Annotated in this window: 80 protein-coding genes, 1 tRNA gene, 1 other RNA gene, 2 pseudogenes and 1 riboswitch; of the genes and pseudogenes, 48 read left to right on the top strand and 36 right to left on the bottom strand. The window is 60.7% G+C overall.

Annotated elements, in window-relative coordinates:
- Positions 1–160: 160 nt before the first annotated feature.
- Both IB244_RS26820 and IB244_RS26815 read right to left on the bottom strand, forming a co-directional pair.
- Positions 161–400, bottom strand: a complete 240-nt coding sequence (locus tag IB244_RS26820) for a hypothetical protein (protein ID WP_018858877.1) — start codon at positions 398–400, stop codon at positions 161–163.
- Positions 401–404: 4 nt separating this feature from the next.
- A complete protein-coding gene (locus IB244_RS26815; RefSeq protein ID WP_018858876.1) occupies positions 405–1,979 on the bottom strand; it encodes a winged helix-turn-helix domain-containing tetratricopeptide repeat protein in 1,575 nt (524 codons plus the stop codon).
- Between the two features lie 118 nt (positions 1,980–2,097).
- Here IB244_RS26815 and IB244_RS26810 point away from each other — a divergent pair, with 118 nt between their 5' ends.
- Both IB244_RS26810 and IB244_RS26805 read left to right on the top strand, forming a co-directional pair.
- Positions 2,098–2,532, top strand: coding sequence for a cupin domain-containing protein (locus IB244_RS26810; protein ID WP_025660882.1), 435 nt, complete (start codon positions 2,098–2,100; stop codon positions 2,530–2,532).
- Positions 2,533–2,551: 19 nt separating this feature from the next.
- Complete coding sequence (locus IB244_RS26805) at positions 2,552–3,034, top strand: RidA family protein (RefSeq protein ID WP_018858874.1); 483 nt, start codon at positions 2,552–2,554, stop codon at positions 3,032–3,034.
- A 346-nt stretch (positions 3,035–3,380) separates the two neighbouring features.
- On the opposite strand, the gene IB244_RS26800 is transcribed toward IB244_RS26805, so the two are convergent.
- From IB244_RS26800 to IB244_RS26790, 3 genes are all read right to left on the bottom strand, one after another.
- On the bottom strand, positions 3,381–3,896 hold the full coding sequence (locus tag IB244_RS26800) for a DUF1465 family protein (protein ID WP_018858873.1): 516 nt from the start codon (positions 3,894–3,896) through the stop codon (positions 3,381–3,383).
- Positions 3,897–4,273: 377 nt separating this feature from the next.
- Positions 4,274–4,465 carry a DUF1192 domain-containing protein gene (locus IB244_RS26795; RefSeq protein ID WP_018858872.1) on the bottom strand — a complete coding sequence of 64 codons (192 nt, stop codon included), beginning with the start codon at positions 4,463–4,465 and terminating at the stop codon, positions 4,274–4,276.
- 22 nt (positions 4,466–4,487) lie between these two features.
- Positions 4,488–5,768 (bottom strand): MFS transporter, encoded by a 1,281-nt coding sequence (locus IB244_RS26790; protein WP_018858871.1) that lies wholly within the window; start codon positions 5,766–5,768, stop codon positions 4,488–4,490.
- A 170-nt stretch (positions 5,769–5,938) separates the two neighbouring features.
- On the opposite strand from IB244_RS26790, the gene IB244_RS26785 reads away from it, so the two are divergent.
- Positions 5,939–6,103, top strand: a complete 165-nt coding sequence (locus IB244_RS26785; RefSeq protein WP_018858870.1) for a hypothetical protein — start codon at positions 5,939–5,941, stop codon at positions 6,101–6,103.
- Here IB244_RS26785 and IB244_RS26780 read toward each other — a convergent pair.
- The 8 genes from IB244_RS26780 to tkt form a co-directional block, all read right to left on the bottom strand.
- Entirely contained in the window at positions 6,100–7,017 is a 918-nt protein-coding gene (locus IB244_RS26780; protein ID WP_018858869.1) for a PhzF family phenazine biosynthesis protein, read from the bottom strand. The genes IB244_RS26785 and IB244_RS26780 overlap by 4 nt on opposite strands.
- A gap of 140 nt (positions 7,018–7,157) precedes the next feature.
- Complete coding sequence (locus IB244_RS26775) at positions 7,158–8,183, bottom strand: class I fructose-bisphosphate aldolase (RefSeq protein WP_113471236.1); 1,026 nt, start codon at positions 8,181–8,183, stop codon at positions 7,158–7,160.
- Positions 8,184–8,405: 222 nt separating this feature from the next.
- Entirely contained in the window at positions 8,406–9,608 is a 1,203-nt protein-coding gene (locus tag IB244_RS26770; protein WP_192306231.1) for a phosphoglycerate kinase, read from the bottom strand.
- A 70-nt stretch (positions 9,609–9,678) separates the two neighbouring features.
- Entirely contained in the window at positions 9,679–11,529 is a 1,851-nt protein-coding gene (locus IB244_RS26765; protein ID WP_018858866.1) for a potassium/proton antiporter, read from the bottom strand.
- Between the two features lie 335 nt (positions 11,530–11,864).
- Complete coding sequence (locus IB244_RS26760) at positions 11,865–12,185, bottom strand: hypothetical protein (protein ID WP_018858865.1); 321 nt, start codon at positions 12,183–12,185, stop codon at positions 11,865–11,867.
- Between the two features lie 92 nt (positions 12,186–12,277).
- The gene (locus IB244_RS32815) at positions 12,278–12,406 is read right to left on the bottom strand and encodes a hypothetical protein (protein ID WP_018858864.1); all 129 of its coding nucleotides are present in this window, start codon (positions 12,404–12,406) and stop codon (positions 12,278–12,280) included.
- Positions 12,407–12,539: 133 nt separating this feature from the next.
- Entirely contained in the window at positions 12,540–13,550 is a 1,011-nt protein-coding gene (gene gap / locus IB244_RS26755) for a type I glyceraldehyde-3-phosphate dehydrogenase (RefSeq protein ID WP_018858863.1), read from the bottom strand.
- Positions 13,551–13,611: 61 nt separating this feature from the next.
- Positions 13,612–15,585, bottom strand: coding sequence for a transketolase (gene tkt, locus IB244_RS26750; protein WP_018858862.1), 1,974 nt, complete (start codon positions 15,583–15,585; stop codon positions 13,612–13,614).
- 335 nt (positions 15,586–15,920) lie between these two features.
- Between tkt and IB244_RS26745 the strand changes: the two genes are divergently transcribed.
- From IB244_RS26745 to ssrS, 3 genes are all read left to right on the top strand, one after another.
- Entirely contained in the window at positions 15,921–16,193 is a 273-nt protein-coding gene (locus IB244_RS26745; protein WP_025660886.1) for a DUF4164 domain-containing protein, read from the top strand.
- Between the two features lie 13 nt (positions 16,194–16,206).
- Complete coding sequence (locus tag IB244_RS26740) at positions 16,207–16,584, top strand: cell division protein ZapA (RefSeq protein ID WP_018858861.1); 378 nt, start codon at positions 16,207–16,209, stop codon at positions 16,582–16,584.
- Positions 16,585–16,643: 59 nt separating this feature from the next.
- Positions 16,644–16,802: non-coding RNA, 6S RNA (gene ssrS, locus IB244_RS26735), on the top strand.
- A gap of 478 nt (positions 16,803–17,280) precedes the next feature.
- On the opposite strand, the gene IB244_RS26730 is transcribed toward ssrS, so the two are convergent.
- Positions 17,281–17,517, bottom strand: coding sequence for a hypothetical protein (locus IB244_RS26730; RefSeq protein ID WP_192306230.1), 237 nt, complete (start codon positions 17,515–17,517; stop codon positions 17,281–17,283).
- A gap of 534 nt (positions 17,518–18,051) precedes the next feature.
- On the opposite strand from IB244_RS26730, the gene gnd reads away from it, so the two are divergent.
- The 4 genes from gnd (at position 18,052) to IB244_RS26710 (ending at position 25,567) form a co-directional block, all read left to right on the top strand.
- On the top strand, positions 18,052–19,071 hold the full coding sequence (gnd, locus tag IB244_RS26725; protein WP_018858858.1) for a phosphogluconate dehydrogenase (NAD(+)-dependent, decarboxylating): 1,020 nt from the start codon (positions 18,052–18,054) through the stop codon (positions 19,069–19,071).
- A gap of 153 nt (positions 19,072–19,224) precedes the next feature.
- Positions 19,225–21,333 carry a mechanosensitive ion channel family protein gene (locus IB244_RS26720; protein WP_113472029.1) on the top strand — a complete coding sequence of 703 codons (2,109 nt, stop codon included), beginning with the start codon at positions 19,225–19,227 and terminating at the stop codon, positions 21,331–21,333.
- A gap of 251 nt (positions 21,334–21,584) precedes the next feature.
- A complete protein-coding gene (gene mprF / locus IB244_RS26715) occupies positions 21,585–24,188 on the top strand; it encodes a bifunctional lysylphosphatidylglycerol flippase/synthetase MprF (RefSeq protein ID WP_018858856.1) in 2,604 nt (867 codons plus the stop codon).
- A complete protein-coding gene (locus IB244_RS26710; protein ID WP_169682597.1) occupies positions 24,185–25,567 on the top strand; it encodes a virulence factor family protein in 1,383 nt (460 codons plus the stop codon). Before mprF ends, IB244_RS26710 begins: the two co-directional genes overlap by 4 nt.
- Before the next feature lie 21 nt (positions 25,568–25,588).
- On the opposite strand, the gene IB244_RS26705 is transcribed toward IB244_RS26710, so the two are convergent.
- The 4 genes from IB244_RS26705 to ruvC form a co-directional block, all read right to left on the bottom strand.
- The gene (locus tag IB244_RS26705) at positions 25,589–26,152 is read right to left on the bottom strand and encodes a DinB family protein (protein WP_018858854.1); all 564 of its coding nucleotides are present in this window, start codon (positions 26,150–26,152) and stop codon (positions 25,589–25,591) included.
- Positions 26,153–26,188: 36 nt separating this feature from the next.
- Positions 26,189–27,229 (bottom strand): Holliday junction branch migration DNA helicase RuvB, encoded by a 1,041-nt coding sequence (gene ruvB / locus IB244_RS26700; RefSeq protein WP_007527359.1) that lies wholly within the window; start codon positions 27,227–27,229, stop codon positions 26,189–26,191.
- Positions 27,230–27,308: 79 nt separating this feature from the next.
- Entirely contained in the window at positions 27,309–27,926 is a 618-nt protein-coding gene (gene ruvA / locus IB244_RS26695; protein WP_018858853.1) for a Holliday junction branch migration protein RuvA, read from the bottom strand.
- Between the two features lie 34 nt (positions 27,927–27,960).
- Positions 27,961–28,473: a crossover junction endodeoxyribonuclease RuvC gene (ruvC, locus tag IB244_RS26690; protein WP_018858852.1), complete on the bottom strand. Its 513-nt coding sequence runs from the start codon at positions 28,471–28,473 to the stop codon at positions 27,961–27,963.
- A 241-nt stretch (positions 28,474–28,714) separates the two neighbouring features.
- Between ruvC and IB244_RS26685 the strand changes: the two genes are divergently transcribed.
- The 8 genes from IB244_RS26685 (at position 28,715) to IB244_RS26650 (ending at position 37,306) form a co-directional block, all read left to right on the top strand.
- Entirely contained in the window at positions 28,715–31,030 is a 2,316-nt protein-coding gene (locus IB244_RS26685) for a methyl-accepting chemotaxis protein (RefSeq protein WP_192241694.1), read from the top strand.
- A 120-nt stretch (positions 31,031–31,150) separates the two neighbouring features.
- Positions 31,151–32,152, top strand: a complete 1,002-nt coding sequence (locus IB244_RS26680; protein WP_169682656.1) for an LLM class flavin-dependent oxidoreductase — start codon at positions 31,151–31,153, stop codon at positions 32,150–32,152.
- A 192-nt stretch (positions 32,153–32,344) separates the two neighbouring features.
- Positions 32,345–32,731, top strand: a complete 387-nt coding sequence (locus IB244_RS26675; protein WP_026372005.1) for a c-type cytochrome — start codon at positions 32,345–32,347, stop codon at positions 32,729–32,731.
- Positions 32,732–32,876: 145 nt separating this feature from the next.
- Positions 32,877–33,686, top strand: coding sequence for a cytochrome c oxidase subunit II (locus IB244_RS26670; RefSeq protein WP_169682603.1), 810 nt, complete (start codon positions 32,877–32,879; stop codon positions 33,684–33,686).
- A gap of 55 nt (positions 33,687–33,741) precedes the next feature.
- On the top strand, positions 33,742–35,517 hold the full coding sequence (gene ctaD / locus IB244_RS26665; RefSeq protein WP_018858847.1) for a cytochrome c oxidase subunit I: 1,776 nt from the start codon (positions 33,742–33,744) through the stop codon (positions 35,515–35,517).
- A complete protein-coding gene (locus IB244_RS26660) occupies positions 35,514–36,224 on the top strand; it encodes a cytochrome c oxidase subunit 3 (RefSeq protein WP_018858846.1) in 711 nt (236 codons plus the stop codon). The genes ctaD and IB244_RS26660 overlap by 4 nt, the downstream gene beginning before the upstream one ends.
- 10 nt (positions 36,225–36,234) lie before the next feature.
- Positions 36,235–36,960 (top strand): heme-copper oxidase subunit III family protein, encoded by a 726-nt coding sequence (locus IB244_RS26655; RefSeq protein ID WP_018858845.1) that lies wholly within the window; start codon positions 36,235–36,237, stop codon positions 36,958–36,960.
- Between the two features lie 10 nt (positions 36,961–36,970).
- Positions 36,971–37,306, top strand: a complete 336-nt coding sequence (locus tag IB244_RS26650) for a cytochrome C oxidase subunit IV family protein (RefSeq protein WP_018858844.1) — start codon at positions 36,971–36,973, stop codon at positions 37,304–37,306.
- A 16-nt stretch (positions 37,307–37,322) separates the two neighbouring features.
- Here IB244_RS26650 and IB244_RS26645 read toward each other — a convergent pair whose 3' ends face one another.
- The 4 genes from IB244_RS26645 to IB244_RS26630 form a co-directional block, all read right to left on the bottom strand.
- Complete coding sequence (locus IB244_RS26645) at positions 37,323–37,685, bottom strand: SH3 domain-containing protein (protein ID WP_018858843.1); 363 nt, start codon at positions 37,683–37,685, stop codon at positions 37,323–37,325.
- A gap of 3 nt (positions 37,686–37,688) precedes the next feature.
- Positions 37,689–38,177, bottom strand: coding sequence for an invasion associated locus B family protein (locus IB244_RS26640; RefSeq protein ID WP_018858842.1), 489 nt, complete (start codon positions 38,175–38,177; stop codon positions 37,689–37,691).
- Positions 38,178–38,413: 236 nt separating this feature from the next.
- Positions 38,414–38,890 (bottom strand): tetratricopeptide repeat protein, encoded by a 477-nt coding sequence (locus tag IB244_RS26635; protein WP_018858840.1) that lies wholly within the window; start codon positions 38,888–38,890, stop codon positions 38,414–38,416.
- A 21-nt stretch (positions 38,891–38,911) separates the two neighbouring features.
- The gene (locus IB244_RS26630; protein ID WP_018858839.1) at positions 38,912–39,886 is read right to left on the bottom strand and encodes an MBL fold metallo-hydrolase; all 975 of its coding nucleotides are present in this window, start codon (positions 39,884–39,886) and stop codon (positions 38,912–38,914) included.
- A 292-nt stretch (positions 39,887–40,178) separates the two neighbouring features.
- Here IB244_RS26630 and IB244_RS26625 point away from each other — a divergent pair, with 292 nt between their 5' ends.
- Entirely contained in the window at positions 40,179–40,934 is a 756-nt protein-coding gene (locus IB244_RS26625; RefSeq protein WP_113472030.1) for a sigma-70 family RNA polymerase sigma factor, read from the top strand.
- Positions 40,931–41,752, top strand: a complete 822-nt coding sequence (locus IB244_RS26620) for an anti-sigma factor family protein (RefSeq protein ID WP_018858837.1) — start codon at positions 40,931–40,933, stop codon at positions 41,750–41,752. The genes IB244_RS26625 and IB244_RS26620 overlap by 4 nt, the downstream gene beginning before the upstream one ends.
- Positions 41,753–41,813: 61 nt before the next feature.
- Here the strand turns inward: IB244_RS26620 and IB244_RS26615 are convergent, their stop codons facing one another.
- Positions 41,814–42,560: a YebC/PmpR family DNA-binding transcriptional regulator gene (locus IB244_RS26615; protein ID WP_018858836.1), complete on the bottom strand. Its 747-nt coding sequence runs from the start codon at positions 42,558–42,560 to the stop codon at positions 41,814–41,816.
- Between the two features lie 174 nt (positions 42,561–42,734).
- On the opposite strand from IB244_RS26615, the gene IB244_RS26610 reads away from it, so the two are divergent.
- Positions 42,735–43,238 carry a pyridoxamine 5'-phosphate oxidase family protein gene (locus IB244_RS26610; protein WP_018858835.1) on the top strand — a complete coding sequence of 168 codons (504 nt, stop codon included), beginning with the start codon at positions 42,735–42,737 and terminating at the stop codon, positions 43,236–43,238.
- 30 nt (positions 43,239–43,268) lie between these two features.
- On the opposite strand, the gene IB244_RS26605 is transcribed toward IB244_RS26610, so the two are convergent.
- The 7 genes from IB244_RS26605 to IB244_RS26575 form a co-directional block, all read right to left on the bottom strand.
- Complete coding sequence (locus IB244_RS26605; protein WP_169682606.1) at positions 43,269–44,105, bottom strand: MBL fold metallo-hydrolase; 837 nt, start codon at positions 44,103–44,105, stop codon at positions 43,269–43,271.
- Between the two features lie 114 nt (positions 44,106–44,219).
- On the bottom strand, positions 44,220–45,044 hold the full coding sequence (locus IB244_RS26600; protein WP_016557201.1) for a TIGR00282 family metallophosphoesterase: 825 nt from the start codon (positions 45,042–45,044) through the stop codon (positions 44,220–44,222).
- Between the two features lie 2 nt (positions 45,045–45,046).
- Complete coding sequence (locus IB244_RS26595) at positions 45,047–45,634, bottom strand: 5-formyltetrahydrofolate cyclo-ligase (RefSeq protein ID WP_026372051.1); 588 nt, start codon at positions 45,632–45,634, stop codon at positions 45,047–45,049.
- A 96-nt stretch (positions 45,635–45,730) separates the two neighbouring features.
- A complete protein-coding gene (locus IB244_RS26590) occupies positions 45,731–46,462 on the bottom strand; it encodes a hypothetical protein (RefSeq protein WP_018859203.1) in 732 nt (243 codons plus the stop codon).
- Between the two features lie 65 nt (positions 46,463–46,527).
- The gene (locus IB244_RS26585; protein ID WP_018859204.1) at positions 46,528–47,412 is read right to left on the bottom strand and encodes an NAD-dependent epimerase/dehydratase family protein; all 885 of its coding nucleotides are present in this window, start codon (positions 47,410–47,412) and stop codon (positions 46,528–46,530) included.
- Positions 47,409–48,230: a glycosyltransferase gene (locus IB244_RS26580; RefSeq protein ID WP_169682612.1), complete on the bottom strand. Its 822-nt coding sequence runs from the start codon at positions 48,228–48,230 to the stop codon at positions 47,409–47,411. Before IB244_RS26580 ends, IB244_RS26585 begins: the two co-directional genes overlap by 4 nt.
- Positions 48,227–49,447 carry an NAD-dependent epimerase/dehydratase family protein gene (locus IB244_RS26575; RefSeq protein WP_192306228.1) on the bottom strand — a complete coding sequence of 407 codons (1,221 nt, stop codon included), beginning with the start codon at positions 49,445–49,447 and terminating at the stop codon, positions 48,227–48,229. The genes IB244_RS26580 and IB244_RS26575 overlap by 4 nt, the downstream gene beginning before the upstream one ends.
- 119 nt (positions 49,448–49,566) lie before the next feature.
- Between IB244_RS26575 and ybgC the strand changes: the two genes are divergently transcribed.
- The 16 genes from ybgC (at position 49,567) to IB244_RS26495 (ending at position 68,033) form a co-directional block, all read left to right on the top strand.
- Positions 49,567–50,031 carry a tol-pal system-associated acyl-CoA thioesterase gene (ybgC, locus tag IB244_RS26570; RefSeq protein ID WP_112646151.1) on the top strand — a complete coding sequence of 155 codons (465 nt, stop codon included), beginning with the start codon at positions 49,567–49,569 and terminating at the stop codon, positions 50,029–50,031.
- Between the two features lie 441 nt (positions 50,032–50,472).
- Positions 50,473–51,192: a protein TolQ gene (gene tolQ / locus IB244_RS26565; protein WP_016557208.1), complete on the top strand. Its 720-nt coding sequence runs from the start codon at positions 50,473–50,475 to the stop codon at positions 51,190–51,192.
- Between the two features lie 29 nt (positions 51,193–51,221).
- Positions 51,222–51,677 (top strand): protein TolR, encoded by a 456-nt coding sequence (gene tolR, locus IB244_RS26560; RefSeq protein ID WP_025660914.1) that lies wholly within the window; start codon positions 51,222–51,224, stop codon positions 51,675–51,677.
- 8 nt (positions 51,678–51,685) lie between these two features.
- Positions 51,686–52,816, top strand: coding sequence for a cell envelope integrity protein TolA (locus IB244_RS26555; RefSeq protein ID WP_018859209.1), 1,131 nt, complete (start codon positions 51,686–51,688; stop codon positions 52,814–52,816).
- Positions 52,817–52,838: 22 nt separating this feature from the next.
- A complete protein-coding gene (gene tolB / locus IB244_RS26550; protein WP_018859210.1) occupies positions 52,839–54,149 on the top strand; it encodes a Tol-Pal system beta propeller repeat protein TolB in 1,311 nt (436 codons plus the stop codon).
- Between the two features lie 156 nt (positions 54,150–54,305).
- A complete protein-coding gene (pal, locus tag IB244_RS26545; RefSeq protein ID WP_007802639.1) occupies positions 54,306–54,836 on the top strand; it encodes a peptidoglycan-associated lipoprotein Pal in 531 nt (176 codons plus the stop codon).
- A gap of 160 nt (positions 54,837–54,996) precedes the next feature.
- Positions 54,997–55,998 carry a tol-pal system protein YbgF gene (gene ybgF / locus IB244_RS26540; RefSeq protein WP_026372052.1) on the top strand — a complete coding sequence of 334 codons (1,002 nt, stop codon included), beginning with the start codon at positions 54,997–54,999 and terminating at the stop codon, positions 55,996–55,998.
- 12 nt (positions 55,999–56,010) lie between these two features.
- Positions 56,011–57,336 carry a tRNA lysidine(34) synthetase TilS gene (gene tilS, locus IB244_RS26535; protein WP_018859213.1) on the top strand — a complete coding sequence of 442 codons (1,326 nt, stop codon included), beginning with the start codon at positions 56,011–56,013 and terminating at the stop codon, positions 57,334–57,336.
- Positions 57,337–57,434: 98 nt separating this feature from the next.
- On the top strand, positions 57,435–59,366 hold the full coding sequence (ftsH, locus tag IB244_RS26530) for an ATP-dependent zinc metalloprotease FtsH (RefSeq protein WP_025660918.1): 1,932 nt from the start codon (positions 57,435–57,437) through the stop codon (positions 59,364–59,366).
- Between the two features lie 237 nt (positions 59,367–59,603).
- Positions 59,604–60,956 (top strand): phosphoglucosamine mutase, encoded by a 1,353-nt coding sequence (gene glmM, locus IB244_RS26525; protein ID WP_112661269.1) that lies wholly within the window; start codon positions 59,604–59,606, stop codon positions 60,954–60,956.
- Between the two features lie 181 nt (positions 60,957–61,137).
- Positions 61,138–61,905 (top strand): outer membrane protein, encoded by a 768-nt coding sequence (locus IB244_RS26520; RefSeq protein ID WP_018859216.1) that lies wholly within the window; start codon positions 61,138–61,140, stop codon positions 61,903–61,905.
- 179 nt (positions 61,906–62,084) lie between these two features.
- A complete protein-coding gene (locus tag IB244_RS26515) occupies positions 62,085–62,897 on the top strand; it encodes an outer membrane protein (protein ID WP_112646141.1) in 813 nt (270 codons plus the stop codon).
- Positions 62,898–63,038: 141 nt separating this feature from the next.
- A complete protein-coding gene (locus IB244_RS26510) occupies positions 63,039–64,217 on the top strand; it encodes a phosphoserine transaminase (RefSeq protein ID WP_018859218.1) in 1,179 nt (392 codons plus the stop codon).
- Positions 64,218–64,303: 86 nt separating this feature from the next.
- Entirely contained in the window at positions 64,304–65,899 is a 1,596-nt protein-coding gene (serA, locus tag IB244_RS26505) for a phosphoglycerate dehydrogenase (RefSeq protein WP_113471094.1), read from the top strand.
- 147 nt (positions 65,900–66,046) lie between these two features.
- On the top strand, positions 66,047–66,205 hold the full coding sequence (locus IB244_RS26500) for a hypothetical protein (RefSeq protein ID WP_018859220.1): 159 nt from the start codon (positions 66,047–66,049) through the stop codon (positions 66,203–66,205).
- 640 nt (positions 66,206–66,845) lie between these two features.
- A complete protein-coding gene (locus tag IB244_RS26495) occupies positions 66,846–68,033 on the top strand; it encodes a transporter substrate-binding domain-containing protein (RefSeq protein ID WP_245268003.1) in 1,188 nt (395 codons plus the stop codon).
- 27 nt (positions 68,034–68,060) lie between these two features.
- Here the strand turns inward: IB244_RS26495 and IB244_RS26490 are convergent, their stop codons facing one another.
- The gene (locus IB244_RS26490; protein WP_018859224.1) at positions 68,061–70,301 is read right to left on the bottom strand and encodes a heavy metal translocating P-type ATPase; all 2,241 of its coding nucleotides are present in this window, start codon (positions 70,299–70,301) and stop codon (positions 68,061–68,063) included.
- Between the two features lie 71 nt (positions 70,302–70,372).
- On the opposite strand from IB244_RS26490, the gene IB244_RS26485 reads away from it, so the two are divergent.
- Positions 70,373–70,795: a MerR family transcriptional regulator gene (locus IB244_RS26485; RefSeq protein ID WP_018859225.1), complete on the top strand. Its 423-nt coding sequence runs from the start codon at positions 70,373–70,375 to the stop codon at positions 70,793–70,795.
- A gap of 140 nt (positions 70,796–70,935) precedes the next feature.
- Positions 70,936–73,026: a putative bifunctional diguanylate cyclase/phosphodiesterase gene (locus IB244_RS26480; RefSeq protein ID WP_018859226.1), complete on the top strand. Its 2,091-nt coding sequence runs from the start codon at positions 70,936–70,938 to the stop codon at positions 73,024–73,026.
- 61 nt (positions 73,027–73,087) lie between these two features.
- Here IB244_RS26480 and IB244_RS26475 read toward each other — a convergent pair whose 3' ends face one another.
- Entirely contained in the window at positions 73,088–74,296 is a 1,209-nt protein-coding gene (locus IB244_RS26475; RefSeq protein WP_018859227.1) for an MFS transporter, read from the bottom strand.
- 301 nt (positions 74,297–74,597) lie between these two features.
- Here IB244_RS26475 and IB244_RS26470 point away from each other — a divergent pair, with 301 nt between their 5' ends.
- The 5 genes from IB244_RS26470 (at position 74,598) to IB244_RS26450 (ending at position 78,797) form a co-directional block, all read left to right on the top strand.
- Positions 74,598–75,413, top strand: coding sequence for a chromate resistance protein ChrB domain-containing protein (locus IB244_RS26470; RefSeq protein WP_113471095.1), 816 nt, complete (start codon positions 74,598–74,600; stop codon positions 75,411–75,413).
- Positions 75,414–76,823, top strand: coding sequence for a chromate efflux transporter (chrA, locus tag IB244_RS26465; protein WP_018859229.1), 1,410 nt, complete (start codon positions 75,414–75,416; stop codon positions 76,821–76,823).
- 177 nt (positions 76,824–77,000) lie between these two features.
- A complete protein-coding gene (mnmA, locus tag IB244_RS26460) occupies positions 77,001–78,200 on the top strand; it encodes a tRNA 2-thiouridine(34) synthase MnmA (protein WP_192306226.1) in 1,200 nt (399 codons plus the stop codon).
- A gap of 110 nt (positions 78,201–78,310) precedes the next feature.
- Positions 78,311–78,387: transfer RNA gene (locus tag IB244_RS26455), tRNA-Met, on the top strand.
- A 149-nt stretch (positions 78,388–78,536) separates the two neighbouring features.
- Complete coding sequence (locus tag IB244_RS26450; protein WP_018117109.1) at positions 78,537–78,797, top strand: hypothetical protein; 261 nt, start codon at positions 78,537–78,539, stop codon at positions 78,795–78,797.
- A 60-nt stretch (positions 78,798–78,857) separates the two neighbouring features.
- Here IB244_RS26450 and IB244_RS26445 read toward each other — a convergent pair.
- A pseudogene (locus IB244_RS26445) lies at positions 78,858–79,443 on the bottom strand (transglutaminase-like cysteine peptidase).
- Between the two features lie 12 nt (positions 79,444–79,455).
- On the opposite strand from IB244_RS26445, the gene IB244_RS26440 reads away from it, so the two are divergent.
- Entirely contained in the window at positions 79,456–79,611 is a 156-nt protein-coding gene (locus IB244_RS26440) for a hypothetical protein (protein ID WP_192306232.1), read from the top strand.
- A gap of 88 nt (positions 79,612–79,699) precedes the next feature.
- Here the strand turns inward: IB244_RS26440 and IB244_RS26435 are convergent.
- The 3 genes and pseudogenes from IB244_RS26435 to IB244_RS26425 form a co-directional block, all read right to left on the bottom strand.
- Positions 79,700–79,864 (bottom strand): annotated as a pseudogene (locus tag IB244_RS26435) (outer membrane protein); the annotation flags it as partial.
- Positions 79,865–80,165: 301 nt separating this feature from the next.
- A complete protein-coding gene (locus IB244_RS26430; protein ID WP_192306224.1) occupies positions 80,166–81,731 on the bottom strand; it encodes a putative bifunctional diguanylate cyclase/phosphodiesterase in 1,566 nt (521 codons plus the stop codon).
- 383 nt (positions 81,732–82,114) lie between these two features.
- Complete coding sequence (locus IB244_RS26425; RefSeq protein ID WP_113471098.1) at positions 82,115–82,678, bottom strand: histidine phosphatase family protein; 564 nt, start codon at positions 82,676–82,678, stop codon at positions 82,115–82,117.
- Between the two features lie 57 nt (positions 82,679–82,735).
- Positions 82,736–82,873: riboswitch (cobalamin riboswitch) on the top strand.
- A 28-nt stretch (positions 82,874–82,901) separates the two neighbouring features.
- On the opposite strand from IB244_RS26425, the gene IB244_RS26420 reads away from it, so the two are divergent.
- The 3 genes from IB244_RS26420 to IB244_RS26410 are packed head-to-tail and all read left to right on the top strand — an operon-like array spanning position 82,902 to position 84,521.
- Positions 82,902–83,111, top strand: a complete 210-nt coding sequence (locus tag IB244_RS26420) for a CbtB domain-containing protein (RefSeq protein WP_018859236.1) — start codon at positions 82,902–82,904, stop codon at positions 83,109–83,111.
- Between the two features lie 13 nt (positions 83,112–83,124).
- The gene (locus IB244_RS26415) at positions 83,125–83,868 is read left to right on the top strand and encodes a CbtA family protein (RefSeq protein WP_018859237.1); all 744 of its coding nucleotides are present in this window, start codon (positions 83,125–83,127) and stop codon (positions 83,866–83,868) included.
- A gap of 41 nt (positions 83,869–83,909) precedes the next feature.
- Positions 83,910–84,521 (top strand): hypothetical protein, encoded by a 612-nt coding sequence (locus IB244_RS26410; protein ID WP_192306222.1) that lies wholly within the window; start codon positions 83,910–83,912, stop codon positions 84,519–84,521.
- Positions 84,522–84,694: the final 173 nt, after the last annotated feature.

Below are 84,694 nucleotides of genomic sequence, written 5' to 3'. Positions count from 1 at the left end.
CCCAGACCAGCCATGGCATGAGGGCCAGAGGCCGCCAACTTCGCCCCGCCTCAGAACCCAACTAAAACAACCAACGTCCAAAAAACAAACCCGCCGAAAATATCGACGGGTTCGTCAGCAGTCTGAGCCCCGCTTCGGCGGGGCTTTTTTGTGGAATTGCTCAGGAAATAGCACCAAGCCGATTTCCAGCATCCACCACGGCAGCTTTGCGCCGTGAGTGGACTTCGACACGCTCGTGACGGGCGACCGACTTGTGGCCGGAGAACGAACCCGCTGCGCGTTTCTGGCATGGGAAAAGCGATAGCAGACATTCAACGATCCGGATTGAGGTCTCGAGCTGACCTGCTTCGTTATTGCCGCCGCTCGGCAGGAACGTCGCGAGAGGGTGGAAAGCGGTCATTTGCCTAGTCTTCAGGAAAGATGGCGTTACGACCGGAACCGGTCGTTTGATGTTCTGCCTCTTGCAGCAGGCCCTCGAGACGGGTCGCCCATTCCTTGTTGCTATCTCTGAACGGACCAAGCGCATCGCCGGCAGGCTCCGGGAGATCGCCTACAGCGGCGGAGAAACGGCGAGCCTCCTGACTATGTCCCAACGCCGTGTGGCAGCACGCCTGAATGCGGAGCAGCGCCGGCCAGTCAGGCCGCGCCTTTAGCGCCATTCGTCCCGTGTCAAGTGCGCCCTCGACGTCGCCCGAAAAGAACAGCGCAAGCATCAAGAAACTGAACCAGGCCGCATTCTGCGGATCATGGGGGTTGAGTTCGAGGCCCCGAGCCAGTGGCTTTCGCGCGCCGGCCGCATCGCCCACGAAAAGGCGGGCCATGCCGAGGACGAGATACCCCAAGGCGAAGCTAGGACCGAGTTCGATGGACCGCTCGGCTGCGAGGATCGCCTGGTCAGCCCTGCCTGTGTAGGCCGACACAATCGCCAGCGCATAGTGCGCATACGGATTTCGGGCGTCGAGATATATCGCCCGCAAGGCCGCATCGAGACCTTCCTTCCCGTCCGCGGCGGGATTTTCTGTCCAGCCATAGGCGATGAGGCCTGCGTTGACCCGTGCCCGCCAGATCTGCGCCTCTGGAAGCATGGGATCGAGCTCCGCGGCCTCCCGGAAGAATCTCCTTGCGAGAAGATGGGTTGGCTGCGTTACCTTGTGAAAATTGAATGTACCTTGCCGTACAAGGTCCCATGCGGTCACGTTGCCGGTGTGCGGAGCAACCTGAAGTCCATGCCGCAACAGCAGTTCCGGCTCGACCGCCGCTGCAATCCGCTCGGCGATGGCGTCCTGCACTGCAAATACCTCGGCCACCTGAAGATCGTAATGTTCGGACCAGACAGTGACATCCTTCATTGCGTCGGCAAGGTAAACCGATATCCGCATCCGATCGCAGGTATGCCGGATGGCTCCATCCACCAGAAAATCAACGCCAAGTTCGTGCGCGATAGACTTCGGATCCCTCGGGCCATTCCTCATTGCGAAACTCGCCCCACGCGACGCGACGCGGAACCATCGGAACCGGGCGAGCGCCACGATCAGGTCGTCGGCGATACCGTCGGCCAGATATTGTCTCTCGGCATCTCCGCCAAGATCCTCGAAAGGCAGTACTGCGATCGCGGGGCTGGATCTCGCCTCCGCATGCCCTTCGCTACCGGGTCCGTCGGTCCGGCTCTCCACCGGACCGGAAAATCTGTATCCCACCCGTGGGACCGTAACGATCCAGTCGCCGCCGTCTGATGCCGGGCCGAGCAGCTTGCGAAGGGCAGCAATCTGAACGGAAAGATTACTCTCCTCGACGGCGAGGCCCGGCCAAACAGCATCCATCAGCGCCGACTTGGCGACGATGCGCCCATCTGCCGCGAGCAGAACGGCAAGCAGCGAAGCGCCGCGGGCGCCGATGGCGACAGGCCTGTTATCACGGAGAAGGCATCCGTTCTCGGTAATGAACTCGAAGGGGCCGAATACAAGGTGCTGGGTGTTCATGACTTGGGAATGATACGCCCGATTTCGCAGTTTTCGGAATTTTTCGGCCTTCGTTCAGGACTTGCGCCGGCTCCGCGCGCAGATTCAGCTCCATGCAGCAGTTGAAGTGGTGGGAACGATGGAGAACGAAACAATGCAAGCGAAGAATGCTCATGCATCAACCGCGAAAATCGTACGCGGCAGTGACAGCTATGTCGCCGAGCAGGGATCTGTCTATCGCTCGGGAGTCTCGGCGGAGAGCGTCGGATCCAGCATGCTGTGGCTCGGGATGATCTCGCTACCCGCAGGACGACGAACCAGCGCCCATCGCCATCAGGGACACGAGACGGCCTTGCTTATGACCGCGGGCAAAGAGATCGAGATTTGGTCGGGGGCCGAGCTTGAACGATGCGAAAAGGTCCTCCCCGGCGACTACCTGTTCATTCCGGCCGGCGTTCCGCATCTTGCCGTGAACCGCAGCACGGAAAACGCCGAGTTCCTCGCTGCCCGCAACGACCCCGCAGCGAACGAGAGTGTCGTGCTGATGCCGGAACTTGACGACATCGTACCCTAATCAGGCTCAGAGGTGCGCTATGGCGATCATCGAACAACGTCTGGCCGCTATGGGTCTGGAACTGCCCGAGCCTCTGAAAGTTCGCGAGGGGCTGCGTATGCCTTTCGCCTGGGTCCGGGTGCGCGGCAACCGCGCCGACATATCGGGTCACGTCGCGTGCAGCCGGGATGGGACATTGGCGAAACCCCTCGGCAAGGTCGGGACCGAGGTTTCGCCTGAGCAGGGTTACGCGTCAGCGCGGCTCGTTGCCCTGGCTCATCTCGCGAGCCTCAAGCGGGCAGTCGGAAACCTCGATCGGGTTACGGCGTGGCTGCGCGTCTTCGCGATGGTGAATGTTGCTCCGGGTTTCAATGAGACCCCGCTGGTCACAAACGGTTATTCCGATTTGATACTGGAGCTGTACGGCCCTGACGTTGGCGCCCACGCCCGCTCGTCCATCGGCATGGCCATCCCTTTGAATGCGCCTGTAAACTGCGAAGCGGAAGTGGAAATTGACGGGTGACCCCTTAGGGTCGGTTCACGACCTTTGCGGGGTGCGGCGCGAATGACGTTCATGGCGCAACCGCGACCTCCAGCTGTCGTCGCCGCCAACGTCTGCTTTTCGGACGGGGCAAAGCTGTTCTCCACGACCGATATGGTTTAGTGTTTCGGGTGCCGTCAGGCATACGAAAGCCTCCCATGCAGGAACCCGCGGGTCCGCAAGGGCCGGAAGGAGGCAGGAGGTGTCCCTCCTTGCGTCAACGCATTTGCTGCCTCGCCACTACGTTGAGTCGCGTGGTTGTTGTGCGCACAAAGAAAAACCGGCTGCGCGGGACGCCGCCGGTTTCGTGAATTCAGGTTGCGGCGGTTCAGTTGTTGCCGAAGGCCGTCTGCAGCAGGCTCAGCTGAGCCTGTACGCTGTTCTGGTTGTCGGGAACGATCGGGGCTTCCGCCGGACGGTAGATTTCGCGATCGAGCAGGGCGACACGGTTCTGCAGGCGCAACGAGCGTTCGATCAGGTCGCGGAAGGATTCCGGCAGATCGCCCCAGCCCGGCGCATTGCGGTCGACGTTGAAGCCGTCGAGGCGAACCTTGTTCTTCTCGGCCAGAACCTGATCGCGCGACATCTCGCCATTGTTGACGGCGCGCTGCAGCAGTAGCCAGGAGGCCATCTGCATCAGGCGGGTGGTCAGGCGCATCGATTCAGCGGCATAGAGGACGGATGCCATGCGCGGCAGAACCTTGGAGGCAGCGCGGCCCTGGCCATCGAGATAGGCGGCGGTTTCTTCAACCAGCGACATGCCTTCCGAATATAGTGTCTTGAACTGCGAGGATGCGGCAGCGCGACCTGCAAAACTGATCGTGTTCAATCCAAGCTCTGACATTTAAACAGTCCCTGTTGCACGCATCTACTTATGGTCAGGTAACGCCAGTCGAAGGGAAAAAGTTTCCTCGGCCAGTCTTTATGCGTTTAAGATGGTAGCTTTAGCCGAATTGCGCAAGGCGTTTCTTAAGAAAGGGTTAACTTCCACAGTTTCATGGAAATGGTCCCCAGCGCAATAAAAAAAGAAGAGCCGCAAAAGCGGCTCTCAAGGTAAAACAGGGAGAAAAATCAGACCAATTCACCGCATGGAAAACTGTCTGAGATCCAGAGAAGAACTGGATGAGTACAGTAATACCTTATAAAGCTTAATGGCCGCTTAAACCTGTCTCGGATTAACACTCTTCGGTCGTTAGCTTTCTGCAATAGTCAGCCGACGAATTACGAGCGGAAGAGGCTCTCCGCCGCTGATCTTGTCGATGTCTTGCTGGCAGCTTCCGCCTCGAGTCTTACGATTTCCGCCTTGAGCAGCTCCACGCGCGCTCTCAACTCGTCGACCGATAGGGTGGAGAGGTCGGCCCCGATCTCGTGGGCAACCTTCTTCTGCGGCCGGTCATCGTCGATGAAGCTCATATGCTATCCTCCCTTTTATGCCTCAGCTATATTTTAGGGCAGGATCGCCGGTTTCGGGAGTCTTGCCGGTTCCGCGGTCGGCAAGCGACATGCTTTCGGGCGTCAGCGTCTGCGATGTAGCCGTCGGAATGGTGGTAAAGGCGTCGCGATCGCCGGCGGGAACGGCGGCGCGCATGCGGCTGCGGATGATGGCATAGGCGGTGATCAACACATGGGCGATTGCCGTCACTAGGAAGAGGGCGTGCGGATTGATCATCGACATCACGGGGCCGCCGATGGTCGGGCCGATGATGGTGCCGATGCCGTAGAGGAGCAACAAGCCGCCCGAAACCTTTACGAAATCCTCTGCCGAGGCAAAGTCGTTGGCGTGCGCAACCGCGATCGGATAGAGGGTGTTGGCAACGGCGCCGTAAAGGACGACGAGGCCGATGATGAAGGCCGGTGACGATGGTTGCAGGATGGCGATCAACAGGCCGGCGAAGGCCGCGATGGCCGACATGGCTGCCAGCACATAGCGCCGGTCGATGCGGTCGGAAAGCCGCCCTGCCGGCAGCTGCATCACGGCGCCCGCGAAGATGGTGGAGCTCATCATGATGGCGATGCTGGTGTCGGACAGGCCGGAGCCTGCGCCGAAGACAGCGCCCAGCGTTCCGTATGCGCCGTTGGCGATGCCGACGAGGAGAATGCCAAGGCAGGAGACCGGGGAGTTGCGGTAAAGGGCCGGAAGATCCAGCTTCACGGCCTTCAGCGGCTGCGGCGAGGCTGCGGTCGAGAGCGTCGTCGGCAGCATCGCGATGCAGTAGAAGATGCCGCAGACCATGAACAGGACAGGCGTGCGAACATCCTCGAGCGGGATCATCATCTGACCCGCCACGACGCCGAAGAGCGTGATGGCGATATACAGCGAGAAGATTGCGCCGCGGCTCTCGTTTGTGGCGCGCTCGTTCAGCCAGCTCTCGATGATCATCGAGGTGCCGGCGGTCGCAAAACCGGTGACGGCGCGCAGCAGCACCCACCAGACGGGGTGGATGATAATGCCGCTGACCAGGGCGATGATCGCGATAATCGCAATGAAGCCGGAGAAGGCACGGACATGGCCAACGCGGCGCACCAATTTCGGCGCGACGAGGCAACCGATGACGAAGCCGGCAGCCCAGGACGTGCCGAGCAGGCCGAGCGTGGTTGTCGCGTAGCCTTCCAGGTTGCCGCGAACCGGAAGCAGGATGCCCTGCAACCCATTGCCCATGAAGAGAAACAGCGTCCCGAAGAGAAGCGAGGCGACGGACAGCAGATTTCTTTTCATATAGCCAGACTCTATGCGTTGATTGCAAAGACAGATGGCAACACGGAGTGTCGCCCAGCCTCGAGATGATTGATTGTGCCCCCAAATGCCTTTACGGCATGAATAAATGCAGTCGTGACGTGAAAAAATGTCCGTCCTGTGACATTCAGAAGAGATGGAAAAATAAAGACATGACGAAGCTGATCGCTCTGCTGCTCATCTTGGCGATGGCGATTCAGCTGATCAAGCCGCTGGGCGTTCCGGGGCTGCGGCGGCGTATGGATTTCTGGAAGATCGCCCTGATCGCGTTTGGGGTCTGGGCGGTGGCGCTGCTTGGCCGCGATCTGTTCGTTTAGTACGTGATTTCGCCGCGCATGACCGGCGCGCAGCTGCCCGAGATCGTCACATCGGAAACGATGCCGTCCTTCTTGACGGCTTCGATGCCGATGATGCTGCGGCGTCCCATCTCGACGCCTTGCTCGATGGTGAGCGAAACGTTCATGTCCGCATCCGGCTCCAGCGAAACGAGGTAGGCGCCGAGGGCTGCCGAGGCGCTGCCGGTCGCCGGATCCTCCGGAACGTTGTCGAGCGGCGCGAACATCCGGGCGCGGATCGTCCACGGCTCTTCCTGGGAGCGCACATAGACGAACAGCGAGAAATCGTGATTGCCTTCGGCAGTCGGGCCGGCGGCATCCTGGAAATAGGTGAGGTTCGGGCGGGCGCGACCGAGGGCGGCAAGGTCTGCCAGTTCCGCGACGGCGAAACTCAGTCCAACGGAGGCGACAACCGGTCGGTGCTTCGCCACCCGGATTTCCTGCGGCTCGATCACTATACAGCGCGCAACGGTTTCCTCGGATATCGTGTTGCCGATGGTGAGCGGCTTCGGCGCACGAATCGATGCCGACAGCACCTCACCGTCGTCACGCTTCAGGTTGACCTCGACGAGACCCGCCTTCTCTTCGAAGCGCAGGCTGTCGCCGACCGGCCGTCCGAAGACCTCGCGCTGTTGGCCGAGCACATAAGCCGTCCCGACGTTCGGATGCCCCGCAAAGGGAACCTCCATGGTGGGTGTGAAGATGCGGACACGGGCGGTATTTACCGGATCTTCTGGCGGCAGCACGAAGGTGACTTCCGAATAGCCGAACTCGGCGGCAATATTCTGCATGTCTGCGTCCGTCAGGCCACGCGCGTCCGTCATCACGGCGAGCGGGTTGCCTTCGAAGCGAGTAGAGGTGAAGACATCGACTGTCGTGAAGGCAACGGTTCTCATGGCGGCTCCGAGAGGGCTGATACCACGATCTCTACCGGCGATCCGCCGGCTGCAGAAGCCGGAAAGTTGTCGCCCTTACAATGCAGAAACCGGCCGTCTGCGACGACCGGTTTTGCTTTTCTTGTCGATCAGAAGATGGCTTAGGCCGCCTTCTCCAGATCCTTCTTCCAGCTGCCCTTGGCGGCGAGGCTGTTCATTTCGGCGCGGTGGGCAAAGGCACGCTGGCCGGCGGCAATGTTTTCCTGCTTGCCGCCCCAAGCCTTCAGTGCCGTATCCTGCAGTGCGCGGCCGTAGGAGAAGGTCACAGTCCACGGCAGGTCATAACCGGAGTTGATCGCGGAAAGATGCGCCGACGCTTCTTCGGTGGACTGGCCACCCGAGAGGAAGGCAATGCCGGGAACGGCCGACGGAACGGTGCGCTTCAGCACCTCGACCGTGCGCTCGGCGACCTCGGCGACGGAAGCCTTGCGGGCGTTCTTGCCGTCGATGACCATGTTCGGCTTGAGGATCATGCCTTCGAGGCTGACGCGGGCGTCTGCCAATTCCTCGAAGACGGTGCGCAGCGTCCATTCGGTGACCTCGGCGCAGCGATCGATGTTGTGGTCGCCTGGCTTGCCGTCCATCAGGCATTCCGGTTCGACGATCGGCACGATGTTGGCCTGCTGGCACAGCGCGGCATAGCGGGCGAGGGCGTGGGCGTTGGCTTTCATGGAGCCCCAGGTGGGCAGCGTGGAGGAGATTGCGATAACGCCGCGCCACTTGGCGAAGCGGGCGCCGGCTTCATAATACTTCGCAAGACGGTCTGCGAGGCCGTCGAGGCCTTCGGTGATGGTTTCGCCGGGATAGGCTGCCATCGGCTTTGCGCCGATATCGACCTTGATGCCCGGGATGCTGTCGGCCGCACGGATGACGTCGACAAGGGGCGTGCCGTCTGCTGCCTTCTGGTGGAGGGTCTCTTCGTAGAGGATCACGCCGGAGATATACTGACGCATCGCGTCTTCGGTGCGGAACAGCATTTCGCGGTAGTCGCGACGGCTCGTTTCCGTCGATTCAAGTCCGATCGTGTCGAACCGCTTCCCGATTGTGGCTGTCGATTCATCTGCTGCAAGCAGCCCGCGGCCACCAGCCACCATACGCACGGCAATGTCTTCCAAACGTTCGCTCATATCGTTTCTCTCCACAGCAAAAAAATCGTCAACCAGTAGATATAGGTCGCGGATAACAGAAGTTTATGGGTGGGAAAACGGCAGCAAAATTGTCTGAAACGTTTGAATTTTTTTTAATCGTTTGAAAGTTTGGGCTTTTGTACTCCAAATGAGCAAAAGACCGCGGAGCTTTCGCGCCGCGGTCTATCTACATGTAAAATTTGTTAAATTCGTTCGCTTGAATTATTTGTGCTTGTTGAGCACAGCGACACCGGGGAGCACTTTGCCTTCCATCCACTCAAGGAAGGCGCCGCCGGCCGTCGACACATAGCTGAAATCGTCGGCCACGCCGGCGTGGTTCAACGCCGAGACCGTATCGCCACCGCCGGCCACCGAGGTGAGCTTGCCGGCCTTCGTGCGCTCGGCCGCAAATTTCGCTGCCGTGACGGTTGCCTTGTCGAAAGGCTCGATCTCGAACGCGCCGAGCGGGCCATTCCAGACCAGCGTATTGGCGCGCTCGATCCATGCCTTGATCGCCTCGACCGACTTCGGGCCGACGTCCAGCACCATAGCGTCATTGGGGATCGCGTCGATTGCGACCGTTTCGTTGGCGGCGTTTGCCTTGAATTCGCGGGCAACGACGCCGTCTTCCGGCAGAATGATGGCGCAGCCGGCCGTGGCCGCTTCGATCATGATCTGCTTGGCGGTGTCTGCAAGATCGTGCTCGCAGAGAGACTTGCCGACATTCGTGCCGCGGGCGGCAATGAAGGTGTTTGCCATGCCGCCGCCGATCACCAGCGCATCGACTTTCTTCACAAGGTTCATCAAGAGGTCGATCTTGGTCGAAACCTTGGCGCCGCCGACGATGGCGACGACAGGACGGGCCGGGTTGCCGAGACCACTCTCAAGGGCCTCAAGCTCGGCCTGCATGGTGCGGCCCGCATGGGCGGGAAGATGATGGGCGAGGCCTTCCGTCGAGGCATGTGCGCGGTGGGCAGCAGAGAAGGCGTCGTTGACGTAGATGTCGCCGTTCGCCGCAAGCGCCTTGACGAAATCGGGGTCGTTCTTCTCTTCGCCCTTGTGGAAGCGGGTGTTTTCCATGAGCAGGATGTCACCGTTCTTCATCGCACCAACTGCCTCCGCTGCTGCTGCGCCGATGCAGTCGCCGGCGGTTGCCACGGAGTGGTCCAGCACCTCCTCGACGGACGGAGCGACCAGCGACAGCGAAAGGTCCTGCGACGGGCCATCCTTAGGGCGGCCGAAGTGCGCCAGCAGGATGACCTTGGCACCTTTGTTGGAGAGCTCCAGGATCGTCGGGGCAACACGCTCGATGCGTGTGGTGTCGGTTACTTTGCCGTCTTTGACCGGAACATTGAGGTCAACGCGAACGAGGACGCGCTTGCCGGCAACATCGTTGAGGTCGTCGAGGGTCTTGAAGGAAGGCATGGAAAAATCCGTTCGTTATTGCCCAAAAGATGCGGCGACCATAGCAAGGATGATCGCAGACGCAAGGCGCTCATTGCGGGTTTTGATCGCCCTTGGCTGATGCCGCCGCAGCCGCTGCTTCCCGGCTTCTGCGACCTTTGATGCGGTCGCGGATGCGATCGATGATGTCGTGCAAATTGAGGAAGATCGGCAGGGTGGTGGCGGGCTCTACAGCCTCCAGCGACATGCCGACCGAGGTGATGTGGTCCTGATCATCGAGATCGCGGACGATGAGAATGATCGAGCCGAGACGGACCCGGTCCGCATAATCCGCCTTGCCGCCCAGACGATGCTTCATCAGTTCGGCGATCGTCAGCCCTTTCTCGGATTCGTTCAGCAGGCCGGGGCCATAGGCGGCGTCGAGATCGGCCGCTGGCCGGGCGGGCGACAGCGCGAATGCGCCGAAGAAATCGGCGTCATCCTCTTCCACCGGCGCGCGGCTGGCAAAGAGCTTGTCGAGCAGCCGCGAGTAGGACGGCACGACGAACAGATAGACGAGGTCGTTCTCGCGTAGCCGGCCCGCATATTGATAACGCATCGACTTGCCGTCGCGGATGACGAGCGACGGCGTCGCCCAGCGCGGGATGCGTTCGCCGCGAAGCACCGGGCTGTCCTTGATAACACGGTAGGAGAGGAGCTCGTGGTTTGCCGCACCCGGCAGATCGACTTCGACCTTGTCGACGGCACCCATGCGCGGCGGGATGATGAGCCCCAGCTTCTTGGCGACCGGCTTGATCGTCCAGCCCTGTACGAGAAGCGAGACGAGCACGATTATGAAGGCGGTGTTGAAATAGATCTGGCTGTTCTCCAAGCCGCCGAGAATGGGCATGATGGCGAGCAGGATCGAAACGGCGCCGCGCAAGCCGACCCACGCGACAAAGCCGATCTCCCGCTGCGTATAGTCGAAGGGGAGCAACGAGAGCCAGATGGCGAGCGGGCGCGCGATGAAGATCAGGAACAGGGCGAGCAGCACAGCGGGAACGGCAATCGCCGGAAACTGCGACGGCATCGCAAGCAGTCCCAAGACCAGGAACATAATGATCTGGGCAAGCCAGGTCATGCCGCTCTGGAAGCGCTTGATAGAGGCATGGCCTTGCAGCTTGCGATTGCCCGCGTAGATGCCGGCGACATAGACGGCAAGGAAGCCGCTGCCGCCGACCGCGCCCGTCGCCGAAAAGACCAGCAGCGCCAGGGCCAGCACGAATATCGGGGTCAGGCCGCGATCGGTTTCCAGCTGGCTGACGATCAGCGAGATCATCATGCCGCCGAGCAGACCGAGGATGACGCCGAGGCCCATCTCCTGCACGAACATGGCGAGCATACCGATGTTGATGCCGTGATAGCGCTCGCCGCTGGCAAGGATCTCTACGAGGGCGATGGTCAGGAAGATCGCCATCGGGTCGTTGGTTCCCGATTCAACCTCCAGTGTTGAGCGCACCTTGTCACGAATATTGATGCCGCCGATGCGCAGCAGGAAGAAGACGGCGGCAGCGTCGGTGGAGGAGACGATCGAGCCGAGCAGCAGGCCTTCCAGCCACGTGAAGTTCAGCAGCCACATGGCGGCAACACCAATGAGTGCCGCTGTTATCAGAACGCCGACCGAGGCGAGCGTCAGAGAGGGTATCGCCGCAAGCTTGAAGGCTTGGACCGGCGTTCCGAAACCGGAGTCGAACAGGATGACGGCAAGCGCGATGGAGCCGAGGAAGTAGGCCAGATAATTGTTGCTGAACTGGATCCCGAGGCCATCAGATCCAGCAAGCAGGCCGATCGCGAGGAAGAGCAGGAGGAGCGGGGCGCCGAAGCGGAAGGCGAGCAGGCTGGAGAATGCGGCGAGAAGCACGAGCGTCGTCGATACCAGTACGACGATATAAAACGCTTCCATGCCTGTCCCCTTACCCGCAATTCAATGCAGACCGCCCCCGGTCCCGCAGTCCATCCAATCGCCCTTTCGTGGTCACTCAAGCCCGCTATGAGTAAACGGCAAAACAAACAGGATGGGTAGGCCTTGCGGTCGACCCCGTGCTGTTTTGCGGCTTCATGCTGCTGTTTTGGCGTGCCTGACGGCAAAACCGGGTGAGTGCTCACGAAGGAGCATGAATCGAGTGTATGAGCAAATCGGGCGATAGGAGGGCAGAAGTTGCGCTCTCGCGCGTTTCCTCTCAATCAATGAGCGGTCATGGAGAAGCGCACCGTCGGCTTCATGCCCGATCGCGCTGCTCAGGCGTCTTCGTCCTCATCGTCCTCGTCATCGACGATGTCGGAAATCGGGATCAGAAAGACGACAAATTCATCGTCAATCGTTCGCTCCGGATCATCGTCGAACTCATAGGCGTGCTCGACTTCGCTTGCCTCTTCGGCGGTCGCCTTGCGCAGCTTGAGTTCCGTGACGCCGTCCCAGACCGGCTTGCCCTGCGATTGCAGAACCGTCAGATCCTCGCGGAAATCCTCGGCCTCGAAGAAATTCTCGGCATCATCGGCATTCTCGGAGCGAAAGCTTGCGATCGCCTGTCCGCCGATCTCGATCGTAAAGTAGTCCATCAAAATTCTCTTTCGCTTCTGTGCCGTCCAGCTTCGATGGACAGTACGGTGATCGGCTGCGGCGCGCCAGTCTAATCGTTCGGGCAAACGGACTATCGAGGTCCCATGACGCGTGTGGACGCCATTAACGGCTGCCCTTCGGCGATCTGCTTCGAGTTGCGCCCGCCAACAAGGCTGAGACTCAGCACGCTCGCAATCATGAGCAGAACGATGATTGTCATGAGAATTCTCATGGATGAGTCCGCCAGCCAACATCCGGCATTATCTTGTCTCTATGACGCTAGTCAGTTTGGCTTCAAAAGAAAAGCGGCCCGGTCGCCCGAGCCGCTTTCGACGATTCATGTCGGGACGCTCTTAGATGAGCTTTGCGAAAGCGACAGCCGTATCAGACATGCGGCTGGAGAAGCCCCACTCGTTGTCGTACCAGGACAGGACGCGCACGAAGTTGCCTTCCATGACCTTCGTCTGATCCGTTGCGAAGATCGAGGAGTGGCTGTCGTGGTTGAAGTCACGGGAAACGAGCGGCTCGTCAGTGTAGCCGAGGATGCCCTTCAGCTTGCCGTTTGCGGCAGCCTTGATCGCTTCGTTGATTTCGCCGACGGTCGTGGCCTTCTTGGCAACGAATTTGAAGTCGACGACCGAGACGTTCGGGGTCGGAACGCGGATCGACGTACCGTCAAGCTTGCCCTTCAGATGCGGAAGGACGAGGCCAACGGCCTTGGCGGCGCCCGTCGACGTCGGGATCATGGACAGGGCTGCGGCGCGGGCACGGTACAGGTCCTTGTGCATGGTGTCGAGGGTCGGCTGGTCGCCGGTGTAGGAGTGGATGGTGGTCATGAAGCCGTGGTCGATGCCGACCGCGTCATCGAGAACCTTCACAACAGGCACGAGGCAGTTCGTCGTGCAGGATGCGTTGGAGATGACTAGATGCTCCTTGGTGAGCTGGTCATGGTTGACGCCGAAAACGACGGTCAGGTCGGCGCCGTCGGCAGGAGCCGAAACGATGACGCGCTTTGCGCCGGCCGTCAGGTGCGCGGCAGCCTTGTCGCGGGCGGTGAAGATGCCGGTGCATTCCATCGCGATGTCGACGCCGAGTTCCTTGTGCGGCAGCGTTGCCGGGTCCTTGATCGCGGTCACCTTGATCGGCTTGCCGCCGCCAACAGTGATCGTGTCGCCCTCGACCTTCACCTCGGCCGGGAACTTGCCGTGGATGGAGTCGTAGCGCAGCAGATGGGCGTTGGTCTCGACCGGGCCGAGGTCGTTGATGGCAACGACTTCAATGTCGGTGCGGCCGGATTCGACGATAGCGCGGAGAACGTTACGGCCGATGCGGCCGAAGCCGTTGATGGCAACCTTTACAGTCATGTGCATTCACTCCCTAGAGATGGGGCTTGCGGATTGAGTTGGAGAGCGCCGAAGCGCTCTCTTAGAGGTTTGCTTCTGCGGCAGCGACCACGGCGTCCGCGGTGATGCCGAAATGCTCGAATACCTTCTTTGCCGGACCGGACGCGCCGAAGCCCTTCATGCCGACGAACGTGCCTTCCGGACCGATGAAGGCATCCCAGCCTTCGCGGACGGCGGCTTCCACGGCGATCTTGACTGGCGAGTTGCCGATGACTTCCTTGCGGTATGCTTCCGGCTGCTCAAAGAACAGTTCGGTGCAGGGAACGGAAACGACACGGACGCTGACGCCCTTGGCTTCGAGCGTTGCACGGGCGGCAACGGCGAGCTCGACTTCAGAGCCGGAAGCGAAGATCGTCACCTTGGCGTCGGCTTTGCCGGCGAGCGTGTAGGCGCCGAGTTCGCAAAGGTTCTTTTCGCTGTACTCGGTACGCACTGGCGTCAGGTTCTGGCGGGTCAGCGCGAGCGCGGACGGGTGTGTCTTCGACTTGACGGCGATCTGCCAGCATTCGGCAGTTTCAGTCGGGTCTGCCGGGCGGAAGACCCGTAGATTCGGAACGGCGCGCAGGCCGGCGATCTGCTCGACCGGCTGGTGCGTCGGGCCGTCTTCACCGACGCCGATCGAGTCGTGCGTTAGGACGTGGACAACGCGGATGCCCATGAGGGCGGCCAGGCGGATCGGCGGTCGGCAATAGTCCGAGAAGATCAGGAAGCCGCCGCCGTAGGGGATAAGGCCGCCGTGCAGCGCGACACCATTCATGGCCGAAGCCATGCCGTGCTCGCGGATTCCCCAGTGCATGTAGCGCCCGGCGAAATCGGTCGGCGTGATCGAATGCATCTGGCTGGTCTTGGTATTGTTCGACGGCGTCAGGTCGGCGGAGCCGCCCAGCGTTTCCGGCAGGAAGCCGTTGATGACCTCAAGCGCGTCTTCCGATGCCTTGCGGGTGGCAATCGTCGGCTTTGTTTCGATCAGCTTCTTCTTGTAGGCGCTGATCGCGGCGTCGAAGCCTTCCGGCAGGTCGCCGGCGAAGCGGCGGGTGAACTCAGCCTTGTGCGCGGACTTGGCGAGGCCGTCTTCCCAGGTCTTGACTGTTTCGACCGAGCGGCTGCCGGCTGCGCGCCATGCGTCGAGAACGTCGGAAGGAACGACGAAGGGTTCGTATTCCCAGTTCAGCGCCTTGCGGGTCGCCGCGATTTCATCGGCGCCGAGCGGGTTGCCGTGAACCTTATGAGTGCCCTGTTTGTTCGGAGCGCCGAAGCCGATGATCGTCTTGCAGGCGATGAAGGTCGGACGGTCGGACTTGTGAGCGGCTTCGATGGCGGCGGCAATGGCAGCCTGGTCGTGGCCGTCGATTTCGATCGTGTTCCAATGAACAGCCTTGAAGCGAGCAACCTGATCGGTGGAATCCGACAGGGAGACGGCGCCGTCGATGGTGATCGAGTTGTTATCCCAGAAGAGAACGAGCTTGTTCAGCTTCAGATGACCGGCAAGTGCGATCGCCTCGTGGCTGATGCCTTCCATCAGGCAGCCGTCGCCGCAGATGGCATAGGTGTAGTGGTCCTGAAGCTCAGAGCCGAACTCGTCGCGCAGCTTGCGTTCGGCGATCGCCATGCCGACGGCATTGGCAATGCCCTGGCCGAGCGGGCCGGTCGTCGTTTCGATGCCGGTCGCATGACCGTATTCGGGATGGCCGGCGGTCTTCGAACCGAGCTGGCGGAACTGCTTCAGGTCCTCGATCGTCATGTCGGGGTAGCCGGTCAAATAGAGCAGTGAGTAAAGCAGCATCGAGCCGTGGCCGGCCGACAGCACGAAGCGGTCGCGGTTCGGCCAATGCGGCTTCTTCGGGTCGAACCGCAGATACTTCGTAAAGAGAATCGTCGCTACGTCAGCCATGCCCATCGGCATGCCGGGATGCCCCGAATTTGCCTTTTCGACTGCATCCATGGCGAGGAAACGGATCGCATTTGCCATCCGGTCGTTTTGTTCAGGAGAGGTCATGGCTATTCCACGGGTTCCGGGTGTCGGGGGATGGCCTCGAGCCTGTGGAGACCATCAATGAGAGCGGGTGACACATAGCAGTTGGAACGGCCAAGTCAACAAATGGAAGGCCCTCCGGAGGCCTCTCCAATCGATTTTAGACATTTGATCATCGATTTTTACAAAAGTTGAATAGGCGCTGAGGCGGCAGTTGATTTTCGTCATCCACAGAATAGGTCTGCAGCCGCAGGGCCAGCTTTATTGACGTGCCGTTGGCGAGGTGCGTATCCTTTTGGAAATACTGGATCGGTCTCGGGCGCCGATTCGCGGGTCTTGTGCGGGGAACCGGTAGAGACATGACGCCTACAGGCAAAATGGAAGCAGCACTCAACGAGCTCAGGCAAGCCATCTCCGGGCTTGAAAACGCAGTCGAGATGCGCATCGAGCACCAGCGGGAGCAGGGCGAAATCGAAGGCGAGGTACGTCGTATTCATGCCGATCGCTCGAAGCTTGCCCAGGAACTGGACCAGGCCGAATTCCGTGCGAACCGGCTCGAGGAAGTCAATCGCGAGGTCTCGCGGCGGCTGGTGACGGCCATGGAGACGATCCGCGCGGTTCTGGACCGATAGAAAGGCGCGATACATGGCGCAGGTAACGGTAACGATCGACGGCAAGGCCTATCGCATGGCCTGCGAGGAGGGTCAGGAAGACCACCTGACGGACCTCGCGACGCGCTTCGACAATTATGTCGGGCACCTCAAGGGGCAGTTCGGCGAAATCGGTGACCTCCGCATCACCGTCATGGCTGGCATCATGGTCATGGACGAAATTTCGGAGCTCACCCGCCGCGTCGCCGGGCTTGAATCCGAACTCGATTCGTTGCGGAACAGCAGTGATAGCGTTCTCGCGGCAAACGCCCGCACCGAGGAGGGCCTTGCGGCGGCCTTGGGTGAGGTGACGAGCCGTATCCGCAGCATCACCGACAAGCTGAACGGCCGTGCGCCCGCCGAACTCAATTAAATAGGGGCGGCGTCGCCGGCCCTCTGGCGCAGCGCCCAAATCGGCCTTATATAGCGGAGTGCGGTCTGCGCCTCTCGACAGGAACCACAATCCCTGGGGCCATACTCGATCCAAAGGGAGCTGTCCCTGACCAGGCTCGTGGGCCTGGACACACGGTGCCCACCTACGTTTGTAGGCGCCCAGGATCGTAAACATCCATCGGTTGTCGTGGATCGCACTTCCCAAAAATCCGTACACGCTTACTGCTGTTGGGGCACGATGGATATCTTTCCGTCTGCTTTCTCAATCTTGTACATCCCGATCCCGGCCCCAGGTCCCAGGCGAAGTCTGGCGTATAAGTAATCAGGTGGGGTCATGGCCGCCGTCTGTCGCTTGATCATGAAGTTATTGATCTGCTGATCCACTAGCGGCGTTTTCGATATGATCAGAAAAATCCAGCTATTCCTTCCGTAAGGCGATTTGGTGAAGTAGATTTGCGGTCGAACAAAACGTTGTCGAATTGCAGATCGGGGTCTGGATTATCCTCGATGCTGCCAATCGCGGTTTAGCTTTGGAGCGCATCTTCTTTCTTCATATTGTTTATAGCTGTTTCCTGCGCGGTAATGTTGCTTCGCAGGCCCTCAAAGGCTTCGCGGCTCTGTTCGTTGTAGCGATAACTCGCATAGATCCACCAAGCAGTGCTGAGAACGGTGCAGATTACTCCGCACGCCACTGCGACATGAAAATAGATCCGAAATCGGTGTAGAGCCCCTTCTTGATCTCGCTGTTGCTCGTCGAGGAGAACAGGTATCGATACAAGAAGACGAGACCGGTCAGAATAACACACATGAAGACGAGTGCGAAGAAAAACGGGCCGTATTTCTCGGCAGTGATCGTCGCGTATTCCGGTTGATCTATAAGTTCCTTTAGTTTGATCAGATCGATGTCCCTCACCTCACTGAAGTATTCCCTGGACCGGGCCCATAGACGTTGCAGGTGCAGTAGGCGGAGGGCGGACCGAAGCCCGGGCATATTCCAAACTGCGTGACGCACGCGCGCGGACCCTGCGGTGGGACGCCCTGCATTTGCATCTGGTAGACGACCAGCGGCGGACATGACTGCGCCATGAGGCTGTCCGGATAGAGGCATAATCCGATCAGCAAGGCAGCAGACTTCATCGCTCAGACCCCACAATTCCCCAGGAGCACTTTGAAAGTAAAGATTGCCACAGTTAGCGCAGAATCACAACTAGTGAACGAACATTACAATATTGCCCGTTATGATGGTATGCGGTTGTGGTAGACGCTGTCTATCCTGAAATGCTTTCCGGTGATCCGCTATTGAAGATTCTCGATGGAATAGGCGGACCGCGGTCCGCCGACGACAATGCCTGTCGGTTGCTCCGAATGTGACAGAGACTTCTCTTGCTTGCTGTATTGCGAGTGCTAGTTTCCGCATCTTATCGATTTAATTTCCAGGAGACTTGAGATGCAGCTTGGCATGGTGGGTTTGGGCCGCATGGGCAACTACATGGTCCAGCGATTGATGCGCGATGGCCATGAATGCGTCGTCTACGACGCGAGGCCTGAAAGCGTTGCTGATCTCGTCGGCAAGGGCGCTGTCGGCAGCGCCTCTCTCGAGGAGTTTGTTTCGAAGCTGTCGCGCCCGCGCGCGGTTTGGCTGATGCTGCCGGCGGCGATCACGGACAAGGTCATCGCCCAGCTTCTGCCGTTGCTGCACGACGACGACATCATCATCGACGGCGGCAATTCCTACTATCACGACGATATCCGGCGAGGTGCCGAGCTCATCACCAAGGGCATTCACTACGTTGACGTCGGTACCAGCGGCGGCGTTTTCGGCCTGGAACGCGGTTATTGCCTGATGATCGGGGGCGAGAAAGGAATCGTCCAGTCGCTGTCGCCCATCTTCGCGTCTCTGGCGCCGGGACAGGGAGTCATTGCTCCTTCAGAGGGGCGCACTGCTCATCCGGAAAGCACGGCCGAGCAAGGGTATCTTCATTGCGGTCCGCATGGCGCCGGTCATTTCGTCAAGATGGTGCACAACGGCATCGAGTATGGCCTGATGGCCGCCTATGCCGAAGGCCTGAATATTCTGAAACATGCCAATGTCGGTGCGGCCACGCATGCGGTCGATGCCGAAACTGCGCCTTTGGCGCATCCCGAACACTATCGTTACGATTTCAACTTGCCTGATATTGCCGAAGTGTGGCGTCGCGGGAGCGTCATCACCTCCTGGCTGCTCGACCTGACGGCCGACGCGCTGCATGTCGATCCGGTCCTCACCAAGTATGCCGGCCGTGTTTCCGATTCCGGCGAGGGCCGCTGGACGATCATGGCGGCGATCGATGAAAGCGTCCCGACGCCGGTGCTGAGTGCGGCGCTTCATGGTCGCTTCTCCTCGCGCGACAACGACGAGTTCGCCAACAAGGTGCTGTCGGCCATGCGTGCGGGCTTCGGCGGTCACGTCGAGAAGCCAAAGGGCTAGGCTGAAACTTTTCGTTTTCCAAGCCCGCGCAGCGCCGCCTGTGCGGGCTTTCCTTTTATACAGCGGGATATATTGTCTATACAACGGGATACATTGTCGAGAGATTGCATTTAGGGCAAGGGATCACGGGTCTGGCAATGGGGCGCGCGTGGCATGATGCAACTACTGATATCGATGGCATTCGCCCTCGCCGTAGCCACGAGCGCCGCGGCTCAGACCGCCAACCCGCCGTCGCCGCCTTCCACGCCCACGACTAGTGCGGCTCAACCGCCGGCGGAAGTTCGGCAGATACTCGAGCTGATGCAAACGCCACAGGTGAAGGAGTGGATGGCGACGCAAATGAAGGCGGCGCCGACAGCCACCCTGACGGAGGCCGGCGAAATGTCGGCGCTCTCCGAACTCGTCGGTCATGCGCGCCGCCATGTCGAAATGGTCTCCGGGGCGGCGATGGAGTTTCCCGGCGAAGTCGAGACCGCGTCTGAAGTCGTCGAACGCGAGGTCGCGCCGACGGGCTGGCTGCTGATTACGACGGAGGTCATTGCCCTTTTTCTCACCGGAGCGATTGTCGAGCTGCTGTTCCGTCTTATCGTGCCGAAACCGCGAATCCGACGGACCGACGACGAGGTCGTCACCGTTGCCCACCACGCTGCGGCAAATCTGCTTTATCGCGTCGTTCCCGCAATCGTTTTTGCGATGGCGACACTGGTGCCTTTGCTCGCTTTCAACTGGCCTCCGATCACGCGGTCCATGGCCATCGCGATTGCAGTCGCACTCATCGTCGCCCGCTTTACCGTCGCGCTCGGGCGGCTCCTGGTCGCCCTCGTTACCTTGCCGCGTGCGGATGGCGAGCGCCAGATTTCGCGCGCCAGGGGGCTTTTCTGGTTCCGGCGTTGCGCGACCTTCGCGATCTACTTCGCATTCGGCTGGGCGGTGATCCAACTGATGGTGCCGCTCGGCTTTTCCGAAGGCGCGCGCTACTTTGTCGGCTACATTCTCGGCATCGGGCTCTTCGCCATCGCAGTGGAGGCGATCTGGCACCGTCCGGTGGAGGAGGGAGAGCATCGCAGCTTCACCGTTTCCTGGGGGCTGACGCTCTATTTCGCTTTCCTTTGGCTTCTCTGGGTTTCAGGTTTCAACCTGCTGCTCTGGCTCGGGATCTATGCCGTGCTCCTGCCGCGTGCTCTCTCGGTTGCAACGCTGGCCGTTCGTTCCCTGCACCAGGCCGAGGCGGGCTTTCTCGCCGGGCGCCGGATTGCGACTGTGCTTCTCGACCGTGGCGTTCGAGCCCTTATCATCACGGCCGCGGCTTTCTGGCTTGGCCGCATGATCGGGCTTGCGGCCGATCGCATGGCCGCCGGCGAGACCATGCTCGATCGGCTTGCCCGTGGCGCGATCGGCGGCATCGTCATCCTGCTCGCTGCCGATCTGTTGTGGCACCTGGCGCGCGCATACATCAACGGCAAGCTCGATGACTCCAGGATCGAAGGCGCGATAACGGATGAGGAAAAAGCCAGCCGCGCCCGCCTGCAGACATTGTTGCCGATCTTCCGCAATATCCTCGCCGTGGTCATTGCTGTCATTGCTGTACTGATGGTGCTGTCGGGCCTCGGGGTCGAAATTGGCCCGCTGATCGCCGGTGCCGGCGTGGTCGGCGTCGCCGTGGGCTTCGGCGCACAGACCATCGTGAAGGATGTCATCAGCGGCATGTTCTATCTTTGGGACGATGCCTTCCGTGTCGGCGAGTATATCGAGAGCGGTAGCCACAAGGGCGTTGTTGAAGCCTTCAGCCTGCGCTCGGTGCGGCTGAGGCATCACCGCGGGCCGCTGACGACGGTGCCGTTCGGCGAACTCGGCGCGGTCAGGAACCTCAACCGAGACTGGACGATCGACAAGATTACCCTGAACGTCACCTACGACACCGACCTCGTGAAGGCGAAGAAGGTGATCAAGCAGATCGGACAGCAACTGCTGGATAATCCCGACTACAGTCCACACATCATCGAGACGCTGAAGATGAAGGGCGTGGAACAGTTCGGCGAGTTCGCGATTGTCATCCGGCTGGCAATGATGACCAAGCCCGGCGAGCAATTCGTCATCCGACGCAATGCCCTGGCCATGATCCGCAACGCCTTCAAGGAAAACGGCATCGAGTTTGCTGTGCCGACGGTGCAGGTTTCGAGCGAAGGGCACGAGTCCGAGGCGCATGCAGCCGCCGCCCGCCATCTTTCGCAACGCTCGAATTCAGATGAGCCCGCGGCGTAGCATCCGGGACTCGCTTATCGGAACGGGCTAGCCTCGTTCAGTGCTTTTTTGCCGCTCCAACCCTGTCAACGTTACGAAATTGCAATGTGCGCCGGCGCGCCCTGCGCCAAATTTGCCCCAATTGGAGATGAAGCAGGCGAGATCGGCGGTTCAGGGTCGGGCAGGCTGCGCACTCATAGAGCTTGCGTGCCGCGCATGTTACGTGTTTCGGACATGATTCCCACCAAACTGGAATATTGCGGCGGTACGAGATGTCGGGACACGGCAAGTTAGAAGAAATCGAAGACGCCGACGAATCTTCGGTACGTGGATTCTTCAGGCGCTACCGTGCGCACCTGACAGCACTGGCGACGCTCGCGCTGTTCTGTCTCGTCGGCTTCGCAATCGTGCAACTGACGAACGAAGTGCGATATGACGACGTCGTTCAGGCGCTGGCCGACACCAAGGTCAGCTCGATTTTTCTGGCTCTCCTGTTCACCGGCATGAGCTTTCTTGCCCTCGTTTTCTATGACGTCAATGCCATTGAATATGTTGGCCGCAAGCTGCCATTTCCGCAGGTGGCGCTGACCGCCTTCAGCGCCTATGCGGTCGGCAATACGGCGGGCTTCGGGGCGCTGAGCGGCGGTGCAATCCGCTATCGCGCCTATTCGCGCCTCGGCCTGACGCCTGAGGAGATTGGCCGGGTCATCGCATTCGTGACGCTGTCGTTCGGCCTCGGGCTTGCGGGCGTTGCCGCTATCTCGCTCCTGATCATCGCCGATGAAATCGCGCCTCTGATCAATGTCGGCAGCCTGACCCTGCGGCTGATGGCCGGTATGGTCATTGCCGGCCTCGGCGTCATCATGTTCCTGGGACGCGAGGGGCGCGCAGTCCACCTCGGTCCCGTCTCGGTCCGATTGCCGGACTCGCGCACATGGTCGCGGCAGTTCCTGGTGACCGCCTTCGACATCGCCGCCTCGGCGACCGTCCTTTATGTCTTGCTGCCACAGGCCGCGATCAGCTGGCCGGTATTCCTGGCTGTCTATGCCATTGCGGTTGGGCTTGGAGTGTTGAGCCATGTACCGGCCGGCCTCGGTGTGTTCGAGACCGTTATCATCGCTTCGCTTGGCAGCGCAGTGAACATCGACGCAGTGCTTGGTTCGTTGGTTCTCTACCGCCTGATCTATCACGTTCTGCCGTTGCTGATCGCTGTGCTGGCCGTCTCGGCAACCGAGCTTCGCCGGTTTGCCGATCACCCGGTTGCGTCAGGCATCCGACGGATCGGCATCCGGCTGATGCCGCAGTTGCTCTCGACCCTATCGCTCCTCCTCGGCGTCATGTTGATCTTTTCGAGCGTGACGCCGACGCCGGACCAGAATCTCGAGTTTCTTGCGAACTACCTGCCGTTGCCGCTCGTCGAGGGGGCGCATTTCCTCTCCAGCCTGCTCGGGCTGACACTGGTCGTTGCGGCACGCGGTCTCGGCCAGAAGCTCGACGGTGCCTGGTGGGTGTCGATCCTGTCGGCCGCGGCGGCGTTGACCTTGTCGCTGCTGAAGGCGATTGCACTGGTCGAGGCCTGTTTCCTCGGTTTCCTGATCTTCGGCCTGTTCGTCAGCCGCCGGCTGTTTCGCAGACATGCGTCCCTTCTCAACCAGACGCTGACGGCCTCATGGCTGACGGCGATCGCCGTGATCTGCGTCGGTGCGATCGTGATCCTGCTCTTCGTCTATCGTGACGTCGAATACAGCAACGAGCTCTGGTGGCAGTTCGAATTTGCCGGCGAGGCCCCGCGCGGTCTGCGCGCCGTGCTCGGCCTTACGATCATTTCCTCGGCGATTGCGATCTTCAGTCTGCTCCGTCCGGCGACGGTCAAGCCGGAACCTGCTTCCACCGACGCGTTGCAGCGGGCGGTCGGTATCGTCGAGAAGCAGCGCTTTGCCGACGCCAATCTGGTGCGCATGGGCGACAAGAGCATCATGTTCTCGGAGAAAGGCGACGCTTTCATCATGTATGGAAGGCAGGGGCGCTCCTGGATCGCTCTTTTCGATCCGATCGGGGAGCGCAGCGCCATTCCAGAGCTGGTCTGGCGTTTCGTGGAGTCCGCACGCGCCGCCGGCTGCCGCGCAGTCTTTTACCAGATCTCTCCGGCGCTTCTTTCGCATTGTGCCGATGCAGGGCTGCGTGCCTTCAAGCTCGGCGAGCTTGCCGTTGCCGATTTGAAAACCTTCGAGATGAAGGGCGGCAAGTGGGCAAACCTGCGGCAAACCGCGAGCCGCGCGCAACGCGACGGCCTTGAATTCGAGGTTATCGCGCCGGAAGACGTTCCCGCCGCAATGGATGAGCTTGGCTCGGTTTCGAATGCGTGGCTCGAGGATCACAATGCCAAGGAGAAGGGTTTCTCGCTCGGTGCGTTCGATCCAGACTATATCGTTGCCCAACCCGTCGGCATCCTGAAGCGCGAAGGCAGGATCGTGGCCTTCGCCAACATCCTGATCACCGCCGCGAAGGACGAGGGGACCATCGACCTGATGCGGTTCTCCCCGGATGCGCCGAAAGGGTCGATGGACTTCCTCTTTGTCCAGATCATGGAATATCTGCGCGACCAGGGGTTTGCGCATTTCAATCTCGGCATGGCGCCGCTTTCGGGCATGTCGAAGCGCGAGATGGCGCCGGTCTGGGACCGCGTCGGCAGCACCGTCTTCGAACACGGCGAGCGGTTTTATAACTTCAAGGGCCTCAGGGCCTTCAAATCAAAGTTCCATCCGCACTGGCATCCGCGGTATCTTGCGGTTTCGGGTGGAGGCAATCCGATGATCGCTCTGATGGACGCAACATTCCTGATCGGCGGCGGATTGAGAGGGGTAGTGAGGAAATGATGAAAAGACACCTTCTTGCAGCCGTCTGCGCCCTGTCGCTGTCCGTTCCGGCGGCAATGGCGGCGACCGAGACGACACAGAGCTTCGAGACCGGGCTCATTCCTTCGCCGCATATTTTCCTGCCCGAAGGCGACGTGAAAGGCGCCGTTGTGCTGATCTCGGATGGCGCCGGCTGGGGCGATAATGAGAAGGCAGAGGCAAACCGTCTCGTCGAGCAGGGAGCCGTCGTCATTGGCATCGATTTCGTGGCCTATATGGAGGCGCTCAGAAACTACGACGTCAGCCAGAATGACGGCTGCATCTACATGGTGTCCGATCTTGAATCGCTGAGCCAGCAGGTACAGCGCGCGGCGGGCAACAGTGCATACCATCTGCCGATCGTTGCCGGCGTCGGCGAGGGCGGTGCGCTGGCGCTGGCGATCGCGGCGCAGACCCCGGATGCGACGATCGGCCAGACGCTGGCGATCGATCCAGTTGCCGGGATTCCGCTTACCAAGGAACTGTGCACGCCGGCGAAGAAGCAGACGGTCGGCGACCGCATGATCTATGGGCTCAGCGAAACATCGCTGCCGGACCCGATCATCGCCTCGTTTACGGCGGCAGCAGAAAAGGAGGGCCGTGCGCATGTCGAAGAACTCAAGAAGCAGCACTCGGACATCGATATCCGCGATTCCGGGGACGATGCCCAGACGACGCTTGCCGACACGCTCTCGGACCTGATCGACGCCTCCGGCAGTGCCGACAATCCGCTCGGCCTCCCGCTCACCATTCTCGATGCCAAGCCGGCTTTCGACACGATGGCGGTCATCTACTCCGGTGATGGCGGGTGGCGCGATATCGACAAGGAGGTTGGTGCGGCGCTGCAGAAGCAGGGTGTGCCGGTCGTCGGCATCGACTCGCTGCATTACTTCTGGTCGGAGCGCCAGCCGCAGCAGACGGCGGATGATCTCGGCAAGATTATCGAGCTTTATCGCAAGCAGTGGAAGGTGAAGCACGTTCTGCTGATCGGCTATTCCTTCGGCGCCGATGTCGTGCCTGCCGCGTTTACGCGCCTGAAGCCGGCCGCCAAGGCAACCGTCGCGCAGATGTCGCTCCTGTCCCTGTCGCATGAGGTCGATTACCAGATCTCCGTCATGGGCTGGCTCGGCCAGAAGACGGAAGGTGCGGGCGGCGATCCGGTTGATGACCTGAAGAAGGTCGACCCCAAGATCGTCCAGTGCATCTACGGAAAGGAAGATGACGACGAGGTGGCCTGCCCTGATCTCAAGGACAGCGGTGCCGATGTGATTGCCCTTGCCGGCGATCACCACTTCGATGAGAACTATGAGCTCTTGAGCAAGACGATCATCGACGGGCTGAAGGCGCGGCTTCAGGACTAGGCTGCGTCGCGCCGCCCCAGGCTAGCGCATCAACTGCTCTTCACTCCAGCCGAGAGCGGCGATATCGCCGCTCCGGAAGCGACCATCATCGGCAACGATGAATTCATCGAGCTGCGGTGGATGTACGCTCGTTCCTGCCAACATCGCATGAACCTGGCCGCGATGATGCGTCTGGTGTTGGAACAGGTGGTTCAAAACGTCTTCCATCCGCTCGCGCTGAATGCGCCCCGCACGATGGATCTCGGTCGTCGACGCCAGCTTTTCCGGCGTTGCCGGCTCGCAAAGCGCGACCAGCCGACGATCGACTTTGGCCTGCTCTGCGGCAAGCGCCGCGATGTCGTCGAATGGCTCCTCGACATCCCAGGCGGTAGGCCCAAGCGTGCCGCCTTCGAGCGCATCAACGTAAAACCAGTCGACCGTCAGAATATGGTTGAGCGTCGCCTTGATCGACGGAAAGAAGCTTACGCGTGCCGCCTCGAACTCTCCCGGCTTCAACCTGCTGCAGGCTTCATGCAGGCGATGGTTCGCAAGCGCATTGTTATAGGCAAGCTTCCGTGTGGTCCTGCATGGGTCGAAAGTCGGCATCGGTAACTCCGTTTCTTGACGGGCAACCCGCAAGCGTCAGTCGTCCTCCTGGAACAAGCGAAACTGTGCCGCTTCCAGATCCTTTGGGGGCTGCATGCCGAGGTGCTTCCAGGCCGTCGCGGTCAGGACGCGGCCGCGTGGGGTGCGCTGAATGAAACCCTGCTGAATCATGTAGGGCTCGATGATGTCCTCGATCGCGTCGCGTGGTTCGGAAAGCCCTGCGGCGATGGTTTCGATGCCGACGGGGCCGCCGCCGAAATTGACCGCGATCATGTTGAGGTAGCGCTTGTCGAGCTGGTCGAGGCCCATGTTGTCGACGAGCAGCCGGGTCAGCGCCTCATCGGCAATCTCGCGGGTGACGGCTTCAGCCTTCGCCACTTCCGCGAAATCGCGCACGCGCCGCAGCAGGCGACCGGCAATACGCGGCGTTCCACGAGCGCGCCGGGCGATTTCCCGTGCACCCTCGTCGGTCATGGGCAGGTTCATCAGGCGTGCGCCGCGTCGAACGATCAGCTCCAATTCCTCGACGGTATAGAAGCTCAGGCGCACGGGAATGCCGAAACGGTCGCGAAGCGGCGTGGTCAAAAGGCCAAGGCGGGTCGTTGCTGCAACGAGGGTGAATTTCGACAGGTCGATCTTGACAGAGCGCGCGGCTGGTCCCTCGCCGATGATGAGGTCGAGCTGGAAATCCTCCATCGCGGGGTAGAGGATTTCCTCGACGGCCGGGTTGAGCCGGTGAATTTCGTCGATGAAGAGCACGTCGCGCTCTTCGAGATTGGTCAGTAGAGCGGCGAGATCGCCCGCCTTGGCAATAACCGGACCGGACGTCGAGCGGAAATTGACGCCGAGTTCCTTCGCCATGATCTGCGCGAGCGTCGTCTTGCCGAGGCCGGGCGGGCCAACGAAAAGGACGTGATCCAGCGCCTCACCACGGTTCTTCGCCGCCTCGATGAACACCTTCAGGTTTGCGCGCGCTTCCGCCTGTCCGGTGAACTCGTCCAGCGACTGCGGCCGCAGCGTCACATCCAGGTCTTCGCCTCGTTTCTCGGCCGATATCAGGCGCGCGGCTTCACTCATGCTGGCATTTCCCAATCTTCAAACGCTCGTGACCAATACACCAAGCCGAACGCTTTTGGCACCCGCTCGGGCAATTGGATCAGCGAGCCAGTTCCTTCAACCCAAGGCGGATGAGCTTGGCGCTGTCGGCGCCTTCACCGGCGGTCTTCATTGCGGCGGCAACGGCATTGGCAGCCTGGTCGCGGGAATAGCCGAGGTTCGTCAGCGCGGATACCGCGTCGGCGACAGGGGCAGCGGCAACACCTTCACCGAGCTCCTGCTTGAGGCCGATGGTGGCCGACGCTTCTCCGGCGAAGGCCGGCGCCTTGTTCTTCAGTTCGGTGACGATGCGCACGGCAACCTTGGGACCAACGCCCTGAGCGCGGGCGACTGCCGTGCGATCCTGCAGCGCGATGGCGTTCGCCAGTTCGCTTGGAGGCAGGGTCGAAAGGACGGCGAGCGCCACCTTTGCACCAACGCCCTGTACGCTCTGCAGGAGAATGAACCACTCTCTCTCGAGCGCGGTCATGAAGCCGAAGAGCTTCAGCTGGTCTTCGCGAACATAGGTCTCGATGAAAAGCACACAGGCCTCGCCCACCGAGCCGAGGCGGGAGAGCGTGCGCGCCGAGCAGAAGGCGACGTAGCAGACGCCGTGGACATCGACGAGGACGTAGTCATCGCCGATTTCATCGATGGTGCCTTTGAGCTTGCCGATCATGCAAATGGTCCGTTCGGTGGGTTTTCAGTGAAGATTAGCCGGCAAGCGCCGCCTGCCGCATGCGGCTGCTGCCGCGGTTATGAGCGTGGCAGATGGCGATGGCCAGCGCATCAGCCGCGTCGTTGCCCTTGAATTCGACCTTGGGCATCAGGATTTTCAGCATCATGTGGATCTGCTGCTTCTCGCCGTGGCCGACACCGATGACCGCCTTCTTGACAGCGTTTGGCGCATATTCGGCGACGGGCAAACCGGCGCGGGCAGGGACCAGCATGGCAATGCCGCGTGCCTGCCCGAGTTTCAGCGTTGCAACGGCGTCCTTGTTGACGAAGGTTTGTTCGACGGCAGCCTCATCAGGCTGATAGCTGTGCACGACTTCCGCCAGGCCATCGTGCAGCTGGCAAAGGCGCGAGGCCAGGTCCAGGTCGCCGTCCGAGGTGACCGTACCGGACGCGACGAAGCGCAAGGAATTGCCGAGCGTGTCGATAATTCCCCAGCCCGTGCGGCGCAGGCCCGGATCAACGCCGATGATGCGAATCGTATTTTGCATGCTTCACCCTATTGCACTCGCCAAATAACTGCCATCGATATGTGAACAAAACAAAAACATTCCTTGTTTTTGCCACACGCTGTTTACGGCAATTTAAGCTCCATAGCCGACTTTTGATCCACAAAATGTCAGAGGAACTCCCTTCTCAGGAAGGCAAGGTTCCCGTTTTCTGTTTTCAGGTCAGCCGGCAGGATGTTCCACGCTCTGCCGGTATGAGCCGTTCCGGAAGGGTTCATCGTTCATGGTTCAGAGATTTAAATCCCTGTCCTTCAAGGTCATCGCGACATTTATACTGCTGACCGCACTGTCGATTGCGGTCATCAACGTGCTTGCTTACTTCGCCAGCAGCCGCATTTCCGGTGAGCAGGCACTCAAGGCGAAGGAGAGCGTCCTGATCTTCCGCGGCGACATGCTGCAGGATCAGCTTGAGCAGTTGGAAAACCAGGCGAACTCGATTGCGCGCATCGAAGCGTTGCAGATGTCGATTACAAGCCTGAAGAGCGGTTGGAAGACAATCGAGAAGACGTCGGGTGATGCGCGCGCCGAATTGAAGAAGGTGTTCATCACCAACAATCCGAACCCGGCCGACCAGCGCGAAAAACTGGTGAAGCCGCAGGCACCAAGCGGCTTCTACTACTCCAACCATGAAACGACGCAGGGTGAAGTGGCCCGCGACCTGGAGAATACCGCCTTCAGCGACCTGCTGATCGCCGATCTCGATGGCAACGTCCTCTACTCCTACAAGAAGAACGACGATTTCGCGGAGAACCTGAAGACCGATGCATGGAAGGCGACCGGCGCCGGCCTTGCCTTCGCCAAGGCGATCGCCAACACCGCAAAGGCGACTGACGATTCCGCCCCCACCGGCTTTTCCGGTCTTCGCGTCGACGCGGCGAACGGCAAGTCGGCAATCTTCTATGCCGTGCCGATCGTCAAGCTCGGCGCGGCGAAGGGCGTGATGCTCTTCAAGGTCCGCGACAACATCATCACCAGCATTCTCGCCAAGGGCATCGTGTCCGGTAGCACGGCGCAAGCCGCTATCATCTCGGATGACGGATCGGCGATCGGCGTAAACTCGTCCGGCCAGCTGGCAACGCTCGATACCACGCCTTTCACCTTCGCGAAGGACGCGCTGTCGGCCAAGGGCATGACGGTCGACGACTTCGATCGCGCCGATGGCTCGGCACGAGCCTATGTTCGCGGCATCGATTATCAGGGCTCCCGCTTCCTCGTCGTGGAAAGCGTCCGCATCAGCGAACTCAATGCTGGCTCGCTGGAGATCGCCACGCTCCTGACGATGATTGCGTTTGGTGTTCTGATCATCATGGCCGTGGCAACCTGGGCCATCACCAAGCTGCTGTTCTCGCCGCTTGCCCGGCTCGCGGACGTCACGCGTGACGTCGCCGACGGCAACCTCGAAGTCGAGATCGGCAGCCAGAACCGCGGCGACGAAATCGGCACGATGGCCAAGGCATTGGCGCGGTTCAAGCAGTCGCTTGTCGAGAGCCGCGACCTGGAAGCTGCCAGCAACGAAACGCGGGCTCGCGCGGAGCGGGATCGCCAGCAGCACATGGCTGAGCGCGAGGCGGAAGCACGGACCCTGCAGGAAGTCGTCCAGGCGATCGACGAGGGCCTGCATCACCTTGCCAACGGCGATCTTGCCCATCAGATCGAGACCCGCTTCCCGAACGAACTCGAAGGCCTCCGGGTCAACTTCAACGAGGCGCTGGCTACCCTCAGCGAAACGATGACGGCGATCGGCGGCAACTCCATGGCCGTGCGTTCGGGTTCCGAGGAAATGCGCACCGGTGCCGATGAGCTTGCCGGTCGGACCGAGCGGCAGGCCGCCTCTATCACCGAGACCGCGAATGCGATCGATGCGATCACCCAGTCGGTCCGCGTTCAGATCGAGCGTGCGGAGCAGGCCGAACGCATCGCCCGCGACGCCAAGCGGGAGACGACCGGCTCCAGCCAGATCATGCGCGAGACAATTGCCGCGATGGAGGCGATCCAGGCGTCGTCGCGCCAGATCAATTCGATCATCGCCGTTATCGATGCGATCGCCTTCCAGACCAACCTGCTGGCGCTCAATGCCGGCGTCGAGGCTGCACGGGCAGGCGAGTCCGGTAAGGGCTTCGCCGTGGTCGCCATGGAAGTGCGCGAACTGGCACAGCGTTCATCGAGTGCCGCAAAGGAAATATCGAGCCTCTTGCAGAAGTCCACGCATGAAGTGGAGATGGGCGTGTCGCTCGTTGAGCGTGCCGGCGACGCGCTGACGGGGATCGGCAGCCATGTGGAGGCAATCAACGGCCAGATCAGCGAGATCATGGAAACGACGCGCGAGGAAGCCGACACCCTGCGTCAAATCAACTCCGCGGTCTCAGAGCTTGATGCGATGACGCAGCAGAATGCCGCCATGGTCGAGGAAACGACGGCTGCGATCCATCGGCTCGCGACCGAAGCGGTCGAAATGGACCGGCAGCTGGCGAATTTCACGCTGGCGCAGGCGGAACATCACCAGGGCGCCGAGGTACACCTGCTGCGACGTCGGGCTTGAACCGTGATCGGCAGATGAACGAGGGCCGGGAGACCGGCCCTTTTTCTTTCCCGCTCGTTTGGAATGGGCCGAGCGGCCACCTACATAGACCTGTCCTTCCAATTACCGACAGGCTTCGTCATGGTTCCCTTCTCCATTCTCGATCTCTCTCCTGTTCCAGAAGGCGGGACGATCCGCCAGTCGCTCGAGAGTTCGGCGCGCATGGCGCAGAAGGCCGAAGGGTTCGGGTACAACCGCTTCTGGCTTGCGGAACATCACGGCATGCCGGGTATTGCCAGCGCGGCGACGGCGGTCGTGATCGGCCACGTCGGCGCGGCAACCAAGCGGATCCGCATCGGCTCGGGCGGCATCATGCTGCCGAACCACTCGCCGCTTGTCATTGCAGAGCAATTCGGAACGCTGGAAGCGCTGTTTCCGGGCCGCGTCGATCTCGGCCTGGGGCGTGCGCCCGGCACCGACATGCGGACCGCCCGGGCCCTGCGGCGCAATCTCGATGCGGGCGCCCAGAGCTTTCCGAACGACGTGGTCGAATTGCAGCAGTTGCTGGGCACGCCGATCGAGAACCAGGCGATCCTTGCGGTTCCCGGCATGAATTCCAACGTTCCGATCTGGCTTCTGGGTTCCAGCCTCTACAGCGCGCAGCTCGCCGCGATGTTGGGGCTGCCTTATGCCTTCGCCTCGCATTTTGCGCCGGACTCGCTGCTTGATGCCATTGACATCTATCGCAGCCGCTTCACACCTTCCGCCATGCTCGACAAGCCCTATGTCATGGTTGGTGTCATGGGGTCCGTTGCCGCAACGGATGAGGAGGCGCAATACCATTTCACCTCGGCCCAGCAGCAGTTCGTCAATCTGCGCCGCAATGTGCGTGGCCAGTTTCCGCGGCCGGTCGCCGATATGGGGAGCTTCTGGTCCCCGATGGAGAAGCTGACGGTCGAGCACACGCTGCGCTATGCCGTCGTCGGGTCGCCGAAGACCGCGGAGGCAAAGCTCACCGAATTCCTTGCCGAGACGCAGGCGGATGAAGTGATCATCTCCATGCCGATCCACGATATCGAGGCGAGATTGAAATCGGTCGAGCTTTTCGCCGGGCTTGGAAACTTCCTTCGCGCTGCGGCCTAATGCCGCGCATCGCGGGCGCTTCGTGGCCTACAGCCATTTGTGCGAATTGACTTAACGCAGCCGGACCATAGCTTTGCTTGATCACACATGTCGTTTGCACAGCGTTGTGGCGACGCAAGTGTGATGGACGGCGCACGCCGCAAATCGCGCGCGCGGCCGGTTTCGAGCAACCTTTGGAGGATGAGGATTGCTATGCGTTACCACGGTCTTGCTGCTTTGATTTCACTGATCTGTCTTTCCGCCTCGTCTGCAATCGCCCAAGAGGGCGACGTGGCGGCCGGGGAAACGGTCTTTAAGAAGTGCGCGGTCTGTCATATTGCCGACACCGACAAGAACAAGGTCGGGCCGTCGCTGAACCACCTGTTCGGCCGAACAGCCGGGACGCATCCGGATTTTGCCTATTCAGCGGCGATGAAGGCGGCGGGCACAGCCGGGTTGGTCTGGGACGAAGCGACTCTGCGCGATTATCTTCACGACCCAAAGTTGAAGGTTAAGGGTACGAAGATGGTGTTCGTCGGGCTGAAGGACGACGGCGATATCACCAATCTGCTAGCTTATCTCAAGCAATTCTCGAAATGAAATCAGCTTATTGATGTAGAGGCAGACGGCTCGTTGGCGTCATTTCGCGCCATTGCCGTGATGTTTTGTTTATGAGATAGTCCTAACGCAAGTGCCAGCGGATTGCGGGTAATTTCCACAGCCGGCCGGGCATTGGGAGGAACGCATGGTTGTCGTGCTGGTTCTCGGTCTGATCGTCATCGGGTCGGTGGTTTTCCACCTGCTCAGCCCGTGGTGGTGGACTCCGATCGCTTCGAACTGGAACTACATCGACAATACCATCATCATTACATTCTGGATCACCGGCATCGTCTTCGTCGCGGTGATCTCCTTCATGGCCTACTGCATCTTTCGTTTCCGCCATCGGCCGGGCAATCGGGCCGCCTACGAGCCCGAGAACAAGCGTCTGGAATGGTGGCTTGCCGGCAGCACGGCCCTTGGTGTGGCAGCGATGCTGGCGCCTGGTCTCGTCGTCTGGAACCAGTTCGTGACGGTGCCGCCGGATGCTGGCGAAATCGAAGTCGTAGGGCAACAGTGGCTGTGGAATTTCCGGTTGCCGGGCGCCGATGGCAAGCTCGGCAGGGCAGACAATCGAGCGGTGACCGCCGACAATCCGCTCGGCGTGATCACGAACGATCCGGCTGGCCTCGACGACATCATCATCTCAGGCGCCGAACTGCACTTGCCGATCGGCAAGTCGGTCCGCGTACACCTGCGCTCGATCGATGTGCTGCATGATTTCTACGTTCCCGAGTTCCGGGCGAAGATGGACATGATCCCCGGTTCGGTCACCTATTTTTGGTTCACGCCGACGCGGACGGGCACCTTCGAAGTGCTGTGCGCGGAGCTTTGTGGCGTCGGACATCCGCAGATGCGAGGGACTGTCGTCGTCGACGAGCCGGACGCCTACCAGGCGTGGCTCGCGCAGCAGCAGACGTTTTCGCAGCTGATGGCAGCGGTTGAACCGGCCAAGTAGGCCGGCGTTGCGGCCGGGGGAGCGGCCGTAACGGGAGGAGGAAGGAAGGCATGCGATGGTTGATATTCCAACCAGTGCCGGCGATGTTATCCCACCCGCCGAGGTGGCGGATGTTGAGCTCTATCATCCGAGGAGCTGGTGGACGAAATACGTCTTCAGTCAGGATGCCAAGGTCATTGCCATTCAGTATTCGGTGACGGCCTTTTCGATCGGTCTGGTGGCGCTGGTGCTGTCGTGGCTGATCCGCCTACAGCTCGGTTTTCCCGGCTATTTTTCCTTCATCGATGCGGATCATTATTACCAGTTCATCACCATGCACGGGATGATCATGGTGATCTATCTCCTGACCGCGCTTTTCCTCGGCGGCTTCGGCAATTACCTGATTCCGTTGATGGTCGGCGCCCGCGATATGGTGTTCCCCTATGCGAACATGCTGAGCTACTGGCTTTATCTGCTGGCCGTGATCGTGCTTGTTGCGGGCTTCTTCGCCCCTGGCGGACCGACGGGGGCCGGCTGGACGCTTTACCCGCCGCAGGCACTGACGTCAGGTACGCCAGGCGGGCGCGACTGGGGTATCATCCTGATGCTCTCGTCCCTCATCATCTTCATCATCGGCTTCACGATGGGTGGCTTGAACTATGTCGTCACCGTGCTGCAAGGGCGGGCGCGCGGCATGACGCTGATGCGGATGCCATTGACAGTATGGGGCATTTTCACAGCAACCGTCATGGCGTTGCTGGCTTTCCCGGCGCTCTTCGTCGCCGCCGTCATGATGCTGTTTGACCGGCTGCTCGGCACCAGCTTCTTCATGCCTGCGATTGTCGAAATGGGAGAGCAGCTGAAATCCGATGGCGGTAGCCCGATCCTGTTCCAGCACCTCTTCTGGTTCTTTGGGCATCCGGAAGTCTACATCGTCGCGCTTCCGGCATTCGGCATCGTCTCCGATCTTATCAGCACGCATGCGCGCAAGAACATCTTCGGCTACCGCATGATGGTCTGGGCGATCGTGATTATCGGGGCGCTGAGCTTCATCGTATGGGCGCATCACATGTATGTCAGCGGCATGAACCCGAATTTCGGGTTCTTCTTCGCCACGACAACGTTGATCATCGCCGTGCCGACCGCGATCAAGGTCTACAATTGGGTGCTGACGCTGTGGCGGGGTGATATCCACCTGACGCTGCCGATGCTGTTTGCCATCGGTTTCATCGTGACCTTCGTCAATGGCGGGCTGACCGGACTGTTCCTCGGCAACGTCGTGGTGGACGTGCCACTGTCCGATACGATGTTCGTGGTAGCGCATTTCCACATGGTGATGGGCGTCGCGCCCATCATGGTGGTCTTCGGCGCAATCTATCACTGGTATCCGAAGATTACCGGGCGGATGCTCGACGAGGTTCTCGGTCGGATCCATTTCTGGGTTACCTTCATCGGCGCCTATGCGATCTTCTTCCCCATGCATTATGTAGGCCTGGTGGGCGTGCCGAGGCGCTATTTCGAGCTTGGCGACACGGTTTTCATTCCGCCTTCGGTGCATGACCTGAACATGTTCATTTCGGTCGCGGCGCTTGTCGTCGGGGCGGCGCAGATGGTGTTCCTGTTCAATATCATTTGGAGTCTGTTCCGCGGTCGCGAGGCCGGTGGCAATCCGTGGCGAGCGACGACGCTCGAGTGGCAGACTCCTCAGACGCCGCCCGCCCATGGCAACTGGGGCAAGGAGCTTCCGATCGTCTATCGCTGGGCCTACGACTACAGTGTACCCGGCGCTCCCGAAGACTTCATACCCCAGAACCAGCCGCCTATGGCCGGAGTGTCGAGGGCGCACACATGAGTGTGGTTCTTGTCTTTCTCGCGGGAATAGCCGCAATCGTCATCTGGTGGCTGTCCGGGCAGAGGATGATGTCGAAGCCATGGATGGAGGTCGGCACGCTTGATGATATCGCGGGACCGGCGAAGCCGCCGATCCCGACCGCCAAGATCGGCCTCGGCATTTTCCTCGCGGTGGTCGGCGCGCTCTTTTCCCTGTTGGCCAGTGCTTATCTTTCGCGAATGAGCGGTGCGGATTGGTGGGCAATGCCCGTTCCTCGGCTTCTTTGGGCGAATAGCGCTGTCTTGATCGCCAGCTGCGCGGCTCTGCAATGGGCGGTGGTTGAAGCGCGCCGGGGCGCCGGTGACGGCCTGCGGCTTGCGCTTGATATAGCGCTGGCGACCGCAGTGCTCTTTCTTGCCGGGCAGGTCGTCGCCTGGCTGCAGCTGGTCGCGGCCGGATATGTCCTTGCCGATAACCCGGCAAACAGTTTCTTCTACATGCTGACGGGATTGCATGGCCTGCATATCCTCGGTGGGCTGGCAGTGCTTGCGCGAACCAGATTGCGCTTGCTCGCAGGCGGCACCGCCGCTTCCGCCAGGCTGCGCCTCGGTGTCGAGCTCTGCGCCACCTACTGGCACTTCATGCTCGTCGTGTGGCTGCTTCTCTTCGCGCTTTTTACCGGCTGGGCAAACGACTTCGTCGATCTCTGCCGCCAACTCGTTTCTTAAGGGGTGGAAGATGGCCGAACTGACCCGAATGCAAACCGACGACGTCGCCATGGGGCCGCCCGCCGGCCTGCGCGGCGTGGCGGCCGACTTTGCCTCGGACCAGCGGGCGTTCAAGAACGTCTCCTGGGGCAAGGCCATGATGTGGATCTTTCTCCTCAGCGATACTTTTATCTTCGGCTGCTTCCTGCTGGCCTATATGACCGCGCGGATGTCGACGCCGGTTCCGTGGCCTAATCCGAGCGAGGTCTTCGCGCTCAATATCGGCGGCCAGGAGGTCCCGCTGATCCTCATCGCGATCATGACCTTCATCCTGATCAGCAGCAGTGGCACGATGGCCATGGCTGTCAATTTCGGTTATCGCCGCGAGCGCGGGAAAACGGCCGCTTTGCTGCTTCTGACCGCCGCGCTCGGCGCGACCTTTGTCGGAATGCAGGCTTTCGAATGGACGAAGCTCATCACCGAAGGCGTGCGCCCCTGGGAAAACCCGTGGGGCGCGGCACAGTTCGGATCATCCTTCTTCATGATCACCGGTTTTCACGGGACGCACGTGACCTTCGGCGTAATCTTCCTGCTGGTTACCGCGCGCAAGGTATGGCGCGGGGACTTCGATACGGGCCAGCGCGGCTTCTTCACAAGCCGCAGGGGCAGCTATGAGAACGTCGAGATCATGGGCCTGTACTGGCACTTCGTCGACCTCGTCTGGGTCTTCATCTTTGCCTTCTTCTATTTGTGGTGAGGTCGCATCCATGGCACAGGCACAAGCACACTCCGGCCAACAGCATCCGATCAGGCTCTACCTCGTCGTCTGGGGATTGCTGTTCGTCCTCAGCACCTTCTCCTATCTCGTCGATTATCTCGGTATCCAGGGCTATCCCCGCTGGACGCTCATCATCGTGTTCATGATGCTAAAGGCCGGACTGATCGTTGCCATTTTCATGCACATGGCCTGGGAACGGCTGGCGCTCGTCTACGCGATATTGCTGCCGCCGCTGCTCGTCCTCGTCTTCGTGGCGATGATGGCGTCGGAGTCGCACTACACGATCTTCACCCGGCTTGCCTTCCTCGGCGGGGCCGGTCCCTGAGTCGGCCGTTGCAGGGCTACATGATCTTCTCGTTCGGATAGACGCCCGATAGGGCGGACTGGCGAACGAACCCGCCGACGTCATGGCCGGTCACCTCGACATTGCACCATGTACCATCACATGAGCGGACGGCGACCCGGACGCGCGCCGCGAGCTTTGCAACGGCATTCGCCGAGGCGCGCGGTGTAGCGCGGATCGGCACCGGCGAGGCCATCCAGGGGCCGATCAGCGCAGTACGGTGGCTGGATAGCAGCGCGCGATGCATGCAGCCGGAGATGCCATCGGCGGATGTCATTTGGCTGGAGAGCACGATGCCGAGCAAGCAGCCGGCAGCCAGCACGCCCAGCCGGTGTGCTGCACGGTATCGACGGCGTGCCATGGCCTAGTTGCAGGATGCCATGCGCTTCAGGGCAGCGGTCACCCCGTTCAGCGAATAAGTATAGGTGGTCGCCGTGCCGCGCTGGGAGACCGCTTCGACCGTCATGTCGCTACCGGAGCGCATGGCGCTGATGACGTCATGCTCGCGCGATTCTTCAAGCACCCAGGCGGACTTGCCCCTGGTGAACATCGTAAACGTCTTGTCGCCGATTGCGATCTTGGCCCGGGAGCCGGGCTTCAGTTCGTAGCCCATGATCGCTTGCGGCTCATATCCGGCGCCCGGCGCCCGACCGATCACGAAGTAATTGCTGCCATGATCGACGCTTGCCGGTTGCTTGCTTGTCGGCACTGTCAGCAAATAGCACACCCTCTCGCCGCCCTTGCTGTAGGAATAGACGCCCCAGTCCTCGAACTGCTTGACCATTGTCGGCTGCGCATGGGCGGCAATTGCACCGGCAAGAGTGAAGGAGAGTACGAGAGCTATTCTTTTCATGGGCATTTTCCCCGCCGAAAGTGTGAGAGACGCTGGTCTTGGAAAAGACCGGCTGGAGCGAACGCGGCGCATTCAAGTCGGCGAGGGTTACCGAGACCTTAATGGCGGGCTGGGGGTAACGAACGTGTGACCGATCGATCGCCTGATGTGAATGGACGGCCAAAACGAAAGGCCGGTCATGTCTTCCATGGCCGGCCCGCAGGCCTAAGGCTCCTCTTCGCCTGATGTTCCGGATGTCAGTTGCCTGTCTGCCGCACCGTCTTCTGAGCGATCGCCTTGGCAAGATCGTCACGCTCCTCGCAGCCGTTCGGGCAAAGCGTCGTCAGTCGTGCGAGCTGGTCGTTCGCCTTGGCCATGTCGCCGGTCTCGACGTAGAGTTCGCCCAGATATTCGCGGGCGGCCTTGTGGTCGGGCTCGAGCTCCAGCGCCTTGGTGTAATAGGTCAGCGAGGTCCGGTAGTCTCCGGTCTTGCGCAGGGTAAAGCCAAGCAGATTGTAGACGTCTGCCTGCTGCGTATCCTCGGCAAGGCCGCGAAGCTCGTCCCGCGCCCCCTGATAATCCCCGGCAGCGATCTTGGCGCGCACCGACGTCAAATCTGGCGCGTTGGTGGATTCGATATTGTCGATGGCGAAGGCCGGAACGGCTTGGATCGCGGGAAGGGCAGCGGTTGCCGCGATCAAGGCGATCGTGCCTGCCAGAACATGTCTCTTCATGATCGTTTCTCCTTCAGTTTCTCATGCCTGGATCTTGGGGGTGAAGCCGTAGACGTTGCCGTCCTTGACGAAGGTGCCGGAGCCCGGGAACGGAAAATGCGAGCCGCAGATCGCGATCTTGTCTGCGATGACGCGGTCGATCAGCTTGCGGCGCGTCTCGATCGCCATCGGCCCGTCCTGGTCGTATGCGCCCTGCCATTCCGGATGCGGGGCGAGCAAGGCCGGCACGTACATGATGTCGGCCGACACCATCAGCTGTTCGTTTCCGCCGTCGACGAGATAGACGGAGTGGCCGGGCGTATGTCCCGGCGCTGATATCATGCGGATGCCGGGCGCTACCTCGGCGCCGTCCTCGACGAGTTTCCAGTTCTGCCATTTCGGGAAAACATTGGCGATGCGCTGGCCGGCGGCCTTACGGCTTTCCGCAAGCTTTTCGACTCGGCCAGACTCCGTCCACCAGCTATACTCGGCTGCGTTGACGATCAGTTCGGCATCGGGAAAGACGGCCGCATTGGTGCCCTTGTCCATCAGGCCCCAGACGTGGTCCGGATGGAAATGTGAGAGCATGACCGTGTTGATCTTCCTGTAGTCGATGCCCGCCGCCGCCATGTTGGCGGGTAGGTGTGTCGCATTCGCCTGCCACTGGCCGACGCCCGATCCGGCATCCATCATGATCAGCCGGTCGCCCATCTTGAGGACGACGACGGTGAGGGGGATCGGCATGAAACCGGTCGGCAGGCCGGCCTTGGCAAGCGCCTCCTTGGTGTCTTCGATTGAGGCGTTCTTGATGAAGCCTGGGTCGTGCGGCTTTCGCCAGATACCGTCATAGATGGCGGTGACCTCGACCGATCCGACCCTATATCTGTAGAAGCCGACGCTCGGCTCGTCGGGCGTTTCGGCAAAGACGGGTGAAACGAATTCCAGTTTCGAGGCAAGGCCGAAGGCGGCGCCTGCGGCGGCGGTGCCGAGAACGGTACGGCGTGTCATGGTGAACATCGCAAGTCTCCTCTTGTCGGGTGCTATGATGCAGCGGCAACCCGACAATGGGTGCCGCCGCTGCCAGACAAGATCGAGGCCGGCCGGCAGTTATTCCCGGCATGCCGGGCAATCTTCCTAAGCCGATGAAACCGATGAGAGATTTTTCGCGACGGCATCCAGAACCCTTCCCGTGAACGCCTTTCCTCGAAAAAAAATCGCGCCGGGACGGAATAAAATGACGGTCAGGGCGATCTATCTTGCGGAAGGCATAAGGGCGATCCGATGCGGTCGGCCGAACCCGGGGAAGACGATGACAGAGGCTGAGATCGCGGATTTCCTTTCATTCGAATGCCAGCGCACGCCATTAGGTGCCGATCGGGCGATTGCCGGTACCGGGCGGATGGCGGCTCGCCTTCTGAAAGCCCTCTCCGCCATGATCGGCATGTCGTTGGCGATGACGCGGCCGCTGCTCGACCCGCAAGCGGCCACGATGAGGACGCCTGCCGCATCGGCCGAAACGATGCAACGCTTCCAGAAGGCCATCCTTCCGCAGCTGGACGACGCCTACAATTTCGCCCGCTTCCTCAGTCGCGATCCCGATGCTGCTGGAGATATCGTCCAGGAAGCCTTCCTGCGCGCCTATCGGAGCTTCGAAGGCTATCGCGGCGGCGATCCGCGCGCCTGGATGTTTTCGATCGTCAGAAATTGCTACCGCGCCTGGCTACTCGACGGCCGCCGGAAGGCGCATTTCGAAGTGCCGATGGCCGAGGACGTCTCGACCGGTGAAGCGGATATCGCGACTTGCCAGATCGCGTCCGACGACGACACGCCGGAAGCGTCCGTGATCCGCAAGAGCGAGTCCGAGCGCGTACGGCGGGTCATCGGCGATCTTTCCGACCCGATGCGGGAGGTGCTGGTGCTGCGGGAACTCGAGAGCCTGTCCTATCGGCAGATCGCCGAAATCATCGACGCGCCGATCGGCACCGTCATGTCCAGGCTCGCGCGGGCACGGGAGGAGTTCGGCAAAGCCTGGCTGGCCCTGGAAAAGAGCGGGGTGGCGCCATGAGCGATGAAAGCCATAGAGCCTGTCCCGAATGGAGCGACATGCTGCACGGTTTCGTCGACGGTGAGCTCGATTCGGTCCATTCGGCGCAATTCGAGGCGCATCTTGCCGGTTGCGCCTCCTGCAGCGCCGCGCTGGCAAGGGTGACTGCCATGCGGAAGGTCATCGGTGGAAACGGGGTCAAATGGCGCGCGCCGGAAGAAGTGCGTTCTCGGGTCCTAAGTAGCCTGTCCCTCGCGACTGCCGCCTCCGTGGATCCGGAGAAGGCGGCTGCGGCCGAAAACGGCATCTGGCCGCGGATCTTCGCGTTCATCCGGCAATGGAGCCTTGTGCCGTCGCTTGCTGCGCTGGCCGCAAGTCTCTTCCTGTTCGTCAATCTGCCGCGTGGGATAGATATCCAAGATCAGATCGTCGCCAGCCATGTCCGCTCGCTGCTTGCCGATCACCTGGCTGATGTGCAGACCTCGGATCGACACACCGTCAAGCCCTGGTTCAACGGCAAGATCGACTTCTCTCCGCCAGTCGTCGATCTCGCGGCCCAGGGGTTTCCCCTGATCGGGGGCAGGGTCGACTACGTTGGCGGACGGGTCGTCGCGGCTCTGATCTATCGGCTCCGCGGACACGTGATTAATCTCTTTATATGGCCGGGTACGTCGACGGCACCGGGCAGCGCGGAACGCGAGGGATACAATATTAGTCGATGGTCGAGCGGCGGACTGGTGTTCTGGGCGATAACCGATGCCAGCGCCGAAGATCTTGCCGCATTCCGCAAGAATTTTATAGCGCAGGCCGGCTTGGCGCCCGAGGAAGAGCGTCCTTGAAACGAAAGCGCCGGCGGGAACAATCCGGCCGGCGCGATAACATGATGCTTCCTTGCAGGTCTCAGGCCGAAAGCTTGGCCAGAACCTCTTCGTCGACTTCGAAATTCGAGTAGACGTTCTGGACATCGTCATCGTCTTCCAGGCTGTCGATCAGCTTCAGCAGCGACTGGGCACGTTCTTCGTCGACGGGCACGTTGTTCTGGGCGCGCCAGACGGCCTTGACGGTTTCGGCTTCGCCGAGCGAGGTCTCGAGGGCCTTGGCGACTTCGCCAAGAGACTCAAAGGCGCAGGTGATGTAGTGGCCTTCTCCGTCGGTCTCGACGTCGTCGGCGCCGGCTTCGATCGCCGCTTCCATCATCTTGTCGGCATCGCCAGCGGACAGCTTGTAGGTGATCTCGCCAACGTGGTCGAAGGAGAAGGATACCGAGCCCGTTTCGCCAAGTGCGCCGCCGGCCTTCGTAAAGATCGAGCGGACGTTGGAGGCAGTGCGGTTGCGGTTGTCGGTCAGGGCTTCGACGATGATCGCCGTGCCGCCCGGGCCGTAACCTTCGTAACGGACTTCATCGTAGTTCTCGGCGTCGGCGCCAGCAGCCTTCTTGATGGCGCGGTCGATGTTATCCTTCGGCATGGACTGCGCCTTGGCGTTCTGGATTGCCAGACGCAGGCGGGCGTTCATCGCAGGGTCGGGCAGACCGGCCTTGGCCGCAACCGTGATTTCACGTGCGAGCTTGGAGAACATTTTCGATCGCACGGCATCCTGACGGCCCTTGCGATGCATGATGTTTTTAAACTGTGAATGGCCAGCCATGGCACCCCTGTTCACGTCGTATTGTTAGGAATGGGCCGCCTTATAAGAGCGAAATTGGCCGCATTCAAGGGAAAACGGCTCTGTCGCGCCGGTCGCCCGTGTATCCGGAATGGCGGAACAAACCCCAGGAAGTTGACGTTTCACCCACGGACCCTCGAAATGGAAGGAAGTGCTATGGCTAGTTTCAACGAGGCGCGAGAACACCCGGCACGCCAGCTCTGGGACCAGGTGAACGACATTCATGCCGGTATGCTCGGCGTGGACGGGGCCGACATGCACATGCAGCCGATGGCGCCGAACGCCGATCCGAAGACCAACACGATCTGGTTCTATACGAAATCCGATGCGGCGATCGTACGTGCGATCAAGCCGGGGACTCGGGCGCATTTCTGCGTGGTCGGCAAGGATCACGACTACCATGCCTGCCTTGCCGGCAAGATCGAGGTGCGGCCCGACCAGTCAAAGGTAGACGAGTATTGGAACTCGCTCGTCGCCGCCTGGTATGACGACGGCAAGAAGGATCCGAAGCTCACGATGCTCGCCATGCATGTCGACGACGCCGAGATCTGGGTTTCGACAGGCAATAAGCTGAAGTTCGGCTGGGAGATCGCCAAGGCCAACCTCGACGATGACAAGATGCCCGATGTCGGCATCAGGCAGCACTTGCAGTTCGCCTGAGGAGAATAGGCCCGGTGCAGTCCGGGTCTTTTACTGCATGCCCTTCGCGACATAGATCAGCGGCTTTTTCGGCAAGGCGCGCAGCGAGACGGAGATCGTGTTCGTCGGCGCGTAGCTGATGTCGAAATCGGGTCCGAACATCGACAGGAAGCTTTGCAGTGGGCGCGGCTGATGCATCGGCAGGATCAGCGAGGCGCGCAGGCGCTTGATGACGCGGCTCATGCTGTCGGAACCCATCGTCAGCCCACCATCCACCGGCACCATCACGACATCCAGCCGGCCGATGTCCGTGTAGTGGGCCTCCGTCAGTTCGTAATGCAGATGGCCGAGATGACCGATGCAGAGACCGGCAACCTCGAAGATGAAGATCGAGTTCCCATCTTCCTGCGGCGCGCCGAAGCCGCCCCTGATATCGGTTGTGACGTTGCGGATGTAGGTGTCTCCGACCACGAGGTTGATCTTGGCCTTTTCGCCCGGGACGTCGCTCCATCCATGCAGTACATATTTGATGGCCGGGTCGGTCACCAGAGTATAGTGCGAGGAATGGGCGCGGTTCATGGTGACGACCATTGGCGCCTGTGGCGGCGAGTACCAGCCGCTGTAATCGGTCGCGATCGTTACGCCGCCTGGCGTTTCAATGAGGAAGGTGGAGTGCCCGATGTAGGTCAGCGCAACCGATTGGTCGGTGGCGCCGGCACCGATGATCGGTGACGGGCCTGTGAAGCTGGCAAAGGTCGCTTGCGGGATCGATTGGGCGATGGCCTGGCACTGGCTGACGTTTCGCTGTTCCTCCTGAGCGGCGGCGGCTTCCGCGGCAACCAGGACCATCAGGCAGGCGATTGCGAAAACAAGAAAACGCGGCTTCATGCCACTTCCTCCAGCGCTCTCACGGATAGGCTCGGGAGGATGCGGCAAGGCGCAGCAGCGGTCCAGTTGAAATCCGGAGTCGCTTCTCACGTTTGCGTCATGGCGGGAAAGGCTCTAGCGCCAGAACTCCGGAATAGTCTCGGCAAGCCGGGGACCGAGACGCAGCGGAGCGATCTTTTCAGCCAGGCCGGTCGCATCGGAGATCTCAACGCCGACACCGCAGATGGTGGCAGGGCCGGTCGCTGCTTCCATGCGGCCCTTCGGCATCTTGGAGATGAACCGGTTCAGCGGCTCCTCCTTATCCATGCCGAGCGAGGAGTCGTAGTCGCCGCACATGCCGGCATCCGACATGTAGGCGGTACCACCGTTCAGGATCTGGTGGTCGGCGGTCGGCACATGTGTGTGGGTGCCGACGACGAAGCTGGCGCGGCCGTCGACGAAATGACCGAAGCACTGCTTCTCGCTTGTCGCTTCGGCATGGAAGTCGAAGATGATCGCATCGGCCTGTTCCTTGAGCGGGCAGGCATCGAGGATCGCTTCTGCAGACTTGAAGGGATCGTCGAGTTCGGGATGCATGAAGACGCGACCCATGACATTTGCGACCAGCACGCGTGCACCGTTGCGGGCGTAGAACAGCCCCGAGCCGCGGCCTGGCGTGCCCTGCGGATAGTTGGCCGGTCGCAGGAACTGGTCGTGACGCCCGGCAAATGCGACCGCTTCCTTCTGATCCCAGACGTGGTTGCCCGTCGTGACGACATCGGCGCCGGCGTTTATCGTCTCGAGGAAGATATCCTCGGTGATGCCAAAACCGCCGGCGGCGTTCTCGCCGTTGACGACGACGAAATCGAGCTTCAGGTCAGAAATGAGGCCGGGGAGGCGGTTCCAGACGGCGGTGCGTCCGGTCTTACCCACCATGTCACCCAGAAAAAGCAGTCGCATTGCTATCCAATCCAAGAGGCAAAAAAGCGCAGCCCGCTTTCCGTCAGAAGGGCGTCCAGGCTGACATCGTGCGGCTCGTCGGGCACATGTGCCACTTCCTGGCAGTCGAATGCAATGCCGATCAGCTTGGGATGCAGGCCTTTTTGCCGCAAACGGTCGATGGCGCGGTCATAATAGCCGGCACCGTAACCGATGCGGTGGCCGCGATTGTCGAAAGCGGAGAGGGGAACCAGCATGATTTCGGGATCGAGCACGGCGGCGTCCGCCGGCGGTCCCGAGGTGCCGAAGCCTGTGGTGACCAAAGGGACACCGCGCACGAGTTCGCGAAACACGATTGTCTGCTTGTCGAGGATGGCGGGCACGCAAAGCCGTGCTCCGCGCGCCTGGAACCGCGCCAGAAGCGGCCGGATGTCGGCCTCCGAGCGGATCGGCAGGAAGCCGGAAACAACGGTGCCGGGATCGAACGCGACGGCCTCGCCGGCATGCTCGGCCATGGCCAGGCTCATCTCGATGCGGGTGGCTTCCGGGATGGCGTCGCGCAGAGCGAGCCGGCCGGCACGCATTTCGGCTTTCAGTTCTTTCGGGGTCATACGGTCCATCGCGCTGTTTTCAGCAGACGATAAAGGTCTTGCTGATCATTTCAACGGGACAATGCGACCTTTGACCACCCACCGGAGCCAACCAGGTCAAATCGTGATGCTGGCCGGTACGGTTGAGGCGTCGGCCTGTGCCTCAAACGCATAGGCGTTCGCGCCTGGTGCCTGCTGACCAGTCCTTGCGCGCAGTTCGCGCATGGCCTTGTCCATCAACTGCCGGACCTCCTGCAGGACGGCCTTGAACTCTTCCATCGTCTTGCGATCCTCGGCGGAGATGCCTACGGACGCCTGCTGTCCGTCTTCGACGATGCTCTTGTAGGCGTTGCGCGCAGCCGTTGCGCCGTCGGGTTCGTCTGCCTCGGTTGCGCTCGTGTCGGTGCTATCCGAAGACGTCGTTGCATCTGCGGCGGATGCGTGAGCTGTGGCGTCTGCCGAGGCTGCTCCGGTATCTTCAGTTGCGACAGAGGCATCGGCTGTGGAAGCAATGTTTGTGGCGCTGGCCGCAACAGCCGAGGCAAATTCCGCAGCAGCGGCGCTGATCTTGTGAGCGAGTTCGGCAGCAAGCCGGGCGACGACCTCCGGCGGGTAGCCGCCGCTCTTCAGCATTTCGAGTTGCTGCTTGGCTTCCTCAAGCTTGCGCGCCGCTCTGGCCTTCGCCGCTTCGGCCGAGGTGGCCATGCTCTCGCGCAGGCTTTCCTGTGCCTTTGCCGCATTCTGCAATATCTTCAGGCGCGCGCTGGTGCTGTCGGCCGATATATTGAGATTGTCGGCGGAATAGGTGTTGCGCAGGATGTTGAGCGCTGATGCGGAACCGACTTGCATACTATCCTCCGGATTGCACTATCCGGTGCAGTCTGCAACTTCAGGCTTGAGTGGGCCTGTGCCACCTATGCAAGCGTAGCGAGCGCATGGATCGTTTCATTGAACAGCGGCATGCCGCCCGGCGACCAACCGAGAGCACGGATCTTCGCCGTGTCCATCGGCGTAAGCTGCGCCTTGTCGGCGGGAAGCGGGAGCCTGTTCACGCAATCGCGCTCCCAGCGAATGTGTTCCAGGATGTCCCAGGTATCCAGCGTGACATCGGAGACGTTGAAGGTCTCGCCGGAGATACGCGCGGCGTCCGCTTCCAGCATGAGCCGTACGGCCTTGCCGACGTCTCTTCCGTGGACCTCGGTTCCGGCGCGTGATGGCAGGTGGCGGCCGGCTAGGTAATCTTCGATCAGTCTGTCCCATTTGTTCGGTCGGAGGTCGCCATAGACGCCGGTCAATCGGAGGCTGGCCGTTGTGAAGACGGGCGCCGCGAGGTGTGCGAGACTGCGCTCGGCATCAAGCTTGACCTGGCCGTAGAGGGTCTCGGGCTTGTCGGGCATGCCCTCTTTCAGTGTGGTTCCCGGTGCGTGCTCGCCGTAGGCGGCGCGGCTGGAAATGAAAACGCAGCGGCGCGTGCCGGCGCGTTTGGCTGCTTCGAAAAGCCGGACGCTGCCGTCGAGGTTGAAGCGCTTGAACGTCTCCGGGTCGTCGCCCTCGCCGCCGCGGTATTTGCCGGGCAGGTGGTGGAAGGCGGCGTGCACGAAGAAATAGGCGTCCTCGAAGGCTTCGATATGATCGTGCGCCGGATCGAGCGAGAGCGGGGCGAACTCGACCGGTCTCGAAAAGAAGCGGGGCAGGGGAGCGTGGCGGCCGCCGATGATCACGGTATAGCCGGCGGCGAGCAGTTCTTCGACGATATAGCGCCCGACGAGACCTGTTCCCCCCGATACCAATACCTTCATGCTGCCTCTTCCGGGTTCGCCATGGTCGATAGATCCGGCAGGTCATCGCCGGCATAGAATGCATGCCAAAGGTCGATCAGCGGCCGCAGTTTATCGACCTTCGGATGATTCGTCTCCCACGGCTTCTCATACTGGTAGTGCAGGACGGAAATGCTGTGCCAATCCCAAAGCTGGGGCATGGTAAACCAGACATATTGGAGCATGTTGAAATAGATCGGCAGGCCGTGCCAATCCGGGAAAAATTCCTGCAGGAAGGTCTGGTCCGTCCGCTTCCAGAACACTCCCGGCTGATCCAGTCGCTCCAGCATGCGTTGGAATGTGTCTTCAGACGGTTGCGCGACGAAGACGCCGGAGTTCAGCCGCTGGAAGTCCTCGAGGGATTCATAGACGTTCGGGGCGGCCGAAAACTCGGGATAGCGGAAGAGCTTGTCGATGTTGTGCAACACGATCGCATCGGCATCGATGAAGACGCAACTGGTGTATTCGGTCAGCTGCCAGAGGCGCAGCTTGCAGAAATTGTCGAGCGGCGAGTGAAACGCCGGCTTGCGTCCTTTCCTGAAGGGAGCCGCGGCGTGCAGATTGGATCGAGCATGACGCTCATTGAACTCGGCTGACAGCGGCAGATGCTCGACCGGCACCAGGCGGCAGTCGAGCTTTAGGAGTGGGTCGAGGCTGGCTTGGTCAACGCCCGCGGTATGGAGGACGACGATGACCGCTGGGGTAGCGGTTCGGCGCAAGGATGTTGCAAGCGCCTTGGCACCCTTGGCGTAATCGTCGTTGGTGACGAGAGTGACATAGGCGTGCTGGGGCTCACTCATGAAACGGACTTCAGCCTCTTGCCTTCCGGATCATGGTTAATCGTGGCGGCAATGTCCTTCGTCCAAGCGGAAACGGCAGGCACGCGCGACCGGTCAACGCGATAGGCAAATTTCTTGGCGACATCGACGATCTCGCTCAGAAGACCTGCCTGGAGGGTGATCGGATCGAGGCCGAGATGGCGAAATTTCTCGTTCTTGACGATGAGTTCGTTTTCCGGTGCTTCCTTGCGCGGGTTCGGTAGCCAGGCAATTTCGGCGCCGCTCATCTTTGCGATCATTTCCGCGAGATCGCGCACGCGATGCGTTTCGGTCATCTGGTTGAAGATTTCGACACGGGCTCCGCGGGCAGGCGGGTTGTTCAAGGCAAGCTCGATGCAGCGTACCGAGTCCTGGATATGGATGAAGGCGCGGGTTTGGCCACCGGTGCCATGGACGGTCAGGGGATAGCCGATCGCCGCCTGGATGAGGAAGCGGTTCAGCACGGTGCCGTAGTCGCCGTCATAGTCGAAGCGATTGACGAGTTGAGGGTGCCGGCGTGTCTGCTCGGTATGCGTTCCCCAAACGATTCCCTGGTGCAGGTGGGTTATGCGCAGGCGGTCGTTCTTGGCGTAGAAATGGAAAAGCAACTGATCCAGGCATTTGGTCATGTGATAGATCGAGCCGGGATTGGACGGATAGAGGATTTCCTGGCAGACGGTCTCGCCGCTCGCCGTCTCGATGCCAACGGGCAGATACCCCTCGGGGATCGCCGCCCCGACCGTCGAATAGCCGTAGACGCCCATCGTGCCGAGGTGGATGAGATGTGCGTCGAGCTGGAGTTCGACAAGCGCATTCAGGAGGTTATGGGTGGCGTTAACGTTGTTGTTGACGGTGTAGTTCTTGTGGCGGTCGCTCTTCATCGAGTAGGGGGCGGCACGCTGCTCGGCAAAGTGAATGACGGCATCCGGACGGTTCTCGGCGAGCCACTTCTTCAGGAGCTCGTAGTCCTTGGCGAGGTCGATCAGGTTGAAATGAATGCGCCGGCCAGTTTCGGCGTGCCAGATGCGCGTGCGCTCCTGGATCGAGTCCATCGGGGTCAGCGACTGGACCCCGAGTTCGGTGTCGATCCACCGCCGCGAAAGATTGTCGAGGATATGGATCTCATGCCCCGCGTCCGAAAGATGCAATGATGTCGGCCAGCCGATGAATCCGTCCCCGCCCATCACTGCAATCTTCATCGCGGTGTCTCCTGCTTGAATGTCTCTGTCAAAAATTACTTAGGAAGCGTGACAATTGTTCAATGCTTGCAAGGCGGAAAGTCTTCCGCCAAAGAGGGCGCGTGGCTTTGGAGAAAATTATGGCGGACAACGGTTTTTCGATTTCGGGTGAACTCACGGAAACGGGTCACCGGCTCCTGCAGCGGGTTTATTACGAGGACACGGATTTTTCCGGCCTCGTCTACCATGCCCGCTACCTGCACTTCCTCGAGCGCGGCCGCACAGATTACCTCCGGTGCCTCGGCGTCGAGCAACGAGAGCTTATCAATGCGGACGAGGAGGGGCTTGTCTTCGTCGTCCATCGCATGGAGATCGACTTCAAGCAGCCGGCACGGATGGATGACATCCTGACGGTGCTGACCCACACCGAAAGAGCAGGCGGCGCCAAGATGGTCCTCAATCAGGAAATCCGGCGCGGCGAAACGCTGCTGATCGCCGCCAAGGTGATCATCGCCGTCATTAACGCCAATGCGAGGCCCCGAAGACTGCCGGAGACACTTGCCGAGAAGTTTCTCGAAGGCAGCAAGCCGCTCCGCGGGCCGTGAGCCGTTGCCGCGCGCAGTGCGATCAACATCCTTTGCGTGCAGCGATTCGCCCGGGTTGATCGCGAACGCTGAAAAGACACGGGATTCCGGCCTTGCATAAACATGAGTTTTGTGTGAAGGAATTCGCGCGCTGGAAGATATGCGCTGTTGTGGTCATCGAGCTAGATCTGACCAAGTAATCCAAGGGATAAATCTTTCGCCGATAGTTTCGCTGTCATGATCCGGCGCTAACGAACTGTTAACCATAATAGTGTCTTACTCGGATTGTCAGAGTTTGTGCGGTGCACGCCTTCCTTTGACCAAATTTGACGGCAAGGAAGGCGGATAGGAGCTTGGAAGCTTGACCAGGGCTTTGGGCGGCGGCCGCCAGACACTTCTTGCGAGATCACTTTGTGCCGCCCGGTCAAGTGCCGGGCGTTTGGATTCGGGGATTTTGGATCAATGGAACAAGTAGGATTGGCAGCAGCAACGGCCGACGTCAGCCTCTGGTCGCTGTTTATGCAGGCAGGTCTCGTCGTCAAGCTGGTCATGCTCGGGCTCATCGCAGCCTCGGTCTGGACCTGGGCGATCGTCATCGACAAGTATCTGGCGTATGGTCGCGCACGGCGCCAGTTCGAGAAGTTCGAGCAGGTGTTCTGGTCGGGCCAGTCGCTGGAAGAGCTCTATCGCACGCTATCGGAGCGCAACAACACCGGCCTTGCCGCGATCTTCGTTGCGGCGATGCGCGAATGGAAGAAGTCGTTTGAGCGCGGTGCGCGCTCCCCGATCGGTCTGCAGATGCGTATCGACCGCGCCATGGACGTTACGCTGGCGCGTGAATCCGAATTTCTCTCCGCCCGTCTCGGCTCGCTGGCAACGATCGGTTCGGCCGGCCCGTTCATCGGCCTCTTCGGTACGGTCGTCGGTATCATGACCTCGTTCCAGGCAATCGCCGGCTCGAAGTCGACGAACCTCGCGGTCGTTGCTCCCGGTATCGCCGAAGCGCTGCTTGCAACCGCAATTGGCCTTGTTGCCGCTATCCCGGCCGTTATCGCCTACAACAAGTTCACTGCCGACGCCGGCAAGCTTTCGGGCCGTATGGAAGGCTTCGCGGATGAATTCTCCGCCATCCTTTCGCGCCAGATCGACGAAAAACTGCAGCCGCGCCAGGCCGCGCAGTAATCGACGGGAACGGAGTCAACGATATGGGTATGGGTGCTCCAAGCGGTGGCGGTAGCGGCGGTGGTCGCGGTGGTCGTCGTCGCGGTGGCCACAGAGGTGGTGCCATCTCCGAAATCAACGTGACGCCGCTCGTCGACGTCATGCTGGTGCTTTTGATCATCTTCATGGTGGCAGCACCGATGATGACGGTCGGCGTGCCCGTCGACTTGCCGGAAACACAGGCCAAGGCGCTGAATTCCGAAACGCAGCCGATCACGATCTCGGTGAAGAACGACGGCCAGGTGTTCCTGCAGGAAACACCGATCCCGGTCGAAGAGATTGCCGCGAAGCTCGAGGCGATCGCAACGACGGGCTACAATGAACGCATCTTCGTTCGCGGCGACGCGACCGCGCCCTATGGCGTGATCGCCGACGTCATGGCTCGCATCCAGGGTGCTGGCTACAAGAACATCGGCCTCGTGACGCAGCAGAAGAAGGACCAATAGCGAACGCTATGAAGGCCAGTATCGTCACATCTGCGGCTCTGCACTGTGCACTGCTTGCCTGGGCGCTGATCTCGATCGGCTCCCCGGAGCAGTTCAAGGTCGAGGATTTCGAGGCGATGCCCGTCGACCTCGTGCCCGTCGAAGAAATGACGCAGATGCAGCAGGGCGACAAGACGGCCAAGCCGAGTGAAAAGCCGGCGCCGAAGCCGACGGCCAAGCCGACCAATGTCGAAAACGCCGAGAACATGGGCGAGAACAAGGTCGACCTCAAGGCGCCGCCGGTCCCGAACGCCAAGCCCAGCAATAACGAGAGCGCTGCTGCCCCTAAGGCCGTCGAAAAGCCTCTTCCTCAGAATGATCCCGTCCCCAACGAGGTGAAGGAGATAATGAAGGAGGAGACGGACGTCGAGCCGAAGCAGGTCGCGTCCATTACGCCGCCGAAGCCGGAAATCACCCCGCCGACGCCGCCAAAGCCAGAGGAAACGCCACAGGAACAGCCGGAGCCACCGAAGCCGGACGCCGAGGCGCTGCCGGACAAGGTTCCGACTCCGGTCGTGAAGCCGCAAGCCAAGCCGCCGGAACAGAAGCCGGCCGAAAAGCCCCCGGAGAAAAAGACCGAGGATCAGGCGAAGGCGGACGAAAAGCCGACGGACAAGAAGAAGGCCGACAAGAAGCAGGAGAAAGCGAAGTCCGCCTCCTCTAAGCAGAGCGACTTCAACGCCGACGATATCGCGGCGCTGCTGAACAAGCAGGACCCGTCGAATGGCGGAGCCAAAAGTTCGACCGAGGTTGCTTCGCTCGGTGCCAAGAAGGCCACCGGTGGCTCCAAGCTCTCGATGAGCGAGATGGATGCGCTGCGTAGTGCGATCGCCGGCAACTGGTCGGTTATCCCGGGGATGGAAGGTGCTAGCGACGTTCGCATCAAGGTCCACATGAAGCTGGACCCTGACGGTAACATCATCGGCTCACCCGAGGTCGAAGCGGTTGGCGGCACCAACGAGGCGACGCGCATGGCGTTGGCAAGCGGTGCCAAGCGTGCCGTGATGAAGTCGTCGCCCTTCACCAATCTCCCGAAAGACAAATATGACGCCTGGGGCGAAGTTATCGTCAACTTCGATCCCAGCGATCTAGCACTTTAAAATGCTGAAAGGCTTGTCCTCCATGACCAAGTGTTCCCTCATTCGCGCCTTGATGGTCGCCGTCGGCATGATAACCACTGCGGTTGTCGCCACGCCGGCCAACGCGCTTGTCGAAATCAACATCAACAAGGGCAATGTCGAGCCACTGCCGATCGCGATCACCGATTTCCTGCAAGGCGACATGGGCGCCCAGGTGTCGCAAGTGGTTGCCGCCGACCTTCAGCGCTCCGGCCTCTTTGCGCCGATCAACAAGAACGCCTTCATCGAGAAGATCTCCAACCCGGATGCCGCTCCGCGCTTCGAAGATTGGAAGGTCATCAATGCGCAGGCCCTCGTTACCGGTCGCGTGACGCAGGAAAGCGACGGGCGCCTGCGCGCCGAGTTCCGCCTTTGGGATACATTTGCCGGCACGCAGATGACGGGCCAGCAGTTCTACACCCAGCCTGAGAACTGGCGTCGCGTTGCCCATATTATCGCCGATGCGATCTACAAGCAGATCACCGGCGAAGAGGGCTACTTCGATACGCGCGTCGTCTTCGTATCCGAGTCCGGCACGAAGCAGGAGCGCAAGCGCCAGCTCGCCATCATGGACCAGGACGGCTACAACGTGCGCATGCTGACGAACGGCAGCGATCTCGTGCTGACGCCGCGCTTCTCGCCGAACCGCCAGGAAGTCACCTACATGTCCTTCGCCAACCAGCAGCCGCGGGTTTACCTGCTGCAACTGGAAACTGGACAGCGCGAAGTGGTCGGCAACTTTCCGGGCATGACCTTCTCGCCGCGCTTCTCGCCTGACGGACAGAAAGTCGTCATGAGCCTTCAGCAGGAAGGCAACGCAAACATCTACACGATGGACCTGCGTTCGCGCACCACGACGCGCCTGACGTCCACTGCTGCGATCGATACCTCGCCGTCCTATTCGCCTGATGGCAACCGCATCGTCTTCGAAAGCGACCGTGGCGGCCACCAGCAGATCTACGTGATGAATGCCGATGGCTCCGGCCAAACCCGTATCTCCTTCGGAGACGGCAACTACTCGACGCCGGTCTGGTCTCCGCGCGGCGATCTGATCGCCTTCACCAAGCAGTCGGGCGGCAAGTTCTCGATCGGCGTCATGAAGCCTGATGGTTCGGGTGAACGCATCCTGACGACGGGCTTCCACAACGAAGGCCCGACCTGGGCGCCGAACGGCCGCGTTATCATGTTCTTCCGCCAGGCAGCTGGTGCCGGCGGTCCGCAGCTCTACTCGATCGATCTGACGGGCTACAACGAGCAGCTCATCAAGACGCCGAACTTCGCTTCGGACCCGGCCTGGTCGCCGCTTCTCGAGTAGGAAAGCCTGTGGATGTGCCTTTTTGTCGCCGCAAAAATCCCTGATTGGGGCGACTGAGGGACAAATCAACCATCTGTTAACCATAATTCTTGAATGCCGATTAACCCAACGAGGTTACAGTCCGGCAACCTTAATCAAGTCGCAAGGAGACCGGCCATGAGCCGAATTCACACCCCGGCAATGAGCCGCATGCAGAATTTCGCCCGTAACCCCGTCATGATCGCGCTTGTCGCCGGTCTTGCCTTGGCCGGTTGCGCCAACAAGAAGAACATGGCGAACAGCGCTGGTGACCTGGGCCTCGGTGCCGGCGCCGCAACGCCCGGTTCTGCACAGGACTTCACCGTCAACGTCGGCGATCGTATCTTCTTCGACACCGACTCCACCTCGATCCGCGCGGACGCTTCCCAGACCCTCGACCGCCAGGCTCAGTGGCTTGCCCGCTATCCGAAGTACGCGATCACCATCGAAGGCCACGCCGACGAACGCGGCACGCGCGAATACAACCTTGCTCTCGGCGCTCGCCGTGCAGCGGCCACCAAGGATTACCTTGCTTCGCGCGGCGTTCCGGCACAGCGCATGAAGACGATCTCCTACGGCAAGGAACGCCCGGTTGCCGTCTGCGACGATATTTCCTGCTGGTCGCAGAACCGCCGGGCCGTTACAGTTCTCGGTGGCGCCGGCATGTAATTGCTGGGAAATATTACAATTTCGAAAGGCGGCTCCAACGCGGGCCGCCTTTTCTTTTTGAACACACTTTGGCCAGTTTCCGTTGCTTTTTGAAAGCAATTGGAAAAATCTCCTGTTCGTGCCAATGGGTGCGAAGAATCACAGGGACAGGACAAACCATATGAAGAAATTTGTCGTTGCGGGCATGCTGTGCCTCGCGGCCGTGGCCGGGGCGGGCCAATCGGCGAATGCGACGTCGCTTTTCGGGTGGCAGATCGGCGGCAAGGCTGCCAATCGGCAACCGCAGGCACCGGTTGTAAACGTGCAGGCGGGCGGCCCTGAGGTTCGCATCCAGCAGCTGGAAGAACAGCTGCGCCAGCTGAACGGCCGCATCGAAGAGATGAGCTTCCAGCTCCTGCAGATGCAGGAAACGATCCGCAAGGCGCAGGAAGACAACGAATTCCGCTTCCAGGAGCTGGAAAAGGGCGGCGGCAGTAGTGCCGGCAGCAGCTCCAAGACGATGAAAAAGAGCGAAGCCGATGTGCCTCCTCCGGCGCAGGGCCGGAGCGGTGGTGACGATGTCGCCCGCGTAATCCAAGCACCGCAGGGAGCCGAAACGGCTCCCTCGACCGACGTTCCGGCAAATGATGGTCTCGGCCAGCCGCCGAAGCAGCTCGGTTCGATGCAGTTCGACCAGAGCGGCAATCCGGTCGGAGGCTCGGTCAACGAGAATGCCACGGTCGGATCCGGCCCGGTTCCTGGCGTCGATTCCGGCCGTTCGTCGCAGACGGCCTCGCTCGGCAGCGAAGCCGACCAGTACAAGGCCGCCTACGGCCACGTGCTTTCCGGGGACTATTCGACGGCCGAGCAGGAGTTCACCCAGTACATCGCTCAATACCCGAGCAGCGCACGCGCGGCGGATGCCAATTTCTGGCTTGGCGAAGCGCTCTACTCGCAGGGCAAGTACAATGAGGCCGCCAAGACGTTCCTCGATGCTCACAAGAAGTATGGCAGCTCCGAAAAGGCGCCGGAAATGCTTCTCAAGCTGGGCATGTCGCTTGCGGCGCTCGACAATACGGAAACCGCATGCGCCACGCTGCGGGAAGTCTCGAAGCGTTACCCCAAGGCTTCGCGTGCCGTGATAACCAAGGTTGCCAGCGAGCAAAAGCGTCTCGCCTGCTAGGGCCTTCCGGTTTTGCGCCCGGATGGCCCCCTTCTACCTGAGACGGCAGCGCGCCGTTTCCTTGACTCGCTGATCGGGCCCTCGCGCATCCTTGTTGCGACTTCGGGCGGAAGCGATTCAACAGGCCTGCTTTTGGCTCTTGTCGAAGCGAGCAAGGCTGTACCCAACTCGAAAATCTCTCTTTGCGCTGTTACAGTGGATCATGCACTGCGGACAGAATCGGCCGAAGAGGCGCGCCAGGTTGCTGCCCTCTGCGGGTCGCTCGATATCCCGCACGTCGTTAAAGTCTGGCAGGGCGAAAAGCCCAAGGCCGGCCTCATGGCGGCTGCGCGCGACGCCCGCTACGCGCTGCTTGCCGAAGCCGCCGAGAACTTCAACGCCGACATCGTTGTAACCGCGCATACGGCAGACGATCAGCGCGAGACGCTCGCCATGCGGTGGGAGCGCTCAGAACAGCCAAGCACCGGCATCGCCGATCTCGTGCTCTTTGATCGCCGTATTTGGGTTGCCCGACCGCTGCTTAGCTGTCGGCGAGAGGCGATCCGCGAATATCTTCGCACAAGACATGTCGGCTGGATCGACGACCCAAGCAATGATGACCCGAACTATGAACGTGTGCGGATGCGATCCCGCCTCGCCGAAGAGGCGGATGCCGTCCCGGATGCGGGCGAGGCCGGTGACTTGCGCACGAGCGTCGCCGCTTCGGCGGCTAGATGGCTGGATCAGCATTTCGTTCTGCATTCTCCCTTGGTCGGCCAGGTACTCCCGGCCGGACTCACCGCGGAGAGGGGCATTCTTGATTATGCCATTGCGCGCCTTGCTGCGGTTTTCGGCGGGCAGGCGTTCCCGCTCGGACGCAAGCAGACGGACGATGTTCTGGCGCTTATCAAAAGCGATCAGCCAAATCGGATGACCGCGGGCAGGGTAGTGTTTGACCTTCGGCGCGACGGGCTTTTTCTCGTTCGTGAAAACCGTGGGATCCTGCCGTTGACGCTTGCGCCGGGCGCGCGCGGCGTCTGGGACAGGCGGTTCCTCGTTGAAAATGCAGCCCCGACGGATATCGGCGTCGTTGCCGGCGGAGCTGAGATGCAGAGCGACCGGCTACCGAGGGGCGTGCTCAGGCAGGCCCGGTCAGCGGCGCCATGCGTCGTCGACGCTGCTGGGTCCGAAGTTCCCTCTCGTGTTGCCGAGAAAGTCAGGATCAGTCCCTATTTCTCGCCGTTCGACCGTTTTTTGACACGATTTGACTTCATCTTTGCCGACAGGCTTGCGGCTGCCTTTGGAACGCGCCCCTATCCAAAACCGCCATTAGGTCTTATTGACGGAAAATCTATCTAACAGTCCAGTTTTCCTTGGCATTCACCCAAGGCAATCCTATGTTAGAGACCAAATAAGACGGTCGCCATGAGGTGGCTGTTCCAGTGCTGGGGAGTTCGATGAACCCTAACTTACGTAATTTCGCCTTGTGGGCAATCATTGCGCTTCTGCTGATTGCCCTGTTCAGCATGTTCCAGACGTCGCCGGCGCAGACCAGCTCCCGCGAGATCCCTTACTCGCAGTTCCTGCGGGAAGTGGATGCGGGCCGCGTCAAGGAAGTCGTCGTCACGGGCAACCGCGTCACCGGCACCTATGTTGAAAACGGCACCACCTTCCAGACCTATACGCCTGTTGTTGACGGCAGCCTGCTCGATCGCCTCCAGCAGAAGAACGTCCTCGTTTCGGCGCGCCCGGAGACCGATGGCTCTTCGGGCTTCCTGAGCTATATCGGTACGCTGTTGCCGATGCTGTTGATACTGGGCGTCTGGCTCTTCTTCATGCGGCAGATGCAGGGGGGCTCACGCGGTGCGATGGGCTTCGGCAAATCCAAGGCCAAGCTTCTGACCGAAGCTCATGGCCGGGTGACCTTCGATGACGTCGCAGGCGTCGACGAGGCCAAGCAAGACCTTGAGGAAATTGTCGAATTCCTGCGTGATCCGCAGAAATTCCAGCGCCTCGGCGGCAAAATTCCGCGTGGCGTTCTGTTGGTTGGCCCTCCGGGCACCGGCAAGACGCTGCTCGCCCGCTCTGTTGCAGGCGAGGCCAATGTGCCGTTCTTCACGATCTCGGGCTCCGACTTCGTCGAAATGTTCGTCGGCGTCGGCGCAAGCCGTGTCCGCGACATGTTCGAACAGGCCAAGAAGAATGCGCCCTGCATCATCTTCATCGACGAAATCGACGCTGTCGGTCGCCATCGCGGCGCCGGTCTCGGCGGCGGTAACGATGAACGTGAGCAGACGCTGAACCAGTTGCTGGTCGAGATGGATGGCTTCGAAGCAAACGAGGGCATCATCCTGATCGCGGCGACGAACCGCCCTGATGTTCTCGATCCCGCACTTCTGCGTCCGGGCCGCTTCGACCGTCAAGTGGTCGTGCCGAACCCCGACATCGTCGGTCGCGAGCGTATCCTGAAGGTTCATGCCCGCAACGTTCCGCTGGCACCGAACGTCGATCTCAAGGTTCTGGCTCGCGGTACGCCCGGCTTCTCCGGCGCGGATCTGATGAACCTCGTTAACGAAGCTGCCTTGATGGCTGCGCGCCGCAACAAGCGCGTCGTGACCATGCAGGAATTCGAGGACGCCAAGGACAAGATCATGATGGGCGCCGAGCGCCGCTCTTCGGCGATGACCGAGGCTGAAAAGAAGCTCACGGCCTATCACGAAGCCGGTCATGCGATCACCGCACTCAATGTGGCGGTCGCCGATCCGCTGCACAAGGCAACCATCATCCCCCGGGGCCGTGCGCTTGGCATGGTCATGCAGCTCCCCGAGGGCGACCGCTACTCGATGAGCTACAAGTGGATGGTCTCGCGCCTCTGCATCATGATGGGCGGCCGCGTTGCTGAGGAACTGACTTTCGGCAAGGAGAACATCACATCGGGTGCATCCTCAGACATCGAGCAAGCCACCAAGCTTGCTCGTGCGATGGTCACCCAATGGGGCTTCTCCGACGAGCTCGGCCAGGTGGCCTACGGCGAGAACCAGCAGGAGGTCTTCCTCGGCCACTCTGTTTCGCAGTCGAAGAACGTCTCCGAGGCCACCGCCCAGAAGATCGACAACGAAGTTCGCCGCCTGATCGACGAGGCCTATACCCAGGCCCGCGATATCCTCACCGACAAGCATGACGAGTTCGTCGCGCTGGCCGAAGGATTGCTCGAATACGAGACGTTGACGGGCGAGGAAATCAAGGCGCTGATTCGCGGCGAAAAGCCTTCGCGCGATCTCGGCGACGACGCGCCGCCCAGCCGCGGCTCGGCCGTTCCGAAGACCGGTAGCCGACCGGTGGCTAAGGGTGACGAGCCTGAAGCCGGCCTAGAGCCGCAGCCGCATTGATTTATCTTGAGAATGCCTGAAAGGCCGGGGTCTAGTCTGGACTCCGGCCTTTCGCGTCGGTAACGCGATGTAATGGGTTTTCTCGCGAATTTACGTGATGGTGACAGCGATTTATGTCATGCCGGTGACATAGGGAGGCTTCACTCGAAGCTCTTGTAACGACATTCGCCCGTGGCGACGTGATTTTTGCAAGTAATAATGCGCAGCCTGAAGGCGCGCTAAGGCACAGGGGTGCATATGAAAAGACGCTATTTCGGTACAGACGGTATTCGCGGTCAATCCAATGTGTTCCCAATGACACCCGACCTTGCGATGCGGGTCGGGATTGCAGTCGGAACGATCTTTCGCCGAGGCAACCACCGTCATCGCGTTGTCATAGGCAAGGACACCCGCCTTTCTGGTTATATGCTCGAAAACGCGATGGTCGCAGGCTTCACTGCTGCGGGCGTCGATGCCTTTGTTCTCGGTCCTATCCCGACGCCAGCCGTGGCGATGCTGACGCGGTCCTTGCGCGCCGACATCGGCGTCATGATCTCGGCGTCCCACAATCCCTACCAGGACAACGGCATCAAGCTATTCGGGCCAGATGGCTATAAGCTGTCGGACGATCTGGAATCGCAGATCGAGGATCTGCTTGAAAAGGATCTCTCGACGCAGCTTGCCAAAGCCGACGACATCGGCCGCGCCAAGCGTGTTGACGGCGTGCACGACCGCTATATCGAGCATGCCAAGCGCACGCTGCCGCGTGACGTCACGCTACAAGGCTTAAGGATCGCGATCGACTGCGCAAACGGAGCCGCCTACAAGGTGGCGCCCGCTGTTCTCTGGGAACTCGGCGCCGACGTCGTGACCATCGGCAACGAGCCGAACGGCACGAACATCAATCTCAATTGCGGCTCGACCAGCCCGGTTGCTCTGCAGAAGAAGGTCGATGAAGTCCGTGCCGATATCGGCATTGCGCTCGACGGCGACGCCGATCGCGTGATCATCATCGATGAGAACGGCGCTGTTGTCGACGGCGACCAGCTGATGGCTGTCATTGCCGAGAGCTTTGCCGAAAGCCAGCAGCTTCGCGGCGGCGGTATCGTTGCGACGGTGATGTCGAATCTCGGGCTGGAGCGCTTCCTCGAGGATAAGGGCCTCGGCCTCGTACGCACGATGGTCGGTGACCGCTATGTCGTCGAGCACATGCGCCAGCACAACTACAACGTCGGTGGCGAGCAGTCCGGTCACATCGTGCTGTCGGACTACGGTACGACGGGCGACGGTCTAGTGGCCGCATTGCAGATCCTTGCTGCGGTCAAGCGGACCGGCAAGACGGTGAGCGAAGTTTGCCGCCGCTTCGAGCCAGTGCCGCAGCTCCTTCGCAATGTGCGCATTTCCGGCGGCAAGCCGCTTGAAGACGCCCGTGTGCGGAAGGCAATCGCCGATGCAGAAGCCGAGCTCGGTCATAGCGGCCGCCTTGTTATCCGCCCGTCCGGCACCGAACCGCTGATCCGGGTCATGGCTGAAGGCGATGACCGCGGCCAGATCGAACGCATCGTCAATGATCTGGTTGGTATAATCGGTGGTGCGCGCGACGCCGCGTGACGTCCGTATTTGTGAACATGGCGGGCATTGTTTCGGCGTCCGGCCATGTGCGCAAGATCATGCTAAAGATTTTCTGAATTTAATCTGACATTAACTCTAATTTGTAAGACTCCGGGATGAATAAAAGCCGGGCGTGGTCGAATGACGCACGCCCGGGCATCGATTGTTTCTGGAGCATACTATGAAGAGATTTTTGATTGCCCTGGCTGCGGCGTTGACGGCAGGTGGCCCGGTTCTCGCTGCCGATCTTTATGTCGATCCGGCTCCTCCGCCCCCTCCCGCCTTCGGCGGATGGTACCTGCGCGGGGACTTGGGCATGACTAACCAGCGTCTTGGCAGTATGCAGCACGAATTGTTTGACGACGTGGAACTCCACGAATTTCCGGATGAGGGCTCATTTGACAGTGGCCTGCTCGGTGGGTTGGGCGTCGGTTATCAATTTAACCAGTGGCTCCGCGGCGATGCGATCGTTCAGTATCGCGGCAAGACCGATTTTTCCGCGCTCGATCGTTACGGTCATACCGATGCGACGGGACCCGTCTGGGATGGTACGAATGACTACGATGCTGCCAAATCGGAATGGCTGTTGATGGCGAATGCCTATGTCGACATCGGCACATGGGAAGGCATTACGCCTTATGTCGGCGCCGGCATCGGTGCCTCACGCAACACGATCTCTCGGTTCAGGGATGTCAACGTCCCGACCCAAGGCGTTGCTTATGGTGACAGTGAATCCACTTGGAACTTTGCTTGGGCGCTCCATGCCGGTATCGGCTATCAAGTGACAGATCGCCTCACCGTCGATTTTGGCTATAGCTACGTCGATCTTGGCGACGCAAAAACCGGCCCGCTCCGTTCCTACGACAACACGGTGAACACCGGCCCGATGCACTTCGACAACATTACCTCGCACGATTTCAAACTCGGCCTGCGCTATTCGCTGCAATAGCCGACACCCCATTGTTGCGAGCGCTTCGACTTCACGGCCGCCGTCAGGGCCGCCTTTTTCGTTTCTCCCCGTCCCCGATCGAAGTTAACAAACATAGTTAACCGCGCGTTAGCATCTGGTTGGAATAATGCCCGGATGGTCAGTCATGCGGGCATTTCTCTGCCCGGTCGGGAATTGCAATGAAATCGTCCACCATCATCCGCGCCACGGCGGCAAGCTTCGCTCTGTTCGGCGGTCCGGCGATGGCGGAGGAACCCCCGATTACGCAGGCACCCGAGGTCACCATTGCCGGCGATGCATCGGCAAGGGGCTGGTATCTTCGCGGTGATCTTGGCTATGCGCCGTGGACAGGAAACGAAGCGCCGGCCTACCGCTTTACTGACGCAGGGGGCGCCACTGCTGGCGGCGAATTCGATCCGGCACGTTTTTCCAGGCCGATCTCAGGCGGTGCCGGTATCGGCTATCAATTCACCGACATCTGGCGCGCCGACTTCACGGGCGACTTTTTCAAAAGCAAGTTCACCGGCACAGCCCGCACCGATTTGCCTTGTGCTGCATCCGCAGCCGTCGGAACCGGCTGCGCCTTCGGTGCGCGCGGCGATCTTCGGGCCTATGGCGTGATGGCGAACGGCTATGCCGACCTCGCGACGATTGCCGGTTTCACCCCTTATGTCGGTGCCGGGATCGGGGCGACCAATGTAAAATGGGGGAACGTGCATGCGCAACCCGCGTGCACGGATGGTGCTTCGACCTGCTCGGGAGCGGCGTTCTCCCAGCAAGAACTCAATGGCGAAAGCAGCTGGCGCTTCACTTATGCGCTGATGGCCGGCCTCAGCTATGAGGTCACGGATACCATCAAGATCGATGTCGGCTACCGCTTCTCCGACATTGCCGGCGGCAGCATGTTTACGGGTCCTTCGGGATCAAGCGGTCGCGACGACGGACTGACGCGATACGAAATCCGTGTCGGCTTGCGGATCGCTGGCTGGTAAGTCCGCGGCGCAATGACGCGCATACGCTAAAAATCTCTCTCCTAGCGACAGCGGCTGCTTGACTTCGATCCCACCGCCCTATAACGACGGCGGCGGGACACTCCTCCCCAACGAGGAGCTATCTATCTGGAAGGATAGCACATGGCGAAGACCGCAAAGCCGGACGTACGTCCGAACAATACTCATTTTTCCTCTGGCCCTTGCTCGAAGCGCCCCGGTTGGTCGCTCGAAGCCCTTTCCGATGCGGCTCTTGGCCGTTCGCACCGCGCGAAGATCGGAAAGACGAAGCTCAAGCAGGCCATTGATCTCACCCGTGACGTTCTGGAAGTGCCGGCGGATTATCGCATCGGTATCGTTCCTGCTTCCGACACTGGCGCCGTCGAAATGGCCCTCTGGTCGTTGCTCGGTGAGCGCGGCGTCGACATGGTCGCCTGGGAAAGCTTCGGCGCTGGTTGGGTTACCGACGTCGTCAAGCAGCTGAAGCTGAAAGACGTCCGCAAGATCGAAGCTGGCTACGGCGAGCTGCCGGATCTTTCCACCATCGATTTCGACCGCGACGTGGTCTTCACCTGGAACGGCACCACCTCCGGTGTTCGCGTTCCGAACGCCGATTTCATTCCGGCTGATCGCAAGGGTCTGACGATCTGCGACGCCACCTCGGCCGCTTTCGCACAGAATCTCGACTTCGCCAAGCTCGATGTAGTCACCTTCTCCTGGCAGAAGGTTCTGGGCGGCGAGGGCGCACATGGCGTCATCATCCTGTCTCCGCGCGCTGTCGAGCGTCTGCTCACCTACGCGCCGGCCTGGCCACTGCCGAAGATCTTCCGCATGACTTCGGGTGGCAAGCTGATCGAAGGCATCTTCAGCGGCGAGACCATCAACACGCCGTCCATGCTCTGCGTCGAGGACTATATCGATGCACTGCTCTGGTCGAAGGAAGTCGGCGGTCTCAAGGCCCTGATGGCCCGCGCCGATGCCAACGCCAAGGTAATCGCGGACTTCGTTGCTGCCAACGACTGGATCGCCAACCTGGCGGTGAAGCCGGAGACGGCATCCAACACGTCCGTCTGCCTGAAGATCGTCGACAAGGACGTTCTGGCGCTCGACGCCGATGGTCAGGCGAACTTCGCCAAGGGCGTCGTCAGCCTGCTCGACAAGGAAGGTGTCGCCTATGACATCGGCCACTATCGCGATGCACCGTCGGGCCTGCGCATCTGGGCAGGTGCCACGATCGAGACTGCCGACATGCAGAAGCTGATGCCGTGGCTCTCCTGGGCGTTCGCGACCCAGAAGGCGACGCTTTCCCAGGCTGCTGCCTGAGCTGATAGCATCCGGCTCCGCCGAACGGGCGGAGCCTCGTATCCCTGATTTCATCCATCGCTGAACTTTTTGAAGGAAGCCCCGCAATGGCACCTCGCGTTCTCGTATCCGACGAACTGTCGGAAACCGCTGTCCAGATCTTCCGTGATCGTGGCGTCGAAGTCGATTTCCAGCCGCAGCTCGGCAAGGACAAGGACAAGCTCTCCGAAATCATCGGCAACTACGATGGTCTCGCCATCCGCTCCGCCACCAAGGCGACGGAAAAGCTGATCGCCGCTGCGACCAATCTCAAGGTCATCGGCCGCGCCGGCATCGGCGTCGATAACGTCGATATCCCGGCCGCCTCCAAGCGAGGCATCATCGTCATGAACACGCCGTTCGGCAACTCTATCACCACGGCCGAGCATGCCATTGCGCTGATGTTCGCCGTTGCCCGCCAACTGCCCCAGGCCGATGCATCGACGCAGGCCGGCAAGTGGGAAAAGTCGAAGTTCATGGGTGTCGAAATCACCGGCAAGATGCTCGGCGTCATCGGCGCCGGAAACATCGGCGGCATCGTCTGCAAGAAGGCTATCGGCCTCGGCATGCATGTTCTGGCCTACGATCCCTTCCTGTCGGCCGAGCGCGCGCAGGAAATGGGCGTCACGAAGGTTGAGCTCGACGAGCTGCTGGCCAAGGCCGACTTCATCACGCTGCACGTTCCGATGACCGACAAGACCCGCGGTATCCTCGGCAAGGAAAACCTCGCCAAGACGAAGCCCGGCGTTCGCATCATCAACTGCGCCCGTGGTGGCCTGGTTGACGAAGCAGCGCTCGCAGAAGCCATCAAGTCCGGCCACGTCGCCGGCGCCGGCTTCGACGTCTTCGAGGTCGAGCCCGCCAAGGAGAGCCCGCTGTTCGGCCTGCCGAACGTCGTCTGCACGCCGCACCTGGGTGCGTCGACCACGGAAGCACAGGAAAACGTCGCCCTTCAGGTCGCCGAGCAGATGTCGGATTACCTCGTCAAGGGTGCGGTCTCCAACGCCATCAACATGCCGTCGATCACTGCTGAAGAAGCACCGATCCTGAAGCCGTTTATCCGGCTTGCCGACGTTCTCGGTGCTTTTGTCGGCCAGGTGTCGGAAGATCCGATCAAGGAAATCGAGATCCTGTACGATGGCGCGACGGCCACGATGAACACCAAGGCGCTGACCTCGGCTCTGCTCGCCGGCCTCATTCGCAACCAGGTCGCCGACGTCAACATGGTTTCGGCGCCGATCATGATCAAGGAAAAGGGCATCGTGCTCTCCGAGGTCAAGCGTGACAAAACCGGCGTCTACGACGGCTACATCAAGCTCACCGTCAAGACCGACACGATGACGCGTTCGATCGCCGGCACGGTCTTCTCTGACGGCAAGCCGCGCTTCATCCAGATCAAGGGCATCAACCTTGATGCCGATGTCGGTTCGCACATGGTCTACATCGCCAACACCGACGTACCCGGCATGATCGGCTTCATCGGTACGACGCTAGGCGCCGCTGGCGTCAACATTGCGAACTTCCAGCTCGGCCGCGACAAGCAGGGGGGCGATGCTATCGCGCTGCTTTACGTCGATGGTCCGATTGGCGATGAGGTTCTGGCCAAGCTGACAGCACACTCGGCGATCCGCCAGGCAAAGCCGCTGGTCTTCGCAGTCGATTGAGTTTTGCTCCCAAGGCAATGAGAAAACCCGGCGTGGGAACCTGCGCCGGGTTTTCTCGTTTTGTCTTTCGGTCGACCACGTTGATCACTGCCAGGGCGACCATCGGTCTCTTTCTACGGTTGTTGAACAACCAATTTGGGAGCTTTCATGACAAAGTCAGTCGTCGCTATCGGCCTTGCGCTCGCATCACTCATCAGCCTGTCAGCTTGCGCAAACACGGCGAACGGTCTTGCCAAGGACGGCAGGGAAGCGGGCAATGCGCTGGATGTCAGCACGCATCGCATCCTCAAGGCCGGCGCGAACTAAGTCGAGCGGCCGGCCTTGCAGGTTAAACCCGCCTGAGCAAGCGGTCTCGCGACTACTGCGGGTTCGCTGGCGCCGGGGCGGCTGGCGCCGGGGCGGCCGGAGTCTCGGTAGCCGGGGCAGCAGGAGCTGGAGCGGCAGGAGTCTCAGCTGCTGGCGGTGTCGCGGGTGCAGTCGATGCAGGTGGCGGTGACGCCGGCTCGGAAGTGGTCGGAGCCGGTGCGTTCGGTGCCGTCGCGGTCGAACCGGTTTGTGTTCTCGGCCAATAAGTGGCTGCTAATGCTACGATAACGACAATGGCTGCCAAAACAATCCATAGCGTCCTGCTCTTGGACGCCGAGGTATTCGTTGGGTTTGGTCTGTTGAAGTCATTCGTCATGTTACTCCTCCTCTCAACGTTAACGCCCCAGCGAGCGAAATGTTCCCACTGCGTGCAAATTGCGCAGCGAGACTAACGCAGAGGTTTTGTACCTGACCCGGTGCCTTTGATAATCGTAGGCGTATGAAGGGCGGGCGATGCGCAAATTTTACTGTAACGTACTTCTAATTTGCGTTCTTTCGTGGCTCGCTTCGGACCGCTGGCCAGGCCGTTGCCCAGGACTAGGCAGCCTTGGCGCGCGTTTCTTTTCGGAGTTGGAGGCTTGTGAGAACGGGTATCGTGGCAGTCTCCGTTGCAGCGTTTGCGACTGGCATACGTGGGTGGGTGCGCACTGCGGGCCGCCATATCCGGGGCGCGCTTATCGCTTTTTCGGCCTTCAGTGGAACTGCAGTCGGCTGCGCCTATGTCTATGGGCAGGTTCCGCAGCAGACCGACAGGCAAGATTTCCCTCAGCGCGAACTTGTTATCGGCACCAAGCAGGCACCGCCATTTGCGATGAAGGATGCCGATGGCAATTGGAGCGGCATTTCCATTGAGCTCTGGCGCGAGGTCGCGCAGAAGCTAGGGCTGCAGTTTCGCCTCGCCGAAGAGCCCGATGTTCAAAAACTCATCGAAGCCACATCGCGGGGCGACTACGATGTTTCCGTCGCAGCGATCACCATCACGGCCGACCGCGAACGCCGCGTGGATTTCAGTCAGCCCTTCTACGATACCGGTCTGGGGATCGCTGTGTCGGTCAACAGCGTGTCGGTGTGGCGCGAAATCACCCGGACAATGATCTCAGCGGGATTCCTGCAGGCGGCGGGAGCGCTGATCGGTATCTCCCTGCTGGTCGGCGCACTGGTGTGGCTGTTCGAGCGGCGCCACAACGACGACTTCGGCGGACCGGTCGGACGCGGTTTGGGAGCGAGCATCTGGTGGTCCGCGGAGGCCATGACGCAGGCAAGCACCGGGCATCGCGGGCCGATCACCGTTGCGGGGAGGGCGCTTGCGATCATCTGGATGGTGGTATCGATCATCACGATCGCCGTGTTCACCGCCAGCGTCACTTCCGCACTGACGACGAGGCAGATGCGCGGGCTGGTCAATGGCGTGGAGGATCTGCCGGGCGTGCGCGTTGGCACGCTTGCCAATTCGGCGACCATCGGCTTCCTGGACGGCGAGCGCATCAAGCACCGCACATTTGCCCAGGTTGCCGACGGGCTGAAGGCGCTCGAAACAGGATCGATCGATGCCTTCGTCTACGACAAGCCGCTTTTAGCGTGGACTGTGGAGCAGCATTTCTCCAGCAGCGTGCAAGTCCTGGATGTCGATTTCGAGCCCCAAAGCTACGGGCTCGCCATGCCGCTCGGCAGACCGTATCGAAAGGCAATCGACGTCGCCGTCCTTCAGGCGATTCACGATCCGCGTTGGAAACGAACGATCTTTCAGTACCTCGGAGAAAAACGATGAGCGAAAGAGCGGTGCCTGCTTAACCCCTTACCTGGCCGGCTTCAGCAGTCTCAGCGCATTGATGGTGACCAGCACCGTTGCGCCGGTATCGGCCAGGATCGCCGGCCAGAGGCCAGTGATGCCTGCGATGGTGGTCACGAGAAATGCCGCCTTCAGGCCGAGCGCGATGGTGATGTTTTGGACGATGTTGCGCATGGTGCGCTTGGAGAGCGCGATCATCGCCGCAACGTCGCTGACGCGACCATGCAGGATCGCGGCATCGGCAGTTTCGAGCGCCACATCGGTGCCGCCGCCCATGGCGATACCGACATCGGCGGTCGCAAGGGCAGGGGCGTCGTTGATGCCGTCGCCAACCTTGGCAACGATCAGGCCGCCGCGCTTCAGCTCGGTCACGATGCGTTGCTTGTCCTCCGGCATCAGTTCGGCGCGTACCTCGATGCCGAGCTGTGTGCCAATTGCTTTTGCGGTACGGTGATTGTCACCCGTTAGCATGACAGTCTTGATGCCTGCCTCGGTTAATCTCTCAAGGCCGGGCTCGGCGTCATCGCGCGGTTCGTCACGCATGGCGATGGCTCCTGCCAGCGTGTCGCCGACGATTAGTACCGAAACTGTTTTTCCATCGTCGTTGAGCGCCGTGATGCGCGCGACCTGATCCGATGAAAGAGGGATTTGTTCGCTGGCGGCTTTGGGAGACCCGAAGAATACGGGTTGGCCCTCGACGGTCCCGGTGATGCCTTTTCCTCCCAGAGCCTTGGCGTTGCTTGCTGCGGGGAGGGTGATCTCGGCGGCGGTTGCTCGCGCCAGAATTGCAAGCGCCAGCGGATGGCTGGATCCTGTCTCAAGGGCAGCGGCATATTTCAGGACTTCGCCTTCGTCCTTTCCAAACGCGATCACATCGGTCACCTGCGGCTTGCCTTCCGTCAGCGTGCCTGTTTTGTCGAATGCTACGGCAGTGACTTTGCCGAGGGTCTCGAGAACCGCGCCGCCTTTCAGCAGCAGACCGCGGCGCGCTCCAGAAGAAAGCGAGGCGGCAATCGCGGCCGGGGTCGAGATCACGAGGGCACAGGGGCAGCCGATCAGCAATATGGCGAGGCCCTTGTAGATCCATTCGTTCCAGGCGCTGCCGCCAAGAAGCGGCGGCAGGATCGCGACAAGGGCGGCAACCACGACGACGCCGGGCGTATAGTAACGAGAGAAACGGTCGATGAAGCGCTCCGTCGGCGCCTTTGATTCCTGCGCCGCTTCGACCAGCCGGACGACACGCGCAATCGTGTTGTCCGCCGCCGCTGCCGTCACCTTGACCCGAAGAGCCGCGTCGCCGTTGACGGTACCTGCAAAAACGGTGTCGCCCACGCCTTTTTGCACGGGCGTACTTTCGCCGGTGACCGGCGCTTCGTCGATTGCACTTTCGCCGGACAGGATGGTGCCATCCGCTGCGATGCGGTCGCCCGGACGAACCAGAATCGTCGAACCGACGGCGAGGCTCTCGGCGGGCACTTCCCGGGTCTTGCCATCCTCTTCGAGGAAGGCGCGTTTCGGGACCAGGGTCGCCAGCGACTGGATGCTTGCGCGTGCCTTGCCGGCGGCGATGCCTTCCAGCAGTTCGCCAACCAGAAACAGGAAGACCACGGCGGCGGCTTCCTCGCTGGCCTGGATGATCACCGCGCCAACCGCCGCGATCGTCATCAGCATCTCGATCGAAAAGGGCGTGCCAGCGAAGGCAGCGACGATTGCGCGTCGGGCGATTGGAACAAGGCCGACGAGCACTGCCATGATGAACGCGTAGGGCGCAATTGCCGGCACGAGGTGGCCGATGACGTAAGCTATAACGAGGGCTGCGCCGGCAAAGATTGTCAGCCGGCCCTTCTTGCTGTGCCACCAAGGTCCGGCCATAGGGGCCTCGTGACCGTGGAGCCCTTCCAGCGCGTCAGGCACTCTTTCCGCTACATGCTCATGACCTGCGTGATTATGCCCCGCGTGGTCGTGATTACTGTGGTCATGGTCATGGTGGGAATGGTCTGCCGGCTGTGTATCCACTGGCATCCTTCCGGTCACCTGCGAGACGGAATAGCCAAGGCTCGTCACTTTCTTTTCGATGGCGACAAGATCGCTGCTGCCGTCGTGGCGTACAGTCATCGTCCCCGCGGTCACGGAGATAGAAACGTCTTCGACACCTGGGATGCGTCGGACGGCGGTGTCAATCTTGGCTGCGCAGCTGGCGCAATCCATGCCGCCAACCCTGTAACGTTTCTCGACCGTTTCACCCATGATCCGCTTCCTTGTCAGACAGAAGCATCCTCCCTACATCCTCTAGCGACTAGAGGTGCAAGAGGAAAATCATGAAAACGATCACGATCGGCGAAGCCTCCCGGAAAAGCGGCGTCAAAGTGCCGACGATCCGCTACTACGAGAGCATCGGCCTCCTGCCGGAGCCGAACCGGAGCGAAGGCAACCAACGTTCCTACGAGCCGGCGGATCTGCGCAGGCTCGCCTTCATCCGTCATGCCCGCGAGCTTGGCTTCGAAGTGGAGGCGATCCGCACCCTCCTGACCCTGCAGGACGACCCGCACCAGTCATGCGCCTCTGCAGACGCGATCGCCAAGGCCCGCCTAATCGAAGTCGAGCAGAGGATCCGAAGCCTGATGGCGCTGAAAGCGGAGCTGGAGCTGATGGTGGAAGGCTGCGGTCACGGCCGTGTCGATCAGTGCCGTGTCATCGAGGTGCTGGCGGATCACGGCCAGTGCAGCCATGCCCATCACTGATGGGGAGGGGAGGCAGAAATACCGCAATGCACAATCCAAAGGCGTTGCGCCTAAAGTTTGTGCGAATTATGATTCTGTTTTTGTTTAGCTTTTCGACCTATAACCCGTCGATCCGCTGCCATTACTTCTTGTGATCTAGTATGACCGGTTTCCAGAAAGCATTTGCTCCGATCGATGCGCCGAACGATGATTTTCAGTCGCTGTTTGCAACCCATCCGTCGCCGATGTGGGTCTACGAACCCGGCAGCCTTCGCTTCCTGATCGTCAACAATGCTGCCGTCGATCTCTACGGCTATTCGCGCCAGGACTACGCGCGCATGACGGTCCTCGACATCAGGCCGGAGCAAGAGCGCAAGCGAATGCGCGATGCCGTGCAGGCCCGTACGGATATGGAGCGTGCGGAGCGCTGGACGCATTTGAAGGCCAATGGCGAAACCCTGGAAGTGCTCACCTACGGACGGGCGGTTCGCTTCGACGGACGGGATGCGATCCTCGCGATCGTGCAGGACCGGACCGAGGTCAACGCAGCCCAAAGGCAGGTGAGCGATACACGCTCAATGCTGGACAGTATCGTCGACAACCTGCCCGTAGGCGTCTTCGTGAAGGACATGGAAGAAGACGGACGCTACATCCTTTTCAACGAAGCGTGTGGGGTCATCGTCGGCCACGATCCAGAAGGTATCATCGGTCAGAGCGACTCCATCATTTTCGAGGAGAAGCAAACGGCGATCTTTCGCGAGCAGGATTCCCGAGCTCTCGGGGCAGGTACAACCATCAGCTTCGAAGAGACGATGCAGCGCGCCGATGGGACGCCGCGGATTCTGCGGACGATCAAGCGGGCTCTGCCCGCACCGGACGGCGGCGTGCCGCGCTATGTCCTGGGCATTTCCCAGGACGTGACCGAGGAGCGATCGGTCGAGGCTCGTCTCGCTTACATGGCAATGCACGATGCGCTGACGGGCCTGCCGAACCGCGCCTCTTTCGCCGATCATATCCAGCGGGAGGCACCGGTCGCCACGACGGAAAACCCGCTGGCGCTGCTTTACCTCGATGTCGACCACTTCAAGCATATCAATGACAGCAAAGGGCATGCCGCGGGCGATGCGCTGCTATGCCAGGTCGCAGGGCGCCTGATGCAGCTTGTCGCCGATGGCGACCTCGTCGCGCGTCTCGGCGGCGACGAGTTTGCGCTGCTGCTCCGACTGGAGCGACGTGAGAACATTGAACGCTTTGCCGAACGGCTGCTCCGATCGTTATCGGCCCCATTTGATCTTGATGGCGTCGACGAGCACGTCACCTGCAGCATCGGCATTGCGCTTGCGCCGGAGCACGCCGAGGACGACGATGTCCTGATGCGAAACGCGGACCTTGCGCTCTACGCAGCGAAGGAAAGTGGTCGCTCGACCTATCGCTTTTATCTTCCTGAAATGCGCCTCGAAGCCGAGCGCAGGCACATGCTCACGGCCGAGCTTCACGAGGCGCTGCTAAAGGGCCAGTTTGAACTGCACTACCAGCCAATCGTGCAACTTGACGACGATGGTCTGGCGGGCTTCGAGGCCTTGATCCGCTGGCGCCATCCCGTACGAGGGCTGGTCCCGCCGATGGAATTCATACCCCTCGCCGAGGAGACGGGCCTTATCATTCAGGTCGGCGAGTGGGTGCTGCGCGAAGCCTGTCGGGCGGCGGCGGCCTGGCCCGATCACCTCAAGATCGCCGTCAATCTCTCCGTGTGCCAGTTTCGCCACAACAGCCTGCTTGCGACCGTTGTTGCGGTACTGGATGAGACCGGTCTCCGTCCTGAACGCCTTGAGATCGAGATCACCGAGTCAGTCTTCCTCGCCGACGTTGAGCAGAGCCTGCCGCTCTTGCGGGCGTTGAAGGAACTCGGCATCCGCATCGCCATTGACGATTTCGGCACCGGTTATTCCTCCTTCAGTTATCTGCGCGCCTTTGCCTTCGACAAGATCAAGCTCGACCGCAGCTTTGTCTCCGGCATCGAAACGGATCCGGGTAACTTGGCGATCGTGCGGGCGGTCGTCGGCATCGGCTCTGGTTTCAACGCGACAACGCTTGCGGAAGGGATCGAGACCGAAGAGCAGTTACGGAAATTGCGCGCCGAAGGCTTCAGCGAAGTACAAGGCTTCCTGCTTGGCACGCCTATGCAACAGGCCGAGGCGGAGGCCCTGATTTACGGCGGAGCCTCTCCCTTGCTTGCCGCGACCGGCTCCTGAAATCATTACCTCGAAGGTGTCAGCTTTGCTGCGTGGATCGCTGACGGGGCAAGCTCCTGATTTATAAAGCAGTTCTAAGCCGCCTTTTCAACGGAAGCAGCGAAAGGCCGGCGAGCGAGGCAAAGGCTGCGCCGGCGAGAAAGGTTATCTGGTGTCCGCCCCAATCCCAGAGGGCGCCGGCGAGCACGCTCGCGGCGAGAAGAGCGACACCCGCAATCAGGTTGAAGATGCCGAAGGCGGTTCCGCGCAGTTCGGCGGGTGCGGCATCCGCAACAAGGGTCGCCAGCAGGCCCTGTGTAAAGCCCATGTGGAACCCCCACAGCAGTACTCCAATCCCGAGGCCTGCCAGCCCGGGAAGAAACGCAAGGCTGAGGTCGGCGAGAACGAGAAGCGCCAGCCCGACCATCAGCAGGGTTATCCTGTCGACACGATCCGCCATGACGCCTACCGGATAAGCCGAGATTCCATAGGCAATGTTCATGACGATCAGGACGATCGGAACGAACATGACGGGAAGTCCCATCTGTTGAGCATCAAGGATGAGGAAGGCCTCGCTGAACCGTGCAAGGGTGAAGACAGCAGAGACGGCAACGACCAGCCAGTAGATCACAGGCAGTCGAACGAGTTCCGAGGCTCGGAGCGGCACCCGAGCGCGCCCTTGGTCGGCATGCGGCGGTTCCTTGACGACAAAGAGGATGATCGCGACCGAGCAGAACGCCGGTATGACGGCGATCCAGAAGACCGTCGCATAGTGGTCGGCGGTCCACCACATCAGACCCAAGGCCAGTGCCGGCCCAAGGAAGGCGCCGACCGTGTCCAGCGACTGACGCAGACCGAAACTTGCGCCGCGGATTTCCTTCGGGCTGATGTCGGCTATCAAGGCGTCGCGCGGTGCGCCCCTGATGCCCTTTCCAACGCGGTCCACGAAACGCGCGGTCACGAGCCAGCCCAGCGACGGTGCCAGGGGAAACACTGGCTTTGTCAGCGCGGCCATTCCGTAGCCCAGGGCCACGAGCAGCTTTCGCTTGCCAAGCCAATCGCTGAGCGCTCCGGAAAACACTTTGGTGATGGCGGCGGTCGCCTCGGCAATGCCTTCGATCACGCCGACTGCAAATGCCGAAGTGCCGAGGATGGCAACCATGTAGACCGGAAGCAGCGCGTGGATCATCTCGGAGGAGATGTCCATGAACAGCGAAACGAAGCCGAGAGCCCAGACGCCTTTCGGGATCGCCCGCAGGGCTGCGGGTCGCGAGCCGGCAACGTCGACCATATCGAACTACCTTTCACAAACGAACCCGCCAGGGTCTTCTGCTTTTGAAATCTGACGGCGACCTGAAAAAGCGTCCGAAGCCTAGCGTGATATCGTCCTCCTCGTGCGCTCGGACACTTCAGTCTAGCCGCTGCGGGATCAATCGTTACATCTCAATTGTTTGCCGGCAGCGCAAGCAGGCGGAAAATGTTGACATAGCCGATTCACGCGTGGATCATATGGTCCATGGGGTCGCGATCACCCCACGAGGCGCCAGCCGAAGAGTCGCGTCCAACGAAGCCGCTAAAACGGAGGACGCGCGATGCCGTCATTCACCGAAATCTCAGCCGACAAACTGAACCGCCTCATCGGCACGCCGGGTGCGCCTGTCTTGATCGATGTGCGCAATGACGAGGACTTTTCCGCAGATTCTCGTCTCATTCCCGGATCGATCCGCAAGCCATTCAAGGATGTGGAGGAGTGGGGTGCCGAAATCCACGGTCCGGCCGTCATTGTCTGCCACCACGGCGCCAAGCTTAGCCACGGCGTTGCCGCGCATCTTCGCGTCATGGGTACGCAGGCCGAAACACTGGAAGGCGGGTTCGAGGCATGGATCAAGGCAGGCGGTCTCGCCGTGCCGGACGATAAGCTGCCGCCGCGGGACGCGAAGGGGCGGACGGTTTGGGTCACGCGCGCGCGCCCGAAGATCGACCGTATCGCCTGCCCCTGGTTGATCCGCCGCTTCGTCGATCCATCGGCTGTCTTCCTGTTCGTTCCCACCGCTGAAGTGCTGATGGTCGCCGACCGGTTCGGCGCAACACCGTTCGACATCGAGGATGTCTTCTGGAGCCATCGTGGCGAGCGTTGCTCCTTCGATATCATGCTGGAGGAGTTCACCCTTCAATCCCAGCCGCTCCTCAGGCTTGCGACGATCGTCCGGGCTGCCGACACCGCAAGGCTCGATCTCGCACCCGAAGCAGCGGGATTGCTGGCGGCTTCGCTCGGGCTCTCGCGGATGTTTGCCGATGACCTCGAGCAATTGCAGGCCGGCATGACCCTTTACGATGCCTTCTACCGATGGTGCCGCGACGCGACCGACGAAACGCACAACTGGCCCTCGGCGAAGAAGGGAAGTTAGATGACCAATCTTGCCACGAACAGGCCCGCCGACGACACGACGGGCGGGACGGGTCACGGTGTCTCCTTCGGCGAGGCCCTTCGCGTCTGGTTGCGCGTGGCGGCGTTGAGTTTCGGCGGCCCGGCCGGGCAGATCGCCGTCATGCACAGGATCGTCGTCGACGAAAAGAAGTGGATCGGCGAACACCGTTTTCTGCACGCCCTCAACTACTGCATGCTGTTACCCGGGCCAGAGGCGCAACAGCTCGCCATCTATATCGGCTGGCTCATGCACAGGACGGCAGGAGGCCTTGTGGCCGGCATCCTTTTCGTCTTGCCCGGCTTCCTCTCCATCCTGGCCTTAAGCTACGTCTACGTGATATTTGGCAACGTCGAGGCCGTCGAAGGCATGTTCTTCGGCCTCAAGGCCGCCGTGCTTGCGGTCGTCGTGCAAGCGGTCATTCGGATCGGGGGCAGGGCGCTCAAAAATCCCGCGATGGTCGTTATCGCGCTAGTGGCATTCTTCGCGATATTTGTGCTCCACGTCCCATTCCCGCTCATCATTCTGGCGGCGGCGATAACAGGCTTCCTCGGTTCCAAATCCAGTTCAAGGCTCTTCCAGGTGGGTAATGGCCACAAAACTGCGGCGGGTCACATCCTTGCCGATGCCGACTCCGCGCTTGGTGAGGAAACGCCGGTTCATGCGCGGCCAAACCTGGTGTGGTCGCTTAAGATCTCGGCTGTGTTGCTGGCACTCTGGCTCGGGCCGCTTCTGCTGCTCTACGTCTTCCGTGGCGGAGATGATGTGTTCACGCAGATCGGCATCTTCTTTAGCAAAATGGCCGTGGTGACTTTTGGCGGCGCATACGCCGTCCTCGCCTATGTCGCGCAGGAGGCGGTGCAGCACTATGGCTGGCTGCGGCCGACGGAGATGCTAGATGGACTCGGCATGGCCGAGACGACGCCGGGGCCGCTGATCATGGTTCTACAGTTCGTCGGGTTCATGGGCGCCTATCGCGACCCGGCTGGCCTCGATCCGATGACCGCAGCCACGCTGGCGGCGATGCTGACGACCTGGGTCACGTTCGTGCCGTGCTTCCTCTGGATTTTTCTCGGTGCGCCTTTCATTGAAAAGCTCAGGGGAAATGCGGCGCTCGCAAGTGCAATGTCGGCGATCACCGCTGCCGTGGTGGGTGTGATACTGAACCTCGCCATCTGGTTCGGTCTGCACTTTCTATTTGTCGAGGCTCGCGTCCATCAGTTCGGTCCACTATGGGTCGAACTGCCGGTCTGGTCGTCGCTCGCCCTGCCGTCGCTGGCTCTCAGCCTTGCCGCAGCGGTTGCGATCTTCCGGTTCAGGATGTCGGTGATCCCCACACTGCTTGGATGTGCTGCTGCCGGAATGGCGTGGAGGCTGATCGCGTCGTCCTGATCGAGCCGCGCTGCGAACCAGGGCGGCGCGAGTGATGAAACTTGCTTCCTCTTGCGCCGGACCCCAATCCTTTCTATATCCTCGCCACGAAAGTCCGGCGGCCGATCCCGCTCGGACGCAGGAAATCCGCCGGCTCAGATGGGCGGACCGCAACAAGCTTAGAATTGGCAGCCACCCGTGAATACACTGGATTTTGACAAGAGGCCGGAAGATACCCGCGTTGTCGTCGCCATGTCCGGCGGCGTTGATAGCTCCGTGGTGGCAGGCATTCTCAAGCGCCAGGGCTATGACGTGCTCGGCATTACGCTGCAGCTTTACGACCACGGCGCGGCCGTTCACCGTGCCGGTTCCTGCTGCGCCGGCCAGGATATCGACGATGCGCGTCGCGTTTGCGAAACGCTCGGTATTCCTCACTATGTCCTGGATTACGAAAAGCGCTTCCGGGATACGGTGATCAACCCCTTCATGGAAAGCTATGTGGCCGGCGAGACGCCGATCCCCTGCGTCTCGTGCAACCAGACGGTCAAGTTCGCGGATCTCCTGGCAACGGCCAAGGAGCTTGGCGCCGACGCGCTGGCGACTGGCCACTACATTCGCTCCCGCGCCAATCCGGCCCCCGGCAATCCCGGTCGCCGCGCCCTTTATCGCCCTGCTGATGCCGATCGCGACCAAAGCTACTTCCTCTTCGCGACGACGCAGGAACAGATCGATTACCTGCGCTTTCCGCTCGGCGGTCTGCCCAAGTCAGAAACCCGCAAGCTTGCCGAAGAGATGGGGCTTGTCGTCGCCAAGAAGGCCGACAGCCAGGACATCTGTTTCGTGCCGCAGGGCAAATATTCCGACATCATCAACAAGCTGAAGCCGAATGCGGCACTCGCAGGCGAGATCGTCCATCTCGACGGCCGCGTGCTGGGCCAGCATGAAGGCATCCTGCACTACACGATCGGCCAGCGCCGCGGCATCGGCGTCGCCACCGGCGAGCCGCTCTATGTCGTCTATCTCGATGCCCGCTCGCGCCGGGTCATTGTCGGGCCGAAGGAGGCGCTGGAGACGCACCGCGTCTATTTGCGGGATGTCAACTGGCTGGGTGACGAGCCGCTTGTCGAGGCGGCTTCGGGCGAGGGCTTCGTGTGCTTTGCCAAGGTTCGCTCGACGCGCGCGCCGACGCCTGCCGTCTTGCATGCCGATGCGACCGGCATCTATGTCGACCTCGCGGTTGGCGAGGCTGGCGTTGCGCCGGGCCAGGCCTGTGCGCTCTATTCGGCACCCGGCGACGACGCCCGCGTGTATGGCGGTGGTTTCATCGAACGCTCCGAGCGCGAACCGGCGGCGGAAGCTTCGCTGAAGGCGCTGTTGGCCAGCCCGGTCGCGGCCTGAAAAAGCCTGTGGTATTTTCTCGATCATGCGCTTGACACAAAGCCGAAGCGCACCTTATAAGCCGCTCATCCCACGGGCCGAGCGCATCGCGAACGGCACCGTTGACCAGTGGCGGAGTAGCTCAGTAGGTCAGAGCAGAGGAATCATAATCCTTGTGTCGGGGGTTCAAATCCCTCCTCCGCTACCAGTCAAATGACGCATTTTCTTCTGTGGACTTTCCCATAAACCTTGGCTGCGGGCCTTTCTCCGTTGCTTACCCCTGTGCACCATGGGTCTGCGCTGTTGTCATCATTGTCGCTTAGACTGCTCGGCGAAAATCACGGATCGGATTTGAGAATGGCGAAGAAGCCGAAACTGGAACATTCCGAGCTTGCCGGTGAGTTTACCGATGATGGCGTGACCGTGCTCGTCGACATCTTCCGTCCGGCGGGTACGAATGGCGACTGGAAAATGGAAGTGGTGACCCAGCACGAGGATCTCATCGAATGGGAAGAGCCCTTCGCGACCGATCGCGAGGCCTTTGACGAGTTCCTGGCGACGATCGCACGCGAGGGGATCCGAACATTTCTGGAGGAAGAGGACCCGTCCGTCCACTAGCCCTTGCATCGTCGCGAAGGCTCGCGGCCGGCCGGCAAGCGGAGAATTGCTCGCAGCGCTCTACGTTCCGGAATATTGGTCCGCTCTCGGGCCGGCCAGCGTTACTTGCCAGGCGCTTCTGTCGTTGAAGTTCTGGCTTGCCAGAAAAGTATATCCCGTGCTTGCCTAGGGTTTTACTTTGCCTGCAAGATTGTCGAGAACATAATCGCCGGATCTCAGTCGGGCCAGCAGGACGACATGGTTGTTGCCGCGGCGATCGATGACAACCGAAGGCGCCAGTTTGTTCGACGCAAAGCCGGCGCCCAGCAAGGTTTTCAGCTTCAGTAGGGCATAGTCTTCGCAGTCGCCTTTGTTGTTGATGGGAAGCGACCAGTATTCGGATTTCCCCGATGTCTGTGCGTCCGTCGCCAGCGTTGACCTGCCTGTTCACCTTTTGAAGCAAAGGCATAGCCTTCTCGTCGGTCATCTCGTGGCCGCCGTTGCCATGGCAAAGCCAAGTATAGCGCGTGCAAGCCGAGGGGAAGCCTATCGGCGCTCCAATGGCGCCTGATGCGCGCAGGGCGGATCCTGCATAGCTCTCACCAGAAAACGCTGTGAAAACAAGCGTGAACGCTGCGAAAGCTGCCAAGGTCCGCGTCGAAAACATCCTATCGGCTGAGTGCTGCGCAACCAAGGTGGCGGTAACGAAGGCGGCGGTAACCAGGGTGGCGGTAACGAAGGTGGTGGCAACCAAGGCGGTGGCAACCAGGGTGGTGGCCACCAGGGTGGCGGCAACCAGGGTGGTGGAAACCAGGGTGGTGGAAACCACCACTAAGGCTTATCTTACACGGCGACCAGCCTCAGTTCAGAGAAGCAAAGCCCGGGCGTATGTCCGGGCTTGGTCATTTCATCGTTGAGCAGTCTCAAAATCTGAAGCCAACGCCGACGGTAACAACCTTCTGATTGAAAACGGTGTCTATGCCCAAAAGGACTTTGCTGCCGTAGTCGTTGTAACGACATTCCACGCGCCCGAAGATGTTGTACGTGAAGGCGTAGTCGAGACCGGCTCCGGCGGTCCACCCTGAGAACTGGCATCGAAGCCGTTCCAGGTGAAAACTGGGGCTGCTGGTACAACCGCGGCCGCCCCCTCATAAGATCGGGGGGCGACGCCGCCCCTGCAAGACCAATGAAGGCCGCCGAGGCGGCAGCGATACGAAAATGCGCGATAAATCCCTCTCCTATGACAAGGGTCCACTCACTTTGCGCACCGATCGGGCTAGGTCCGATCGGTGATCGCGGTCCATGCTGCGTGAGCGAACGTGGCCCTGTCTGAACGGGTCCATTACGAAGTTCTGATGTAGAGGACTACTGGAGAGGAGTGCGGAGCGCTTATCCGTTGGCCAATGTCTCGTGACGGTCAAGGGCGAACGAGCGCGTTTCTTCGGCGGGCATCGCCTTGCCGAAGAGATAGCCCTGTCCGACATCGCAGCCGAGTTGAAGCAGGTGGCCGAGTTGGCGATGCTCTTCGATGCCCTCGGCGGTGGTCTGTATGTTGAGGCTGCGCCCGAGCCCAAGCATGGCGCGGATGATTTTTTCCTGACGCTCATCATCGCGGTACGTGGCGATGAAGCTCTTGTCGATCTTGATCTTGTCGAAGCGATAGCGGGCGAGCTGGGCGAGGCTGGAGTGGCCGGTGCCGAAATCGTCAAGCGCGATCTGAACGCCTGCATCGTGGAGTTCATCCAGGATGATTGCGGCAACCGCCGGATCCTGGATCAGGGCATTTTCGGTGATCTCGATCTCCAGACGACTTGGCGGAAGACCATTTGCCGACAACACCTTGAAGATGCGCGAGGCCAGCAGCTTGTCCTCCATTTGCACCGGAGAGACATTGAAGGAGAGGGTAACGTGGTCGTCCCAGGCCAGGGCGTCTCCGCAGGCCTGCGCCAGAAGGTCTTCGAAAAGCTCGGTGATCAGTCCGGTCTCTTCGGCAATGCCGATGAACTCCGGCGGCGGAATGGCGACGCCTTCTTCGTCCGTCCAGCGAGCGAGCGCTTCGAAGCCGCAGACCGTGCCTCTCTTGAGATCGATCAACGGTTGATAGAAGGGGCGGATGGCCTTTTGCTGAATTGCGACGCGCAGCTTGGATTCCAGCGTCGCGCGCTTTGCCACCTTGTCCTGCATCGAGGCTTCGAACACCATGTGGTGGTTGGGGCCGCGTGACTTCGCCTCGTACATGGCGAGGTCGGCTCGGTGGGCCGCGTCCTCGAGCGGCTCTTGACCCTGCTCCCAGCGATCGTGGCCGACGCTGGCGCCGACTTCGACCGCGAACCCGTTGATGTGAATGGGCCGTGTTACGGCTTGAATGAGCAAACGCGCGAAGCGTTCTTCATGGCGGGAGGAGAGGCCAAGCGCAACGACGACGAACTCGTCGCCGCCGAAGCGATAGACGCAGTCCGCGTTTCCGATTGCGCAGATCCGTTTTGCCACCTCGATCAGAAGGGCGTCGCCGCCATTGTGGCCGACAAGGTCATTGACCTTCTTGAAGCCATCGAGGTCTATCGAGAAGATTGTCACGTTCTGCTCCCACTCGTCACCTTCGACGTCGGTCTTCGTCCTTCGCGGCAGGACTTTCCGTTCGAACGCATAGCGGTTGGGAAGTTTGGTGAGGTGGTCGTGGGTTGCTGTCCAGTCGGCCTTGGCCTGAGCGGTGGCCCGCAGCTCCATCTCCTTGCGCAAATCGACAATGCGCAGGATCGAATAGACGAAGCTCATCGCCCCGCCGATGCCAAGGGCGAGGACGAGCTTGTCTGCACCATAGCTTTCGTAGGCGCCGACGAAGGCGACCACACAGTTATCCAGTTCCAGGATTGCACCGACGAGCCATAGCGTTACCCCCAACGCCATGACCAACAAGCATTGCCTCCCGGCCCTGCTCTGGAAGAATACCGGCATGCTTTACTCCATCTCCACCCGGGCGCTGATGTATCATGGAAGTCTGAAGCGTTTGTTGAAATCAAAGGGCGATTTCTTGTTATCGAATCGCTATCACGGCGTGTGAACTGGCTCGAAAGCCGCGGTGAAAAACGAGGCGAGCGCTTGTCGCTCGCCTGTTGTTCTCAAAGTCTGGTTAGAAGGGTGACGCTGACGACGAGCAGGAGAAGCATCCCGGCGCCAGTCATACGTAGCAGACGCGTGCGTCGCATCCGCGCGCCGCTCCAATCATAGGGCATGCAAAGTCCTCCTTGGGGCAAGGATTGACAGCCCGACGGTGTCGGGTCGAAAAACTATCGCATCGATTGCTTGCGTAAGGCTGGACTAAATTATCGCCCTGAAAATTAGGTGGTTTGTCCTTCGAAGCGCAGGGACCAGCGGCTTCCGTTGCTGGTCATGTGAGCGACGGCGAGCGGTTCGATATCGGTAATCCAGAATGATGACAGGGGGGCATTCAGCGTGCCGATGATGGCTGCTCGGATGACCGCCGCATGGGTAATGGCGATGATGTTACCGCCGGACTGCAAGTGCTCGCGCATCCAACCGTTTACACGCATGCACACGGCAGCGATCGCCTCGCCACCATGCGGTGCTTCCTCCGGTTGCGCCATCCAGGCGGCGAGGTTCTCGGGTTCCGCTTGCTGGATCTCGGCGATCGAACGGCCCGCCCACCGGCCAAAATCGCAATCGGCGAGCGCCTCGGAAACTTCCGGCTGCAAGCCAAGCGCGCCGGCCGTCTGCCGCGCGCGCAGCGTCGGGCTGGCGAAGACGCTGTCGGCGTGCCGCAGGCGTGGGGTGATTGCCCGTGTGGCAATGATTGCCTTTTCATTCAGCGGTTCGTCCTGCGGGAAGCGCGCCTCGCGGTTGGCGGCCGTCGGGCCGTGGCAGATCCAGGTAAGGCGCGTCATCACGTTCGTTGTCTCCGGATATAGGGGAGCGTGGCCCGCCGCTGCATGAAGTTTCGTTGACAGGTTCGAAGCGGCAGATATAACGGTGATGTTGTGGGTTTGGAAACCGGTGAAATTCCGGTGCGGTCGCGCCACTGTGATCAGGATGAGGATACCTCGGACTGGAAGTCAGACCCTGCCACGCAACGATTCTCGACTGAACGCGTCATTCCAGGAGGAATACATGTCTGACACTACTTTTGCGCCCGTCGCCGCACCGGCTCCGATTCCGGTTGGCGAGCTTTTGCCTTGGGCCATCTTCGGCGGTCTACTGATGCTCATCGCCATCTATTTCGTCGGTACCGAAGAGGGCGCGATGGCGCTTTTCAACGGTATGTACGTGCACGAGTTCGTGCATGACGGCCGGCATCTCCTCGGCTTTCCCTGCCACTAAGGGAGTTCCGGACATGGTTGGAAATCTTTTGCTTCGCGGCATGCTCGCGGGGGTGGTCGCTGGCGTCCTCGTTTTCGCCTTTGCGCATACTTTCGGCGAGCCGCTTGTCGACCAGGCGATCGCGTTCGAGGAGGCGGCCGCCCAGGCGGCGGGTGAAACTGCTGAGCCTGAAATCGTCAGCCGCGCCACGCAGGCGGGCCTTGGCCTCTTAACCGGTGTAATGGCCTACAGCATTGCTGTCGGCGGCCTGTTTGCCCTCGTATTCGCCTTTATCCAGGGGCGGTTCAGCAATCTGAGCGCCCGCGGGACCTGTGCCGTCATCGCCGCTGCGGCGTTTGTCGCTATCGTGATCGTACCCAACATAAAATATCCGGCCAATCCGCCGGCAGTCGGCAATCCCGACACCATTGGCGTCAGGACCGAGCTGTTTTTCCTGATGATCGTCGTTTCGATCGCTGCGCTTGTAGCGGCAATTGCGCTTGCACGCCGCCTCACGCCGCGGTTCGGTATGTGGAATGCGGCAATCGCGGCAGGTCTGGCCTATGTCGGTTTCATCGGCCTCGTGCAGTATCTGCTGCCGCCGATCAACGAGGTTCCGGAGAACTATTCGGCTATGGTTCTCTGGCGTTTCCGTACGACCACGATCGGGATGCACGCCATCCTATGGGGCGTTCTTGGCCTGGCCTTTGGTGCTCTGGCCGAGCGCAAGCTCGGTGCCGCACCCAGGCTCAGCGCTCGCGCGTCGGTCTTCCATTGATCGGAGAAGGCTCCGGAGCAATCCGGAGCCTGTCCTCAGAGATGACCAGTCGGCGTCCCATTTTTCTTGTAGCCATGATTGCTGTCCTGCAGCTTTGGTCCGTCGCGGCCGACGCGCACCAGCGGAGCAGCAGCGGTTCCCAAAGCGGCATCGCGATCGCCGAGATCTCACATGGCGAAATGGTCATGATGGCGGAGTATCGCGATCGGATCATTGATCTCGCGGCGCGTGCCACGGACACGAACGAGCCGTTCCGACGCGTGCTGAACTATGCGCAGATCCAGCATGCCTATTGTCTCTGGGGCAAGATGCCGGGCGGGGTGACCGACGAGGCCAGTCCATTCAATGAATGCTCGCACGCCTACCTCGCGGCAACGAAGGCCGTGCTCCTGTCGATGCGCAACATGGGCGCGGAGGCGGACGAGGCGGAGGCCATCGTCTCTGCGATCGACGCCGGCATGGTGTTGCGCGGTCTGGCGCTGATCACCTGCGAGTTCAGCGGTGAGGCGTTCAACACTGCGGATGTCGTTCGCCCGGTGTGGAGGAATGTTCCCTTGCATCCCGGCAGCATGGTGACGGTTACCGGCTTCGCGGCGGTGTTGCTGGCTGTGGCATATTGTGGACGGCGGCTGCTTCGGTGGATCGCGCCCTGACGAAACCTGCTCCGGCAGACCGTCCTTAATTTGACCCTGAAAGGCGCTAGGTGTGTAGTCCCTGAGTGTGATGGTGCATCATTGAACCTGAGTCGTCAGGAAGAGGATGCATTATGGGAAGTATTCTTCACGGCAGCGCCCGCACGACGCCGCGTCTTCGAGCCGAACTCCAA

The organism is Rhizobium sp. RHZ02 (assembly GCF_014851575.1).
GTDB classification, from domain to species: Bacteria; Pseudomonadota; Alphaproteobacteria; order Rhizobiales; family Rhizobiaceae; genus Rhizobium; species Rhizobium altiplani.
This window is presented reverse-complemented; position numbering and strand designations above follow the sequence as displayed.

Excerpts from the sequence above, each read along its gene's own strand:
- IB244_RS26820 (WP_018858877.1), bottom strand. The coding sequence starts at position 400 with ATGACCGCTTTCCACCCTCTCGCGACGTTCCTGCCGAGCGGCGGCAAT.
- IB244_RS26815 (WP_018858876.1), bottom strand. The coding sequence starts at position 1,979 with ATGAACACCCAGCACCTTGTATTCGGCCCCTTCGAGTTCATTACCGAG.
- IB244_RS26810 (WP_025660882.1), top strand. The coding sequence starts at position 2,098 with ATGGAGAACGAAACAATGCAAGCGAAGAATGCTCATGCATCAACCGCG.
- IB244_RS26805 (WP_018858874.1), top strand. The coding sequence starts at position 2,552 with ATGGCGATCATCGAACAACGTCTGGCCGCTATGGGTCTGGAACTGCCC.
- IB244_RS26800 (WP_018858873.1), bottom strand. The coding sequence starts at position 3,896 with ATGTCAGAGCTTGGATTGAACACGATCAGTTTTGCAGGTCGCGCTGCC.
- IB244_RS26795 (WP_018858872.1), bottom strand. The coding sequence starts at position 4,465 with ATGAGCTTCATCGACGATGACCGGCCGCAGAAGAAGGTTGCCCACGAG.
- IB244_RS26790 (WP_018858871.1), bottom strand. The coding sequence starts at position 5,768 with ATGAAAAGAAATCTGCTGTCCGTCGCCTCGCTTCTCTTCGGGACGCTG.
- IB244_RS26785 (WP_018858870.1), top strand. The coding sequence starts at position 5,939 with ATGACGAAGCTGATCGCTCTGCTGCTCATCTTGGCGATGGCGATTCAG.
- IB244_RS26780 (WP_018858869.1), bottom strand. The coding sequence starts at position 7,017 with ATGAGAACCGTTGCCTTCACGACAGTCGATGTCTTCACCTCTACTCGC.
- IB244_RS26775 (WP_113471236.1), bottom strand. The coding sequence starts at position 8,183 with ATGAGCGAACGTTTGGAAGACATTGCCGTGCGTATGGTGGCTGGTGGC.
- IB244_RS26770 (WP_192306231.1), bottom strand. The coding sequence starts at position 9,608 with ATGCCTTCCTTCAAGACCCTCGACGACCTCAACGATGTTGCCGGCAAG.
- IB244_RS26765 (WP_018858866.1), bottom strand. The coding sequence starts at position 11,529 with ATGGAAGCGTTTTATATCGTCGTACTGGTATCGACGACGCTCGTGCTT.
- IB244_RS26760 (WP_018858865.1), bottom strand. The coding sequence starts at position 12,185 with ATGGACTACTTTACGATCGAGATCGGCGGACAGGCGATCGCAAGCTTT.
- IB244_RS32815 (WP_018858864.1), bottom strand. The coding sequence starts at position 12,406 with ATGACAATCATCGTTCTGCTCATGATTGCGAGCGTGCTGAGTCTCAGC.
- gap (WP_018858863.1), bottom strand. The coding sequence starts at position 13,550 with ATGACTGTAAAGGTTGCCATCAACGGCTTCGGCCGCATCGGCCGTAAC.
- tkt (WP_018858862.1), bottom strand. The coding sequence starts at position 15,585 with ATGACCTCTCCTGAACAAAACGACCGGATGGCAAATGCGATCCGTTTC.
- IB244_RS26745 (WP_025660886.1), top strand. The coding sequence starts at position 15,921 with ATGACGCCTACAGGCAAAATGGAAGCAGCACTCAACGAGCTCAGGCAA.
- IB244_RS26740 (WP_018858861.1), top strand. The coding sequence starts at position 16,207 with ATGGCGCAGGTAACGGTAACGATCGACGGCAAGGCCTATCGCATGGCC.
- gnd (WP_018858858.1), top strand. The coding sequence starts at position 18,052 with ATGCAGCTTGGCATGGTGGGTTTGGGCCGCATGGGCAACTACATGGTC.
- IB244_RS26720 (WP_113472029.1), top strand. The coding sequence starts at position 19,225 with ATGATGCAACTACTGATATCGATGGCATTCGCCCTCGCCGTAGCCACG.
- mprF (WP_018858856.1), top strand. The coding sequence starts at position 21,585 with ATGTCGGGACACGGCAAGTTAGAAGAAATCGAAGACGCCGACGAATCT.
- IB244_RS26710 (WP_169682597.1), top strand. The coding sequence starts at position 24,185 with ATGATGAAAAGACACCTTCTTGCAGCCGTCTGCGCCCTGTCGCTGTCC.
- IB244_RS26705 (WP_018858854.1), bottom strand. The coding sequence starts at position 26,152 with ATGCCGACTTTCGACCCATGCAGGACCACACGGAAGCTTGCCTATAAC.
- ruvB (WP_007527359.1), bottom strand. The coding sequence starts at position 27,229 with ATGAGTGAAGCCGCGCGCCTGATATCGGCCGAGAAACGAGGCGAAGAC.
- ruvA (WP_018858853.1), bottom strand. The coding sequence starts at position 27,926 with ATGATCGGCAAGCTCAAAGGCACCATCGATGAAATCGGCGATGACTAC.
- ruvC (WP_018858852.1), bottom strand. The coding sequence starts at position 28,473 with ATGCAAAATACGATTCGCATCATCGGCGTTGATCCGGGCCTGCGCCGC.
- IB244_RS26685 (WP_192241694.1), top strand. The coding sequence starts at position 28,715 with ATGGTTCAGAGATTTAAATCCCTGTCCTTCAAGGTCATCGCGACATTT.
- IB244_RS26680 (WP_169682656.1), top strand. The coding sequence starts at position 31,151 with ATGGTTCCCTTCTCCATTCTCGATCTCTCTCCTGTTCCAGAAGGCGGG.
- IB244_RS26675 (WP_026372005.1), top strand. The coding sequence starts at position 32,345 with ATGCGTTACCACGGTCTTGCTGCTTTGATTTCACTGATCTGTCTTTCC.
- IB244_RS26670 (WP_169682603.1), top strand. The coding sequence starts at position 32,877 with ATGGTTGTCGTGCTGGTTCTCGGTCTGATCGTCATCGGGTCGGTGGTT.
- ctaD (WP_018858847.1), top strand. The coding sequence starts at position 33,742 with ATGGTTGATATTCCAACCAGTGCCGGCGATGTTATCCCACCCGCCGAG.
- IB244_RS26660 (WP_018858846.1), top strand. The coding sequence starts at position 35,514 with ATGAGTGTGGTTCTTGTCTTTCTCGCGGGAATAGCCGCAATCGTCATC.
- IB244_RS26655 (WP_018858845.1), top strand. The coding sequence starts at position 36,235 with ATGGCCGAACTGACCCGAATGCAAACCGACGACGTCGCCATGGGGCCG.
- IB244_RS26650 (WP_018858844.1), top strand. The coding sequence starts at position 36,971 with ATGGCACAGGCACAAGCACACTCCGGCCAACAGCATCCGATCAGGCTC.
- IB244_RS26645 (WP_018858843.1), bottom strand. The coding sequence starts at position 37,685 with ATGGCACGCCGTCGATACCGTGCAGCACACCGGCTGGGCGTGCTGGCT.
- IB244_RS26640 (WP_018858842.1), bottom strand. The coding sequence starts at position 38,177 with ATGAAAAGAATAGCTCTCGTACTCTCCTTCACTCTTGCCGGTGCAATT.
- IB244_RS26635 (WP_018858840.1), bottom strand. The coding sequence starts at position 38,890 with ATGAAGAGACATGTTCTGGCAGGCACGATCGCCTTGATCGCGGCAACC.
- IB244_RS26630 (WP_018858839.1), bottom strand. The coding sequence starts at position 39,886 with ATGTTCACCATGACACGCCGTACCGTTCTCGGCACCGCCGCCGCAGGC.
- IB244_RS26625 (WP_113472030.1), top strand. The coding sequence starts at position 40,179 with ATGACAGAGGCTGAGATCGCGGATTTCCTTTCATTCGAATGCCAGCGC.
- IB244_RS26620 (WP_018858837.1), top strand. The coding sequence starts at position 40,931 with ATGAGCGATGAAAGCCATAGAGCCTGTCCCGAATGGAGCGACATGCTG.
- IB244_RS26615 (WP_018858836.1), bottom strand. The coding sequence starts at position 42,560 with ATGGCTGGCCATTCACAGTTTAAAAACATCATGCATCGCAAGGGCCGT.
- IB244_RS26610 (WP_018858835.1), top strand. The coding sequence starts at position 42,735 with ATGGCTAGTTTCAACGAGGCGCGAGAACACCCGGCACGCCAGCTCTGG.
- IB244_RS26605 (WP_169682606.1), bottom strand. The coding sequence starts at position 44,105 with ATGAAGCCGCGTTTTCTTGTTTTCGCAATCGCCTGCCTGATGGTCCTG.
- IB244_RS26600 (WP_016557201.1), bottom strand. The coding sequence starts at position 45,044 with ATGCGACTGCTTTTTCTGGGTGACATGGTGGGTAAGACCGGACGCACC.
- IB244_RS26595 (WP_026372051.1), bottom strand. The coding sequence starts at position 45,634 with ATGACCCCGAAAGAACTGAAAGCCGAAATGCGTGCCGGCCGGCTCGCT.
- IB244_RS26590 (WP_018859203.1), bottom strand. The coding sequence starts at position 46,462 with ATGCAAGTCGGTTCCGCATCAGCGCTCAACATCCTGCGCAACACCTAT.
- IB244_RS26585 (WP_018859204.1), bottom strand. The coding sequence starts at position 47,412 with ATGAAGGTATTGGTATCGGGGGGAACAGGTCTCGTCGGGCGCTATATC.
- IB244_RS26580 (WP_169682612.1), bottom strand. The coding sequence starts at position 48,230 with ATGAGTGAGCCCCAGCACGCCTATGTCACTCTCGTCACCAACGACGAT.
- IB244_RS26575 (WP_192306228.1), bottom strand. The coding sequence starts at position 49,447 with ATGAAGATTGCAGTGATGGGCGGGGACGGATTCATCGGCTGGCCGACA.
- ybgC (WP_112646151.1), top strand. The coding sequence starts at position 49,567 with ATGGCGGACAACGGTTTTTCGATTTCGGGTGAACTCACGGAAACGGGT.
- tolQ (WP_016557208.1), top strand. The coding sequence starts at position 50,473 with ATGGAACAAGTAGGATTGGCAGCAGCAACGGCCGACGTCAGCCTCTGG.
- tolR (WP_025660914.1), top strand. The coding sequence starts at position 51,222 with ATGGGTGCTCCAAGCGGTGGCGGTAGCGGCGGTGGTCGCGGTGGTCGT.
- IB244_RS26555 (WP_018859209.1), top strand. The coding sequence starts at position 51,686 with ATGAAGGCCAGTATCGTCACATCTGCGGCTCTGCACTGTGCACTGCTT.
- tolB (WP_018859210.1), top strand. The coding sequence starts at position 52,839 with ATGACCAAGTGTTCCCTCATTCGCGCCTTGATGGTCGCCGTCGGCATG.
- pal (WP_007802639.1), top strand. The coding sequence starts at position 54,306 with ATGAGCCGAATTCACACCCCGGCAATGAGCCGCATGCAGAATTTCGCC.
- ybgF (WP_026372052.1), top strand. The coding sequence starts at position 54,997 with ATGAAGAAATTTGTCGTTGCGGGCATGCTGTGCCTCGCGGCCGTGGCC.
- ftsH (WP_025660918.1), top strand. The coding sequence starts at position 57,435 with ATGAACCCTAACTTACGTAATTTCGCCTTGTGGGCAATCATTGCGCTT.
- glmM (WP_112661269.1), top strand. The coding sequence starts at position 59,604 with ATGAAAAGACGCTATTTCGGTACAGACGGTATTCGCGGTCAATCCAAT.
- IB244_RS26520 (WP_018859216.1), top strand. The coding sequence starts at position 61,138 with ATGAAGAGATTTTTGATTGCCCTGGCTGCGGCGTTGACGGCAGGTGGC.
- IB244_RS26515 (WP_112646141.1), top strand. The coding sequence starts at position 62,085 with ATGAAATCGTCCACCATCATCCGCGCCACGGCGGCAAGCTTCGCTCTG.
- IB244_RS26510 (WP_018859218.1), top strand. The coding sequence starts at position 63,039 with ATGGCGAAGACCGCAAAGCCGGACGTACGTCCGAACAATACTCATTTT.
- serA (WP_113471094.1), top strand. The coding sequence starts at position 64,304 with ATGGCACCTCGCGTTCTCGTATCCGACGAACTGTCGGAAACCGCTGTC.
- IB244_RS26500 (WP_018859220.1), top strand. The coding sequence starts at position 66,047 with ATGACAAAGTCAGTCGTCGCTATCGGCCTTGCGCTCGCATCACTCATC.
- IB244_RS26490 (WP_018859224.1), bottom strand. The coding sequence starts at position 70,301 with ATGGGTGAAACGGTCGAGAAACGTTACAGGGTTGGCGGCATGGATTGC.
- IB244_RS26485 (WP_018859225.1), top strand. The coding sequence starts at position 70,373 with ATGAAAACGATCACGATCGGCGAAGCCTCCCGGAAAAGCGGCGTCAAA.
- IB244_RS26480 (WP_018859226.1), top strand. The coding sequence starts at position 70,936 with ATGACCGGTTTCCAGAAAGCATTTGCTCCGATCGATGCGCCGAACGAT.
- IB244_RS26475 (WP_018859227.1), bottom strand. The coding sequence starts at position 74,296 with ATGGTCGACGTTGCCGGCTCGCGACCCGCAGCCCTGCGGGCGATCCCG.
- IB244_RS26470 (WP_113471095.1), top strand. The coding sequence starts at position 74,598 with ATGCCGTCATTCACCGAAATCTCAGCCGACAAACTGAACCGCCTCATC.
- chrA (WP_018859229.1), top strand. The coding sequence starts at position 75,414 with ATGACCAATCTTGCCACGAACAGGCCCGCCGACGACACGACGGGCGGG.
- IB244_RS26450 (WP_018117109.1), top strand. The coding sequence starts at position 78,537 with ATGGCGAAGAAGCCGAAACTGGAACATTCCGAGCTTGCCGGTGAGTTT.
- IB244_RS26430 (WP_192306224.1), bottom strand. The coding sequence starts at position 81,731 with ATGCCGGTATTCTTCCAGAGCAGGGCCGGGAGGCAATGCTTGTTGGTC.
- IB244_RS26425 (WP_113471098.1), bottom strand. The coding sequence starts at position 82,678 with ATGACGCGCCTTACCTGGATCTGCCACGGCCCGACGGCCGCCAACCGC.
- IB244_RS26420 (WP_018859236.1), top strand. The coding sequence starts at position 82,902 with ATGTCTGACACTACTTTTGCGCCCGTCGCCGCACCGGCTCCGATTCCG.
- IB244_RS26415 (WP_018859237.1), top strand. The coding sequence starts at position 83,125 with ATGGTTGGAAATCTTTTGCTTCGCGGCATGCTCGCGGGGGTGGTCGCT.
- IB244_RS26410 (WP_192306222.1), top strand. The coding sequence starts at position 83,910 with ATGACCAGTCGGCGTCCCATTTTTCTTGTAGCCATGATTGCTGTCCTG.